This window comes from Leptospira mayottensis 200901116 (genome assembly GCF_000306675.2).
Lineage (GTDB): Bacteria > Spirochaetota > Leptospiria > Leptospirales > Leptospiraceae > Leptospira > Leptospira mayottensis.
Genome location: NZ_CP024871.1, coordinates 245,001 through 335,000, shown reverse-complemented (window position 1 = coordinate 335,000; position 90,000 = coordinate 245,001). Strand labels below are relative to the sequence as shown.

64 protein-coding genes, 1 tRNA gene and 5 pseudogenes (2 of these 70 running past the window's edge) are annotated in these 90,000 nt (G+C 38.9%); 40 read left to right on the top strand and 30 right to left on the bottom strand.

The features are described from left to right. Nucleotides 1-1,362: the 3' end of an adenylate/guanylate cyclase domain-containing protein gene (locus LEP1GSC190_RS01530; protein ID WP_002745778.1), read on the top strand. 2,832 nt of this gene lie to the left of the window's left edge; only the last 1,362 of its 4,194 coding nucleotides appear in the window; its start codon lies off the left edge, out of view; it ends in the stop codon at nucleotides 1,360-1,362. A 240-nt stretch (nucleotides 1,363-1,602) separates the two neighbouring features. Here the strand turns inward: LEP1GSC190_RS01530 and sph are convergent, their stop codons facing one another. Then, complete coding sequence (gene sph / locus LEP1GSC190_RS01525; RefSeq protein ID WP_002745735.1) at nucleotides 1,603-3,297, bottom strand: sphingomyelin phosphodiesterase; 1,695 nt, start codon at nucleotides 3,295-3,297, stop codon at nucleotides 1,603-1,605. Between the two features lie 369 nt (nucleotides 3,298-3,666). Between sph and LEP1GSC190_RS01520 the strand changes: the two genes are divergently transcribed. Together LEP1GSC190_RS01520 and LEP1GSC190_RS20670 are read left to right on the top strand one after the other, a co-directional pair. Beyond that, a complete protein-coding gene (locus LEP1GSC190_RS01520) occupies nucleotides 3,667-4,761 on the top strand; it encodes an IS110 family RNA-guided transposase (RefSeq protein ID WP_002745713.1) in 1,095 nt (364 codons plus the stop codon). 197 nt (nucleotides 4,762-4,958) lie between these two features. Then, nucleotides 4,959-5,063, top strand: a pseudogene (locus LEP1GSC190_RS20670) (histidine kinase); the annotation flags it as partial. Here the strand turns inward: LEP1GSC190_RS20670 and LEP1GSC190_RS01515 are convergent. From LEP1GSC190_RS01515 to LEP1GSC190_RS01500, 4 genes and pseudogenes are all read right to left on the bottom strand, one after another. Further along, nucleotides 5,061-5,868 (bottom strand): annotated as a pseudogene (locus tag LEP1GSC190_RS01515) (IS5 family transposase). The pseudogenes LEP1GSC190_RS20670 and LEP1GSC190_RS01515 sit on opposite strands and share 3 nt — an antisense overlap. Before the next feature lie 682 nt (nucleotides 5,869-6,550). Next, the gene (locus tag LEP1GSC190_RS01510) at nucleotides 6,551-7,261 is read right to left on the bottom strand and encodes a class I SAM-dependent methyltransferase (RefSeq protein WP_002747130.1); all 711 of its coding nucleotides are present in this window, start codon (nucleotides 7,259-7,261) and stop codon (nucleotides 6,551-6,553) included. A gap of 160 nt (nucleotides 7,262-7,421) precedes the next feature. Next, on the bottom strand, nucleotides 7,422-8,990 hold the full coding sequence (locus tag LEP1GSC190_RS01505) for a GMC oxidoreductase (RefSeq protein ID WP_002747141.1): 1,569 nt from the start codon (nucleotides 8,988-8,990) through the stop codon (nucleotides 7,422-7,424). A 48-nt stretch (nucleotides 8,991-9,038) separates the two neighbouring features. Continuing rightward, nucleotides 9,039-12,452: an alpha/beta fold hydrolase gene (locus LEP1GSC190_RS01500; protein WP_002747069.1), complete on the bottom strand. Its 3,414-nt coding sequence runs from the start codon at nucleotides 12,450-12,452 to the stop codon at nucleotides 9,039-9,041. Nucleotides 12,453-12,698: 246 nt separating this feature from the next. Between LEP1GSC190_RS01500 and rsgA the strand changes: the two genes are divergently transcribed. Further along, nucleotides 12,699-13,772, top strand: coding sequence for a ribosome small subunit-dependent GTPase A (gene rsgA, locus LEP1GSC190_RS01495; RefSeq protein ID WP_002747073.1), 1,074 nt, complete (start codon nucleotides 12,699-12,701; stop codon nucleotides 13,770-13,772). A gap of 434 nt (nucleotides 13,773-14,206) precedes the next feature. Further along, complete coding sequence (locus LEP1GSC190_RS01490) at nucleotides 14,207-16,666, top strand: hybrid sensor histidine kinase/response regulator (protein ID WP_002747110.1); 2,460 nt, start codon at nucleotides 14,207-14,209, stop codon at nucleotides 16,664-16,666. A 271-nt stretch (nucleotides 16,667-16,937) separates the two neighbouring features. Here LEP1GSC190_RS01490 and LEP1GSC190_RS01485 read toward each other — a convergent pair whose 3' ends face one another. After that, on the bottom strand, nucleotides 16,938-18,041 hold the full coding sequence (locus LEP1GSC190_RS01485) for a fatty acid desaturase (protein ID WP_002747123.1): 1,104 nt from the start codon (nucleotides 18,039-18,041) through the stop codon (nucleotides 16,938-16,940). Nucleotides 18,042-18,351: 310 nt separating this feature from the next. After that, nucleotides 18,352-20,049 carry a B12-binding domain-containing radical SAM protein gene (locus tag LEP1GSC190_RS01480; RefSeq protein WP_036035878.1) on the bottom strand — a complete coding sequence of 566 codons (1,698 nt, stop codon included), beginning with the start codon at nucleotides 20,047-20,049 and terminating at the stop codon, nucleotides 18,352-18,354. Nucleotides 20,050-20,182: 133 nt separating this feature from the next. Between LEP1GSC190_RS01480 and LEP1GSC190_RS01475 the strand changes: the two genes are divergently transcribed. The 6 genes and pseudogenes from LEP1GSC190_RS01475 (at nucleotide 20,183) to LEP1GSC190_RS01450 (ending at nucleotide 25,076) form a co-directional block, all read left to right on the top strand. Then, nucleotides 20,183-21,445: an esterase/lipase family protein gene (locus tag LEP1GSC190_RS01475; RefSeq protein ID WP_002747090.1), complete on the top strand. Its 1,263-nt coding sequence runs from the start codon at nucleotides 20,183-20,185 to the stop codon at nucleotides 21,443-21,445. Between the two features lie 613 nt (nucleotides 21,446-22,058). Then, the gene (locus LEP1GSC190_RS01470; RefSeq protein WP_002747098.1) at nucleotides 22,059-22,853 is read left to right on the top strand and encodes an ArsR/SmtB family transcription factor; all 795 of its coding nucleotides are present in this window, start codon (nucleotides 22,059-22,061) and stop codon (nucleotides 22,851-22,853) included. 29 nt (nucleotides 22,854-22,882) lie between these two features. Then, nucleotides 22,883-23,299 carry a hypothetical protein gene (locus LEP1GSC190_RS01465; RefSeq protein ID WP_002747081.1) on the top strand — a complete coding sequence of 139 codons (417 nt, stop codon included), beginning with the start codon at nucleotides 22,883-22,885 and terminating at the stop codon, nucleotides 23,297-23,299. Between the two features lie 302 nt (nucleotides 23,300-23,601). After that, a pseudogene (locus LEP1GSC190_RS01460) lies at nucleotides 23,602-24,180 on the top strand (transposase); the annotation flags it as partial. 209 nt (nucleotides 24,181-24,389) lie between these two features. After that, complete coding sequence (locus tag LEP1GSC190_RS01455; RefSeq protein ID WP_002747085.1) at nucleotides 24,390-24,830, top strand: GNAT family N-acetyltransferase; 441 nt, start codon at nucleotides 24,390-24,392, stop codon at nucleotides 24,828-24,830. Between the two features lie 21 nt (nucleotides 24,831-24,851). Beyond that, the gene (locus LEP1GSC190_RS01450; protein ID WP_002747122.1) at nucleotides 24,852-25,076 is read left to right on the top strand and encodes a cysteine-rich CWC family protein; all 225 of its coding nucleotides are present in this window, start codon (nucleotides 24,852-24,854) and stop codon (nucleotides 25,074-25,076) included. 110 nt (nucleotides 25,077-25,186) lie between these two features. Here LEP1GSC190_RS01450 and LEP1GSC190_RS01445 read toward each other — a convergent pair whose 3' ends face one another. The 3 genes from LEP1GSC190_RS01445 to LEP1GSC190_RS01435 all read right to left on the bottom strand — a co-directional run bounded on the left by LEP1GSC190_RS01445 (nucleotide 25,187) and on the right by LEP1GSC190_RS01435 (nucleotide 31,915). Then, nucleotides 25,187-26,947: an acyl-CoA dehydrogenase family protein gene (locus LEP1GSC190_RS01445; protein ID WP_002747133.1), complete on the bottom strand. Its 1,761-nt coding sequence runs from the start codon at nucleotides 26,945-26,947 to the stop codon at nucleotides 25,187-25,189. A 72-nt stretch (nucleotides 26,948-27,019) separates the two neighbouring features. Next, complete coding sequence (locus LEP1GSC190_RS01440) at nucleotides 27,020-28,573, bottom strand: TolC family protein (protein ID WP_002747112.1); 1,554 nt, start codon at nucleotides 28,571-28,573, stop codon at nucleotides 27,020-27,022. A gap of 189 nt (nucleotides 28,574-28,762) precedes the next feature. Then, entirely contained in the window at nucleotides 28,763-31,915 is a 3,153-nt protein-coding gene (locus LEP1GSC190_RS01435) for an efflux RND transporter permease subunit (RefSeq protein ID WP_002747128.1), read from the bottom strand. 168 nt (nucleotides 31,916-32,083) lie between these two features. Between LEP1GSC190_RS01435 and LEP1GSC190_RS01430 the strand changes: the two genes are divergently transcribed. The 8 genes from LEP1GSC190_RS01430 to LEP1GSC190_RS01385 all read left to right on the top strand — a co-directional run bounded on the left by LEP1GSC190_RS01430 (nucleotide 32,084) and on the right by LEP1GSC190_RS01385 (nucleotide 43,061). Further along, the gene (locus LEP1GSC190_RS01430; protein WP_002747147.1) at nucleotides 32,084-32,671 is read left to right on the top strand and encodes a TetR/AcrR family transcriptional regulator; all 588 of its coding nucleotides are present in this window, start codon (nucleotides 32,084-32,086) and stop codon (nucleotides 32,669-32,671) included. A gap of 63 nt (nucleotides 32,672-32,734) precedes the next feature. Next, the gene (locus LEP1GSC190_RS01425) at nucleotides 32,735-33,700 is read left to right on the top strand and encodes an NAD-dependent epimerase/dehydratase family protein (protein ID WP_002747140.1); all 966 of its coding nucleotides are present in this window, start codon (nucleotides 32,735-32,737) and stop codon (nucleotides 33,698-33,700) included. A gap of 424 nt (nucleotides 33,701-34,124) precedes the next feature. Beyond that, nucleotides 34,125-35,228: a DegT/DnrJ/EryC1/StrS family aminotransferase gene (locus LEP1GSC190_RS01415; RefSeq protein WP_036035875.1), complete on the top strand. Its 1,104-nt coding sequence runs from the start codon at nucleotides 34,125-34,127 to the stop codon at nucleotides 35,226-35,228. A 347-nt stretch (nucleotides 35,229-35,575) separates the two neighbouring features. Then, nucleotides 35,576-38,896 carry an efflux RND transporter permease subunit gene (locus LEP1GSC190_RS01410; RefSeq protein WP_002747127.1) on the top strand — a complete coding sequence of 1,107 codons (3,321 nt, stop codon included), beginning with the start codon at nucleotides 35,576-35,578 and terminating at the stop codon, nucleotides 38,894-38,896. 318 nt (nucleotides 38,897-39,214) lie between these two features. Further along, a protein-coding gene (locus LEP1GSC190_RS20930) for an IS5 family transposase (RefSeq protein ID WP_420844245.1) occupies nucleotides 39,215-39,999 on the top strand; the annotation gives its coding sequence in 2 pieces (ribosomal slippage) (nucleotides 39,215-39,563 and nucleotides 39,563-39,999; 786 coding nt in all). 777 nt (nucleotides 40,000-40,776) lie between these two features. After that, nucleotides 40,777-41,895: a PAS domain-containing sensor histidine kinase gene (locus LEP1GSC190_RS01395; RefSeq protein ID WP_002747079.1), complete on the top strand. Its 1,119-nt coding sequence runs from the start codon at nucleotides 40,777-40,779 to the stop codon at nucleotides 41,893-41,895. Nucleotides 41,896-42,031: 136 nt separating this feature from the next. Next, complete coding sequence (locus LEP1GSC190_RS01390) at nucleotides 42,032-42,832, top strand: enoyl-CoA hydratase-related protein (protein WP_002747062.1); 801 nt, start codon at nucleotides 42,032-42,034, stop codon at nucleotides 42,830-42,832. Then, nucleotides 42,813-43,061: a hypothetical protein gene (locus tag LEP1GSC190_RS01385; RefSeq protein WP_002747041.1), complete on the top strand. Its 249-nt coding sequence runs from the start codon at nucleotides 42,813-42,815 to the stop codon at nucleotides 43,059-43,061. The genes LEP1GSC190_RS01390 and LEP1GSC190_RS01385 overlap by 20 nt, the downstream gene beginning before the upstream one ends. 82 nt (nucleotides 43,062-43,143) lie before the next feature. Here LEP1GSC190_RS01385 and LEP1GSC190_RS01380 read toward each other — a convergent pair whose 3' ends face one another. Both LEP1GSC190_RS01380 and LEP1GSC190_RS01375 read right to left on the bottom strand, forming a co-directional pair. Further along, entirely contained in the window at nucleotides 43,144-43,542 is a 399-nt protein-coding gene (locus LEP1GSC190_RS01380; protein ID WP_002747107.1) for a DUF3052 family protein, read from the bottom strand. Nucleotides 43,543-43,557: 15 nt separating this feature from the next. Continuing rightward, entirely contained in the window at nucleotides 43,558-45,951 is a 2,394-nt protein-coding gene (locus tag LEP1GSC190_RS01375) for a sulfatase family protein (protein WP_174232278.1), read from the bottom strand. 90 nt (nucleotides 45,952-46,041) lie between these two features. Here LEP1GSC190_RS01375 and LEP1GSC190_RS01370 point away from each other — a divergent pair, with 90 nt between their 5' ends. The 3 genes from LEP1GSC190_RS01370 (at nucleotide 46,042) to LEP1GSC190_RS01360 (ending at nucleotide 47,973) form a co-directional block, all read left to right on the top strand. Beyond that, a complete protein-coding gene (locus LEP1GSC190_RS01370; protein WP_086005243.1) occupies nucleotides 46,042-46,986 on the top strand; it encodes an alpha/beta hydrolase in 945 nt (314 codons plus the stop codon). Between the two features lie 115 nt (nucleotides 46,987-47,101). Further along, nucleotides 47,102-47,554 (top strand): FAS1-like dehydratase domain-containing protein, encoded by a 453-nt coding sequence (locus LEP1GSC190_RS01365; protein WP_002747093.1) that lies wholly within the window; start codon nucleotides 47,102-47,104, stop codon nucleotides 47,552-47,554. Nucleotides 47,555-47,556: 2 nt separating this feature from the next. Continuing rightward, a complete protein-coding gene (locus tag LEP1GSC190_RS01360) occupies nucleotides 47,557-47,973 on the top strand; it encodes a MaoC family dehydratase (protein ID WP_002747075.1) in 417 nt (138 codons plus the stop codon). Here the strand turns inward: LEP1GSC190_RS01360 and LEP1GSC190_RS01355 are convergent. Continuing rightward, a complete protein-coding gene (locus LEP1GSC190_RS01355) occupies nucleotides 47,970-50,069 on the bottom strand; it encodes a SpoIIE family protein phosphatase (RefSeq protein ID WP_002747108.1) in 2,100 nt (699 codons plus the stop codon). The two genes, LEP1GSC190_RS01360 and LEP1GSC190_RS01355, sit on opposite strands and share 4 nt — an antisense overlap. Before the next feature lie 762 nt (nucleotides 50,070-50,831). Between LEP1GSC190_RS01355 and LEP1GSC190_RS01345 the strand changes: the two genes are divergently transcribed. Both LEP1GSC190_RS01345 and LEP1GSC190_RS01340 read left to right on the top strand, forming a co-directional pair. Further along, nucleotides 50,832-51,623 (top strand): tetratricopeptide repeat protein, encoded by a 792-nt coding sequence (locus tag LEP1GSC190_RS01345; RefSeq protein ID WP_002747120.1) that lies wholly within the window; start codon nucleotides 50,832-50,834, stop codon nucleotides 51,621-51,623. A gap of 8 nt (nucleotides 51,624-51,631) precedes the next feature. Continuing rightward, nucleotides 51,632-52,246, top strand: coding sequence for a DUF2062 domain-containing protein (locus LEP1GSC190_RS01340; RefSeq protein ID WP_002747049.1), 615 nt, complete (start codon nucleotides 51,632-51,634; stop codon nucleotides 52,244-52,246). On the opposite strand, the gene LEP1GSC190_RS01335 is transcribed toward LEP1GSC190_RS01340, so the two are convergent. The 5 genes from LEP1GSC190_RS01335 to LEP1GSC190_RS01315 form a co-directional block, all read right to left on the bottom strand. Further along, the gene (locus LEP1GSC190_RS01335) at nucleotides 52,243-53,298 is read right to left on the bottom strand and encodes a 2-dehydropantoate 2-reductase (protein WP_036047919.1); all 1,056 of its coding nucleotides are present in this window, start codon (nucleotides 53,296-53,298) and stop codon (nucleotides 52,243-52,245) included. The genes LEP1GSC190_RS01340 and LEP1GSC190_RS01335 overlap by 4 nt on opposite strands. Nucleotides 53,299-54,221: 923 nt before the next feature. Then, a complete protein-coding gene (locus LEP1GSC190_RS01330) occupies nucleotides 54,222-56,822 on the bottom strand; it encodes a SpoIIE family protein phosphatase (RefSeq protein ID WP_002747114.1) in 2,601 nt (866 codons plus the stop codon). A gap of 194 nt (nucleotides 56,823-57,016) precedes the next feature. Then, nucleotides 57,017-57,649 (bottom strand): biosynthetic peptidoglycan transglycosylase, encoded by a 633-nt coding sequence (locus tag LEP1GSC190_RS01325; protein ID WP_002747053.1) that lies wholly within the window; start codon nucleotides 57,647-57,649, stop codon nucleotides 57,017-57,019. Between the two features lie 17 nt (nucleotides 57,650-57,666). Continuing rightward, the gene (locus tag LEP1GSC190_RS01320) at nucleotides 57,667-58,329 is read right to left on the bottom strand and encodes a RibD family protein (RefSeq protein ID WP_002762490.1); all 663 of its coding nucleotides are present in this window, start codon (nucleotides 58,327-58,329) and stop codon (nucleotides 57,667-57,669) included. Next, the gene (locus tag LEP1GSC190_RS01315) at nucleotides 58,326-58,553 is read right to left on the bottom strand and encodes a (2Fe-2S)-binding protein (protein ID WP_044094283.1); all 228 of its coding nucleotides are present in this window, start codon (nucleotides 58,551-58,553) and stop codon (nucleotides 58,326-58,328) included. The genes LEP1GSC190_RS01320 and LEP1GSC190_RS01315 overlap by 4 nt, the downstream gene beginning before the upstream one ends. Nucleotides 58,554-58,648: 95 nt before the next feature. Here LEP1GSC190_RS01315 and LEP1GSC190_RS01310 point away from each other — a divergent pair, with 95 nt between their 5' ends. Together LEP1GSC190_RS01310 and LEP1GSC190_RS01305 are read left to right on the top strand one after the other, a co-directional pair. Beyond that, entirely contained in the window at nucleotides 58,649-60,049 is a 1,401-nt protein-coding gene (locus tag LEP1GSC190_RS01310) for an MFS transporter (RefSeq protein WP_002747100.1), read from the top strand. Nucleotides 60,050-60,493: 444 nt separating this feature from the next. Further along, complete coding sequence (locus LEP1GSC190_RS01305) at nucleotides 60,494-60,703, top strand: hypothetical protein (protein WP_002762460.1); 210 nt, start codon at nucleotides 60,494-60,496, stop codon at nucleotides 60,701-60,703. A gap of 128 nt (nucleotides 60,704-60,831) precedes the next feature. Here LEP1GSC190_RS01305 and LEP1GSC190_RS01300 read toward each other — a convergent pair whose 3' ends face one another. Next, a complete protein-coding gene (locus tag LEP1GSC190_RS01300) occupies nucleotides 60,832-61,626 on the bottom strand; it encodes an LIC13212 family protein (RefSeq protein WP_086004799.1) in 795 nt (264 codons plus the stop codon). Nucleotides 61,627-61,670: 44 nt separating this feature from the next. On the opposite strand from LEP1GSC190_RS01300, the gene LEP1GSC190_RS01295 reads away from it, so the two are divergent. From LEP1GSC190_RS01295 to LEP1GSC190_RS01280, 4 genes are all read left to right on the top strand, one after another. Then, entirely contained in the window at nucleotides 61,671-62,936 is a 1,266-nt protein-coding gene (locus LEP1GSC190_RS01295; RefSeq protein ID WP_002747068.1) for a hypothetical protein, read from the top strand. A gap of 89 nt (nucleotides 62,937-63,025) precedes the next feature. Continuing rightward, on the top strand, nucleotides 63,026-63,604 hold the full coding sequence (locus LEP1GSC190_RS01290) for a cytochrome C oxidase subunit IV family protein (RefSeq protein ID WP_002747038.1): 579 nt from the start codon (nucleotides 63,026-63,028) through the stop codon (nucleotides 63,602-63,604). A gap of 190 nt (nucleotides 63,605-63,794) precedes the next feature. Continuing rightward, nucleotides 63,795-64,433: an LIC_13215 family putative lipoprotein gene (locus LEP1GSC190_RS01285; protein WP_002747040.1), complete on the top strand. Its 639-nt coding sequence runs from the start codon at nucleotides 63,795-63,797 to the stop codon at nucleotides 64,431-64,433. 61 nt (nucleotides 64,434-64,494) lie between these two features. Beyond that, nucleotides 64,495-64,974: a hypothetical protein gene (locus tag LEP1GSC190_RS01280; protein WP_036047914.1), complete on the top strand. Its 480-nt coding sequence runs from the start codon at nucleotides 64,495-64,497 to the stop codon at nucleotides 64,972-64,974. A gap of 262 nt (nucleotides 64,975-65,236) precedes the next feature. On the opposite strand, the gene LEP1GSC190_RS01275 is transcribed toward LEP1GSC190_RS01280, so the two are convergent. From LEP1GSC190_RS01275 to LEP1GSC190_RS01255, 4 genes are all read right to left on the bottom strand, one after another. After that, nucleotides 65,237-65,806, bottom strand: a complete 570-nt coding sequence (locus LEP1GSC190_RS01275; RefSeq protein WP_002747051.1) for a gamma carbonic anhydrase family protein — start codon at nucleotides 65,804-65,806, stop codon at nucleotides 65,237-65,239. A gap of 437 nt (nucleotides 65,807-66,243) precedes the next feature. Next, nucleotides 66,244-68,652: a phenylalanine--tRNA ligase subunit beta gene (gene pheT / locus LEP1GSC190_RS01265; protein ID WP_002747134.1), complete on the bottom strand. Its 2,409-nt coding sequence runs from the start codon at nucleotides 68,650-68,652 to the stop codon at nucleotides 66,244-66,246. Between the two features lie 79 nt (nucleotides 68,653-68,731). Next, nucleotides 68,732-71,581, bottom strand: a complete 2,850-nt coding sequence (locus LEP1GSC190_RS01260) for a DEAD/DEAH box helicase (RefSeq protein ID WP_002747125.1) — start codon at nucleotides 71,579-71,581, stop codon at nucleotides 68,732-68,734. Next, nucleotides 71,582-72,307 carry a 7-carboxy-7-deazaguanine synthase QueE gene (locus LEP1GSC190_RS01255; protein ID WP_002747113.1) on the bottom strand — a complete coding sequence of 242 codons (726 nt, stop codon included), beginning with the start codon at nucleotides 72,305-72,307 and terminating at the stop codon, nucleotides 71,582-71,584. 893 nt (nucleotides 72,308-73,200) lie between these two features. On the opposite strand from LEP1GSC190_RS01255, the gene LEP1GSC190_RS01240 reads away from it, so the two are divergent. Further along, nucleotides 73,201-74,103 (top strand): lysophospholipid acyltransferase family protein, encoded by a 903-nt coding sequence (locus LEP1GSC190_RS01240; protein WP_002747058.1) that lies wholly within the window; start codon nucleotides 73,201-73,203, stop codon nucleotides 74,101-74,103. Nucleotides 74,104-74,185: 82 nt separating this feature from the next. Here LEP1GSC190_RS01240 and LEP1GSC190_RS20010 read toward each other — a convergent pair. Beyond that, nucleotides 74,186-74,644: pseudogene (locus LEP1GSC190_RS20010) on the bottom strand (TolC family protein); the annotation flags it as partial. Between the two features lie 450 nt (nucleotides 74,645-75,094). Beyond that, on the bottom strand, nucleotides 75,095-75,493 hold the full coding sequence (locus tag LEP1GSC190_RS01230; protein ID WP_002747094.1) for a helix-turn-helix domain-containing protein: 399 nt from the start codon (nucleotides 75,491-75,493) through the stop codon (nucleotides 75,095-75,097). A 647-nt stretch (nucleotides 75,494-76,140) separates the two neighbouring features. Here LEP1GSC190_RS01230 and LEP1GSC190_RS01220 point away from each other — a divergent pair. Next, a pseudogene (locus tag LEP1GSC190_RS01220) lies at nucleotides 76,141-76,834 on the top strand (LIC10906 family membrane protein). Nucleotides 76,835-77,058: 224 nt separating this feature from the next. Then, nucleotides 77,059-77,376 carry an LIC_10907 family protein gene (locus tag LEP1GSC190_RS01215; RefSeq protein ID WP_036047910.1) on the top strand — a complete coding sequence of 106 codons (318 nt, stop codon included), beginning with the start codon at nucleotides 77,059-77,061 and terminating at the stop codon, nucleotides 77,374-77,376. Between the two features lie 389 nt (nucleotides 77,377-77,765). On the opposite strand, the gene LEP1GSC190_RS01210 is transcribed toward LEP1GSC190_RS01215, so the two are convergent. From LEP1GSC190_RS01210 to LEP1GSC190_RS01200, 3 genes are all read right to left on the bottom strand, one after another. Then, a complete protein-coding gene (locus LEP1GSC190_RS01210; protein ID WP_002762030.1) occupies nucleotides 77,766-78,302 on the bottom strand; it encodes an inorganic diphosphatase in 537 nt (178 codons plus the stop codon). Nucleotides 78,303-78,433: 131 nt separating this feature from the next. After that, on the bottom strand, nucleotides 78,434-79,765 hold the full coding sequence (locus LEP1GSC190_RS01205; RefSeq protein WP_002762027.1) for an MFS transporter: 1,332 nt from the start codon (nucleotides 79,763-79,765) through the stop codon (nucleotides 78,434-78,436). A 615-nt stretch (nucleotides 79,766-80,380) separates the two neighbouring features. After that, the gene (locus LEP1GSC190_RS01200) at nucleotides 80,381-81,475 is read right to left on the bottom strand and encodes an IS110 family RNA-guided transposase (protein ID WP_117344626.1); all 1,095 of its coding nucleotides are present in this window, start codon (nucleotides 81,473-81,475) and stop codon (nucleotides 80,381-80,383) included. A gap of 178 nt (nucleotides 81,476-81,653) precedes the next feature. On the opposite strand from LEP1GSC190_RS01200, the gene LEP1GSC190_RS01195 reads away from it, so the two are divergent. Next, entirely contained in the window at nucleotides 81,654-82,310 is a 657-nt protein-coding gene (locus tag LEP1GSC190_RS01195; protein WP_002763136.1) for a YdeI/OmpD-associated family protein, read from the top strand. Between the two features lie 370 nt (nucleotides 82,311-82,680). Then, nucleotides 82,681-84,483 carry an alginate export family protein gene (locus LEP1GSC190_RS01190; RefSeq protein WP_002763260.1) on the top strand — a complete coding sequence of 601 codons (1,803 nt, stop codon included), beginning with the start codon at nucleotides 82,681-82,683 and terminating at the stop codon, nucleotides 84,481-84,483. Between the two features lie 91 nt (nucleotides 84,484-84,574). Here the strand turns inward: LEP1GSC190_RS01190 and LEP1GSC190_RS19610 are convergent, their stop codons facing one another. Further along, on the bottom strand, nucleotides 84,575-84,862 hold the full coding sequence (locus LEP1GSC190_RS19610; protein WP_002763120.1) for a hypothetical protein: 288 nt from the start codon (nucleotides 84,860-84,862) through the stop codon (nucleotides 84,575-84,577). A gap of 21 nt (nucleotides 84,863-84,883) precedes the next feature. Between LEP1GSC190_RS19610 and LEP1GSC190_RS01185 the strand changes: the two genes are divergently transcribed. Both LEP1GSC190_RS01185 and LEP1GSC190_RS01180 read left to right on the top strand, forming a co-directional pair. Further along, nucleotides 84,884-86,425 (top strand): DEAD/DEAH box helicase, encoded by a 1,542-nt coding sequence (locus tag LEP1GSC190_RS01185; RefSeq protein WP_004279776.1) that lies wholly within the window; start codon nucleotides 84,884-84,886, stop codon nucleotides 86,423-86,425. Nucleotides 86,426-86,534: 109 nt separating this feature from the next. Then, on the top strand, nucleotides 86,535-87,860 hold the full coding sequence (locus tag LEP1GSC190_RS01180; RefSeq protein WP_002763061.1) for a formylglycine-generating enzyme family protein: 1,326 nt from the start codon (nucleotides 86,535-86,537) through the stop codon (nucleotides 87,858-87,860). A 15-nt stretch (nucleotides 87,861-87,875) separates the two neighbouring features. Here the strand turns inward: LEP1GSC190_RS01180 and LEP1GSC190_RS01175 are convergent, their stop codons facing one another. Next, complete coding sequence (locus tag LEP1GSC190_RS01175) at nucleotides 87,876-88,676, bottom strand: SDR family NAD(P)-dependent oxidoreductase (RefSeq protein ID WP_036036157.1); 801 nt, start codon at nucleotides 88,674-88,676, stop codon at nucleotides 87,876-87,878. 151 nt (nucleotides 88,677-88,827) lie between these two features. Between LEP1GSC190_RS01175 and LEP1GSC190_RS01170 the strand changes: the two genes are divergently transcribed. The 3 genes from LEP1GSC190_RS01170 to LEP1GSC190_RS01160 all read left to right on the top strand — a co-directional run. Continuing rightward, nucleotides 88,828-89,466 carry a DUF2889 domain-containing protein gene (locus tag LEP1GSC190_RS01170; RefSeq protein WP_002763226.1) on the top strand — a complete coding sequence of 213 codons (639 nt, stop codon included), beginning with the start codon at nucleotides 88,828-88,830 and terminating at the stop codon, nucleotides 89,464-89,466. A gap of 152 nt (nucleotides 89,467-89,618) precedes the next feature. Continuing rightward, nucleotides 89,619-89,690, top strand: a tRNA-Thr gene (locus LEP1GSC190_RS01165). A 47-nt stretch (nucleotides 89,691-89,737) separates the two neighbouring features. Beyond that, a protein-coding gene (locus LEP1GSC190_RS01160; RefSeq protein ID WP_004279761.1) for an AEC family transporter crosses the window boundary here: on the top strand, nucleotides 89,738-90,000 show its start. 682 nt of this gene lie beyond the right edge of the window; only the first 263 of its 945 coding nucleotides appear in the window; it begins with the start codon at nucleotides 89,738-89,740; its stop codon lies off the right edge, out of view.

Sequence of the window (90,000 nt, the reverse complement as noted above, 5' to 3'; positions counted from 1 at the left end):
TTGGAAAACAAATCCACACTCAATTTGATTCGCTCTTATACGGGATTGGGTCAGGTCTATCAAGAACAGGACGACATTTCCCGCGCGATGGACACCTTAGAAAAGGCCCTTCGTATTACGGGCATCCGTCCGCCGGGAAGTAGACCGGATACGATATTCAAAATCGTATTACAACTTTCTTTTGTTCTTCGTTTTTCTATATTCGGTTCTTCTTATACTTCCTCGAACAAAACAGAACGATTGAAACTTAGATGTATCATTTTGACTACTTTAGCCAAATTATACATCATGAAAGACATTAAAAAATTCGGTTGGTCAGTGTTTACGCAATACAACGCGACACAAAGATTTGAAGATCCAGTACGCCAATCTCTCGCGGAATGCGCACTCGGTCAGGTTTTTGTCGGAATGAATCTTTTCGGACCCTCAAAATATTTTCTGATCAGAGGAAGAGAACTGGCCGAAAAAACGGGAGATCCTTACGCAAAAGCGATCAGTATTTTGGTACAAAGCGCGTATTACATGATGCGCAACCGTTCGGATTTAGGACTTCCTTTTCTTCACGATTCAATTTCGATTTACCGCCAAGTCGGCGAAAAATGGGATCTACTTTCGGCACTTTCTTCGGGCGGTTTCCTTTATTATCTTCAATCCGATTTTAGAACCGCAAAGAAATATTTCGACGATATTGGGGAACTCGCGAGCGATTTAGGCGCTCAGTTACAACTCCGATGGACCCGAATCTGGTCTCCATACCTCGGATATCTTCTCGGCGAAATGGAACCTCTCGAATTAGAAAAAAAATTGTTAATCGAAGTCGAAAGAGCGGCTTTAGAAAACGACGTAATGAATGAACTTTCTACTATCAATAAATTGTTGAAACTCACAATACTCGAAGGTTGGCCTGAAAAAGCCGCATATTGGTCTAGAAGAAGTTACGCGGGATTTCTAAAATGTGAAGTAAAATTCCCTCAACTTCAAATCGGAAACGTTTATCTCGCGGAAGCCGCTCTTTATGCAAAAAGAGAGTTAGGTGATAATAGTTTGGATAAAATCATCAATTACGGTTTAAAACACAGTTTAAAACTCGGAAAATCTCTTCCTTATCTTTATGGTCCTGCTTTGATGCTTAAAGGAAAATTGAAGTTACACGACGGCAATCGAAAAAGTGCGGAAGCCATTTTTAAAAAAGCTGAATCCTTTTTGTCCAACACGTTAAATCAATGGGAATACGCGACTGCGCTGTATGAGGCCGGGCTGCTTCTGGAAGATAAAAATCGTATTTCGGTCGCAAAAGGAATTCTACAACAACTCGAAGCTAAAGCGGATTTAAAACGTTTGGAAGAAAGTTCGATTGTTTGAATTTTTGCTTCAAAGTCCGTCCCAAAACCTTAAAGTAAATCTGCTTCAATCATTCATAAGTTCGCAAGTAGTTTCCACAGATTACGAGATAATTTATGAACTTTTGAACGTCTTTTTCGTTTTTAAACTTCCGCATTAGACGCTTTTGTGGCAAGCTTCAAATTCAAAAGACGATTATATAAAGATGTAGTAAGATCATAAGATCTTATTTAAAATGACCCTACTACATCCGTAAATCAGTTACAATGAAAAGGACCGGCCTCCAAGTTTATGATAAATTAGATCTTTACTCCAATCTCTCTCGGGTGAAGTATTTAGTTTAACGTTAAAGAATGAATTAGGTTGGGCATTTTCATACCAAAGATAGATATAGTCTTTCCAACTTCCTCTGTCCCAAACCACAAGAAAATAATAATATTTCCCGTAAATATCAAAATCTTTGAATACGACCGAATCTCCATCCTTCAAACATCCTTGATTCGTTACTATCATTTCAAGTAGTTTAGAACCATTATCGAACTTGGGATAGTAGGCATAGTTACCGGCTCCCCCTTGAAGCCACCAAGTCCAAAAATAATTTAAATATTGAGAGGACTCGATTCTGACACGTCCGCTTAACATACAAAAGGTATCCGAATCCGGATCGTATTCTTGCAATAAATTGAACTTTGTAAATTCTGTTCCCTTTTCTTCCACAGGTCCATCCGCTTTTAACCATCCATCCGGCCTATTATGATCCGCTTGAACCGCCTTTCCCGTATATTTGGCTATTAAGGAAACTTGATCGTATTTTCTCCTGTGGCCGGACTTTGTAGGAGTGGAAGGATCAGCATAAACAAAACCATAAATTGGAAAATGATCGGAAAATTCGTAACTTGTATATCCATTCAATCTTTTCCAAGTAGTCGGCGAAATAGGATCATACGCTAAATTCTGCCAAACCGGGAATTGAAAATGGTCTTTGGAAACAAGTATATATTCTCCGTAGTTCGGGGTCCAGTTCCAGGAATAATAGCTATTATTATAAGCGGCGATTTTGTTCTTTTTAGGGTCCCATGTAAAAGGAATTCCAGCATAATTTGGCTCGTTTGCTTTTAGTACAGTAAGCATTTTTTGATAATAAAATTTATTATTCTTATCCACATTCAGACTTCCCACGATCAACACGATGTCCTTCTTCGGTATTTGTTTTGAACTGATAAATTTTCCGATTTCAGCAATCTGATCGGTTCTTGCGCCTACTCCCAAATCGGAACATGCAGAATCCTGCGATTGAGTATCCACTCCTAGGATATGAATTATCCGATCTCCTTTTTTAATTTTTACATAAGCAAATCCCTTATCATAGAGTGCATCATTACCGCATCCATGATTCTTGAAGATATATTGTATTTTTTCTTGAATAGGCCATTTGCTTAAAACAACAACCCCTCCGTTGTTGACGTTTTGTCTAAAATCTCCGAGAGTTTGGTTCCAACCATCCCGTGTTTTTCCGATTACGTCGGTTTGATCAGGATATTCCAAAGCAAGATTGTTTAGGAGTATATTTCGTGCATTCATATCGAACGCTTCCTCAAGCACGATAACGTCCTGATTTTTCATGAATTTTGATTTTGCAAGAAGTTCTGCCCTTTCTTCCTCTTCCCAATATCCGAAATATGTGTCTTCTTTCGAATATAAGAAAAGATTGTAGCTGAGAACATTTAAATCTTCGTCAGAATCGGATATTCTCGTTGAACTGGTATTTGTAAATTCTATGCTTTGATCCTTCGGAGTGAAGAAGAAAGAAGTTAACAAACTGTTATAAGTCGGTCGCTCATCGGGAATACAGTTTAAAAAAAACAAGAAAAGGAAATAACTTATAAAAAATTTTCCATTTTTAAATTCATTCGGCTTTTTATATATGTTTTGAAAAAATTTTCGCTTCAATTTCATCAAATACCCTCCATTTATAAATTGCTTTCGATATTACTATACACAAATTAAAAAAAACAATATTTTATGAAGAATATTTTAAAAAGGACAAATCCAGAGCACTACTTAAGAGACACACCTTAAAAATGTTTTTCTTTTTTCTATTCCCCAAAAAGAAAATATTAAATTATTCGGTTTGTCTATTGAAGACGTATAAGGTTCTGTATTTGGAATTAAAAATTTGTTCCAAAACTTTAGAATGCATTTTTTATTGTGTGATAGTTACCAAATAACGATCTTAAGACAAAATGGCGCCCCTTCTGGGCTTGAAAAGCGTGGGTTAGATGCAAGCATTTACCACAAAACAAGAAAACCAACAGAAGGAACGTAATGAAAAGAAAAGTATATGTAGGAATGGATGTCCACAAAGAAACGATTAGAATTGCGTGTTTAACGAACAATACAAAGGAAATAGTAAAAGAACAGCAGATAAAACATAATGAGGTTCAGATCAAAAAGTTCGTCAATAAACTAAAATCAGAATGGAACGAGATACATAGTTGTTACGAGGCGGGAGTAACCGGTTATCCACTTTACAGAAATCTAAAGTCTTTGGGAGTGAACTGTATCCTTGTAGCGCCAGGAAAGATACCAAGACAAAGCTCGGATAAGATCAAAACGGATAAGAGAGACGCGATCAAGTTAGCAAAATTATTACGAAGTGAAGAATTAGAATCGATTCATGTACCGAGTGAAGAGGACGAAGCGGTAAGAGATTATTTGAGATCCCGTGACAGCCTTCGTTTGGATTTAGGAAGGAATCGTCAAAGGTTAATGAAATTCTTATTAAGAAAGGGTATAACTTACTCAGCAACAAAGTATTGGACAGTCAGTCATAACAAATGGTTGAACAATCTACAGTTTAACAACGAGATCCTTCAAGAGACGTTTAACGACTATTATAGTCGAGTAAGAGTTCAAGAAGAGAATTTAAAAGCGATGGATAAGAGAATACAAGAGATAGCGGAAAGTGAACCGTATCGAGAGAAAGTAGGAATATTAAGATGTTTCCGAGGAGTGGATTATCTAACCGCAATGTTTTTACTTTGTGAGGTTTGTGACTTCAAACGATTCAAAACAGCCGGTTCGTTCATGAGTTTTCTTGGACTTGTTCCGGGAGAATATTCCAGCGGTTCCAAAAGAAAACAAACAGGGATAACAAAAACTGGAAGCCCCAGACTTCGAAGAATATTGACAGAAGCAGCTTGGCAACATCGTTTCCCTGGAACAGGAAGTAAAATTGTAACCGCACGTAGATCGGGACAACCTGCGTTAGTTGTTGCTTTGGCGGAAAAAGCATCTCTCAGATTACACAAGAAGTTTCGTAATCTACAGCAAAGAGGAAAAACTCCTCAGGTAATGATAACGGCAGTTTCAAGAGAGTTATCCGGATTTCTTTGGGCGGCGATGAATCTGGTTGCATAGAGTTAGAGTAATGTTTCATCCAATAATTGAATTCGTTAGAGAAGATGTACGATAAAGGAGGAATACTTGTTGGCTCAGTGTTGAAGCAAATTTGAATTTCAAAGTTGACCTTCGTTTTAAGACTAAGAACAGCTCCCGATGTATAGATTATCCTGCGGTATCCAACCCGCGAATATCAGTCTGATCAATCGTCGCGAATGCTTTTCTCTAACGAGTTAAATTATTGGGTGATTAAAAAAAATGCGAAAAAATATTTACGGCTCCGGATGGGGGCGCCATATCAGAGCTTGTCCCAAAACCTATTTCCAGGACATTCTAATTAAAATGATAGCAAATGCGATTTGGAATAATGCCTTATAATTTTCAAATTTGAATTCCCAACAAGTTTTTATGGCTCTAAATGCATTAAACCAAGCAAAAGTACGTTCGACTGTCCATCTAAAAGGATTTAGCGGAGCAATCCATTCAGGATTTCTCGCATTCTTTTTATTTGGAATTCGATATTGAATATTCTTCTTTTTAAATTGTTCTTAATCGTTTTGTTAGAGTAAGCCTTATCTAAAGAAAGGATTTCTGGTTTAAGCAATTTTTTGTTTCTAAATACTTTGAACTTTTCTAAAGTAGGAAAAAGTAATTTAGAATCGTGAGTTCCTGCCGAAGCGATTACAAAAGCTACAGGTGCTCCACGCCGATCGACGAGAATATGCCTTTTAAGGCCTCTTTTGCCGCGATCCGTCGGGTTTGGACCCGTGAAAGCCCCCCTTTGGGAGCTCTTGCGAAGCTACCATCAGATGCCATTCTTTTAGTTCTAATTTTAACAGTGCGCTCATAAAGTTTTAATGCTTCTTTTTCAATTTTATCAAAAACTCCGCTGGCTACCCATTCCTGAAATCTTCTATGTAACGTTGATTTTGAACCGAACATCGGAGGTATATATCTCCATTGAATTCCTGTTCTTACCCTGTAAAATATTGCGGCCATCGCCACTCTATCATCAAGCCGAGGACGACCTCCTTTCTTGGAGTTTGTTTTACGCTTTGGTAGCAAGGGATGAAGGCGTTTCCAAATCTCTTCAGGGATATCTAAATGACCTAAATCTGATTTCATATGTCATATCTATTTCCTGAGACTACAAGTACAAGGAGGTTTTGGGACAACCTCTAAGTAGAAATTTGATTTCTATAACCGTTATCTTTGGATTTTATAGAGATGTCGTATATAGAAATTGAACAACTGCTTGAGAGTCCATAAACTCTCAAAAGAGGTGTAATCTGCGAGAAATCCACTTTTACCACGAACTTGAAATATAATCACATTTGATTTTGGGGATAAATTCAAAATATAATATATAAGTATATTATATTTTCCTTATTAAAATTACTTAAGACAATCTTTTACAATTGAAAAATGAAACATGCATAAACCGCCCATCGTACTTAAAAATTTCCATACGGTTTTAACATCGACACAAAATGAATCCTTCGCAAAACACCTACTCTTACTGAATGCGAATCGAACGTAAGTGATTCCCTCTATATGTTTATTTTTCCGTAAAAACAAAACGCGGGAACTCCCACGTTTCAAGGGTCAAGACAACATTACAATTGAATATTCATTAATCTCTTGAACGAAGTAGTTTCACAAATTACTTCGTATTATGTTCTTTTTGTATTTGAAACAATTCCTCACAACGAAATTTCTATACAGCAACTCATAAATAGTGGACTCTAATTTCGTGAGAATTTCCGAATTTTTGAGACGACTTTAATTTTCTTACACCGAACTCACTCTACTTAGCTTTTTTACCGATAAAGAACGCAATCGCGCCAATCACGTAAAGTTCGTATTCTTTAAAATTCTCTTTGAGAGCAGTTTCCAAATCGGGAAGAGTATCTTCGGTATTATGAAAAACTCCTTTTCGGTTTAATTTTTTCATTCCGATTTTGGATAAGAAATGAGTCTGACCCAAATCGTGTAAGCCGGTAGATCCGAAAATGACCCCGTCCGGTTTGCGGATTTTTAAAAGATTCTCGAATGCGATTGAGGCTTTTTTTCGGATGGGTCCGGGAACGCAGTGAAACAAGAAATTCAATCCGATCGAATCGAATTTTTCCTTTGTTGGAATCGGTTCCAATATGTTGGCCCTATAAGCGTTGAACTTCCCCGCTATTTTAGAAAGCCTTCTTCTAGATTCTATCAGAGTATTCGGATTTAAATCCATTACCGAGATGATCGGTTTTTCTACCGGAAACGTCGCCTTCTGCAATAGATAACCCGTTCCCACCCCTATATCCAGATGGTTGCCACTTAGATTTCGACTGTATAAATCGATCAAATTTTGCGGAACACAGCGCCAGAACCATCTACTGATGATATGTAAAACGAAGAGGTCGTAAAACCTCAGAAAACTAGGAGTATAAACCTGTTGCCCTTCTATAACTTCCTGGCTGTATTGATTTTCAGACATACCAAGATCGATATACAGTTGATTTTGTTGCATTTTTAATCCTTTTTGTTTTTTGTATTCCGGAATTTACCGCATAAGGAACGGTTTATTTTTCCCTCAAATCTTTCAAGTATATTCCCAAATCACATTATTGTATTATTGTATTCAAAAAATATGGAATATTATCACCGAACGCAGGACTTTTCGCACCAGATCATAGTCCGGCACAGATTGAAGCGGCCGTATGTTCGGCCACCGCAGAAATGGTCATAACCGGGTGAAATCCAATCGAAGATGGGATTGCAGATCCATCGGCGATAAACAAATTTCTATAACCGAACACTTCTCCAGTTTCAGATACGACTCCTTTATCCGGATTAGATGCGAGGATACAACCCCCAAGAGAATGTACTGAAATAATCCGATTAAACAACAAAAAGGTTGCCAGCGGTCCGAATTGTCCGCCGTATGCGTCTCCAACTTGTTGCATGGAAGCAGTCATATCTTGGATGAGGGTCTTATTTTCTTTGGAATACTTCCACTTCACATCTATATTCTTACCTCGACGAACGATTTCTCCGTTCGCGTTATCCCTTCCAATCGCAAATAAGTTGGTCATATAAGTAGGATCACCCGCGCCCGGAAGTCCAGGCGGTAACGGTTTTGAAAGTAGCCCCCTTTTAAATATAAAAGGCAGAATCCATTCCAAACTCTTCCAAAAAAGAGGAGCGATCATTCTTAGCAACCAATTCGGTTTAGAAATTCCTAATGAAGCGAGTACCGTCATTACGGGTTGATTGAATGTAGGTGCCGCCATGGTAAACTGAAATCCCTTCGGAAAATAATTGATTACCGTTGTAACGTCCGGCCCATCCCAAGGTTTGAGTTCGGTTTTACTCGATTCGATCCCTCCCAGAAAATCCCCATTTCCGGAATATCCCTTTCCAAGCTGTTTACTTAGATTCGGCAAGGTTTTGTATTTGTCTCTACTGTTGAAAAGAATTCGATTGGTTCCCAACGTTCCCGCAGAAAGAACAACTCTTTTGGCATATACAGATCGTTTTTCTCCAGTTTCCGTATTTTCGTAGTAAACCACATAGCCGTTTTTTAGGTCGGGAGCGATATGAGATACCAGAGAATTGATTTGAAATACGGCTCCGTTTTTTTGAGCATCTGCAATATAATTAAAATCTAATGTATTTTTAGCCCCGTGATTACATCCGAACTCGCATTCCGCACAACGTACACATGTGGATTGCCCCGGTCTGGAAGGTCTTAGCCAACTAGCGGCCTCATCCGGATCGAAATAAGTGTGCTGATTCAATTCCGCAGCGGCTCGAAATTTATTCCTTTTCGGAAGATCCCACTCCGGTGGAACTGGTTTTACGTCGAACTTGGCCGCGACTTTATCGTAATAAGGATCCAGATAATTTCGATTGAACGGAGCAGGCCAGCGAGGATCTTCGAATACCTTATGGTCGGGACGAATATGAATGTTGGCGTAAATCAGCGAACCTCCTCCCAAACCAGAAGCCGTCACGGTTCCAAGCCCGCTGAAAAAATTAAGCTCATAGAGTCCCAAAGATTTTCTTTTTTTAGGATAACGCCAGAGAAGGTTATCAGTTCGGCGTACATCTCGGGGAAAATCCCCCGGAGAGTATTTTTTTCCCCTTTCTAAAACGAGAACCTTTTGACCTTTTTCGGAAAGCCTTAAGGCGCTGATAGAACCTCCGAAACCGGAACCGATTACAATCGCGTCGTAGTGTATATTGTCTTTTGACATACTTTCTTCCGTGAAATTATATTAGTGATTTATAAAATTAAAAACTCTTCAATACAGATTTAAGGACTGAAGTATCAAAGGATACACGTCCTTGTAAGCGTCTTTACCAAATATACAATCGATATGTCCGTAATTGGGAATCACATGACGTTTATATTGATTCGGATTGAATTGATCGATCAGTTTTTTGTAGGTTAGCTCCGTACTTTCCGGAATATAACAACGGTTCTCCGCTCCATGAATGAACGTGATCGGCAGGTTAAGTCTATCCCAATTCGGAACATACACATCTTTTCCTTCTGAGTTCACTACCTTGTGTGCACGAATCATCTTGGACAAATGTTCAAACGCTTTTATGTTAGAAACTCCAAACATTTCTCCCAAACCGTATCGATAGGTTTCTTCATTCAAATTTTCTAATCTATAAAGGCTTCCGTAAAGAAAAGAGATTCTCCTGCTGACCGGATTAACATCGTGAGAGAAAAGAGACTGCGGCTGTAACGCCAGAACGCTATTGAAAAACTTATCCAACCATCCGTCTTTATCGCTCGTATACGCCGTCATATCTTCGATTCCGAGTGCATCCAAAATCTCCGCCGTATGAAGTCCTACTTTGATATCCATAGAAGTAGGAACTTCCACATCCGCTGAAATTTGAGAAAGAACCACGGAACGAACTCCTTCCAAACCCGCAAGCAACGCCATCGTAAACGTAGTTGCACCGAAACAATGAGCGACTACTTGGATTTTATCTACTTTGGTAAGTTCTCGAACCTTATTTACCGCGGCAGGATAATCTTTCGTTGCGATCATGTCTCCGGTGTTAGGCAAAGGAGCCGAAGGAAGAGCGATTGAGGTTCTATAATCAAAAAGCCAAATGTCGTATCGATTTTCGAAAAGATATTCCAAAAGATTGGTATCAATCGTATCGATACTGAAAATCAAGCTGGAAACTCCGAGACCCGGTGATAAAAGAACCGGCCCTTTGTTACCACCCTTATATCTTAAAAGCCTTAAGTTCGCTCCGTCTGAAGCTTTGAAAAAATGAACTTCGGGAGAAGAAACCCGAAGTGGTCTTTTCGTTCTTGGCCTTGCGTCCTTGTCCCAAGGAACAATCGAACTTGCGACTCCTCCGTAAACGTCGTATAACACACCTGCAAAAAAGGAACCGAACTTCGCCAATCCTTTAACTTCGTCGAGGATTGATTTAGAATTGATGACCTTCATCGTAGTCATTTGTTTTGCAAAATCTTCTGGAAGTATATGTAGAATTCCTTTTCCAAATACGGGAGAATTTTCAGTTTCACCGTCATAGATAGTCGTGTATAGAGTACTCGTATCCCTCCAGATGTTCGTAAGTCCGTCGTCTTGAATCCATTTGGCTCCTACAAAAAGATATTTTTTACCTTCTTCCGTGTTGAGAATCATATGATAGACCATGTTTCTGGTCTCGACTCGATCCTCTCTGGAAATGAATAGTAAAAATTCTCCGCCTGTGACCGTGATTACGTCTTTGGAAATAAAAGGCGCTTTTACGGTTCCGAATAACGTAGCCTTATGATCCGGATTGCCAACCATCTCTTCCAAATTTTCACTCCGGATCGTAAGCAAGAATTCGATGGAAGAACCTTCGTCCTTTCCGATCTGATAACCTCGTTCCGTGTCTTCTTTAGATTGGGTGGAAAAAAATCCCTTCATACATTCCGTGAATTCGATTCCTAAAATTTTTTCTCCCGAAACATTTCCATTTTTAGGATAAGAAGGAAGATTATAGTCGATTTTAAGTCCTTTTTGAGTCGTGAGTTTCTCACACGCTCTTTCCGAAATCGCACAAATCGTAAGCAGAGGATTAACTCCCAAAGATCTAGGAATCACGGAACCATCCATGATATACAATCCGTTATGGGTTTCAGTCCCGCTTTTGCCGGAATACACCTGGCAGTTTTCATTGACTACAGAAAAAGAAGCGTCCTCCCCCATCGGACATCCACCGAGAGGGTGAACCGAAATCAAGTCCTGATCTGTAAGGCGGTTCCATACCGGATTCTTAATATACGTTCCTTGAAGAGGAACCGTGGCTTCCTTCAAGATAGTACTGATTTTTTCAAAGATCGGTTTTTTTCCCACGTTCGGCCAGGAAATTCTCAAACGATCGTTTTGTAGAAACATCTTCCCGTCATTTCCATCGTGAGCCATAACTAGATAAGTCTGAGTATTTCGAACCGCACCTCTATAAGAACCTAGAATAAAACTTAAGAAAATTCTAATTTTCTCAATAACCCATTGAAAAAATCCCTTTTTGGTTTTGACACCGGTAAGTTTAGAGCCAAGCGCAAAAATTGCGGGCAATTGACCGGCAATCGCACCCGGAATAGAACCTTCTTCAATGATCATTCCTTCGTTTAAAGGAACACCTTTACGGGTATCAATTACCCCAGTGATACATGGGCCGACATTTGCGTTTCCATTCGTTTTTTTCGTTCCAAAACCGATTCCGTTGATTTTGATATTTCCATTATAAGAAAAACCTAACATATCTCCGTTTCCGCTAAATCGAATCCCGACTGCATCAGAAACGCTCAGTCCTTTTTCTTTGGAACGAAGCAGAATCTCCGTAGAACCCAAAGAACCCGCAGCAAGAACCACAGTTTTAGTACGAATGAACAATTCGTCCTTGCTGAATTTTTCCCGGTCCACTCCAAGCGGAGTAAAATGAACCAGCCAAGAATCTTCTTTTTTTTCAATATAAGTTACTTTTACTTCCGTAAAAATTTGTGCTCCGAAATTAACCGCATCCGGAAGATAATTCATCAGAGTCGTGTTTTTGGAAGAAACGTTACAACCCGTAACACAATCTCCGCAGTTTGTACAAGCTTCTTGGTTGACTCCGACGTGATTGATTTTGGATTCGAATGTCACGTTAATCGGAGTCGGATAAAATTCTTTTTTTAAAAAAGAAGCAGAAGTTTTAAGAGCCTTGTACTTTGTAAGATTTCTATATTTGTTCGGAAGGATATTCGGTCTTAACATTTCTTCCGCGCGGGAATAATAAGGATCCATTCCGTGCTGACTTGCTTCTTTGCGGATGATTTGTGGCCAAGCCGAATCTTGAAACACTTCGGGAACCGCCCTTAAACTTACGTTCGCGTTGATAAGAGAAGTGCCACCTAAACCGCAACCGACTAAAACGTTGATATCCTTGTTAAAATGAAAGTCAAACAAGCCACTTTTAGAACCGATATGTTTGTCTTCGTAGTTGGCTTGAACTTCTTCAAAAGCTGATATTTCCTTGCTCGGAAATTCTCCAGGTCTAATTTCCCTGCCTCTTTCCAAAAGACAGACTTCGATTCCGGCTCTGGAAAGTCGAGACGCCGCGATTCCACCGCCATAACCGGATCCGATCACGACTGCTTCGTATTGACTTTTTACTTTTTCGATGGGTTGAGAAATTTTCTGAATCAATGTTTTTGCCTGGGTTAAATTGGCAGAACATTTTCAAAAAAGCAAAATATTGCAAGAAAAATAACGATATAAGTCGAACTCCTTTTAAATATTTTATTCGTTCTTTAATTGACTTTGGGATTTAAGTTAGTCAGGTTTGAATCAAGTACGAATATGATTGTTGAATTCCATTCTGAAAATTGAAACGTCCGAATCCCGAAAGCGGGAATGACGTCTGTATCTTAATTTGAAATCAGAGGGAATCGTATGTCACAATTAAATCCAATTCTCACTTCTTATGGATGGGAACCTGAAACGTTTCTTACGGAATCCATCGAAAATTTAAAGCCTGGAAGGGTCATATCCGTCTATGGAGAACATTCAAAAATTCTAACGGAATTCGGAGAACGAAAAGGAATTCCCTCCGGAACTTTGATGTCTTCGGGAGAATTTATCGTGACAGGGGATTGGGTTCTCGTTCGAGAAATCGACGGAGAAGATCTTTGTATCGTGGAGAAAATCCTTCCTCGAAAAACGTTTTTAAGAAGAAAAAATCCCGGAAAACGGAAAAGTTTCCAGGCGATCGCTTCGAACATCGACCTCTTACTCGTGATCATGGGTTTGGACAGCGACTATAGCCCGAGAAGGATAGAACGTTATTTATTCTTGGCCAAGATCAGCGGCGTGACGACGGCGATCATATTGAATAAAAAAGATCTTTGCGAACACTCCGAACAAAGATTTTCAGAAATCAAAACGATCGCCGGAGAAATTCCGGTCGAAATGATTTCCGCTTTGAACCCAACGTATGCCCCGAAAATTCTCCGCCTTATAAAACCCGGAAATACGATCGCATTTCTGGGATCCTCGGGTGCAGGCAAGTCCACGATCATCAATTCGCTATTAGGTGTTTACGCTCAGAAGACGAACGAAGTCAAATCCTCGGACGGAACCGGAAAACATACCACAACTCACAGAGAACTATTTCTTTTACCTTCAGGTGGAATTCTCATGGATAATCCTGGAATTAGGGAGGTCGGTCTTTTTTCCGAAAGCGGCGAAGAAGATCTGGAAGAAATCTTTCCTGAAATTGCAACCGCCGCACAAGAATGCCGCTTTAAAGACTGTTCGCATAACGGAGAACCAGATTGTGGAGTCGCGGCCGCGTTGAAAGTCGGTAAAATCGACGAAGCGCGATACTCTTCTTACCTAAAACTAACTAAAGAATTACAAGCTCATAAAGTCTCGATCGATTCCGAAGAAGCAAGAAAAAAGAAACAGAAAGACAAACAACTTTCCAAAGCACTGAGAAAACGGCTCAAAGACAAAGGAAAAATCTAAAACTCGTCTCAAAACCTTAGAATTGTAGGAACTCCTACCAGTTTTAACGGTGAAAATACAATTTAAAAACCTATAAACTCTCCAAAGGGACGTAATACTCGCTTCGTTATTAACGATTTAGTAATTATGATTGTGATTTTTTTAGGATTTGGAACAAGTTTTTAAACGAATAGGCCTCTATTTTTCTGCTAAGGAAAATAGCGTTTCTCAACAATCCTCAAAAGAAAATAGTTTACTCCATTAGATTTTTCTTGTTTTCTAAAGAGTTTCCGTAAATCCCAGCCAAAAAACCTTTTTTGTCTATAAAGATTCCAGAGAGAACAAAAATCAATCCCCTCATCCTTGATTGCCCAAAAAAATGAGATCGAAAAAAATCTTTTAATTCTTGAAGCAAATGTTATAAACTAATCAAAATATCCGAGTTATTCGTTTTTATGATTCGATCTTTCTTAACGATCTATTTTTCGCTTAGTTTCGCAGTTCCTTTGTTCGGCGAATCTTCGGTTCCGGGAAAGATTTCCCAACTCCAGAATAACTCTTCCTTTCGTTCTTTTATACATTACTTCACCGATTCCAAAGGTAAAAATTTTCGGGAAAGAATTTTTGCAAAAGATACTTCTCTTTCATTTCGGAACATTCCGGCAGAAATGTTCTCGTTGGGTTTTACCGAAGATACTGCTTGGTTTTACATTCCCTTAAAGAACGATACTTCAAACGACTACTATGGAAAGTTCGAAATCTATAATCCTTATCTTGAAAAAGTGGATATTCATTATCGATACGGATATAAGGATCAGATTTATGAAATTCTTGCAGGGACAAATCGCGTTTACGAGGAAAATTTTCCAGTTCTCGATTTTTATCTTCGTCCCGGAGAAGAAATTCAGATCGTTTGTGCAATTAAAAGCGGCACTCCTCTCCGTATTCCTTTTGTGTTGGAATCGGAAAAAAAATATAATTTTACGGAACAGTTTCGTTCGATCGCAGTCGGCCTAACCCTCGGCTTTGGAATTGCGATGGGTTTATACAATCTATCACTGTATTTCTCCTTCAAAGCAAGGTCTTATCTATATTATTTTATTATGATTTTATTTTCCACGATCTATCTAACGTCTTGGGACGGTTTGACTTTACCACTGTTTAAACCGGCGCACGGACAATATTACCTTCCTCTCACTTTAGTTTTTATTTATACCTCCACCTTGTTTTTGTTTTTATTTTCTCTGGAATTTTTGTACCCGGAAAAAAAGGATAAAGGGGCCAAAATTGTAACGGCCATCTATGTCGTCTCCAACCTTCTTTTGATTCCTCTTTCAATTTTTTATCCGATCCAACTGAATCAGTTCTCATATTATCTGGGGCTGATTAATAACTTAATCATTGTGTATTTTTGTATCGTGAAAATCAGGGACGGTTTTAAGCCCGCAAAAAATTTTTTGCTGATCCATATGGTATTTCCCATCGCCGGAGTTCTTGCGAATTTAAGTACCACGGGCGCGATTTCGATCAATTATCTTTCTCTTCATCTCTTAAAGTTGGCCTTCGTTTCCCAATCCATTCTTTTTTCTGTCATGCTCGTCCAAAGGATAAAAGAACTGGAATTTAGGCTCAAAGAGGGTTTACAATCCGAGATTCATAAGAACATTATTCTTCTCAAAAAAGAAATTCAACAAAGAAGAGAAACCGAATGGGAACTGATTCAAGCAAAGGAAATCGCGGAAAAGGCCTCCAAAGTAAAAAGTAGTTTTCTTGCAAATATGAGTCACGAGATCCGAACTCCCATGAACGGAGTGTTGGGAATGGTTCAGCTTTTAGGGACTACGAAACTCAACGACGAACAGAAAGAATATATCCAAATTCTTTCCATTTCCGCCAAATCATTATTACAGATTATCAACGATATTCTCGACTTTTCCAAAATCGAAGCCGGAAAAATTTCCTTGGATAAGGAAGTGTTTTCGATTCGTTCCGTTTTGGACGAGATACACGATCTTTTATATCCTCTTGCAAAACAAAAACGAATAGGTCTTCGGCTGGAAGGTAAATTCGAAATTCAAGAATACGTTTACGGAGATCAACTTAGACTTCGGCAAATTTTATGGAATCTTACCGGCAACGGAATTAAATTCACCAATCACGGAGAAGTAGTCCTTAACGTGTCTCAAAAAAATATTTCGAAAGACAAAATTTCAATAGAGTTCACCGTTTCAGATTCTGGTATCGGAATTCCTTTAGAAAAACAAAAACAAGTATTCGACGCATTTTCGCAAAGCGACACATCCACTGCGAGAAAATTCGGAGGTTCCGGTTTGGGTCTCAGTATCACGAAACAACTTGTGGAACTCCAAGGTGGAACTTTGAACCTGGAGAGTAAGGAAGGTTACGGCTCCAAGTTTACGTTCACGATTACTTATGGTATACCTTCCGAATCGGAAATCGAAAAGATTTTCGAAGCAGAAAAAACGAAGGACTTGGAAAGCGCTTATTCGAATGCGACTTCTAAAAGTATGAGAATTCTCGTAGCAGAGGACAACGAAACCAATTGTCTTTTAATCGAAAGAGCGCTTAAAAAATTAGGTTACGATCCGGTCGTCGTTCACAACGGCAGGGAAGTAATCGAAAAGATGCAATTAGACTTTTTCGATATGATCCTTATGGATATTCATATGCCCGAGGTGGACGGAATTGAAGCCACAAAATGGATTCGTTCGCAAAAACAAAATACGGGATTTCCAATTATCATCGCCCTAACCGCAGACGTAATCGAAAGTAACAAGGAAGTATATATTTCTAAAGGTATGAACGACTACCTGACCAAACCTTTAGATTTGCCCCTTCTCAAAAAGACCTTAGATTTCTGGTCCGACCATGTAAAAATCTCTCACTGGAAATAATAAAAATCTTTCTGCAAACCGTAACCTTTTGTTTCTTACGCTATCCGTTTCACTCACCCTACAAAAGTAAGTACGCGAAATCTGAGTCTGTCCCAAACCTTCGCAATCATTCGGTAATTTTGTAATAAAACGTAGTAGTTCCCACAGATTAAGTCTCCTTGAGAGTTTATCCGACTTTTTAACGAATTTTACCGTTGGAACACTCCAGTGGGAGTTCCCACACTCTAAAATTTTGGGACGACACTGATTTTGCAACGGCGAATAACGTCGATTATTTTGAATTGGAAACCGGAAAGTTTGTCATTTTGGAAAAATCGATCCTACTACTTTTTTCCGAAAGACGCTCGGAATTTGCTTCCCGCATACTTTGAAAATCGTTGAACCGAATTCCATAACGTTTCATCGCAGAAAGGACGTAAAACGCGACCCATTGTCTAAGATAAAACGGTTGATTTACAACGAAGTGATGGATTCCATGAGTCGCTCCGAAATTGAAGCAAAAAAGATGGAACGGAAAAACCAGCCAAGAATTTAAAACTTGGGTTTGGTGATAAACGTTCGGAATGTTTCCATAGTAGTGCATATTTGAAGAAACGACTTGGATCGAAGTTTGGCGAATCCAATTCGGGATCAAATAAACGACAGCAACAGAGTTCAAAATCGATCGGTTCGTTTCCAAAAACGAAGGCTCCAAAATCGGATTTCCGAATAATATATTCAAAATATGGAATGCATTTACGGATAGAAAGGAATACCAGAGCAGAAAGAAAATTTCCCGATACGGTCTTATGGTTCTCGGAACCTTGATTTTTCTAAGTTGGAGATACGCGTCTTTCGCGACTTTTCTTCCGTGTAAAATCAATGCTAAGTTTCCGTCGATCATGATTAAAACTCTTTTTAAACCGAAAGGCACTCCATTCCCAATCATTCTTTCTTCCACGTCCTCTTTGTTTCCGGACAGCTTATGATGTAGAAGATGGATTTCTCTCCGAAACCAAGGATTAACCGTGTTGGCCCTAAAAAGCCAAACCACCCAGAACATAAAATTTTGAACTTTTACTCTTCCCTTGTAGTAAAGGTTATGGATGAGATCGTGTTCTATCTCGTGCAAAAAGGATGCAAGGATCGCGTTAAAAACAATACAAAGCCAAAAGGGAATTAGATTCGTTATATATAGTACAGCGAAAAAGATCATACCGGATGCAGAACCGATCGCGATACTTAAGCCGATTTGATCTTGATATTTTGATAAATATGGAAATCGACTCCGAATTCGATCGTCCCAAAATCGAATCCACTGAATGATCTTTCTAGTTTTTTCCTTTTCCGAAAAAACCTCGTAGGGTTTGTTACGAGTTTTCCATTGCGAATTCATAAGTTATTTTACGTCATCCTAGAATTTTGGGCTTATCTTAACTCGCTCCCAAAGTCAACTATTTCGATTTATAAACCAGATTTCTTCCTACGTAAAATTCTATCCTAGCTTCCAAGAATCAGAAACTTTTTTTCCGGTTCTTTTTTATATCATACCAGTGAAATCCGATCCACTATCTCATTAATATTCGAACCGAAAAGACGCCATGTCTCTTTTAAAATCCAGATTTTGAACGGCTTTATGAACTCTTGATAAAACGTCCCAAAAAAGAAAGAAAAACACAATCGGTAACAAATTGAATTCCTCTGTTTTAATACGAACTCGGCTCGGAATTCGTATTATATAAAGGCAAAAATCGATTTAAATCTTGCAGATCGATTTTTCCGCCGGAAAGGGTACAAATCCCGTCCAAGCCGGAAAAAACTTCTTCAAAAACCTCATAACGGAATTTTTCCAAAAGTATCCAACCTTTGCTTGTAGAAGCATATAATTTTTTCTCGTTGATCAACTTTTCGAAAAGTCTCACTCCGATCATGGATCTTATTTCATATTTTTCTAATATTTTTAAAGCCTCATTTATGGAAACAGTATTTCCTTTGGGAACAGAAACGCTTTTCAGAAAATTCAGAATGCGGGTAACAATAAAAAGGGAATAAATATCCTCTCTTTCAAAATGTTCGGAAAGGATCGCCATCGAAGTTAATCTGGAAAGAAAAACGTCGGATTCGCTTCTTTCCGGAAAATCTGAAGCAATCGGAGAATTCGGAGTAAGATAAAAAAGCGAAGCGCCCATCAAAACGGGCTGGGCCGCGTTAAACCGAAGCGTTTGAATCATAGATTCCAAAGTTTCCATCGGAAGTCCAAGGATTTGATACGAAGTAATTTGAAATCCAAGTTCGAAACTTTCCCAAACGATTTGAAGATACTTTTCGATCGTATGCGGTCTTTTCGTAGTCTCTCTAACGAGTTTATCAGAACTGACCAAGGCGAGGTTCAGATTCGTAAATCCCGCATCCTTCATCAAACGAAGAAGCTCACTATCCAAACTGATATAAGAGATTCCGTTCATTGCGACGAGCCGAATGTCTTTTTTAGGAAAGGCTCGAATCAATTCTTCACAGAGCTTTTTCATTTCGGGGCGGAAGAAAGTCAAATTGTCGTCTTCAAAATCGAATACCCGGTAACCAAGTTCATAAGATTCTTTGATTTCGTTTAACACATTCTCAACCGTATTTCTTCTATACTTGGTTCCAAAGGTAGTGTGAACCGAACAAAAACTGCAACGATGCGGACAACTTCTAGAAGTGATAACAAAACGTATCGGCTTTCCTTCGAAAAGATAATGTTCCTTCGATAAGGAAGATACGTCAGGAGATGGAAGCTCTTGAATCGGAAAATTATCCCCGATCGGATTTAAACGAAGACTTCCATTTTCTTTCCATCCGAGAGAATCAACGATCGCATAACGTTTATACGTTTGAAATTCCCTCAAAAAATCACAGATCGGTTTCTCACCTTCTCCTCGAATGATAAAATCCACGTTCGGATTTGAAAGCATTAGTTCCGGACAAGCGGATACATGAGAGCCCCCCATTAAAACGGGAACGTCTAATACTTTCTTCACTGTTTCCGCCGTCTTTAAAGCCTCTCTGTAATAAGGAGAAAACAAAGAGGAAATACCCACAAGATCGGGCGCCAGAAATTTTACTTCGTTTGCTATATCTTCGTAAGGCGCTCCGAAATGAAAGTATTCAAAAAACGTGGAGAATGGACTTTTATCCGGAACTGAATAATATTCCTTTAAGTATTTGAGTTCGCTCGGAATCGGAACCGTTCTTCTTCCCGCAAGTTTGTCTCCCATGCCTCTATGAAAATCGCGGATAATGACTTCTATGTTTGGTAAAAATTTTTGTATAGCTCCTTTGAGATAACATAGTCCGATCGGTTGCAATCGGATATCGGTATCGTAAAAATCTTGCACTGGCGGTTGAATAAGCAAAAGCCGCATGTCACCATAGAAACAAAAAGAATCACAAGATCAAGCTTCTTCGTCCCTATCGAAAACAGACGAACCGAATTTTATCCGTTGACCCTAAAGGATTTTCGAGTTATACTTCGCAGGCAATAAAAGGAGTTTCAGCATGCCTTATAAACCCACACAACCGAGTATGGACTTGAGTAAATCGCTAGTTCAATTCGCAAAAGATACTTCGGTAGGGACTTTAGAAAGCGTTCGTTCGATACTTACCCAATCCTTCGATTGGTCATCCAAGCAGTTGTCTCAGCTTTCCGGAACTCCTTTGGTTCAGAATACGAGTCTTGCGGAATTTTTTTCCAAATCCGGGGAGTCTCTCAAAAAGGCAAGTGAAAAAACGGAAGAAGGATTGACCCGGGCTTTAAGTTCCACGGCAAAGGCGATGTATGAAACGTTATCCGCTATTGAAAAAGCGGACGTAGTTGTTAAACGAATTTTTTTTGAAAACATCCCCGTTTCCAGTATAGTAGGAGAATCCTTTGCGGGACTCGTAACTACTTCCCATATTCAGGCGTCTTTTCGGCTTGAGGGAAAGGACGCAGGAGTTCAAGAAATCCTAATGGATTGGAAAAAGTCTAAACTCCCGCGTTTGATCCTTTGTATTCCGGGACTTTTTTGCGACGAGGGACTTTGGAATGCAAAAGGAGAGGTTCCTCTTTCCGATACGATGAAAAAATGCGGTTATTACCCGATCTATCTCCGTTTCAATCCGGGGATTCATCTTTCCACGAACGCAAAGCTGATGTTGGATCTTATAGAGACGCTTTTAAATTCCCCCGAAATAAAAGGAGACACGTTAGACGTTATATCTTACAGTCAGGGCGGCCTGATTTTCAGAAGCGCCTTATATCAGGCTAAACAAAAAAATTCATCCTTTTCAGACAGGATTCGCCATGCACTCGTAATCAATTCTCCCGACGGAGGATCGTATATCGAAAAAATTGGTTTTTGGCTCGGGCTTGGAGCGGAGTCGTTACCGATCCTTCCAGTTAATATCTTAGGTTTTATCGGAAATCAGAGAAGTGATGCAATCAAAGATCTTTCTCACGGAATTATCCGAGAAGAGGATTGGGTTCAAAACGATCAAATCAAGAGGTATGTAAATGATTTGTATTTCAAAGAATTGGACGAAGTGAATGCGACTCAGATATACAGTTTAGTAACAAAAGAAGAATCCAAATGGTCCTCATGGATCGGCGACGGAATCGTTGAAAAGCCGAGCCTTACTTTGTTAAGCGACAGAGTATATCGAAAAAAATCCGATCCTGAATCCAGGGTTAATTGTTTGCTCGAAACTTCCCATTATCAGGTGATAACACATCCGGAAACCCATAAAATTCTCCGTAGAGTTTTGACCGACCGATTTTAAATCAAAATAGGAAGCGATACGGCTTTAGTTCAGGAAGCATTTTGCCTGAGTTTATTTAACGCGCATTTATTTCTACTCTTACTGAAGTTATATTTGGATAAAACACGGAGGACAAAATACTTTCCGGTCACGTTTTGCTCTTACTCGGAGCTTTTGTCGATGCGATCACTTCTCTTTCCGGTTTAGGCTCATCCTCATTACGATTTATTAAAATTGAATATTAAAAAAGGCGCATTTATTTTCACGGGAGTTGTTCCTTTTTTGGCGGTCAACATTTGTATCAGCTACATACTCGAAACACCGCGCTCCCGTATTCGAGTGCGTTTCAAATCGGTTATGTGAACTTCTTGTTTTCGATTTCTCTTTTTATTGGAACCTATGTGCGACCCTCCGTCGGTAGTCAAGGCAGCACAAAAAGTCAAAGCGAAAACGATCCGTTATACATTTACTAGGATCCTTCTGATTTTGTTTGCAAAAAAGGCTTACAAACTCTATAAAACTTAGAATTTATAAGAGACATAATTTTCCCCCTACATAGCAATCTTTTCTTTTTGGTCCTATCGGATTTGATTGACAGATCGGCGTTTTAAAAATCATGTTACCATTAAGTCACATGTTAGAAAAAGAATTAAGTCCGGTCTTCAAGGCCCTTTCCGATGAAAGTCGGAGGAGAATTCTGGACATTCTAAAAAATAAGCCCGGTATTTCCGTGGGAGAATTGACGGACTTTTTCGAATTCAGTCGTTTTGCGGTGATGAAACACCTCAAGGTTCTTTCGGAGGCAAATCTCCTAAAGATAGAAAAAAAGGGAAAGTTCAGAAACATTTATCTCAACGCGATTCCAATCCAAATGATCTACGATCGTTGGATTTCGCAATATAGCAAACACTGGGCGAGTTCTCTAACGCGGCTTAAATACGAAATCGAAGGAGAAAGTAGAAGAATGGAAGAATTAAAACAAGTCTATACTTTGTATATCAAGACGAGCGCGAATAAACTTTGGGATACGCTGATCCAGTCCAGTATCACACCCGAATGGTTCGACGGAATGGCAGTTACGTTCGAACCGAAAGTGGGCGCTAAACTTACCTACGACATCAAAGGTCAGGATGGAAATAAATTATCCGTGGTGGAAGGAGACGTTTTGGAGTTTGATCCCCAAAAAAAACTGGCTTATACGTTCAGACTTTCCGCGGAACCGAAAGCCACGAAAGATCGCGCATCCAGAGTGACTTACGAACTCGAACCTTCCGGACCGGATTCGGTAAAATTAACGGTAACACACGACGACTTTGACGGTAAAACGACTACTTTTTTCGGAGTTTCGCAAGGATGGCCTAGACATCTCAGTAACTTGAAAACGTATCTCGAAACCGGAAAAGGTATGAACCTGCCTCCGATGCATTGATATAAAAAAATGAACTGGGAGAAAAAATTATGATCCATTATGGAAAAATCAACGTGATAGCGGGCTTCACTGCAATGTTACTCGCCGCGATGGGAGGATTTGCGCTCGGAGCCACGTTCGACACGAACGTTGTCAAAGATGGGCAATACATTCTGAGTATCGTGCGTTTTTATCTGAGAGAAGGGCATTCCCATGGAATGCCGATCGCGATGTACAATATGATCGTAGGCCTTTGGATCGATAAGGTCGCGCTTTCGAATCGTTCAAAACTGATCGCTTCTTGGGCGGCTGTCTGCGGACTTCTATTACCTATCGGACTCGCATTAAAAGGAGCCGCAGGCGCACCTGCAAACTTTCCTCCGGTAGGACTTCCAGGAATCTTAGGAATGTTCACTTCGATCATCCTTCTTTTGATCGGAGCGATTCGCATTCAAAGAAACGCATAAAAGAGTCCTTCCTAATGTGCGCATAAGAGATTTTGCGCGCGTTCGTTTCGGTTTACTGCCGTTTTAAAAAAATTTTTCTAATAGAAGCGACACGGCGGAAACCTCGGGAGACTTCCTCTATCAGAAAATCATACTTTTTGCAAGTAAAAAGTATGATTCTTGTCGGAACACTTGAAAAAACATGTGTGTTAGATTCTTACTATTTCAAAATTCCTCTCAACTTGTAAGTCCGTCTTCTGAGCTGAAGGTCGCAGAGTTTTCCTATGGATCGCTCTCTTGGGGTGATACCCCGATCCATAGATGAATCTAAATCTCAATCTTTTAGGATTGCAAAAACGATATTAAAAGTTCATAAAGAAGTTCAAGTGATCGTATTGAATTTGCTACAATTTACCAATCTTTGAAAAAGACGGATAAAGAAGACTCGCTCAAGATCGCAAGACCCATACAACGTTTCCAATAGAAGAATTGCCGGTCGTTCCGATTCCATGCCTGGGGTCGGTATGATTACTTCTTTGGCGATCATGAGTTACAAGGGTATTCTCTTCGGCGAACAAGCCGCTTACTACGTAGGCCTGCGCCAAGGGTTGATATCTCGGGCGGCTCCGTTTATTACGGCAGAATTGTCAGCCGAGGTTATCATTCAATTCGAAGAGTGATCGTTCAAGCGGCCTGGAGCCTTCTCCGTTGTCAATATGGCAGAAAGATAAAAAGAATTCCATCAAAGATTATATCCTAAAAAAGGTGCTAAAAAATCAATCATAGCGACTTCTCGTAAAATGATCAAAATTTTTTATACAACGATTAAAACGGGAGAGATTTTCGATTCTATGCCTGAATTTGTATTGAATCGAAAATTAGCTCAATATGGTCTTATGTAATAAAACTGCAGAAGGGCTTGACACAAGATACATAGGAGAAAGCAGCACTTTAGTTTCAGCTCGCGAGTCATTTTTGCGATAAAATTTGCGAACGACTCGCCCGAACTTTCTTATATCGAATTCACGTTATTTATTGCAGTATTCTTCTCAACTTGTGGATAAAAGTATGGTAAAGACTTTCAAAAATGGTTCTGTTCGGAAAATCGAAAATGCAAATTAGAGAAGCCTCCATTGAAGACTTGCAGGAAACCGCAAAATTGTTCGACGAATATCGTCTCTTTTATAAACAGAAATCGGATTTGGCAGGTGCAAGAAAATTTATCGAAGAAAAAATTCGTAAACAAGAATCCAAGATTTATCTTTTAATGAAAGGGAAAACTTACTGCGGCTTTACTCAGTTGTACCCTATCTTTACTTCCATATCCATGAAACGGGCTTGGATCCTAAACGATCTTTTTGTTCGTCCTGAACATCGTAAAAAAGGAGGAGGTAAAGCCTTAATCGAACAAGGAACTTCTCTTGCAAGAGATACCGAAGCGAAGTATCTTACATTATCAACCGCTTTTGATAATCGTACGGCTCAAAGATTATACGAGTCGTTCGGCTTTGTGAAAGACGAGGAATTTCTTAATTATACTTTAGTTATATAATCCATTTAAATTTCTGAATGTATGTCTGAGACAAAAAATTTAAAATCCGGAATTGTTCAAAAGCCCTGTCAGCGTTGCGGAAAAATCTTTGGTTGTGGGGCAGCGATAAATTCCTACGAATGTTTCTCGGTAAATTTATCCCCCGAAATCCTAAAACAACTCCGAACAAATTACGGCGATTGTATTTGTGTTTCCTGTTTAAAAAATCTAAGCGAGTCGGAAGAAAAAAAGTTCAATATGTTTTAGATGACTAAAAGCCTGTCCCAAAACCTTTAAAGAAATCAGTTACAATGATTCAGTAAGTTCGTAACAAAACCGTAGGAGTTCTCACATCCCCAGATTTTTGAGACAGAACTCTAAACAAGAACTGCCTGTTTGGAAGCCCTTTCCAACTTGATCAGATTGGCACTTGCCGTCGCGACACTATCCAAATGATAGGCTTGTGTGATCGCTTTTCGTTTTTGAAGTTCCTTTCCGCCCAATACCTTAAGTGATCTTTCCAGAAGCATTCCGCAAAGAAAACGAGCGGCGATTTCCACCACCTCAAATGCCAAAGAATCTTTTACATTTCCGTTATGAATCGATTTATAAAGCCCTACGCTGGTATCAAGGTCGCTCCAAACCTTTTTGAGATCTTCCGACGGGGAGAATTTAGAAAGTTCTTCTTCCGCGTATTGTCTGAGTTGTCCGGTTGGAGACATTCCCGATACAACACCGCCAATTGCCGCCACAATCTGCAATTGGGTTGTTCCTTCGTAAATTGTAGTAATTCTACTATCTCTATAGATTCGAGCTACGTCGTAGTCTTCGGTGTAACCACTTCCTCCGTGAATCTGCAAAGCATCCGATGCAATTGCCACGCACCCTTCAGACGCGTAATACTTACTAAGTGGCGTGAACAAATCCGCAAGTTTTTCCCAACGACGAATCGTTTCATCCTGACTCACATCTTTTTCGGATTTGCCTTCGGCTTTGATAAGGTGCTCTTTCGGCCAATGATAGAGATCAATCGCCTTTCCGGTTTCAACGATAAGAACTCTGGTAGCTAGAATTTCCCTTTCCATCCGATCCAAAATTTTTCTGACTGCAGGAATTTGTTCGATCGGTTTGCCGAATTGAATTCTTTCCGAAGCGTATTTTTTTCCTTCGTAATAAGCAGCAGTCGCAATTCCTAAAGATTGAGTCGCGATCGTAAGTCTCGCAGCATTCATCATTCCCATAGAATATTTCACAAGACCGTATCCAGTTTTTCCAATCAGTTCTCCCGGCGAATTATCGAAAACAACTTCACAAGTCGGAGAACAATGAAGCCCCATTTTATGTTCCACTCCGGCTATATGAACATCTTTTCCTTTTACGAGAAAAAAAGACAATCCTCTCGCGCCGCTTTCGGGTGATCCGGTTCTCGCCAATGTAAGAATTAAGGAAGGTGCGTCGATATAACCACAAGCATGTGTGATAAAACGTTTCGCTCCATTAACTCTCCAGACACCATCTGCATCTTGAGTTGCTCTTGTTTGAACGTTCGGAAGATCTGATCCGTAGTTTGGTTCGGTAAGCGCCATCGCCGCACTGTATTTTCCTGCGGAAATTTCAGGGAGCCATTTCTCGCACATTTCGGAAGAAGCGTATCTTTCCATAATCTCTACAATATTTATATTTCCGTATGCAAGACAAAACGCTGCATCAGCCCTCGCCGCAATTTCCATCATAAAAGACTGAACAGTTGCAGGTAGTCCTATTCCACCATATTTTCTACTGATCGAAATCGGCATAAGTCCAGCGTCTCGGAGAGTATTGTAACATTCTTCCTGAGCCGTCGGAAACGTTACCTTTCCATTCGCATATTTGAGTCCGATTTGATCCATTTCCTTACTGCGAGGAGCCACAAATTCCCCCATAATTTCACCTAAGGATTCTAACACGGATTTATAGTATTCTTTAGCCTCCTCCACGTTTGAAGGAGCATAAGCCAATTTTTCATTACCGGTCTTTTTATATTCTTCCGCATCTTCGAATTTATGTTCGTAAGCGTGAATAATTTTTTCCCAATCGATCAACTCGTCGAAAACGAGTTTAAGATCCTCGTTGTCCTGAAAATAATTACTGATAATCATGGGATTTCGTACCTCTCAACTATGCCCAATAGTTAAAACCATCTCGGAGATATGTCAAGCACACAAAGAAAACTAATCCCTAGTCTTATCTTCTTCTTTCAATTTTTTTAATTTTGGTAGTTCTCCGATCGCAACGGAATACCAAATCGTATTTAAAGAATGTTGATAAAACACCCTTCTATATGCAATTTCAGAATCCAGAAAAGAAATTTCCGATATCAAAAGTTCAAGGCGGGAAACTGTTTTGAAACTAAAACCCCTTCTTTGACTACTCAGATTGGATTCCACGGAATTAAGAGCTTTTGAATATAAGGACAATAATCGAGCAGAATTCCGAGAACTTTCGTAAGCTTTTCGAATCTCGTCCGTTGCGATCCGTTTTGTTTGCGATAATTGTAATTCCGCTTGTCTAACGGCCGATTCCGCTTGTTTCACTCCCGCCGTGATCGTTCCGGCAGACAACAAAGGAACGTTGATTGATAACTGCATCGTGATATCTTTATTCTGAGCAGTGTTATGTTCCGGAATCGTATAATAATTGTTTAACGTAACCGAAGGCAAATGTCCACCCCAGGCTTTTTTGAGATTAAGCTCCGCCATCTTAAGATTTTCTTTTGCCGCAATCACATCATATCGTTTCGCGATCCTTTCTTCGGGTAATAGGTTTTGAGGAATGGAAATCACTCCCCTAGGAATCGACAATCGAAGTTCCCCTTCTCCTATACCTACAAGACTTTCCAACGCCATTTCAGCCTGTTTTAATTGGTATTTAAAATCCTCAAGATTCGCTTCCGATCTGGAAAAATCCGCTTCGGCCCCGCTCAAGTCGGCTCTAGTGATTTTTCCTAAGGAAAAAAGCCTTCGTCTTTCTAGAATCATTTTGCGAACAAGATTTATTTTCTTCTCCTCCAACAAAATAACCTCTTTTAACTGTAAAACATTATAATATGCTTGTGCAATTTCCAGATAGAGACGTCCAGACTCGTATTTAGCCTCGTTCATTCTCACGTTGGCGAGAGCACCTGCGGCTTTATAAGTCGTGTATTGGCTTACACCGTTTAAGATGGGGATACTCAAAAGTAATCTCGTTCCGGGACCGACGGTCGGAGGTAGACTACTCGTAGAAGATCCTCCTGTAAGAGGATTCGGTTCCGTATAAAACGGGTTAAAGTGAGAATTCGGTCCGGGAATCCTATAAAATTTATTATACACCAAAGACAAGGACGGAAAGAAGGAAGCAAACGCCGCCGCCTTTTGAGAATCCGCTTGCTGAATTGCTTCTTCCTTAAGTGCAATTCTTTCCGTTCTTTCTACCGCGTATGAGTAGAGTTCGTCGATACTCAACTCTTGATCAGGAGAAATGTTCCGAATCTTTTCGGTCGTAACTCCAGTGACTTCTTCCAAACTGGACTCGACGACTCCATCGCCCGTTCGAATCTTCGAATCGTCGATGCAACCAAAACCAAACACCAAGACCGCAAAAGAAAGGAAAAAAAAATTCATTTTTTTGAATGTATTTTTAAAACTGAATCTCGACCATACATTCCGATGCAATAGAGCCGATCTCTCGACTTGCGTCAAAGACGAATTTATAAATCCTATTTTTATAATATTTTTTCGATTCATTATTTGTTTCTATGATTCGTTTAAAATCTAAATTACGAAAAACCCTATTTTTAGTTTGTATTTCGTTGTCTTTTGCAATATTATTTTACAGATATTGGTCTATGAAAAACATCTATTCAACTCTGGGCGTTAGAAAATTTAATATCCAGTTTCCCTACGATCCGTGTTGCAGATAGTTGCAGAAACTCATCATTTTTCCTTTTCTCCGAGATAATACGCCGCGGGAACGACCAAAAGTGTAATCAAGGTGGAAAGGGTCATTCCCCCCAAAATTGTCACCGCCATTGGGATTCTCGTTTCCGCCCCGGGCCCGAGAGCCAAAGCGGGAGGAATCGCAGCCGCAATCGAACTGAAAGAAGTCATAAGCACCGGCCTCAAACGGATCGGGCAGCCTTCTTTGATGGATTCTCGAATGCTTTTTCCAGTCGATCGAATGTGGTTTACGAACTCCACAAGAAGGATCGAATTCTTTTTTACCAAACCCAAAAGGAGAATGAGCCCGATAAAGCTATACATATTGAACGACTGGCCGAACAGATAAAGAGAGGCTAACGCTCCTGTAAAACTAAAGGGCATTGCAAGAAGAATATAGAGCGGTTGTTTTAAACTGTTGAACTGACTAGCAAGAATCATATAAGAAAGAAGAATTCCGAACGTCAGGGCAAGCGTAAGACTTTCGCCGGATTCTTTAGCAGTTTTGGCTGAACCAGTAATTGAAACGGAATAACCGTCTGGAAGAATTTCTCTAGCGATCTCAAGCGCCTTCTCTGTTGATACGGTCTGCCCTAAAGCGGGAGCCGGATTTCCAAAAACACGAATTGCCCTTTCCCGATTGATCCGAGTGATCGTTTTAAGGGCTTCCTTTTCTTGAATACTCACAACTTCTTTGAGTTTGACGAATTCACCGAAGGTGTTTCGAACACCAATGTCTGGAATGATCTCTATCGTTTCTCCCTGGTCCTTTCGGATTTTTACTCTTACATCGTAACTTCTTCCGTTTTCTGTAAAACGACTTACATTCTTTCCGCCCATCAATGTTCCAACCGTATTTCCAACGTTCGCCATACTCACGCCTCGGAGTGCTGCGGCTTCTCGATTGGTAATAAGTCTGAGTTCTTTTTGTCCGGCGACGTAATCCGTATCCACGTCTAAAACGACCTTACTTTCCTTGAGCTTATCCAAGATCCGAACCGAAAGGGAAGATAACGTTTTCCAATCCGGACCAGTTAACACGAGTTCGACGGGATAACCTCTCCCTGCGGAAAATCCTCTCTGGGAGAGATCCTGCATAGAGAACGTCGCTTCGGGCACGAGTTCCTTTAAATCCTTTCGTAAAATTCCGAAAAGAGCCGCCTGCGTGATTTCCCTTCCGGTCTTAGGGTTTTTCGGTCTGTGTCCCATCTCCTTCATCGTGATAAAGAACATTCCCGTGTTCGCTTCGGTTCCTCCGAATCCTCCCACGTTGGAAATATACTTTTCGATTTCCTTTCTTTGGATGAGATATTGCTCCACCTTCTTCATCGCTTCGTCCGTTCTTTGTAGAGAAGAACCCAAAGGCAAACGCGCGCGCACTATAAAACGCCCCATGTCCTGCGGAGGAATAAATTCTTTCTTTAAGAGAAAGAAAAACCCAAGCGACACGAGAAACAGAGCAGTGGTTCCGTATAATATCGATTTAGGATATTTTAATACGAAGTCGATCGAGCGCGCGTATAAGTCCGTGCTGTAATCGAGAAATCGTTCGATCGTCGGATCCATCCTTTTAAAAACGGAAATTCTCGAAACCCAACGATTCCAAGATTCACGCGCATCGACTGAAAACACCGAGGAAAAATAGGTTTTTTTCCCACTATCCTTTTTGTCTTCGCTGTACAAAGAAGAACGCATCGGCGTAAAACTCAACGCTTCAAATAGAGACAGTAAAACGGCAACGGAAATTGTAACTCCGAATTCCAAAAAATATCTTCCGATGATTCCTTTCATAAAGGCCACCGGAAGAAAGATCGCAACGACAGCTAACGTAGCCGCTAAAGCTGCAAATCGAATTTCCAAAGCTCCTTCCAATGCGGCTTTAAACCAGGATTTTCCCATCTCATGATGTCTCGTAATATTTTCCAGAACCATGATCGCGTCATCTACGACGATCCCAGTCGCAAGAGATAAACCTAACATCGTAAAGGTGTTGACCGTAAAACCTGCAAAGTATAAAAATAAAAACGTTCCGATTACCGAAGTCGGAATTGCAAGAAGAACGTTTCCGGTACTCTTCCAATTCCCCAAAAACAATCTACATACGAAACCGGTGAGAATTGCAGAAAAGATCAGAGTGAATTCGAGCTCGTTTACGCTGTCTCGGATATAACCAGTGTTATCGTTCGAAACCGTAAGATCGTAACCTTTGGGAAGCCTCGGTTTTAATTCTTTGACCTTCGCTTTAACAAGATCTCCGACTTGAACCGCATTGGCTCCTTTGAGTTTTTTGATTCCGATTGCAACGGCAGAAATTCCATTAAACCGGGAAATTCTTCTGATCTCACCTAACCCGTCTTCGACGGTTGCGATATCTTTGAGTCGAATCGATCTAAAAAGAGGAGAACCACTTCTCGAATTTAAAAATATGTTTCCAAATTGTTCCGCAGTGGGAACCTCCCCCACTGCTCGAAGACTGATTTCATTCGTCCTGTTTTCCAATCTTCCCGAAGGAACTTCCAAATTCTGTTCCTTCAGTGTGTTGACAATATCGTCTACGGCGATTTCGTTTCTGGAAAGTTTGAGTGGATCCAAAAAGACATTGATCGTTCGATCGACGTAACCTCCGAGAATGATTTCACCCACTCCCGAAATTTCCTGAAACTTATCTTTCAGAAAATCCTTCACGAAAAGCATCTTTTCCTTTTCGGTCTTATCGACCGCGGTCACGGAAACCCAAATGATTGGAACATCGTCCGGATTGGATTTTGTAATCACCGCTGGATCCAATTCTTCCGGAAGTTTATTGGAAACCTGAGCCAGTTTTGTTTGAATCTCTTGAACGGCAACATCCACGTTCCGACTGAGCTCTAACTCCACGGTTATAGTTGCGGAACCATCCGAAGAAATTGAACGGACCTCGGTAACTCCTTCGACAGCCATTAAGGCTTCTTCGATCGGATCGACTACGTCGGTTTCCATAACTTGGGCGTTGGCGCCAACGAGTGTGAGAGAGACATTGACTACCGGAAAGTCAACGTCGGGCATTTGAGAGACACCCATTCTGGAAAATCCGACCGATCCAAAAATAATAATCGCGGCCATCATCATCCAAGAGAAGATCGGGTTTTGTATCGATACAGTGGAGAGCAAGAAAACCTCTTCAGAATTTAACAAAAACAAAAGTTCTAAAGCGAACTTTGAATATCAATTCGACCTGATTTTTTGATCTCGGATCCTATTTTTTATCCTACGAATCTATTATAATTAATTCTCAACTCCCCTTGACAGAAAAAACGACACGATCTCATCCTGGAAGATATGGAACAACTCAGCTCCAGAGAACGATTGATACAGACTACAGCGCAACTTTTGCAAGAGAAAGGCTATCACGGAACCGGGTTGAAAGACATTCTTAAATTAAGTGGAACTCCGAGCGGTTCTCTTTATCATCATTTTCCCGATGGAAAGGAAGAATTAACTGCAGCCGCAATTCAGAGCGCAGGAGAAAGTCTCGAAAAACAAATCGAAACTACCATTGAAAATCATCCCGATCTTTATAGAGCTTTGCAAGAATTTACAAGTCACCTTTCGCAAGAGTTAATTGACTCCGGCTTTCAAAAAGGTTGTCCCATTGCAACCGTAGTTTTGGAAATCGCAGCTGAAAACGATCGAATCCAAAAGGTTTGTTCGAGCATATATCTCAAATGGCAAAATTTATTGAGCTCTTTCCTGCAAAGATCGGAAATGAAAGAAGATCAAGTGAAATCCGTCTCGATTCTTCTTTTGGCAGTCGTAGAAGGGGCTTTGGTGTTATGCCGTGCTCACCGTAGCATAGAACCCTTGGAAATCGTTAGAAAGCAACTGGAAAGTATTTTGAGCACTCTAATTCCTGCTAAGGGAATATAATTGACCGCTTTTATCTTTCAATAAAATTAGTAGATCGATCTATCTATTTGTAGGGAGTGAAGAATGAATATTTTTATCACAGGAGCTTCCGGTTTTGTAGGGGAAGCGGCGACCCGAATTTTATCTAAAAAACATACTGTTAGAGCAATGTCCCGATCGGAAAAAACCGACGCCATTATTTCCATGGTAGGAGGAAAACCGGTTCGCTGTGAACTCAATTCCGTGGATTCAAATTTTTTGAAAGGAATCGACGTCGTCATTCACAGCGCGGCTTATGTGGAACAATGGGGACCGTTTCAGGATTTTTGGAAGGTCAACGTGGACGGAACCGCTCAACTTCTGGAGGCATCTCGCAAAGCGGGAGTCAAACGATTCATCTTTATCGGAACCGAAGCCGCCCTCTTTTACGGACAACCGATGATCGACATTGACGAATCGTATCCTTATCCGAACAACTCTCCCTTTCCCTATTCAAAGACCAAAGCCGAAGCCGAGAAGCTTGTATTAAAAGCAAATTCTTCTGAAATGCAAACTCTTTCCATCCGTCCTCGTTTGATTTGGGGACCCGGTGATAAAACAGTTCTCCCGGTTCTTTTAAAGATGGTTTCAGATGGAAATTTTTCTTGGATCGACGGCGGCAGGGCACTTACCAATACGACTCACATTTATAATCTAATTTATTCGATCGAACTCGCTCTCACAAAAGGCCAGGGTGGTAAGGCTTATTTTGTTACCGATGATGAAGTATTCAATTTTCGTAATTTTCTAGAATCCCTTCTCGCAACTCAGAAGGTGGCAGCTCCGAATCGTTCTATCCCGGGTTGGCTTGCTCGTTTTTTAGCGAGAATTCTAGAAGGAGTTTGGAAACTTTTTAGAATCAAAAACGAACCTCCTCTGACTCGTTTTAGCGCGAGTATCATGTCCCGAGATTGTACGATCAAAATCGATAATGCCAAAAAAGATTTGGGTTATTCTCCCTTGTTGACGGTTCGCCAAGGTCTTGCTGAAATGCCGGTTCTCGGTTCTTAAATCTCGGAATTTTTCCATTTTTGGTAGTAGAATTGGAAATTCGAAAATCAAAGATCCGTTCCAAAACCTTTTCTTTTCTTGGAAACGTCCTTACACAGTATGATAAGCCAATTTGGAAATAGATTCTAACAACAATCATTGTTTCTATATTTAGAATCTGTTCCAACATCTTAGGATGTAGGAACTATTATAAAAATTGAACAACGAAAAAGACTGCTCGAAAACCAATTAGCATTCCAGGAGAAGTAATCTGTGGGAGCCCTTCGAAAAGGTTCCCACAAAACTCCGATCAAGTTCAGATTTTTCTTGTACTTTTTTGATTCTCCCAAAATCTGAACTTTACAAGGCATAGAAAAAGGTCTTTACGAGATCGAATTCAAATATAAAATGCGACATAATAAAATTATAAGAGCCCAAGTTGGATATGAGTAGCATCGAAACTGAAATTTCGGAAAAAAATCTTAAGAAAAAGACGGAAATCGAATTTCACAAACCTACTCTATCCAGGGAGGATTTGAAAACAGTCCTCGAGTGCCTAGTTGAAGATCACCTCACAACCGGAAATGTAACGATACGTTTCGAAAAAGCATTCGCTTCCACCTTTCGTTATAAACAAGTCATTTCCAGCAACAACCTCACTTCTGCATATCACCTTGTCCTTCTCGCACTTGATATCCAAGCAGGTGACAAAGTAGTCCTTTCCACTTTTGCGCCCGTTTCTGCACTAGATGCGATTTTTCTCTTAAAAGCAATTCCAGTCGTAATCGATTTGGATAAAAATTCTTTTCATTTGAGTCCAGAAGGACTTACAAAAGCGCTCCAAGATTCTTCCGTAAAAGCGATTCTTTTGGATCATTCTTTCGGGTCCATTATAGACGCAAAACGTTACGACTTTCAGGAAATTCCAGTCATCGAAGACATTTCCGAAGTTTTAGGCGCTCAAAGCACAACATTCACTCCGGGAAAACAAGGTAATATCTCTGTTTGCGGACTTTCCGTAGATCAGATGATTACAACCGGAAACGGTGCGATGATTATCACCGATCAAGAATCTTTGGCTAAAAAAATCCGCACAATGAAGGCCGGTAAAGAGCCTTACCAAAGAAAAGAAGGACAGCCTAAATTAGATTATAACCTTATCGACTACCAAGCCGCTCTCGGAATTGAACAACTTTCCAAGATCGGAATCATCTTAGAAAGGAAAAGAAAGATCGCACAAATTTATCTTCAGTCTATTTCGGGAAGTTCGGTAAAAACTTGGTATGGTGATCCGAATCTGGATACGTTTAACCGTTTTATCATTCTTGCACCGGGAAGTTACGAGCAGGTTGAAAGATACTTTCGTTCCTTACAGATTGGAACCCAAAAAGTAGCAGAAGAACCAATTCATCATATTTTGGAACTTCCAAATTCGGACTTCCCGAATGGAGAAAAACTCTTTCAAAGAGGTCATTGCATTCCGATTTACCCCAACCTGACAAAAGATAATATCCAAAGAATCTCTCAGGCGATCCGTAGAATTTATTGAACCATTACCCGAATCGTGATCATAGAAGAACAATAAGATTAACTCTAAAGAGTAAAATTTAGTTTTTTATATTAAGAATCTTCCACCACAAATACCGGTTTCAAAAAAATCGAATTCTTTTCAAGTTGTCTTCGAATAAACTCATCTCCAAACTAAACTTGCCGACTTATTGAATTCGTAGATTCAACAAAACATTTTAAAATATCCTTCTTTTTCCGAAGAAGTACCGTTTCAAAAATATGATAAATTATTTTCAAGAGATGCTTAAAATTTCCCCACAGAAATTTGATATTGATTTCTTTTTTAAGAAGCTCGACGCCAATTGGTAAGTTATATTGAGGTAGTCCATGAATATTGCCCAGCTTTCGATCAAACGACCTATTTTTATTTGTAGTATCGTTCTTCTGATGCTTCTCACTGGTTGGGTGGCTCTGGGGAGAATGGGAGTGGATCTCTTTCCGGACGTAAACATCCCGATTGTTTCCGTTACCACAATTTACCCGGGAGCAGGTCCCGAAGAAATAGAAGAACTCGTCTCCAAACCTTTAGAAGAAGAACTCTCTTCTATTGCCGGTCTGAAAAAAATTTCTTCCAGAAATCAGGAAGGCGTTTCCGTCGTATTCGGCGAGTTTACACTTGCAACGGACATCAAATACGCGGAACAACAATTCAGAGATAAAGTCGGACTCGTAAAACCGAAACTTCCAACCGGAATCAAAGAACCAAAGGTAGTCCGTTTCGATCCAGCGGATCAACCGATTGTTCGACTCGCACTTTTCGCGGAACTCGATCAAGCAAAACTCTACGACATCGCTAAAGAAACGGTAAAATCTAAATTAGAACAAGTTGCAGGCGTAGGTTCAGTTAAGATCGTCGGCGGAACTCGAAGAGAGATCCAAATTGAATTAGATAGAAACAAACTAACTTCTTATCAAATGCCCGCGGTTGTAATTGCAAACCGTTTGAAAACCGCAGGTTTAAACGTTCCAGTCGGAAAATTCGAGGCAGGTGTTAAAGAAACTTCTTATAGAACTCTGGGAAGATACGAATCCTTATCTCAAATTGAAAATACGATCGTTTCCTTCAGCGGTGAAGTTGGAAATGCGGTTCTCATCAAACAACTGGGAATCGTTCGAGACGGAACGGAAGACGAAGAAACGATCGGTTATCTTTGGGCCTCAAAAGAAGGCGCCGTCGAGGAAAAAGTTTCGTTCTTCACCAAGATCGGAAATTTCTTCAGTGGTAAGAAAGAAAATACAGCCGTTGCTAAAGAAACAAAACCTGCTTTGTTTATCGACGTTTACAAACAATCAGGAGCCAATACAGTCGCCGTTGCGGACGAAGTTCTAAAACGAATCAGCAAACTCAACGAAGGAATTCAAAACTTAGACGGAAAACCAAGGATCCGTTTGATTCGTGACGGATCCAAATGGATTCGTTACAACGTCGAGGATGTAACCGAAGCGATCATAATCGGGATTCTTCTCGCTGTTATCACAGTTTATTTCTTTTTAGGAAATTTCCGTTCTACCATCATTACGGGACTTGCTCTTCCGAACTCCATGCTTGGTGCTTTCGTTTTAATGTGGGCGATGGGTTTTACCATCAACGTGATGACTCTTTTAGCTCTTTCCTTGGCAGTAGGTCTTCTCATAGATGACGCGATCGTAGTTCGAGAAAATATCTTCCGAAAACTGGAGGAAGGGAAAGGAGTCATGGAAGCGGCTGAAACCGGAACCACGGAAGTAACGTTAGCCGTTATTGGAACGTCTTTGACTGTGATCGCCGTATTCTTACCTGTAGGATTTCTTTCCGGCATTGTAGGTCAGTTTTTCAAACAGTTCGGCTTAACTGTAGTCTTCGCAATGCTCATTTCTCTCTTCGACGGACTTGCAGTAGCGCCGATGCTTTCCGCCTATTTTGCCGGCAAGATTGATCACCATGCAAAACCGAATAAGGCCGTGGAACTTTTCGATAAATTCCAAACCTGGCTCGAAAGACAGTATGGAAAAGTAATGAAAGTTGCTCTGAAAAGACCAGGAATGGTGCTTTTGGCCTCTCTTGGAATTTTCATTCTTTCGATCTTATCTTTGAAACTTGTAAAGAGTACGTTTTTACCCGCAAACGATCAGGGAGAATTTCTAGTTACCTTGGACCTTCCTCCCGGAACAAGCCTTCAAGGAACCAAACAAGTCGCGGACCAAGTTCTTGAAATTTTGAAGAAAATTCCCGAAATGGATATGATCGCGATTACGATAGGTAAACCGGACGGAGGAGAACCAAACGCGGGAACTCTTGCAGTTGCATTAGTACATTCTAAAAAACGAAAACGTACTACAACTCAGGTCAAGGACGATATTCGTGAACTTTTAAAACCGTTTGCATACGCAAGGCCAGCAGTATCCGATTATAGCGCGGTCGGGGGCGGAATTCAGTATCCCTATCAGCTCGTAATCAAAGGAGAAAATCTGGCTGAAATGGATACGTATTCCAAAAAGGTAGTAGCGAGATTAAAATCTCTTTCCGATCTGGCAGATATCGATACGGATTACAGAGCAGGAAAGCCGGAATATCAGATTCATTTGGACAATTTGAAAATGCAACTTGTCGGGGTACTGCCTGGCGTTGCAGGTTCCGAACTTCGCTATCAGATTGCGGGAGACCAAGTCAGTAAATTTTATGATAATGGAATCGAATACGAAGTGAAAATGAGACTTCGTCCCGACCAAAGAAACCTAAAAATGGCCTATGGACAAACCAAAGTGCCAAATATCGCCAATAAACTCATTCCACTTTCCGCAATCAGCGTTGGAAAAGAAGCGGCAGGCCCCTCTCGAATCAACCGGATTGACAGAGCGAGAACGATCGTCATCAATGCGAACTTAGCGCCGGGAGGAGCAGTTCAGGATGCGACCAAGATCACCGATGAAATTCTAAAGAAAGAACTTCCTCCACCTCCAGGGATTCGATATAATTTCCAAGGTCAATCGGAAGACTTCAAAGAACTCTTGGCAAATATCGTACTCGCATTTGGACTGGCACTCGTATTTATCTATCTCGTGCTTGCCTCCCTATACGAATCGTTTATCACTCCGATTACGATTTTATTTGCAATTCCTCCGGCAATTTCCGGAGCATTCTTCGCACTTGCATTGACGAACGAAATGCTCAATCTTTTCTCAATGATCGGTTTGATTCTCCTTATGGGACTTGTGGCAAAAAACTCCATTCTTCTTGTGGATTATGCAATGCAAGCAATGAGAGAAGGAGGCAAATCTCGAAACGACGCCATTTACGAAGCGGGGCTCGTTCGACTCAGACCGATTTTAATGACTTCCCTCGCGATGATTATGGGAACGGTTCCGATTGCCCTCGGATTCGGGGAAGCGGCAAAATCCAGAACCGCGATGGGGATTGCGATCATCGGAGGATTGATTCTTTCAACCATCGTAACACTCGTGGTCGTACCTTCGATCTTCGGATTTATCGATCGATTTAGAGAATGGATCGAAAGTAAATTCCGACCGGACTACGATATGAACGCTTCGTTGGTTGAACACGAACATTCTTCTAACGGACAAGAGTTCTACAAAAAAGAATGGGCAGTCACTCCGGAAGTAAAAGTGGAACCTCCTAAAAAATCAGTTTCCAAAAGATCTAAAAAATAATATTAAAATTTTTGAATGGAAAATTCGCTTCAAGCGGATTTTCCGTCGATTTCAACCGTTTACGAACAAAGCTAATTGAAACGATATCAGAATTAAATTTCCTTCCGAAAATTTTGATCGATATACGATAAAATAATATTCTTTACGGTTTTAATTTGTTGCTACCAATTTCTACATAAAACGAACATCGAAAAATTTAGGGCAAACTACCGCTTAGACAGGTGCCTTGTCATTTAGAGGTTATCTCAAAAACCGTCATCCGTGTAGTCAGACTTAAAATTTCTTGTACTTAAACTATAAATAATATAATTGATCGTTATGAGCCGATTAGGTGACTTAACGAACGAACAATGGGATTTGCTTTGCGATTTACTTGTAGAACCCGAAGCAAGAGATGACGGTAAAGGTCGTCCGCGTGTAAATTCAAGATCAATTTTGGACGGTATATTATGGATTCTTCGCACTGGTGCTCCGTGGATAGACCTACCTGATAGATATCCCGCATATCAAACATGCCATCGAAGATTTCAAGAATGGCGCAAAAATGGAACCCTGGATAAAATTTTAGAAGCGCTTCTTCATGACTTAGAAATAAGAGGCAAGATGGATTTAAGTACGTGTTTCATTGACGGGACTTTTGTTCCTGGAAAAAAAGGGGCCTACGTATTGGCAAAACTAAACGGGGAAAGGGTACAAAAGTCATGGTTATCGTCGACAAAAATGGTATTCCTATCTCCGCCGGGATTGAAAGTGCTTCGCCGCATGAAAGTAAGCTCGCGGAAGGTGCAATCATCCGCAAAAAAGTCAAAGGCAAAATCAAAGATTTAGTCGGAGATCGTGCTTACGATTCTGATCCTTTAGATGAATATCTTAAAAAGAAATATAAAGTAAATTTGATCGCTCCACACAAATCAAATCGAAAAAAGAAAAAGACACAGGATGGACGTAAGTTGCGGAAATATCGTGGAAGATGGAAAATTGAACGAACTTTTTCTTGGCTACAGAACTTCAGAAGATTTGCAACTCGATACGAACGAAACGATCAAAACTTTTATGGAATTCTGATACTCGCATGTATCATGATCGTTATTAGGAGTTTTTGAGATAACCTCTAGTTATCAGTAAGAATTGTATTAAGATCGCTCCAAAAACGGAGGGAAAAACCAAAGTTGATGTTGAAAAAACAAAATCCGTAATGGGTATTCTTCTAAATGAACAACATTGTCAAACCACTTTTGAACTCTGTGAAAAGAGCTACTATACGAGTCATTCGACAAATTGAGTACAGTTCATTTAAAAAATGGAATAAAAAAAATTCAATTTTGAAATAAGCCGTAATTCGGAATCAAGTATGACAAGCTTCGGAAAGATATGTTACTTCCTTACGGAACATTTAAGAATCAAATTCCTGAAGATCTTTCACTCTTCTTCGTCCAATGAAAAAATATCTCTAAGAAAAAATTAAAATTTGAATCCCAAAATTTCAGTTATCATAGAAGAAATGTTCTCTACCAAATAACTTTTCCGTATTGATCTGTGAGTTTTTTGAGATACATCTTATGGATCAAAATCACGGGGAAATTTTCGTAAAAAGACAGACTATAGAGGGACTTAAGTAGTTCATCACTTTTTTCAGATACGATAAGAGAGTTCAGGGATTGAAAATTAATCCGACTTTAGATCAACAATCGGTTCCAACAACTTTTAGACATAGGAATAGAATCGACAAAACAAATATACCGTTACGATTTTAAAATAAGAATACACGAGTTCACTTGAATCCGACTAAAAAATAAAAAGACCGCCGGAATCTTCATATTTTTCAAGACATCAGCAAGCAAATCGAGTTATCCGAACAACGGAGGAAACTGAAAGCACTGATGGAAAACACACAAAACGCGATCTGGTCCGTAGACAAAAATTACAGAATTCTAACAACGAATCGTCTCTTTCAAGAATTTATATTCAATATATATAAAATAGATCTGAAAATAGGAAATAACGCTTTAGAACAGTTCGAGTTCGATACCTCCGCCACTTGGAAGGATATCTACGATTCCACTTTTGAAGGCGTTCCGGTTCGAAAAGAGTGGGAGATTCCGAACCAAGAGGGAAATTCAAGTTATTATGAAATTCTAACTTCTCCCATTTATAGTTCAACTGAAAACATTCGAATATCGTATCCGAAAGATCAGGCGTCTCTTTCGGATATTTTATACGAAGAAGGATCAAAAAGCGTAGGAGAAATTCTAGGAGCGACGCTTTACATTCGAGACATCACCGAAAAAAAGTTATTGGAACAAAAAACCGCCAGCCTTATCAAAAGCAAGAACCGGTTGTTGGCAACAGTGATGCATGACCTTAAGAATCCGATGAACGGAATTCTGGGTTTAATCGAACTTTTAAAAGAACAAACCGATAATCAAAACAGCATGGAACTTCTCGATATGATGTTTCGAGCGGCGGATAAATCCTTAAACATCATCCAAGATCTGTTACAGATTGCGGAAATGGAAAACGAAAACTTCAAACTCAAAACGGAAAAAACGAATCTAAACTATCTTATTGAATCGCTCGTAAAACAAAATTGCCCTGAAGCTGAAAATAAAAAGATCAAACTTTACACAAGACAGGAAATTGATCCACTTCCAGTAAAGATCGAGCTGTTGAAATTTCAAAGAGTTTTGGAAAACCTAATTTCCAATTCATTAAAGTTTACAAAAGAAGGCGGAGAAATCCTCATTCATTCTTACACTCAAAATAAAAAAGCGATGATGATAGTGAAAGACACGGGAATCGGAATTCCTTACAGCCTTCAGTCCTCAATCTTTGATCAGTTCACAAAAGCCAGAAGACAAGGGCTTAAAGGAGAAGAAACTACAGGGCTCGGAATGTTCATCGTCAAAGTTATCGTGGAGCTTCACAAAGGAAAAATCAGTTTAGAAAGTAAAGAAGGGCTCGGAACTAAATTCATTGTAGAAATTCCATTGGACGCTTGAATCGATAGTTTAAGGACAAAACCATTTATTTCTTTTTGTAGAAGGAATTAAATTTGATCTAAAAATATCAAACATCAATTTTGGAAATCAAGAAAACCAACGGATTCAAAAATCCTGGGAAATCGAGAGGAGTCGTATGAAACTTGCAAAAGAAGTGATTACTTCTAAGGATTCAAAAATCGGAGTGATGAAGTTAGTGCCGGAAGGACCCATGACACTGACACTTCCGTTGATACACGAGATGGGTGATATTCTAAAAGAATTCACCGTGGATCAGGATATCCGAGCAGGAATCATTTCCGGACCGGACGGAGACTTTTGTCTTGGACTCGATCCGGACGCAATTCTCAATTCTTCTACCGACGAAATTTCGAAGATAATGGCTGGAATTTTTGAAATGTTCGAATCACTCATTAGCTTTCCAAAACCTTTGATCGCGGAAGTCGGCGGAAATGCCGTCGGAGGTGGAGCGATCATCGTGTATACATGTGACTATAGGTACATGGTGGATGGAAAAGGAAGAATCGGATTCGCGGAACCTCTGGTCGGCTTACCGATTACAAAAACGTTGATCCTTAGGATGAGACAGGTTATGGTACCTTCCTTCGTATCCGAAGCTGCAATGGAAGGTGCACTTTATAAACCGGCGGATGCAGTTCAAAACGGATTGTTAAGCGAAGTAGGCGTTTCTCTGGAAGAACTAAGAAAAAAATCGCTGAGTAAAATCAACGTCCTTAACCGAATTCCCGCGTCCGCAATGGTCGAAACAAAAAGAGCTTTGAACAAAGAAACCTTAGAAGCGGCAAAAGCCGCGCCGAAAGAACTCGCGGAACTTTTTAAAAAACAACCCGCAATGGTCAAAAACCTTCTGGAGGCGATGAAAGCGAACAAAGAAAAAAGAAGACCTTCCTTGACTCATGAGGCAAATTACACATAAGTCGATCATAAAAATTGAAAACTCGAAGAAGCGTAATTATATTGTCGATCAACTGCGCTCGAAAGAGATTCTAAATCACAAATCGTTTCGGGCGGCTCCCGGGCTTGTTCGAGTTCGTCCTAAACGATTTCTCCTCGCCGATTCCATAGAAATCGATAAGATAAACGAAAACGAAAACGAAAACGAAAACGAAAACGAAAACGAAAACGCTCAGAGACGACAACATTGAGCACCTTTCACATCCTCCCGCCGCAATCTGAAAAAATCAATACCATTCTCTCAAACGGATTGCAATTTCAAAACTTAGAATATTACTTTTTCCTTCTATAAAACTTCAATCCGGACCAAATATCCGAAACGGCACATACTTTTACGTCAACGATCCCCAATTCCAATCCGATATTACGAACTATATTTTCATTAATATCAGTCGGGACCTTCGAAGAACCCTTGGGCCAGGAAATCCAAATCATCCCCTTTTCACTCAAATGTTCAACCAGTTTCGGAAACCGCTTCCGGAGTTTTTCGGATTCTTTTACAAATACATGCAAATAATCTAATGAATCTTTCAGGGTTTCGAATAATTCTACACCTACAAGTTGATCCTTAAGTTCTTTTCGAACATCCTCTGGTAAATCTTCGAAAAAAACCTTCATACCGGCCTTGAGTCCGAGCTTATCTCCTAAGGATTTGCCTGAATATCCCGCCATCTTTTTTCCATTCGATCACTGATGAATATAACCCCAACTTTCCAAAATCTTCCGCACCTCCTGACCCATAGCGACCTCTTCTTCGGTCTCTTTTCCTCCGGAAAAGCCTATGTGATAGTATAAAAACGGAGTTTCAGAAGAAGCATATCGATATGGATTCCTTCCGAGAGAAACATAATCTGGCTCGGTCAAAAGAATTTCTGTCGCGGCATCAGAACGAATACCCCATTTGCCGACACGATAATACTCTGGTCTTCCATTTTTCAAGATCTGAAGTTTGAAACTTGGGGAAGGATCTACCGTTTTTACGGTAAGTATTTGATCGGAACTACCTGATTCATTCAAAATCTTTAAAGTAATATTTTTCGAATCTTCCTGTAAAACGTTTAAACTTCCTGTAAAATCGTAACGATAAATTCCTCCCTTGACAAAAAGTCGAATTTCTCTTTCACAGATTTTTTCACATTTCGGAAGCCTTAAAAAAAAGGCATTTTTATCAAGTTGATTTTCTTTTAAGATAGATCTTGCTTCGTTTAACAATTGGAAATCAACAGCAGAGACATTTTGCAACTCTTTGGGGTCTTTTTTGAGATCGTAGAGTTCTTCGGACATTTTGTGCGGAATTCCTTCTCTCGTCCTACGAACAAAATCATAACCTGGATATCTTCGTATGTATTTAAAGTCTTTTGTCAGAATGGATTCGGAGAATCTCCCTTCGGTATAAATTATCGGCTCAGATTTCGGTCCTTTTTCACCAAAGATCGCGTTGGAGTAGTCGTTTCCTTTTAATTTTCCCTGCGGATAGGGAATTTGATTCAAACCTAACAAAGTAGGCATCAAAGAAAGAAGAGAAACCTGATCTTCAAATTCTTTTTTTTGAATTCGATTTAGAAATGACTTCGGCGGACGAATGACCCAAGGGACTCGAATTTCCTTTTCGTAGTGTGTTTCTCCGTGAGCGTAAACGGTTTCAGTGATAAAATGATGGTGATAATAATGCGACTTCTCAAGTAATTCTCCATGATCACTCGTAATTACGATCCAAGAATCTTCGAAAAGTCCCTGTCTTTTCAATTCTTCGAAAATTTTGCCTAAAAGAGCATCCGTGTAACGAACCTCACCCAGATATTTTTGTTGGTATTCGTCCAGTTCTTTCCAAAGCAAAGAATCGGACCGATCTTTTAATTCTTGCAAATATTTTGCAGGAGGTCGGTAACCCCAATGCGGAGTATTCAAGTTTAGATGTAAAAAGAACAAATCTTCTTTGTGTTCTTGAAAGAATGTTCTCGCTCTGGAAACTAATTCTTCCGTATCCAAAGTGTCTTTGCCGACCTGTTGAACTTTATGAAATCCTAAATCAACTCCTACTGAAGTATAATCCATTAGAAAAACGTTATTCATTATACTTTCCGTAAAATACCCTTCCGCTCGAAATGCGTTCGGTAATGTCAGGGGTTTTTTGGAATAGAAAAGTTTTCTTTGTTGGCTGGAAGTGTAAAACCAAGCGTTTCCAAGTCCAAGATTGGACGCAATTTCCGACGTAAAAAATGAAATCATGGATGGTTTGGTCCAATTTCCGTTTGCAATCGTTTTTTTGAAGACGATCGATTCCTTCGATAGGGAATCAAGAATCGGAGTTGTAGGAAACAGAGAACCGCTCGAAGACAAAGAATCCTGCCTAAGTGCATCGATCACGATCAAGATCACGTTCTTTTTTTGAGTATTCTTTTTTTCTAATATAACAGGTGAACCTAAAAATAATCCGGAACCGAAGTCCGAATCCCATCGGATTTTAAGAAAGGATTTCGGTTTACAATCCTTTTCTTTTTGTATATCTTTTCTTTCGAAAAATTTCCAACTTTTCGAATTCGACTTTTCACTCTTTTTTAAACCGTTATCATTCGGATATTTCAAAGGAAAGGAATAATAAGTCCAATTTTCTTTCTGCGATTTTAAGTTTTGCTCGAAGATTTTGAAGTCATCCAAAAAAAAACGTAAATTTCCTTGACCAAAAAATCCATTTGCTCCGTTCGAAAGCGACCCGGCATAAAATTGAAAAAGATTTCCACAAACATCCGAAGACAAATTCTCCAATTTTAGAACACATTCTCCTCCGGACGGAATAAACAGAGAATCTTGTGATTCGTTGATATAGAGAGATTCGTCCGTATAGAAAGTCATTTGAACATTCTTCCAGCGGTCTTGAGGATTCAGATTAGAATATCTTCCCGGATTTTTTTTCCAATGATAACGGAATTTTTCGATTTCACGACTCGTATCCCCATTGCAGATAAAATCACCACCTTTCAGCAGACGGGTCAAATCCCCTTCCACAACGTTTTTGTTCGAACTTGGAATTTGATTACATCCCTCAAAAACTGGAATCGAAAGTGTAAGAATCAAAAACATTCTGCAATAGAAGAATGTTCTGTAGGAAGACATGAGTCCAGGAAAATCGTTTCGCTTTGTGAGACAACAGAAAAGAATCTTCCTATTGGAATGAATTTTTTCCAAATGAAATTTTTTTCTCTTTTCAAAGGATCGTTTGCGTTTATAACACGTTTCGCTATGTCATGGATTAATTCTTACAACCTAGAAGACGATATCTTCGCGGGAAGCGAAGATATCAAGATTTTCTATCAAACCTATCAACCCAAGGAAGGTAGGAAAGGAAACCGGGTGCTCGTGGTACAACACGGTATAGGAGAGCACAGCGGACGCTATGAGTTCTTAGTGGAAGCCTTCGCAAGAACCGGAACGGCGTTTTATCTTATCGACTCTCGTGGACACGGACGTTCCGAAGGGAAACGAGGCGCAGTGGATTCTTTTTCGGATTATCTTTCCGACCTAGATAAGCTCATTGAAATCGCAAAGAAAAAAGAAAAAGTTTCCAAAGTTACTCTTCTCGGTCATTCGATGGGGGCCGCTATTTCTACTTTCTATGCGGAGGAAGGAACTAATCAGGGTAACTTGAATGCGCTGATTACTTCCGCTCTTCCTATAAAAGTAAAATTGGATCTCGTGATGAAACTTAAAAAAGGAATCGCGCCTTTGATGGCCGACATTCTTCCGAATCTTACTCTTCCGACCGGTTTGAATGTAAATCATTTAAGTCATGATAAGGCGGTGGTCAACGCTTACGTGAAAGATCCTTTGGTTCATGGAATGGCTTCAACTTATCTCGGAAACATGCTTCTAAATAGTGAAGAGCCAATTCTCACCAACGCAGGAAAAATCAAAATTCCAATTTATATCTTTCACGGAAAAGAAGACCAAATCGCCGATTCTGCCGGAAGTGAGGTCTTCTTTGAAGTTGTAGGCTCTTCCGATAAAACCCTCAAAATCTACGAAGGACTTTATCACGAAACGATGAACGAACGTATAGAAGATAGAACCAAGGTTTTAACCGATTTAAAGAAATGGTTTGAATCTCACGTAAACTGACAGACAGAACGTTTGTTCTGTTTTTCTCTAAAAAAATCATCGACCAGGGCCTCCCCTTTGGTAAAATTGAATTCGGTCAAAAGCCTTTTTTAAAAATAAAATTCAGGAATTTTATATGTCAGCAAAAGGAATATCCAAAGACCTGATCGGGACTAAGTTGGATCGCTACGAATTCGACGTAGAAAGAGGAAAGATTCGCGAGTTCTGTCAGGCGATCGGGGAAACAAATCCGATCTACTTCGATGTAGAGGCCGCCAAAAAAGCGGGTTACGAAGACACTCCCGCTCCTCCAACGTATCCGACCGTGATTCAATTTTGGGGTTATCCTAAAATTTGGCAGGATATGGAAAATATGGGAGTAGACACTTCTAGAATTCTCCACTTAAAAGAAAAATACACATATCTAAAACCGATCTATCCGGGAAGAGTATCTTCTCAAGGAGAATGTATCAACGTTACAGTCGGTAAAATGGATACGATGACTTTTAAAACCACTGTCAAAAACGCAAAAGGCGAAACGGTCGTAGAACAAGAGATGTCCATCTTTATCAGAAAACCGGAGGCATGATAATGAGTAAGATTGATTTTGATAAAATCGAGGTCGGACAGGAACTTCCTTCCTTAAAAACGGACGTAATCACTCATGCAAATTTAGTTCGTTACGCAGGTGCATCCGGAGATTTTAATCCGATTCATAATGATCCTGATTTCGCTCGTAAAACGGGACTGGATGGAACCATTGCACATGGTATGTATGTGATGGCTCAACTCGGAAGACTTTGCACTTCTTGGGCGGATCAAAAACAAATCAAAGAGTTCGGGGTTACATTTAAGAACATGACCAAGCCAGGTCAGAAACTTACTTGTATTGGAAAAGTAAAACGTAAGAAAGAGGAAAATGGTGAGAAACTAATTACGGTTGCCATAGAGGCCGCCGATGATTCCGGAGAAATAAAATGCTCCGGCGAGATGATAGTTATTGCTTAAACTCTTTTCAACGAATAAGATTCCACGGCTATGATGGTGATATCGTCGTAGCGTGGATTTTCTCCCCGCGTTAACTCTTCTATTTTAATGAGTTCTTGAATCAAGACATTCAGTTCACTTTTTTTTCCTTCGTGAAGAGCTTTTGCGATCAGTTCCATATTGTGTTGTTTTGTATTTAAGGAATCTTTCATACGATTTTCGATAAGTCCATCTGAAAACAATAAAAGCCTTGAGCCCGTCGGGAATAGAACGGTCTTAGAAACGATTTCGAGAGATTCAAACAAGCCGAGGATCGGGCCAGTCTTTTGAAGTAAGGAAGGAAACTCCCCAGGTGGTTGAAAAATCTGATCAGGGTGTCCAGCAGATGCGTAGGTAAACTCCTCTTTTTTTGTATCTATGTCTCCGATCATACAAGGGAATATACTTTCCAAAGAATCGAATTTTTTTAAAAATCTGGAATTCAACTCTTTAAGAATCTGAGCCGGGTTTTCCAGATTTTTCAATTCCTCATACTCCGTTTTCAAAGCCATGGTCATCAAGGAAGCCTGTACTCCATGGCCGACCGCATCAGCGATCAGCACTCTTACTTTTCCTGGAAGAATTTCGGATATATCCAAAAAGTCGCCTCCCACTTTTTCAAGCGGCATATATTCGTAATAAAATCGTATTCCGGAAATATTTCGATCCAAGGGAGTCAAAATTTTCCTCTGGACGTTCTGCGCGATTTCTAATTCCCGATTGATCTGAACGATGTTATCATTTAAAACACGGGTTCGATCCTCGATTTTTTGAACCAACTGCTCTTTCATCTCGAAAAGCTCCAGATTCGAAGTTCTGAGATTGAGAGCCAATTCTCTCGTTTCGGCGAACTTTCTCGATCTTTCAGAAGCGAGAAGAAGCGATTGTAGAAATACGAAAAAGACGAGAGCATAATGTGAGGTTTGGATACTTCCCGTTTTCAAAATTCTCACGTAAAAAAGATCCACAAGAACCGCGATAAAAAGAATTCCGGAGCCGTAGAGGATATACGCGTAATTTCTTTCCTTATCAAAATCGATTTTCAGAATCGCGTAAAACAAATAACAAATCGTAATAAGAATAAAATAATGATAAATTAAAATATTCTGGTTATTGAATTGCATGTTACCGAACAAGGTTACAACAGAAAATAAAATCGAAAAGATCACTCCCGCATTGATGAGCTTTCGGTCCACATACGGAGCAAATAACGAGCTAAAAAACAAAAGAAAAAATGGGACGCCCATCGACAAAGTCAGATGATTGAGTTTATTGATCCAAGGCCAAGGAATTTGAGGAAAAAACAACATTAAAATTTTAGAATTTATTAAAGAAGATCTGAGGCAGATCACAAGGCTATACATTCCGAAATAAAGAGGGGATATGCTACTTCTTAAATAAAGATACTGGAATATATGATAAATTCCCATTATTAGGAGACTGCTGAAAGAGAATATATCAAAAAACAGAGTACCTACTTTCGAAACTCCCGCGGAATCGGAAGGTCCTATGGAAATCGGAAGTAAAACTCCGGGGATCGTGGAGCTGTAGTTCGATGTGAAAATTTCGATTTGTATTTCATTTTGGTCCGCAAAAAATAAAAATTCTTTCGGCTCGACTCTTGAAATTGTAGAATCGGCGTCGATACCGGGTACTCCACATTCTCCGATGATCTGACCGTTGATTTTAATTCGATACGCGGAAGCAATCGCTCCTAAGGATATGGCAAGAATTTTCTTTTTCCAAACTTCCGGAAGAAAAACCTTAAGCCCATACGTCGCATAACCAAACTTAGGATAAGTTCGATAATTTTTGAATTCGTTAGTCCAAGAACCGGGAACTTCAATAAATCCTTTGGAATGATTTTCAATTCCATCATCCGGTTCTTGAAGCCAATTAAATTCCCATTCTCCGCTGAGTTTTATCATCCCGGAATCGGGATTTTGTATTCCTCTAAGATCGATTTTTCCTTGATAGGCCTTGAGTCCATCTCCCGTCTGCCAAGGAGAAGAAATCATGACAAGAATAATAAGTGCAAACGGACCAATTAAGAAAAAAAATATTTTTGAAAATTGCATTTCGAATTTAAATCCGCTCTGAATTAAAATTGAAATTCAAATCAGAGGCGTCAATTGCATATAACAACTGACGTAAGATTAAAGTTAAAAAAAATATAGATAACTTAAGTCTTTTTTGTTTTTTTAAATAATATTATGTTAAAATAAATGATATATTGTCAAAATATTGGAATCATTCCTATTAAACAAAGTCTAAAAAAATTTGCCCTTCCTTGAAAAGAGTGAGTCAGCTTTTACACCGTCGAGGATCAGTTCTTGGAAGAGACTCCAAAGAGTTATCACATATCGGTATGATTCGATGCGAGATTTATAAGTACTTCAGTTTCAAACTTCTGATAAAATACGAAGCAGCTATTACAAATGCCATGACAATCAAAACCTGACTTAGGAAGGCCCACCCGCGTTTTAGTTTCTCTTCCCAAGAACTTTTCTTTTGTACAAAAGGAAAACTTCGGTCTGTAGGTGCGGAGTTTCGCAAACCCAGCTTTAATTTCGCATTGTAAAAGTATAACGAATCTTGATTCTCATTGATCTACAATCGTTCTAAAATCCCAAAAGATATGTCCAATTGAATTTCCTAAAGCCGACCGAAACAGGAAAAAGACCTGCCGAATCGGTCATTGAATTTCCGAAGAACCCATATGGATCCTTTTTTCCGATTGCGTTTATTAAAACGATCTTGGATTCTTTCTGAGTGGGGAAGATAACTTCTCAAAATTTTAAACGGCTGTATAATTAAAGAGATAGGATTTGAAATAAAACATGAACAGATTCAATATCCGCTTAAAAATTCTTTTGAATACCTTCTTTGTCGCGATTGAATTATTTTTTTCGATCGTAAATTGCAATAAAAAAGAATCAATCCCCATCTTGGAAATTCGGGATCTTACCGAAAAAGAAAATCTCGTGGAAGCACTTCAAAAAGCGGAAGAAAATCTGAAGCTCAAAGGAAATACCGCCGAATTACTTTACATTCGCGGTTGGATTCGTTACCTTCAAAAGAATCAAATCGCGGCGATGAACGATTTCAAAAAATGTCTTGCCCTCGATTCTAAATCCTTGGATTGCAAAAGAGGGCTTGGTCTTATATACGAATCCAACAAAGAATACAAAGAAGCAGCGACCACCTACCAAGAGGCCCTCATACTCGCAAAGAAAAAAGGACCGGACTTTGAAGCGCTTATTCATGAGAATATCGGAAGCCTTTACCTCAGACAAAATTTGAGAAAAGAAAGTTTAAGCGAATTTCAAAACGCGATTTCCCTTTCCGATAAAGGAGATGCATACTACGGTTTTAGTTTGTGCCTGATCATGGAAGGAAACTGGGAAGAAGCAATTTCCTATTTGGAAAAAGGGGTTTCCAAATCGTTTCGCGCCAAGGCGTTTCAATCCGAATCTCATTTCCTATTGTCCAAGTTCTATTTTGAAAAGAAAAAAGATCCTGTAAAAGCGGAAGCGGAAATCAAAAAAGCAATCGAGATTTTCCCTCTTCATAAGGAATACTTGGATGCATTGCAAACTTATATGGGGGAAAGAATTAAATCCAATCTCTGATTTCAAATATGATAAAAGCAGTATATAGATTCTTTCATCAACAAGTCATAGTTCCGTTTCAAAAATCGCACGCTCCCGTTCAAGAAGTATGTTTAGGTACGTCCATCGGACTTTTTTGGTCACTTACACCTTTGGTCGGAATTCAGATGTATCTTGGGTTAATTACCTGGGTGCTTTTAGGATTGATCCGAATCCGTTTTTATATGCCGATTTCTATCGCCATGATCTGGATCACAAACCCGGTTACTTTTCCTTTTTTTTATTACATCTTTTACATCACAGGAGTTGCCGCGTACAACGTGTTAGGTTGGAATATATCCGCTATGAATTTTGCAAGAATTTCGGAAGTCATCAATCATTCCAACTCCTTGGGATTCTACGAAGGTTTAAAATATTGGAGTACATTTTTGATAAACGACATGGGACCGCCTACGTTTTTGGGCAGTTTTTTAATTGGAGTTCCGTCTGCGATCGTCGGTTATCCGCTTACGAAAGTTCTTCTCAACGGGTTTCGTAAAAAACAGGCTGCAAAAGAGGGGATCAGCCTGAAAGAATGGGAAGAAAAATATGTCCGAAAAGAAGCGAACAAAAATGTATCAATTTGGAATATTCTAAAAAATTAATTCAATTTGATATTCAGTTTTTCAGCTAAATCTTCCAGGCTCATATTTAAAATTTCAGGATTCGATTCCGCTTCTTTAATCAATCTTATAATTTCCCGATTTAAAGGAGCAGGATGTCCCATCACGTCCGCGAGTTTAACCACTTCCCCGTTCAAAGAATCGATTTCAGTCGATCTTTTTTGAACCAGATCTTCCCACATAGAAGATCTTGCCTCTGGATCGATTTTTACCATGCTGGAGGCGATTTTGAAAAACAGAAAATCCGGGAGATTCAAAATGGTCGGGGCCAAACTTGGAATCATCTTTCCGGAACGAATCGGCCTAATTTCAGCAAGTCTTAGAATATCAAGGGACTCTTTCATCAATTTAGAAAGAATTTTTCGATAACCCAGTTTTGATATTTCGGTCTTTAGGGTGAGTCCCGAAAGTGCATTCAAGGAATTATTTAAATTGAAGATGAGTTTGCCCCAAAGAATTCCTCCTATACTTTTATGAGTGTTGGTCGGAAGTCCAGCCTGGTTAAAAATCCTCTTCAGAGAACGAGAAGATTTGGAATGTTCGATCACGAGATTTCCGCTCGTACCTCTGTGAAAATGACCATTTCCTTTGGAAACAACGTTGAAGGGAACCATTCCCCCTAAAACTTCCACAGGAATACCTTCGAGCCCTTTTTTTAAAATTTCAGCATTTCGAACTCCGTTTTGAAAACTGACTATAATCGGAATTGAATACGAAATAGAATGTTTACTTTGCCTTTTTTCAAGAATTCCTTTGAGTTCCCCGGCAAGGTCCTTGGTGTCCTTGGACTTTACAGTAACCAAAAAAACGTCCGCATCTGAGACACTCGAAAGGGACGTGGAAAAAGAAATCGAACCGGGAGGGAGTAAAATCTCTTTACCCGTATAATCGGTGATTTTCGCGCCGAAAGTCTTCAGTTCATTCCGAATTCTTTCCCTACCGTAAAGCGTCACTACATTTCCCGCCGCCGACAACCTACAACCAATATATGTCCCGATACTTCCGGAACCTAAAACTGCAAAAGAAAGACTCATGGAAATACGCATCAAATCAGAATTTAAGATTTAATTCTACAACTATTGTAGTAAATCGGGAAAAAAATAAAAGTTCACTCCCTTCATAAAATCAATTCGTGAATTTTAAATACCCATTCGCTTTAAGATTCAGATTTTTTATTTCTTCAAAATATACTTTGTTTCTCTCTCCTAGTGTTTAATGCACTGAGTTAAAAATTTAGGCCGAAACCGTTCGTTGTTAGAAGAATTCAGAAAAAGAATTTCCTTTCAAAATAACAAAAGTTAGTTCTGCGCTTCGAGTGCTTTCGAATCGGTTTATAAAATTCAAAACCGTTTTCAGATGATATATTCCTTCTAAACCAGAAATGTATTATTTTATCCTTCAATTCATAGAGTTGCTTTTTAAAAGTAAATCTCCTATTTATAGGCCTTATTCCAAAATCTTAAAATAACGTGAGTTCAATGTAGATAACGTCCTAGTTTTTCCGCAAATCCCTACAGGAACTCCTGTGTTTCAAGGATCAAGACAACATTACGGTTGCAATTCATACCAATTTTAATCGCTCAAAGCACAGGAGTTCTCACAGATTACGTCGTCTTGGGTAAATTGGGAAGTTTCGAACAGACTTTTTAGTCGTTCAATTCCTACAGGAGTTTCCACATTCCAAGATCTTAAAACAAGTTCTTAATTTATTTCTTATACACTTTTAACATTTTTCAAATCAGCTCCAATCGCTCTGAAATTACGGATATTTTTATCGAAAGCATTCACGAGAGCAAAACTTACAATACAAGACTTTGAAAATAATCGCTTATAACCTTATACGAAACTTCATGATATAAACTTTTCTCGATAGAATGTTCTCAGATCTGGAACTATTTCTTAACAATCGAATCGTTCAAAGAAACATACAAATTTGTAGGAAAGTTTATCATAAACTCTATCCATTTCGATGATCTGGAATCGAAGAATCTAATTGAATCCTGATCTTCTTCGCATTAGAATTGTTTGGATCCAATCGGTCGACTTTTTCCAACAACTTAAGGGCCGCTTCCCTTTTGCGGACTATAAGATAAGATTCCGCAAGATGCACAATGTTGTCCAGGAATTCCGGTTCTCTTAATAAAACTCTCTCACCTAACTCAATCGCCTGATGAAAGCGTTCAAATCTTTTGTGAATCAAAGAAGCGTTAAATATTATTTCCACATCTTCCGGAAACTCCGAAATTAACTCTTCAAACAAAGATAGAGCTTCTTCATATTTTCCGGCTTTATAATATAGTTTAGCCAGTTCTTTTTTAAAAACGGGAGGTATCGTTTCGTTAGAAATCTTACTTGTTAGATTCTCAAGGTGATAAATCGTGTTTTCCCGATTTTCGGGTTGAAGATATTTAAAATACGTTTCGTCCGGAAATTTAAAAGAAAGGTTATTATTAGAAATGGATTCCAAACGAACAGGCTCTTTGAGATAGGATAATTTGACGATACTCAAATCGTCCGTTAACTCTCCGTAATTTTGGATTCCCTTAACTAGCAAATCAAGATCGCCTTCGGATTCTTCCACCCTTTTTAAGAATTGAAATTCGTCTTCGTTGATCATAGGAATCCCTTCTGGATCGATTCCCAATAAAAGATCGTCCCTTCCATCCGAACCGACAAAAATAGAATCTCCTTTTTCAAGAAAAAAGGTCTTTACTTTCATCTTACTTTCTAAGCCGGTAATCCCTATTTTACGTAGTTCTAATTTATCCTCAATGAAGGAAGCGATTCCGTTTCTGTAAAGAACCGTCGGAGGATGCTCTGCATTTAGAAAAAACAGAATCCCGGATTTCAAATCCACTAAACCCAGTACGACAGAAACTAACATCGATCCGTCAAAAGCCTCAAAAATATTCTGAAGTTCCAAAAAGCATTCATTGAGCCATAGCTCGGGAGGTTGGGAATAATAGGAAGAAACAGTTTTCGTTCTAGACACGAAAGAACGAAATACAACTCCTAAAACTAAGGCTCCGCTAGCTCCTTGAATGGATTTTCCCATCGCATCACCGTTTACAAAAACGAGATACTTTCTATCTTTTAAAACGACCTCATCGGCGATAACAATGTCTCCGCCGATTTCTTTTTTCCACTGTTTAAATTCGAATCTTTTTTTTTGACGACTGAAACCTTCCACGACGATGAAATCATTTCGAACATTATATCTATTTAAAGGGTCCAGAATAAGAGAGGTTAAAAAATAATCCCCGTCCTGATGAATCTTAAGCTCCCGAATTTGATTTAATGTGTCTTGCAACCGACTTGTTCTTTCTTTTACTTTTCGGTCCAGGTTTAAATTCAATTCTTCCACCTGGTTATGAACTCTCAAAAACCGATTCGCCAAAATGAACACAATTCCGAGTTCGAACACAAAAAAACCATACTTTAGAAGTCCATAATTTTCTAAACCAGAAACCAATCGCATCGAACCTAAGAGATCGACAATTGCCGAAACTAAAAGAATGATAAAACCCGTAATCAAACGAATGGAATCCCGATTTTTCCGAATCAAAGCCCGTATCATGATGAGGAGAGAATACAAAGCAAATACAAAAACGGAAAGTTGCCAGATCTGCAAAAGAAATAAACAAACAGCTCTACTTGAAAAAGGGATTAAAGACGTAAGTATAAGCGCGAAAAACTGATAGAATCGAGAGACGAAACTTACCTTCGATTCAAAAAACGTATCTAGAAACAAAAGAAAGAAAGCCGTTATGTTGAAAATTACCATATATTCCAACTTCATCTGTAAAAGCGGATCTAAACCGAGCTCGTAGACGGCGTTACTTCTAAGGTAAATATAAACCGAAAAAAACATCGAAAACAATCCGAAGAACAGATCGTACTTTTGCTTGGGACGTTTAAAATAAAACAAGAAGTGGTAAAATCCGACGAATAGATATAAGAACGACAGTATTAGTCTAGGACGTTCAGACAAAATCGATAGGTTCTGAGATTGCAAATCCACCACAAGAGGCGCGGAATCAAAACTCGCATATACATCTAATTCCTCACCCGGATTCCACGACAAAATTACTCTGATTTCATTGGTACCGATCTTCACTTTATTCTCGGGAATCGGAAGAATTACATGCCTCTTAAATCCATTCCTAACGATCCTTCCATTTAAAATGGAACCTCCCTCGCCGATTTTCTTTCCGTTAAAGAAAACTTCGTAGACATTTGACAAGAAAGGGAAATGAATCGAAAGTCCGTCCAAAGCAAGTTCTTGAACTTCCTGTGTGGAAATTTCAAAAGTTTTCAATAAAGTTAAAGTATAAATTGTATCTCTCGTCAAAGGGAAAGATTGAACCGCCTCTTTTGGAATCGGAAGGGATTTTAATTTTTTCCAGGAGATGTCTTCGACCGAAGTATCTAGATTTCTTCCAGAAGCGAGTTTCCAATCTTCTGTGAGATTAATCGGAAATGCAAAAACCGGAGTGGATATAAACAATATAACAAGCCAAAGAAATCGATCGTAAAAAAAATTTTCATTTGGTCTCATAATGTTATTTCAAATTTTTCCTTCAAAAAATAAATGATAGCATAACGTATTATTCTTATTTTGCAAGGATTAATAAACGTCTTTTAAAATAAGAATTCGTTCCAGAAAAGCCGATGCCTCCCACACTCAAATCAAACGTTCTTGAACCGGAGATCCATCCAGTGAGGCGTTACTTGAGTTTTGTCGCTCGATAATTACAATATTCTCGAAAGTGAAATCACTTCTTCTCGAGTATAGGCATCAGGTCTTTTTAAAATTTGAATCAATGCTTTAAATTGATTTGTGTCCAAATCGATCGGCTTTTTTTTAAAATAATATCGAGACGCCCAATTCAAACCGTTCATTCCCCTACCCCAATAAACGCAATTGAGGTAATATTCCAAAACCATGTTCTTTCCGAGCTCGTCTTCCAATGCAGAAGCGATCTGAATTTCTTTCCATTTTCTAGATAAAGATTTTTCCCTAGACAAAAAAAGCGTTCGGGCCAATTGTTGAGTGATCGTGCTTGCGCCTCTCATTTTTCGAAAAAATAAGACGGAAGAAATAAACGTAGAATGAATATCCGAAATGGAATACCCTTTGTGGAAATAAAACCTTTTATCCTCTACCTGAACGGTATATAAAATCCATTCTTCGGGAATTTCCGAAAGCCGAATCCATTCCAGTTCGAGCGGAACCGATTCTTTTTGATCCGGCAAATAGACCAATCGATCCTGTTGTACCAAAATTTTTCTTTCCGGAAAAAATTGTTCATAAATTAAAACAAATACAAAAAAAATCGGGAGAATTCTCAAACAAAAAGCGTAAAATAATTCCTTTTGTCCCATAAATTCAGAATTAAATTTTAGAACTCCGAAGATTTTTGATATATTAGAAAAACTTCATTTTCTAATACTTCAGAAGAAATTAGATCCCATTTTTTTCGATCAAAATTCAAATACTCCTTAAGCCCGCCAGTGATCGAAGGAAGATCCTTTTGCCCGATTAGAAAAGGAACGATTGTGAGATAAATTCTTGAGATAAGTTCCAATCGAAAAAAGGAATCATTAAGAGAGGGCCCCCCTTCTAAAAGAATCTCTCGATAACCCATTTGAGAGAGAACCTTAAGAACCTCCAGAGGGCTCAAATCGTTTCCAGGAAGAGAAATAATTTCCGCAACAGAACAAAGATTATTTAGTACAGAAGAATAATTCTCATTCAGACAAAAAATCAACGGAGATTGTTTAGAAAAACGGAATACTTTTTTATCTTCCGGAAGAGTTCCAGATCTGAGAAGAATCACAGGACGCGGGTCTTTAACGTCTTTAACGTAACGAAGATGAATGACTGGATCATCGTTGATAATAGAATTTTTCCCAAGAATTAAAGCGTCCGCCTTGGAACGAATCTCATCCATTCTCTTTTTATCGTTTTTGGAAGAAAGTCCGTACCACCTTTTATCGGGACGAGAAACTTTCCCGTCGAGGGTCATCGCCATATTGATTGATACGTTAGGAAGTGAAGTCATATCCTCGGAACGTTCAGTTCTCGAGCTAAAATTTTACGGATCGAATTCATACAGGTTCCACAACCAGTAGAAGCCCCGGTATCATCCATGAGCTTTTGCAAGGTATCGTTTCCATTTCGAATCGACATTAGAATTTCTTCCTCAGATACTTGATTGCATACACAAACTTTACGAGGACGCATGAGTTGACATAGGTCTACTTGACTAAAAAAAGAGGAATCCATATTCTTATACTTAATTGGACAATCAAAAAGTGATTTCTGATTCAGATTAGAGACTCTAAAAATCTTATGCAAGAGAAATTTTTTAAGGTTTTCATTTGACACTCGGTTTTCGAAAAAATATCTTTCGAAATTTCCAGTTAGAAACAAAAAGGCAAGCTATGCAGAATATCAAAAGAGCCCCATTTCGAGAAATTCTCGGTTGGTGCATGTTCGATTTTGCGAACTCATCTTATACTACCGTCATTATCAGCGTAACATACGGAATTATTTTCAGTCAATTGGTAGTTCCCTCCTCCTCAAATGAGGAAAATCCGTTTGAATACGGAAATCTCCTTTGGTCGATGGCTCTTGCAATTTCTTATCTTCTTGTAGTCATAACGGGACCCATTTTTGGGGCAATTACCGACTATTCCGCACGTAAAAAGCAGTTCCTATTTTACAGCTATATCTTTTGCATTATTTCAACGGGCGCCCTCTGGTTCGTAATTACTCCCGGGCAATATCTATTGGCCTTCATTCTCATCATTTTTTCCAATTTCTTTTTTGCCTCAGGAGAAAACTTTGCCTCCAGCTTTCTTCCCTACTTAGGACCGAAAGAAGATCTCGGCAAAATTTCAGGTTACGCTTGGGGAATCGGATACTTCGGCGGAATCGCTGCCGTAGCATTAGTCAATACTTTAGGTCCTAAGACCATAGCAAATTTCAATAGTCTCCGTTTGGTCGGTCCTTATACCGCATTTTTCTTTTTATTTGCGGGAATTCCTACCTTTCTTCTTTTGAGAGAATATACCGCAGGAAAAGAAAAACCGGAAGGACTTTCCTATCTCAAAATCGGAATCGAAAGAGTAACTTCCACAATGAAAGAAATTCACAAGTTCCGCGATATGGCTTTATATCTTGTGTCTCTGTTTTTTGCGATGGCCGCACTTGGAATTGTAATCAGTTTTGCTTTTATTTACGGTGCACAGGAGATCAAAACGGAAGAAAAACATGAGATCGCAATGTTTTTATTGATCCAACTTTTTGCCGCAATCGGAGCAATTGTATTCGGTTATATTCAAGATAAAATGGGTGCGAAGAAAACCTTCAATATTACACTTTTCTTATGGATTATTTGCTTGTTACTAATCTATTGGGTGAAAGACCTAACCGCATTTTTAATCGAAATCGGGATTCCGACCACACAACAATGGGTGTTCGTAGGAACGACGGTATTTGCCGGAACCGGGCTCGGAGCCACACAATCTGCAAGTCGTGCGATCATAGGTCTTTTTGCCCCGGAATCCAAATCGGGAGAATTTTTCGGTCTTTGGGGTTTGTCCGGAAAGATAGCCGGAGCATTTGGTCTCGTCGCAGTCGGGGGATTGCAAGTTCTTTTCGATTTAAGAAATTCCTTTTTAGTAGTTTCCGTTTTTTTTATCGTCTCTCTTCTCATCAACTTTCTCGTAGATGAAAAAAGAGGAATTCAAGCTGCTATCGATTATCAGGAAACTTAGAACCCGTCTTAAAACCTTAAAAAAATATTTCTAAACGATCCGGCAAGTTTCTAAAAAAATGTGGGAAGTTTCCACAGATTAGTCGGATCGGAGGTTTTTTCCTCCCGTTTCAAATTGTAGTTCCTACATTTTGAAGTTTTAAGACAGACTCTTAATCGTATCTTAAACCGAGTTCAATTAAAAATTTAAACTTGTACTAAAAGCTGATCCTAAATCTTGGAATTCGGGAACTCCTATAAAAATTTAACAACCGAAAAGATTGTTCGAGAATTATAAATATTATTTCTATTTTTACTTTCATTTTAAGTACTTATTTTTGCAGAAGCACATAAGAAAAAGATAAGAATTAGGTTGTTTCAATCCACCTTCCTATAAGTGAAGTAGTAGGAATGGCTTGCTTTTTTTCAGAGTCACGCTATTCTTTCATAAAGGCAAAGGATCGGAATGACTTTTCAAATCGAAGATGAGTTCGAATCACATCAGAGTCAGCGTAAATTAGCTTTATCAACAATTGACGAGTTGACTCAGACAAAATTGGATCTATTGGAAGCCGGAAAAGAAGTTCCAAGATTTATCAACCTCGCAATTTCCTATCTCAACAAGAAATATCTTACTGAAGAGAAAGTCATCAGCGACTTCCTAATCAAAAAGTAATCTCAGATCGATTTCCCCTTTTCCTGATATCCTTACTTCCGAATTAACAACTCATTTAAAAACGTCAATTAACTCTAACTCGGTCTTTGAATTTTTTAATGAATAGATTCCAAATAGAAAAACGAAAATCAATGAAACTCAAGCATTTTGGAAATCATAATTTTTTGATCCAATTCCATAGCGTGGAGTTTAAGAGCTACCATCTTATCCACTTTTCTCAAATATCTTTTGTATTGAAGAATGATTTGTCTTTGTTTATTATAAGGAAGAGGATTTGTAGCATCGTGCAATTTTGTGACCACACTCGCCGGAACGGGTTGCATTGGATTATCGGGCCAAAGAAAATCCGTGTCATGGCTCGAAAAGAACTCCAAAAGAATTTCACTGTTGTTGTTCGGAGTTCTTTTCCCATCCCCTAAAAAAGTCGGTCCTTTGGGAGAATTATTAATCAGACGTCTCATTTCTCGTATGAAAACTTCCCCCTTTGCGTTCGTTCTTTTAAACTGAAGAATGATTTTGTCCAAGGATTGTCCGTCCGTTCCCGGATAAATATAAATTTTGGATTGATAGAGATACGTTTTGGGATAATCGGCAAATGATTGACCGAGACCTAAATCAAGCTCAAGATATTGTTTATTCTCTTTATCCTGGAATAAAAACTTTACGGCTTCACGAGGTTCGTCCTCAATATAACGAAGGGCTTTTTTATAGGTTTCGTTTCCGAGGAGATTATTAATTCTTAGAATATTCCCGGCAATCGACGCATGAAGATTATCCACTTCGATATCCGTAAAACCGCCTTTACGTACGGTTTCGATCTGTTTTAATTCTTCTTTTTCTTCCAGAGTTAGTACCTTATTTGGCGCGGCTCCCAAACCTGCGATGGAAAGAATAATCAGAAATGATAAAATACGGATGTTCATAGGTTTACTCTTATCCAAATTATCGAAATTCTGATCCCCCATTCTTGATTTTACAAACCAAAAATTTTCAGGATATTATGACTCGTTATTGTAGATTCAACGGATTTTTTGAGGAAGAGTTAAGGTCCGAAAATGTCGCTCCGGAAAAACTGGATTTAAAAAACCGGTCCTTGGAAAATCTATTTTTTTTCTTCCAATCGATTTACGATTCATCAACGACGTTTTTTTTAAGTGAACCTTCCGATCCAAATTGGACTCAATTTTGGGAAAGAAGAGGAATTCGATTTTGCAAGTCTCAATTCTTAAAAAGAAATTCTGACAAGAATCTTCAATCTTCACCGATCGATTCGATCCGAACTTGGGAAGAATGGGGTTCGATTTCCGATCTGAATGATTCGGGTGAAATTCTTTACTCTCCTCAAAAAGCAGAACTTTCTAAAAGATTAAATTCCAAAATCCTTTTGACCCGTTGGAAATCAGAACGGGGTTTTCAAGATATAAACGCAAAAATTTTAGAGAAGCCTCCTTACCTTTCCACATTGATTTCGGAATGGTCGGAACTACAACCGGACAAAATTGTCCTCAAACCGGAGTTTAGTTTTTCAGGGAGACATAAAATTCTTAAATTCTCTTCCATTGCTTTGGAGAATTGGGAAGAGTTTGATTCAAAGAAAGTTTTTTCTTGGTTTCCTTGTGTCGTGGAACCTTGGGTTCTAAGAACGTATGACTTTTCAGGCCTCTATGATTTTTCCCGAGGAGTTTCCACCTTTTGTGGAAGTACAATCCAGATCTGCGACGAAAAAGGAAAGTATAACGGCGCTTATCTCCCTTCGGAAAAAGAATCCGAACGCCTTTTTTTCCTTCTTGAGCCAATTGTAAAAGAATTATCAAAAAGTTTTTCTTCTGAATATGAAGGCCCAGTTTCACTTGATGGTTTTGAATTCAATTCTCAAAACATAAAGAAGATACAAAGAATCAGCGAAACGAATCATAGATGGTCTATGGGAAGAATTTTACTCGAACTTTCAAAATTCCCTATTTTTAAAGAAAAAAGGAAAGAATTCGGTAAGAATCTTTCCATTCTTCCTTTGCAACTGAAAGAAAGAATTCCAGAATATTCGGAATGGATTTCAAGTTGGGGTAAGACAAGGGGAATTGAAATTCTTCCTTTAACTCCAGACCGATTTGCATCCGGAAAATCTTATGGAATTTCCTGGATTCTTCTAAGCTTTCTAGAAAATTCTCAAGAAACGATGCAAAGGAGAATTGAAAAGTTTTACTACGAGTGGAAGAAACGAATTCTACACTGAAATGTACTTGAGGCTTTTTTAGACCTTGGCAGGATGGTTGTACGTTATCAACCATCCGCAATTTCTGCGGTTTAGATTCAGGGTAAAAAATGGAACTGTTTTTAAACTACGCTCTTTACATAATTGTTAGCATCGGGTTTTTGATCCCTTTTACCGGATTTGTAATCGGAGCCGGAGCGATCGTCAATGCGACTCTCGCGGGATTTACAATTAACTTTCTTTCCCAAGTTTTAGAAGAAAACAAACTTCAAGATTTCATCTCACGAAATAAAGATAATAAACTTGGAAAAGCCCTTCAAGACGCGATTTTAAAAGGTCAGGAAAAGTTAAAAGGCACTCCTGTCGTCCGGGCGGAAGAAAATCACGGCTCGCATCACATCATTTCGGTAAAAACTTATTCTATAATTTTTGCCACTTTGATCTTCTTTACTTTTGTTACCGTGTGGGTTGCTGGAATCGACTTCGGAGCGATGAACGTAATTATCGCGATGGCGGTAGCAACCGCAAAGGCTTCTTTAGTGCTCGGTTATTTTATGCACCTTAAATACGATACAATCATGAATCGAGTGATTTTCGGTTCCGGTTTTTTCTTTCTTCTCCTCCTCTTCGGATTTTCCGCTGCGGATATTTTTACAAGATTTAAGGTCTTACTTTCTTTCGCATTTTAATCGATAAATCGATTCATTCTTGAAAAGCCGATCTTTTAAGGTCGGCTTTTTTATTTCTTTGAATATGTTTTAAAATTCAAGGAACCGCTACCGATAAAAGTTTCCATTATTTTAGTGAATTGAAATAAATGAATTGACTCGTTACTTCCACCAAGAAGTTCTTTTTCCATTTCCTAGGAGCGCCTATCGTATGAATCAAAATTTAATCCGTATTCTCCCAATATCTTTCGTTTTAGCACTTACTATCCTTAATTGCAAAAAGGAACATGTACAAAATCCCAATGCGAAAATAGTCGAGATTCCATCGCTTGGACTCGGACTTGATTATGAAGATTGGAACTTTAACGACGATCCAAAACTTTTAAACCAAGCCGAACAAACGGCATCACACTCGGACAACTCAGGTACAATTAAAAAAGCCTTAGAAGTTGTAGGAATCAACTTTTTTCTTTTTGAATATCCCCAGCCAGAAGCGAACACATTCAACACAAATATCAATTATACGATGGAAGATCTTTCCAAACAACCGAGAGAGTTTACATTAGACGATTATATCGCCGCAATCACGGGTCTTTATCCTTCCGTGCTTCAAAAGTACGAAATGACCAATCCACCGAAAAAATCAAAAATTCACGGTATAGAAAGTGTACTTTTAGAAAGCAGATTTGAGCAATCGGTCGGCGGTAAAAATCTGAAACTTCATAACTATCAAAGAATTTTTATCGTGAATCGAAAAGCTCACGTCTTTACCGGTACTTTCTTGGAAACGGACGCTCGATCCAAAGGACCGAAAGTCCGTGAAACTTTAGGAAAATTCGTGAAATTGTAAGTTAAGCGATATTCTTTAAAAGGACAAGAAAGAACCTAAGGATGATACTTTTTCAATCAAAATGAATCCACTACTCTTATGGATATTTCTTCTGTCCCTATTTTCAAAGGATAAAATACAGAGTCATGATATTACACTTCCGAATTATTTTAAAGAAGAAGCTGCCAGTTATCCGTTTTATTTGAACGTCAGAATGCACAACAACATGTCTTTATCCATTCGCTTACCCACCAAAAACCCCGGAAATTATCAGATTGTTCTCGGCACAAACGGCCTGTTTTCTTCCGAATTTATATCTTTGTTCAAAATTTCATTGAATGGAAAAGGTCACAAAGAGCTTCCATTTCAAATCAAAAAACCAAACAAACAAAGCAGAATATTTGCGAGCATTGATTTTTCAATTCAAGAAGGAGACTCCTATGGAAATGAATATATCGACTGCCACATTACGGTTATAGGAAAAAAAGTAAATCTTCTCAGTCCGAAAAACACGGCTTTATTTCGCCAAAACTTTTTGGAATTTGGATTCAGAAAAAGATAAACTCAAAGTCTGAAAGCATCACAAAAATCTTAAAAAATGAGGGTTCGATATAACCTAGAACTTGTCCCTAAACTTAGGTAGAAATATCATCGTGAATCTTTTATAAAACGAAGGAGTTCCCACATTTTACTTCGCATTAACGTTTTTTTCCTGTTGTTTAAAATTGTAGTAGTTCTGCATTTCTGTTAAACTAAAACCATCTCGCTTCTATTGGCGCTCGAAGTAACTCAGCATCTCGCTTCTATTGGCGCTCGATAGGATCTTAACCTTTGAAAGAAATCCCCATTCCCTTTAAAATTTCTTTTGCCTTGTTCTGAAATTCAATTTCTTCTTCCGACGTGAAAGGGCCGAAAATTCCTTTTTTAAATCGATCGGAAAGAGCAATGTATTCCAAACATCCGGCTACGCTCAAAACGGGCTTTGCTTTTCCTTCAAAAATTTTTAGTTCTCCCTTCTTTTGTATGACCATTGCTCCCGGAGGAATTTTTTTTCCACCACGAACTGTACAACCAGCCATCACCATTGCACCGTCTCCGATTTCAGCCTCGTCTAAAACGATACTCCCAATACCGATCAGACAACCTCTTCCGACTTTACAACCGTGCAACATTGTATTATGGCCGACTAATGTATAATCTCCAATCGTAATTCCTCGACTCGAATCCGTATGTAGAGTAGAATTATCCTGAATGTTCACTCCTTCCCCTAGAACAATCCGATTCATATCCGCACGGACGACCACTCCAGGCCAAAGGGAAGAATACGGCCCCATTTCCACATGACCTATCACGGTCGCTTTAGGATGAATAAATGCAGTTTCATGAATATTCATATTTATTTATATCCTTCCCGAAACCGGGTATTTTCCCGCACGAAAAGGCGGAATACGTTCAAAAATTAATCTCAAAACTTAACGAATCAAAATTAGGAAAGAGACTCCCAATAGCACTAAAAAATAAAACTTCTTCGAATTTTATCTCAGAAGAATTAGAATACAGTTTCGAGCAATTTTTCAGTGCAACATCCGCTGAAATAGATAAAAATAAATTTTTACCTAAACGAAAACGAAATTTTAGAGTTTGTCCCAAAACCTCGGAATATAGGAAAACTTAACAGTTATAAAATGTACTTGAAAGCTCGTAAACTACCAAAGGGACGTAATTTGCAGGAACTTCTATATTTTATTACGAACTTACTGAATCAATTATAACTGATTTCTTTTAAGGTTTTTGAGACAGACTCTTAATAAATCTCCTTTTTGAATAAAGACTATCTTAAAACGAACCCGTTCTTTCCAGCAAGAGCAACTAATTGATCGGAAATTTCCTTGATTCTTTCCTGAGTGAATGTCTTTTCGTAATTCACCAATCGAAAACGATAACTCACGGATCTTTTTCCATCCGGAACACTACCACCTGCAAATTGGGAATACACCCAACCTTCCTGAAGTTCCGGAATTTTTTCTCTTTTTACGAGATCGGTAAACAAGTTGGTGTTTTCCTTTTCTCCTATCAAAATCGAAATATCAATTTCGGCTTCCGGAAATTGAGAAGGAGTATTAAATCGCGAAACCTTACGGTTGGCATTCCAAATTTCCACAAGCCTTTCGAATTCTAAAGAACCGTAGATTACCCTTTTTTTGAGTTCGAAAGAATCCAAAACCGCGGGATGAACATATCCTAAATTCCCGATCTGCTTAGAATCCACGATCAAGGACAAACTCGCTCCAGGATGAAAGAAAGTTTTCGATTCGGTCTTCCAAATATATTCAAAAATACTAATATACTCCAAAAGAGACTCAATTTGCTTTCTTACTTTTAGGAAATCATCCTCCAAAAGTTTCAGATCTGACTCGGAATTTTTTCTATCAAAGGAAGCCGCAAAAGAAAAAAACTTTTTTTCGTTATCCGGTTCGGGTACATTAAAATAAGCGCGACCGAATTCAAAAATTTTGATTTCTGAAAATCGATCCTGATTGGTGCGAACGTTTTTCAAAAGAGAAGGTAAAAGAGAATTTCGAAGTTCCGATTGTTCTTCCGGCATTTCATTTTTAATCTTTACCGAAAATTTAGGATTTCCATCCAACTCGTTTTCTCTAGGAGATTGGAACGAGTAATTGAAAACTTCGTGATAACCAAGGTTTCCTGCAAAAAATACCTTGCACTTCTTTTCCAACTCCCTGTTCAAATTTCTAATCGGAGTTTTGATTTCAGCCAACAAAGGAGATACTTGAATCGTATCGTAACCTCTGGTTCTTCCGATTTCCTCCACGAGGTCCTCCGGAATAGTCACGTCGTAATTATGGCGAAATTTTGGAACCAACGCTTCAAGATGATCTCCCTTCCAAGAAACCACAAAATGCAATCTTTCTAATATATCCGTTATATCTCCTTGAGACAAAGTAATTCCTAACTTTGCATTGATAAAATGAATATCTGTGTGAATACGAACTTCCTTATGTGGAGTATGTAAAAATCCGACCGGCTCGGAGGCCTTCAAAGATGGACAACCGTTCTCTTTTAAAAGATTGAGGGCACGACGAATTACGGGAAGAGTTGTAGTAGATTCGAGTCCTTTTTCGTAACGAACAGAAGAATCGGAACGAATCCCAGTGGAACGAATGGATTTACGAATTCTTTCTCTTGCAAACACCGCGGACTCCATCACGATTTCCGTCGTAGTATTTTGAACAGCAGATTCCTTTCCACCCATTACACCGGCAACCGCAACCGGTTTTTCTTGATTACGAATGAGGAGAATTTCCTCCTCTAAAGAAGGTGATGTTTCATCTAAAAGCGCAAAACTTTCCCCTTTCTTCGCGTAGGAAACTTCAAGAGAGACCCCACCTTGACTTTCCAAAAAATTCTTATCAAAAAAATGAGTCGGCTGACCCATCTCCAACATCACGTAATTAGAAACATCCACAACATTGTTGATGACTCGAATCCCGCATTTCTGCAACCGAGATTGAAATTTTCTCTTGGAAGGAGTTACTGAAACCTCGCAAATCGAAGAAGCATAGTAAGAATGCGCATTCTGATTTTCTAATACTCTTGGAAGTTCGACCGAAAGATCAAAGTTCCAAAGAGATTTAAATGGATTGAACACAATAGGCAATCGAAGTTGAGAAGCGAGTTCTCTGGCAAAACCGAAATGACTCCAAAGATCCGGTCTGTGTGTTATAGATTTATTATCTATATCAAATATAATATCTTCATAATGCAAGAAAGAACGAATCGTTTTGCCAATCTCGGCCCCTTCAATTCCGTTCAAAATCCAGACTCCACTACTTTCTTCCGACAAGGAAAGTTCCTTTTCCGAACAGAGCATTCCCGAACTTTTAACTCCTCTGAGTTCCGATTCTAAAATTTCCCTATCTCCCAGTTTCGCTCCCGGAATCGCAAGAGGAACCAAATCTCCCACTTTTACATTAGTCGCTCCAGTTACGATTTGAGATTTAGAACCTCCGTCGAACACTTCCGCAATCTGAAGTTTATCCGCAGAAGGATGTTTGCCCAAAGATTCTATTCTTACAATTTTTACGAAGTCCAGTTCGGGACGAAATGGTATGACGCCGTCAATCTCACAAACGGAAACTGCGATCTTATTTAAAATCACATCAAGCCCCACCTCCTTCAAAGGTGTAAAATCATTCATCCAATCTAAGGAAAGTTTCACGTCGCCGACTCCGTTCCAATTACTAAGGTCCAGAAACTTCGATTAAAATCGGATGTCGAGCAGGAAAACTCTTCTAGACTCAGTTCGGAAGATACACCTGAAAGAGCTGAAAACGATGCTGAATGGTTTTACCATTTCTCACCTTACGAAGTTCAAGATCAAAATCTTCTTTTACCTTTTGAATTTCGTTTCGAGTCCGATTCATTGCTGATTTTTTTTCGGGCTTTCCTTCCCATTTGAAAGCGGCTTCTTGACGCATCAATTTTTCTTCGAGTTGTCGGAGCGTATTTTGATTACTCGTCCTGATTTTGAATTCTTCCTTTTGGAAAAGATCCAAAGTTTGATCTCCGAGTTCTTTTTTTCTAAATTCAACAATTTCATCTAAAACCAAAAAAGTCCGAATTAAATTCTCTTCTAAATGGGTAGGAAGTTCGACATGAGAAGATTCGGAGACAAAAGACTTAGAGAGAGAATGAGATTTTCTAAGTTCTTCGGGTAGTTCTTCGATCTGTCTCACCGAACCTGTTTCTGGATTCGTCTCAAAATAGAAAAGCTCCGCCCGATTGAGGGTAAACTGAAACTCCACAAGAAAAACATAATATTCTTTATTAGAAACAGAGTGAAAAGAAATACTGCGTCCTTTTTGATTCTGAATCAGATACGAAACGGCTTTGTCGATCAGCGGATGCCCGAAGGCCAAAAACTCCAAACTATCGTTTTGAAGCGCGAGTTCAGAATCGAAGGTCCCGTATTTCCCGTTATACTGGGAAGAATCGATCTCATAAATCTGAGGTTTTTTCCGAATCAGTTTAAAGCCCGCTTCTTCTGGAAAGATCTTGGTAAAACGAGAAATAAATTCTTCCAGGTGAGTATTATTAAACGAACGTTCTTCGAGTGTGTGATTGTAATAATCCAAAAGATTGAAGTCAATCAGCTTCGGAGTTACAAGAGCGCCTAACTTTTCAAAACCTTTCTTGGCGATTTTAATACGATTATCAATCTCTTCCTCCATTTCTATTCTGGATTTATTGCCGGTGACAAATTTCATAAAGGAAGAATTAAAATCCAATTCGTCCTCGATTGCACCGAGCAATTCGTCTGAAGATCCAATCGACTCTTCAAAAAGACGGATTTTATTCGTGAGCACTTCCAAAATTCTTTCCGCAACCGTATCCTTGCTGGCAAAGTTGAAGATAAACACGTTGTCCTTCTGACCAAATCTATGAATCCTCCCAATTCTTTGTTCGATTTTGAGCGGACTCCAGGGTAGATCGTAATTGAATAGAACGTTCGCAAATTGAAGATTTCTTCCTTCTCCGCCCGCTTCCGTACAAATCAGAATCTCGGTTTTCGTTTTAAATTCCACAATCGCTTTTTCCTTTGCGTCCGCTCCGAGAGAGCCGTGAAACAGGGTGACTTGAAAATCGGAAAGAACGGAAGCCAGAAAATCCTGAGTAGTCCTAAATTGGGTAAATATAATAAATTTCGAATGTCCCTCTTTTCGAAGTTTAAGGATCGTTTCTTTTAACTTGGTCGATTTTTTGTCTTCTTTGATTTTTTTTCCCAAAAGAATCAGCCGATTCAAAGAAAGAAGCTCCCTTTTTAAACTTTGAAGATCGAGTTGCGCGGATTCGTCCAAACCGGAAACAAATTCTTCCACGTCTTCGGTTTCGTCCAAATCCCATTCTTCCAATTTATATTCCATTTGTTGAATATGATGAAACCGATTTTCCAAAAGGAACTTTCTTTTGGTAAGGGCAGAAATAAGCGCAAACACGGAAGAATCCAATAACTTTTGAAATACGATCATTACGAATCCGATTGCCCGATTTTGTGTTCTCATCGCAAGATTATATTCTCGTCTAACGTAGTTCGTAGTCTCTTCGTAAAATTCTCTTTCAACGGTAGAAAGTTCGATTCTTACCGTTTTAGCAAATCGTTTCGTAAACCCGCCCACCTCTATCTTTCTTCTTCTTAAAAGAACCTTGGAGATTTTATCTTTGAGGTCGGTTTTGTTTCCTAGAATATAATCGTTTACGAATGTATGGTACGGACCCAAAATATTTGGATCAATCAGATGCATAAGATAATAAAGCTCTTCGAGTTTTCCTCGAAACGGAGTCGCGGTCAAGAGAAGAAGACATTCGCACTTTTTAGAGATTTTTTCCGCAAAAAGATAAGAGCGAGTAATTTTATGATAATCTCTTCTGAGTCTATGAGCCTCGTCGAAGATAACAATATCCCACTTCGTTTTGAGAATTTCCTCCGCGTACTTCGGATTTTTGATAAAGTCTATGGAAGTAATGATGTGTTGAAAATTTTTCCAGTTCTTGTCGCCTTCGGTGCTAAAATTTCTTCGCTTAACAATTTCAAAATCTTCGTTGAACTTATTCTTCAACTCCTGCTGCCACTGAACCAAAAGCGGAGAAGGTGTTACGATCAAAACTTTCTTGTAACCTCTTCGAAAGATCAACTCCTTCATCACAAGAGCGGCTTCGATCGTTTTTCCGAGACCAACTTCGTCCGCGAGGATAAAACGAGGACGAAGACTATTGACTACTATGTAAGTCGACTCGATCTGATGCGGGAGAAGCCTAGTTCTCGAATTGGAAAGCGCGGAAAGTTTATCAAATGCATGGGTCAGTTTTAACTCATACGCGGTCAGGGCGAGATCCATCAATTCTCCCTGTTCGCCTACGTTTTTCAAAGGAGAGGGATAATCGGGAAGAATTTTTAAATACGGGGAATTTTCCGAAACCGTCTTCTTAGAAGAGATCGCCCCAAACTCGATCATAACCTTACCATCGATCGAAGAGACGATCTTTCCAATTCCAGATTCCGGAGAATTAGTAAGATAACAAAAATCCCCTCTATATCCCGAACGCGATTTAGATTCAAAGTCGAGACTGAGTTGTAAAGCGCCTTCCAACTAAACTCCTCTCTTATCGCCCCAAATGTATTTATGAGTTTGAAGGGAAAGACGAAGTCCTGAACTTAAAGAGGATTTCAACCATTCCGATAGAATTTCGGGAGACAATTCTCCTTGTACTGGAGAAGCGAGAAGGTTCCCGGAAAGTTGATGAGTTTTAATCACTTCAAGACATCTTTCAAAATCGTTTCTATCGCGGATCACGAACTTAATCTCATCCAATTTGTTCTTTCGTTTATTATAAATTTCTAAATTTTTTAAATTCATTCGATTTTCCATACCCGACCCCGGAAGCTTATAATCCAAAGTAAAAACGAATTGATCCAATCCCTCAATCGATTCTGCTCCATTAGTTTCCACTCTCGGTCTTGGATATAAATTGGAGGATTGTCTAGTTTTAAAAATTTCGTTACCTAAGACGAAGCTGAAATCTCGATTCCTTCCTTCGAGAGGCTCTCCTCCGGTTAGAAGAACCTGTGTATATATCGGACTCAATTCCTGAATTCGATTCAAAACCCGTTTTAAATCCATTTCCTCGCCAGCTCTCGCAGATAAAGCGTACGGTGTATCGCACCACAACTTTCTTTCAGTCGCCATTCCACATCGAAGAGAACATCCTGCCATACGTACGAATACTGTTGGGATGCCTGTCGAAATTCCTTCTCCAGAAAGAGAAAGATAAATTTCATGTACGGAAGTTTTCAAATTGTCCATGGGTTCTTTCAAGTACAAGGTTTTTCTTCGAGCAAACAATAAGATCTTAAAAAAATAAAAAGGCAAATTCCAGAATTTCCGACCCACCTTTTGAGGTCAACTCCCGGAGCTTTCATTTTCAAGACGTGGATTTTTTTCCTTAGATAAAATGATGCCTCCGGACATGAAAAACGTGGATTAAATCAAAGAAAAACATTAACCACAAGACAAAAAAACCAACAGAAGTGAAAAGAAAAATATATGCAGGAATGGATGTACGTAGAGAAACGACTATTGAAAACTATACAACAACATGCTGGAATTCTGCGCCTAAACGAGGAATCTATCTCAAAATTCATGGCATCCATCATGTAGGGATCAGTAGAGATTTCAAACAGCCGATTCTTTCATGGATTTTTTTTGGCTTGTTTTTCGGAGAATATTCAGTGGCTCTAAGAGAAAACAAATAGGGGTTATAAAAACAAGGAGCCCGGACTTCGAAAAATTTGACAATCGATTCCCCGAAATGTAAGTAAGGTAGTGATTGCACGCAGAGTAGAATAATCTGCGTTAGTCTCTGCTTGGTAGAAAAACCTCTTTTAAGGTTATATAAAAAATTTCGTAATCCACAATAACCTTAATTGTAGGAACTCCTACATTTTAGGACTTTACATCTTGCCTAGGAGACGTTGCGACCATATCGGGAGTAACCGTGTTGAGTTTTTTTGATTTGATAGGAAAATACCTTTCTACAAATAGCGGGAACTCAAGCAGGTTTACCGTAAATCCACCTTATGCTTCAGAATTTTTCATAGAAAATTCAAACGACAAAATCATTTCTTCTGTTTTTAAATGGTCGATCTTTTGCTTGTCAATCCAGACGGTAATCGTTCCTTTTGTATTAAAAGAATGATCTCGGAGTCCTCTTGATTCGTTATATACCATCATTTATCTTTGTTTATTTATTTTATCTTCCGTTTCGAATCCTACCATATCGTTTCTGTCTTTTATATGGAAGGTTCCTGGTTTTTCTTCTTTATCCGTTTGCAAAAAAACACAGAAGAATTGCGTACGAAAATATTACTCACGCGTTCCCCGAATATACGGAAACACAAAAGAAAGAACTCGTTTGGAAGAGCATTCTTCATATTGGAAATCTTGTCGCAGGCACCTTGTTCGCTCCTCGTTTGAATCAAAAATGGATGGATCGTTATCTCGTTTATGATCCCGAATCTTTAGCGATCGAAAAGAAAACGAACGAAGAAGGTATCGGAGTCGTTTTGATTTCGGGTCACTTCGGAACTTGGGAAATTTTAGTTCAATTTATGGGAATTCGTATGAAAGGCGGAGGGATTTATAAAAAAGTAAGAAATCCGTTCGTGGATAAATTGATCTACAAACTCAGAACGAAAAACGGAATCAAACTCGTTTCTACAGAAGAATCCAGTCAAGTAACCAAGATGTTAAAGCAAGGTTATTGGGTAGGATTCGGTTCAGATCAAAACGCTGGCAAAGTCGGTATTTTCGTAAATTTTTTCAATCGTCCTGCATCCACCTATCAAGGCCCTGCTTTGATGGCTTATCTTACAGGAGCAAAAATGCTTTTGTATTCGGTTCTTTGTAGTGAAAATGGAAAGGTAATCGTTCGAGTCAAAGACTTAGGTTGCGTGGATAAAAAAGCGTTTCCGGATCGTGAAACGGCCATTCGTCATTACACAGAGGTCTGGACAAAAGCTTTAGAAGAAGAAGTAAAGCTTTATCCCGAACAATACTTCTGGGTTCACAGACGCTGGAGAACAAAACCGGGAGATTTCCCGGGTCAAATTTGAATTATCGTAGTTAGGAATGTTCTGCTTCAAATATTAATATATGATAATACGGCAATGACAACAATGTTCTCTTACTGTAAAAAATAATATATCTTTGCCTGGTCATATTGACTCCGAGAGTAGGCAACAAATCCCTCCATCGTTCAGAAATGAGTTCTTTTATAGCGTTGTTTTTGTTTTTAATAGATAATAATAAATAGTAGTTCGTTAAAGCTATTTGAGTGGCGGTTTCCAAATTAATTCTTAACGTTTTTTTTTCGGAAGCTTTTATTTCGATTCCTGGACACATGCACAAGAGGAGCAAGATAAAACCCGCAGATAAGATTGAATGAGGGAGAATGCAGTCTTTTTTTTGGATTTTTTTTGTATGAATCGTGTTTATTTTCTGTTTGTTTTGGAGAAAAAAAGCGCACTCGAAATGGAGTGCGGAATGTAAGGATGTCCAGAAAAATCGAAACCATTTCCTAAATCGTTTTTGCGGCTTGTTAAGATGATCTTCTTGTGGCCACAATTTGTGATTGTGTATTTTATAAAATATCACGAAATCCCTTCGGGCCAAATGTTATCGATGCGATATTTCAGTCAATACAAATTCAATTGTGGTAGAGATTTATTTTAACGTGAGTTTGGTGTAAAAAAATCAGAGTCTTTTTTAAATGCGGGAAATCTCACGCAATTAGAAACACTGCCATCGACTATCGCCAGCAAGTTCGTTGCTAAAAGTCGTTTCAAACCGCAAAAAGAACGTAAGAAGACGAAATTTGTGGAACTACGTTTATTACCGGTGACTTAGAAATTACGATCCTGATTCTTTTTAAGGTTGTGAGACAAATTCTTCGTATTGTCTACAAACAACCCGAGAACGTTTAGAGATGGTAGAACCAAAACTTTGTCCTGTTGAAAAAAATTCTGTGTATTGGAAGGTGATATTGAATGCTAAGGAACTAGGTTTTGTTTAAACGGGCGTTTTAAGATAAAGGAAAAACTTCTTTTAGTTATTTTCGACTTCTTTTTTTGCTAAACTAAAAATCAATTTTTGAGCGATCTCAAATTCTTTTTTGGGTAAAATTGCCAATATTTCGACCATTTTTGGTAAACCTTCTTTCGAGGTTATTTTTTTCAATAATGTCAGCTCCAATTCCACTTTCATTCTGGTTCGAAATGTCTGTTGTAATGCTACTTTTTCCGGTAGTTTACCTTCAAGGAGCCATTCTCTTCTGAATCCATGGACCATTTCTATCGTAATTGCCGCGTCTTCCGGTATCGGAAATCTTCCACTCAGCCAACCACTGATCGTTTGTTTTGATTTGCCAATCGTATCCCCAAACTCTCTTTGGTTTCCTTTGAAACTTAAAAGTATAGTTTGTAATCTTTTCTTTTGTTCGTCCAAAACATGTCCTAGAATAATACTTTCTTGTTGACATCGGTATTAAAATAATACTAATGTGTCTTTAAAAACCTATTAGTAGCACAACTTTCAAAAATCAATTCAAATGTCGGCACAGCAATTATTGATGAGTCATAATTTGTAAAAAGAAATATAGTGGCATCTTTTGCCTTGTTTTAGGTTATGGAAAAAAGATCGATGAATAAAAACATGTTTTTGTCGCCAAAAGATAGGATTTTGGTAGAAAAGTTTCTTATTTTTTTTTGATCTTCTTTTCTTCAAAAGTGATTTTCCTTCTTAAAAAATTTTCCCATGTGAATTCAAATTTGGTTTTATATCAAATTGAAAAGAAAATAGACCGTAGCAACGTAAAGACTCGAAACCGAACTACGAAATATAAGCGAATATGAATAACTAAATTTTAGCGAAGAATTAGCACTATGAACCTCAACCATTTTATTCCAGTTTTAGCGGGATTTTTCCATTTGTTTTTGGGAATCTATGTCTTTAGTTTAAAGCCAAGACAAAAATTACAGACTCTATTCCTGTTTTTGAATCTATGTATGGCGCTCTGGCTCTGCATTCAAGGTCTTAGAGGATTGTTTCCTCTTGAATACCGTAACTTTGGGTTGAACATAACCTTCCTTCCGATGTCTGTCGGAACTTTTATTCTATATCTTCTTTGTAAAAAAATGGAGAACGTAAGGCAGAAGATTCCAGCTTGGATATTGATCCTGGGTATCGTAGGGTTTTCCTATTTTACCTGGGCTTCTTTTAGTCAAAGAATGGTAGTTTTAGAAAATCCAGACACTTTCGTTTTTGACTTCAGTTTGAATTACCATTTAATCATTTACTTCTCCACTTTTTGGGTTCTATTGTCGGCTTGGATAATTCTTAAAAGAATACGACTCAAAAGAGGAGACGATAGGGTAAGGCTCTTTTTGTTCTACTCGGTTCTATAGTTGGGTTACCAATCACTTTAATGTTCATTTATTTTCTTCCGTTTTTAGGGATTTACAAAGCGTATTTATCATCTTTGGGTCTTTCAGTTTGTTCGGTCTGTTGGGCTGTCGCAATTCTGCACTACGACGCTTTTGAAATCAAAGCCGGGCTGATTCAAGGCCAGAAACTTCTTTTATCAATCGTGTTGCTTCTAAACCTTTTTTAAAACTCTTGGGGAAATTAGATCCGATGAGATTCGTTCAAAAAAGTTCGAAGGCAAAAGAGGAAATCACGAGGCAAATTCTCATTCAAGACTTTCATCTTGCCGAAAATACCGGTGAAATCTCTGTCGATGAAAGGGCCAAAATACTTTCGAGAAGATTCGGAAAGTATTTTAAATAGTTTATTTTTATATAGAATTTGAAAACTCTATATTTGTGATAATACATATTGACATTTATCACAAATATAGATTATCCTGTCCGTATGTGCGACTTTTTCGAACCTGTATCGGGATTAACTTTTTTTAATGGAGTTCCGGACAAACGAACTCGACTCGAACCTAAATACAATCAATTCCAGGATACTAAAAGTCATCGATGTTGTTCGCGCAAACGGAGGTGGCTATGTTGAAGTGGTATGACTCTTCAAGACTAGAAGATTATTTAGGCTCGTTACCGAAGCTTCGGAACCGACTTGGTCTCGTAAGCCAATATACAGATCGTCGAGAAAAAGCCCCAAGAGAACTGAGATTCGTCATCCTGATTCAAAGATTGTATCTACAAAAGAAAATTCTCTTAAGACGAAACCAATGGCTGACAAAGGAATTAAGAAGTATTTTTTCGGAAAAAATACAATTGGAAAACGAATTAGAATCTCTTGAAAAACTACTGAAGGAAATACAAAATAATACAAACTTGGTTAGTGGCTCCGTGTCGGATTAGTTGATCTATACTTTTAATACATTGTTGTTTTTAGCAGTTTATATCAAAACCTTAGGTTTGTAATCCTTCGATAAGTCCGCAATAAAAGCATAAAAGTTACCACAAAACGTCCCTTTAGTAATTTACGAGCTTTCGAACATATTTTATAACTGTTAAGTTCTCATCGAGGTTCCTATATTCTGAGATTTTGGGACAGGCTTTTACTGACAAAGGCTCATTTAAGTTATCAGCCCATTTTTAAAATCACTCAATAGTAAAAAACACCAAGTTAGATTCCAAAAAGTAGAATAAGAAACCAAGGACTACTTTTATTAGAGAATTTGCAACCGATCTCACCTTTTTTAAGACGAACTTGAACACTTTTAAGGCGAGCTTTTAAAACTATTCGATTACTTTTTTGGAAACGTTTTTTTATACAATTCCAAAGAATCTAAAACGATCTTACGAGCAAGAATTGCATTTTGGAATTCTTCAATAACAACGGTTTTATTTTCCAGTTTTTTATAATCTTCAAAGAAATGTTTCAGTTCCAATGTAAAATGAGGAGGAAGTTCCGAAATGTCGTTGATATGGTTGATCGACATATCGTTTGCGGCAACCGCAATGATCTTATCGTCTTCTTCTCCCGAATCTAACATTCTCATTACACCGATTACTTTAGCTTTTACTAAACAAAGGGGCTCCAATTCCACTTGGGAAAGAACCAAAATGTCCAAAGGATCGTGATCTCCACAATAAGACTGAGGAATAAATCCGTAATTTGCAGGATAATAAAAGGAAGAATATAAAACTCGGTCCAGTTTCAAAATTCCGTATTCTTTATCGACCTCATATTTAGCGCGACTACCGCGTTTGATTTCAATGACTCCGTTTACAAATTCCGGAATTTGATCTCCCGGAGAAATATCATGCCAAGGGTGTACCATATCAGAAAACTATTTAAACGTTTCGATGAAAGGCAAGTTTAAAATACGATCCTATCCAATAGAAAAACGGTTCTTACCGCAATATGTCGGAATCAATCATAAATATCATAAATGTAGGATTTAAAACCAAATTAGGCCTTCGGTTTCCAACTCCAAGTAACAGCCAGCAAAGCGAGAGCGATCAAAGTTGCGCCTATGATAAGATACAAGGATTGTTCCCAATGAAATCCTGGTTGTTTACTCAACCATCCCACTACCTTTGAAAGAGCAGTTCTTCCCAAATATCCGAACAAACCGATAAAACCCGCCGCAGTTCCGACCGCTTTCTTCGAGGTAAAATCAAGTCCGGCGACACCTAACAACATAACAGGCGGATAGACAAAAAAACCGATGATGCCGAACAAAGTAAGATCCAGCCAAAGAAAACCAGGAGGCGTAAATAACAACGCGACAAGAGCCAATAGAATCGGGAGTATACACAAGAAACTCACCATCCCCCTTTTTCCACCCAATTTATCCGAACCCCAACCGACAAGAAGAGTAGAACCGATTCCAGCAAATTCGTAGATGAATGTGCTAATCCCTCCTTTTTCCAAGGAAGCTCCTTTGGCAAATTTTAAGTACGTCGGACCGATATCCGTTAAGCTATAACGAACCACATAAACAAAAAAGTTTGCAAAAGCAAAAGTCCAAACATAATAATTCTTTAATACAGATTGGAAAATAATTTCCCGAAAAGACAATTCTTTCTCTTGTTCTTCGGAGGAAAGTCTAGATTCTTTTTCAGGATCTTCCTGATATTCTTCAATAGGTGGAAGACCCACCGACTGAGGAGTATCCACTAATCGAAATAGAAGGTAAATTGCAGTTACGATCGCTATCAAGGCCGGAATGTAAAATGCGTTCCTCCATCCCCACCAAGAAGCGCTATAAGCGGCGACAACCCCTACTAAACCGCCGCCCACGTTATGAGCTATATTCCAAATTGCGAATTTTGCTCCTCTTTCCGATACTCCGAACCAATGACCCAGAGAACGCCCGCAAGGAGGCCAGCCCATCCCTTGAAACAATCCGTTCAAAGCCCAAAGATAAAAGTGAACTTCGTAATTACTCGAAGCTCCGAACAACAAATTGCATATTGCGGTTAAAATCAAACCCAATGACATGAAGTATTTTGGATTACTTCGATCGGATAAGGCCCCCATCACAAATTTTCCAATTCCGTAAGTAATCGCGGTTACTGCCAAAATATTTGTGATTTGTTCCTGGTCATAGTGCAGAACTTCTCCCATTTCCTTGGAAATAACCGGAAAATTATTCCTTACGAGATAAAATACCGCATAACCGATAAAGGTCGCCTCTAAAACCCTCCATCTAAAACGAGGATAAGATCGATCGATCATTTCTTTCGGTAAGAGAGGTTTTGGTTTTGCAGGAAGTATCCAACGTAACGGTGAAATCATTAGGTCAATCTCAAGGATATAGAATCTCTTACAAGGTCATTTTCATCAATGAGTGCTACTCGATTGCCAGCAAAGTTTAAAAAATCGTTAGAATTTTACGGAATTTATAAATCATACTCCGAGATTTTAATAAGTTTTTCTTAGTAAAACTTATTAAGAGTCTTTCCCAAAACCTCAGAAATAGGAACCTCTACGAGAACTTAACGGTTATAAAATATACTCGAAAGCTCATAAACTACCAAAAGGACGTAATTTGTGGGAACTTCTATATTTTATTACAAACTTACTGAATCATTGTAACTGATTTCTTGAAAGGTTTTGAGACGGGCTCTGATATGGCGCCCCCATCCGGAGCAGTAAATATTTTTTCGCATTTTTTTTTAATCACCCAATAATTTAACTCGTTAGAGAAAAGCATTCGCGACGATTGATCAGACTGATATTCGCGGGTTGGATACCGCAGGATAATCTATACATCGGGAGCTGTTCTTAGTCTTAAAACGAAGGTCAAATTTGAAATTCAAATTTGCTTCAACACTGAGCCAACAAGTATTCCTCCTTTATCGTACATCTTCTCTAACGAATTCAATTATTGGATGAAACATTACTCTAACTCTATGCAACCAGATTCATCGCCGCCCAAAGAAATCCGGATAACTCTCTTGAAACTGCCGTTATCATTACCTGAGGAGTTTTTCCTCTTTGCTGTAGATTACGAAACTTTTTGTGTAATCTGAGAGATGCTTTTTCCGCCAAAGCAACAACTAACGCAGGTTGTCCCGATCTACGTGCGGTTACAATTTTATTTCCTGTTCCAGGGAAACGATGTTGCCAAGCTGCTTCTGTCAATATTCTTCGAAGTCTGGGACTTCCTGTTTTTGTTATCCCTGTTTGTTTTCTTTTGGAACCGCTGGAATATTCTCCCGGAACAAGTCCTAAAAAGCTCATGAACGAACCGGCTGTTTTGAATCGTTTGAAGTCACAAACCTCACAAAGTAAAAACATTGCGGTTAGATAATCCACTCCTCGGAAACATCTTAATATTCCTACTTTCTCTCGATACGGTTCACTTTCCGCTATCTCTTGTATCCTCTTATCCATCGCTTTTAAATTCTCTTCTTGAACTCTTACCCGACTATAATAGTCGTTAAATGTCTCTTGAAGGATCTCGTTGTTAAACTGTAGATTGTTCAACCATTTGTTATGACTGACTGTCCAATACTTTGTTGCTGAGTAAGTTATACCCTTTCTTAATAAGAATTTCATTAACCTTTGACGATTCCTTCCTAAATCCAAACGAAGGCTGTCACGGGATCTCAAATAATCCCTTACCGCTTCGTCCTCTTCACTCGGTACATGAATCGATTCTAATTCTCCACTTCGTAATAATTTTGCTAACTTGATCGCATCTCTCTTATCCGTTTTGATCTTATCCGAACTTTGTCTTGGTATCTTTCCTGGCGCTACAAGGATACAGTTCACTCCCAAAGACTTGAGATATCTGTAAAGTGGATAACCGGTTACTCCTGCCTCGTAACAACTATGTATCTCGTTCCATTCTGATTTTAGTTTATTGACGAACTTTTTGATCTGAACCTCATTATGTTTTATCTGCTGTTCTTTTACTATTTCCTTTGTATTGTTCGTTAAACACGCAATTCTAATCGTTTCTTTGTGGACATCCATTCCTACATATATTTTTCTTTTCATTACGTTCCTTCTGTTGGTTTTCTTGTTTTGTGGTATATGCTTGCATCTAACCCACGGTTTTCAAGCCCAGAAGGGGCGCCATTTTGTCTTAGTTGATTTATGATTCGTTTCATAGAAATCAAATTTATATTTCCTTTTTTCATTTGCATTTTTTTAAATCTACATTTTCTTGCGCCTTATGATAGATTTAAATCTGGATTTAATCAAAAAGATGAAATTCAAGGAAGGGAACCGACTGATCGTCATCAATAAAGAAAAAGTATATAAACCCTCTCCCATAGGAGGAATTATAACTACAAATAAAATTTCCGAAGCAGACAGAATTCTACTTTTTGCAGATTCAACTTCTTCTCTTCAATCTTCTTTTTTAAAAATTCTAAAATCGATTTGCAAAGAAACCATTCTATGGATTGCGTATCCTAAAAAATCTTCCGGAATCAAAACAGACTTAGATAGGGATCACGGTTGGGAAATCCTTTCCAAAAACGGATATAAAGGAGTTGCATTGATTTCTTTAAATGATACTTGGTCCGCGGTTCGATTCAAAAAAGCCAACGAAGTCAAAAAAGGAGGTTCTAAAGCGGAAAAACAAAAACGTCCGGAACTATCCAAATACATCAACTACGAAACGAAAATCGTAAAACTTCCAGAAGACGTAAACAAAATTCTTTCCAAAGATAAGAATGCGAAAAAAATTTTCGAATCCTTATCTTGGTCTCACAAAAGAGAACACATCGAAGCAATTTTAGACGCGAAATCATCGGAAACCAGATTAAAACGAATTCAAAAATTAGTTCAAACAATGAATTCTCAAAAAGATCAAAAGAAGAATTAAAAAATCCTTTCAAATTTAAAAAATACAAAACCTAACAAAGAAAGAAATTTTAAGTTTATAAAAATATAAAACGCCTCCTACAGTTCAGTGTTTCAGTTCAACATACGATAGACAAATCTACACCTCGCCAGCTATCTACCTTAAAACATCAAAACCCAAGCCATCCGACATAATCCATAAAAATCCCCCATACCCATAATGCCTCATATTCGATTCTAATTTTAGTATATATTTATTTTATATAACATGATAAATTAATATTATAAATATTTTAGTCAATTTGATAATTCGCAAATATTAGTTTATAACGTTTCCTGCGTAATCTCTTCCATGGCTGCCCAAGAAGGAAATAAATCAAGAGAGGATTGAATTGAAAACTTACAAATTGAGAATCATCCAACTTTCGTTCATTCTTAATGTTTTCTTATTTTCGGAAATTGACGCTCAAAAAACGAGAAGAGCCAAACGCCCGAAAGTTCGCAATACTGCAACACAAAAAATTCAAGAACCAATCGAAGTTCAAAAACAAAAAGCGGATACTCAAGTCGTCCCAATCGAAACCGAAATTAAAGAACCTAAAAAAGACGCTCCTTGGTACGAATCAGTTAAACTTGGCGGCTTAATTCGAATCCGCCCGGAAGCGCGATACAATTACGATTTTGATAAATTCAAAAATGATAATATTTCTTTCGTTGGAGCCAAAGTTCAAATTTGGATCGAAAAAGAACTTACCCAAAATATGAAAGCAAGAATCGTATTACAAGACTCCGCACTTTGGGGAGGGGAAAAAGGTTCTCTCATCGGAATCGATACAGCAAACGACAACACAAGACAATCTGTAGGAATTCGAGAGGCTTGGGTAGAATCCAAAGAATTAATCGGCCCCATTACATTACAAGTGGGAAGACAAATTCTAAAATACGGAGACGAAAGACTCGTAGGTGCTTTGGAATGGAACAACGTAGGAAGAAGCTTTAATGGCTTTCGTTTGAAAATTGACAAAGAACTTTTTTCCACTCACGCTTGGGTCATGATCGTCGGAGAGCAGGATTCAGACGTAGCGGGTAATTCTACAAATTTAGGAAAAAGAAACTCGTTTCCGATTCAATACAATTGTCCCCCCAATTCTTTTTCGCCTTCAGCTTGCACGTTGACTGCCGAACTTTCAAAACAACAGCAAGGAGATGCAACTTTCACCGGTTTTTACAATACGTTTAAATCTTCCGACTTACTTCACATAGACGCCTATTACATCGGATTGTATAAGAAATGGTTTCCTCAGAACAACTCTACTATTTTGCTTCTTCCCAATCCGGAGACAATTCCGAAAGATTCCAGGTTCGACCAATTACATACATTTGGACTCAGACTTTCCAATAGAACGACTCCTGATAAAAAGGCAAAAATACCTTTCGATTTTTCGGTCGAATACGCGATACAAAACGGGAAAAACGGGCTGAACGTCACGCCAGGTTGGGACAGCTTAAACACAAACGTTTCCACCGTCGACCCCCTTACCGGCAAGACCGTAACCAATAACATTTACAAAGAAAAACAAAGTTACGATGCTTATGCGTTCACATTCGACTTCGGTTATACGATCGGGTCTTTTCGGTTTGGGGGGACTTACGACGTCGGCAGCGGAGATCCAAATCGAAAAGACGGAAAAGTTGCGACCTTCTCGAATTTATTCCACTCCAATCACGGATTTTTAGGAGAAGCAGATCAAGTAAGTTGGGTCAATATGATTGGTAAATCCGCAAACCTTACATGGGACGGCGGAAAATTTGGTAAATTAAGGATCGCATATTGGATCATTGATAAGCAAAAAAAACAAGACGGTTGGTATGATGTCACGGGAAACCTCAAAGAAGGAGCCAGTACGGAATCAACCACAAATGAACGTTTTAAGGATCCTTATGTTCAAAGTGAAAAAGGCGCCCTAGATCAAAGAGGGGTTGCAACGCTTGGAAAAAATTTATTTAGAGAAATCGATACGACTTATGCATTCAAATACAAGGATATTCTTTGGTCGTTTGGTGGGAGTTGGATTTTTGCAGGCGATGCAGTTCGGCGCAAACTCAACGACGATTCAATTTATCTTGAATTCAGAAAAACTAACTTTCTTCCGCAAGCGCAATTCGGTTACTTGATGATGACAATTCAATTTTAAATCGCAACGAAAATAACTTTAATAATTTTGAATGTATGTGATAAATCTGAAAATAAAATTTCGCATAATATATTTTTAAATAGAAACCATATTAAAATCGATGAGTTTCGTTTCGAAGTTTAGCTTTTAATAGATTCGAATTTATTTTTGAAATCGATTTCACAAACTCTCTCAAAATCATCAGGTACAAATCGTTTTGCTCTTTTGTCCTTGTATAAATAACCGATTCTAAAATCGTAGTAAAAACAAACGTCTCATTAACGAAGACGCAGAATTTTTCCTGATTCCAATTTTCCTCTCTTCGATCCGCTTTTTGATCTTCCGGATAGTTATCTTGAAAATTCAAAGTATTAGAGGTTCCCGGAAGCGGGCGATTCATCGTTTTAAAAGGAACATCTCTATGAAAAAACTCAAGTTTAGCGAACTAAACTTATCCGCCGAAATTCAAAACGCGATCCTGGAAATGGGCTTTGAAGAAGCCTCTCCCATTCAATCAGAAGCAATTCCAGTCATATTAAAGGGAAAAGATATTATCGGACACGCTCAAACTGGCACCGGTAAAACAGCCGCATTTGCAATTCCGACGATTGAACTTCTTGAAGTAGAAAGTAAACATTTACAAGCCTTAATTCTTTGTCCGACTAGAGAATTAGTCATCCAAGTCAGCGAACAATTCCGTAAACTGATGAAATACAAAGGAAACTTCGAAGTCGTCCCTGTTTATGGTGGTCAAGAAATAGAAAGACAACTCAGGGCGCTTCGTAAAAATCCTCAGATTGTAATCGCAACTCCCGGAAGAATGATGGACCACATGAGAAGAGGTTCCATACGTCTCAATGATATTAAGATCGTGATCCTGGACGAAGCCGACGAAATGCTGGATATGGGCTTCCGCGAAGACATGGAATTTATTCTAAAAGATACTCCCATAGATCGTCAGACGATCATGTTTTCCGCTACGATGACGGATGATATTCTTACCTTGATGAAAAGATTTCAAAAACATCCTCAAATCATCGACGTAACTCATCAGAAATTGAGCGCACCCAAAATCGAACAAATCTACTATGAGATTCAAGAGAATGCCAAAGGAGAAGCTCTCGCGAGATTGATCGAATATAGAAACGTAAAACTCGCATTAGTATTTTGTAATACAAAAGCGCAAGTGGATACCGTCGTAGAATTGTTGAAATCGAGAGGTTACTTCGCGGAAGCCCTTCACGGAGATCTAAATCAGAAACAAAGGGACAAAGTAATGAACGGATTTCGAAACGGAAATATCGAAATCTTAGTCGCGACCGACGTGGCCGGAAGAGGAATCGACGTTAGCAATGTCGAGGCGGTATTCAACTACGACCTTCCAAGAGACGGGGAAGACTACGTCCACAGAATCGGAAGAACAGGAAGAGCCGGCAAAAAAGGAATCGCGTTCTCCTTTATCGTCGGAAAACAAATCTATAATCTTAAAAAGATAGAACGAATCAATGGAATTAAAATCGAGGCAGGAAAAATTCCTACGTTAGACGATCTTGAAGAAACTAAAATTCATTCCTATACTTCCAAAGTTAGATCCATTGTGGATGCGGGTCATATCGGCAAGTATGTAAACCAAGTGGAAAAATTGATGGGAGACGATTATACAGCGCTGGATATCGCCGCCGCTTTGTTTAAGATGACGATCCTCAGGGACAGTGTTACTTTCGATGATTCCGTACAATTCGAATCAAATTTTAAATACGAAGAAAGAAATTCCTTCAAAAAGAAACCCGGAAAGCACAGAGATCGGAATTTTGGAAGATCCGGTTCGGGATCCAGAACCAAATCAAATCCAGGCTCACATTCCGGCAATAGTTCCAATAACGGGTCTCATTCTAAATTTTCCAAAGGAGATAAAAATCAAAAATCAGGTGGACCATCTTCTTTCAAAAAAAAGAAGAAATAAGATTCAATTTCAAGGAAAGAATCCGCTTAAAATTCTTTTTTAAACCGGAAATTTATGCCGAAATTAAAAATAGAAATCGTCCTCTCTGTCGAAAGGACGATCGGGCATTATGATTTTCAACTCCGTTTTTAAACTCAAACGACTGATCGTAATTCTTTTCGTTTTTTCCTTAGGATCGTTCACACAAGCTCAAGAAAAGGAAGAATCCTCTCTTAATACGAGAATGGTTCCTCTTTGGAAAGGAGAAGTAGAAGCGGTTTATAGTGGAAAAGGTAAAGTGAAAATTCGAATCCGAAAGGGTTCTATATTTTACGGAAAGGAAGAAGAGGAAATCAAAGCCATCCTTGAGAAAAAAAATCAATATACCGTCTTACAAAAAAATCCCGAAAAAGAAATCGGCTCCTTTCACATTCGTCAAATCTCTATTTCTTATCAAACTAATTTAGGAAAAAAGAAAGCCTCAGAAATCGAACTCTACGGTTCATTTACCGCAAATTTGGGGATGCCCGAACATCTTCTCACAGCCGGAACCTTCATCCAAGACTATAAACAAGAAATAATTTATGTAGAGCCTGGAGCGTTTTTCACAGAAGACAGAAGAAGAACTAGACCCGCCAAACAATTCAGACATCCGAAAGACGGAAAAGAAATGGTTTTCGTATCCGGAGGATACGAGCAAAACGGAGAGTTATTTTACGAGTCGATGGGATTTTTTCTTCACGGACAAGGAAACGAACCCTCGGAAGACAACTACAATCCGTTTTACTTTAAACCCGAACGAGGTAACCTTCAAGATATCTCCTCTTTTTATATTGATAAATACGAGGTTACAAATCAGGAATATTCAAAATTTCTAAAAGAAACGAATGCCCTTCCACCCCCTCATTGGAAAGGAGGAAAATACCCGACCGGAAAAGAACATCATCCTGTAAACGGAATTACATACAGAGAAGCAGAAGCATACGCGCGTTGGTCCGGGAAACGACTTCCAACCGAGATGGAATGGGAAAAAGCCGCCCGTGGAACCGGAATGACTTGGAAGATCAATCGAGACGAATCTTATTCTTTTTTTCCAAATACATTGGAATATCCGTTCGGAAACGATTTCGATTCTTCCTTATGCAATACTATTGAAAGCAAAAAAATGGATACGATTTCCGTTTACGAACTAGCAAAAAAATCAGCAAGTCCCTACGGAGCAATTGGAATGTGCGGGAACGTAGCCGAGTGGACGAGCTCCGACTATCTTCCGTATCAGGGACATTCACTCAAAAAAAACGCATTCGGAAAAATGCATAAAGTCATCCGAGGCGGATCATTTTCATCTACAAAAGAAGAATCCACAACGTATTTCAGGTCCTTCGGAGGAATTCCGAATTTAAAAACGGATCGCAGAGCCGGAATTCGACTCGTCTGGGATCTTCCTGGAAAATAAAAATAAAACCACAAATTAAGTAACTCTCGCTTTTTTCAAAAGTTTATCCAAAAGCGAAGGTGAAAATCGACTGATCCAATACGCTAACATCTCTCTGAATTGAGAAGGATACACATCTCTTTTTTTTGATTCGATCGCTTTTAAGATGATAGAAGCCACTTTCTTCGTAGACAATCCGTTTTTAATTCCTTCATCCATGATTCCGTAGGTGGATCCGTCACCAGATAAAGCCTTCACAGAAATGTCGGTTTTCACGTAACCCGGAGAGACCGTCATAACGTGCATTCCGCTTTCGGATGTTTCCAGCCGAATGCTATCCATAAACGCTTGTACCGCGTGTTTACTCGCCGCATAACCCGAACGATACTGAGTGGCAAATCGCCCTTGTAAAGAAGAAACCGCAATAAAATGACCCTGATTCTGTCTAAGTTCCGACTCCAAAAGTTTGAATAGATGAATCAAAGGATAGAAATTTATATTCATTAGACTTTCATAAACTTTAATATCCGTTTCTCTCGCAAGACCACGCATACTGATTCCAGCGCTATGAATCATCCCATCAATATGTCGAACTTTCTTTCTAAACTCTTCCGCAATTTTCTTGAGTTGAAAAGGATCTGAAACATCTCCGGGAAGAGAGATCACCTTGTCCGGAAATTGGACTTCGTTTTTTAATTCTTTTAATAACTCTTTCCTTCGGGCAACCGCGCCAACCACGGCTCCGTTTCGGTTCAGTTCTAAGACGAGAGCCTTTCCGATCCCAGAACTTGCACCGGTAACTAAAAACGATTTTTCTAAAAAAAATGAAGTCATCATAAAATCGGACTGAAAATACTAAAAGGTCACAAAAAAGCAAATGAAAATAAACGGAAAAATCTTTTAGCGAATCCGGTCTTATTAAAAGATGCTCCAGAAGAATCTGAAAAATGTTTTGTTTAAAAACGTTTTTTCGGAATAAGAGGTTTTAATGAATACGTTGCAGGAACTCAAAGAGCGAATTCGTTTTCGGAACACGGACTTTCAAAGAAATTATGAAAGCAGATACTATTGGTTTCCGGAAGAATCCCCTCCATTTTGCATCATCGAAGTCAATCAATACGACCCCTATCACGATATCACCTTGTATCTCGAAGTTGATCTAACCACGATGAAAATTGTAAAATCGGGAGTAGAAGAAAAAAGGGTTCCATACGAAACCTGTCCCGCTGCAATTAAAACATATGATTATTTGGTGGGAGAGGATATGTCTTATGTAAAACTTATGAATCGTTTTCCCACAGATAAAACGTTAGGCTGTCTTCATATCAATGAATTGATCCAAAATGCTGCTATGAATTTTCATTCCGCATATGCTTTTTATCTCAAAGAAAGAAATTTTCCGGCTCGATTAGACGAATATAAAATGTATGAGGGAGACCTTCCCGCTCAAGAAAGAAGAGAAATCGGAAGGCATTGGTGGATGAAAGACAGAGGAGTCAGAAATTCTTGTTATTCTTTTTCAGGACGTCACGAAAAACCAGAACTCAAGGATCAGGTGAAACATCTTGACAGTATCACGGCAATGATGGTAAAAGAATTTAAGAAGTCGAAGAAAGATGGCCCCTAAATTATTTTCGTAGTTCTCATTTTACAACCGATCTATACTTAGGTAGAGTTTTCATGAGCACGACTGATGATACTGTAGTTTCTAAAGTAAACATTGAATCCTGTTTTTACGGAAACTACAGCAAAGGTTCTTCTTGCTTCGGACAACCCAATGCCCGCTTAGCTCAGGGGTAGAGCATTTCCCTCGTAATGAAAAGGTCGCCGGTTCAATTCCGGCAGCGGGCTAATCCTAAATCTCTTGCCCTATCGCGTCTGCCATAAACTCTGTACATGTGTCTCATCTAATACTTATTCCGGTTTGTATTGCAGGAGGTTGGATACTCAAACGAGGAAAAATTTTTCCGGAAAATACGGGACTCGTGCTCGGAAATTTCGTAGTTTATATTTCTCTTCCTTCTCTCATTTTAGCCAGCGTCCCAACAATGAGACTGGAAACCTCTCTGATTTATTTGGCCTTGATGCCATGGATTCTCTTCGGACTTTCGTTGGTATTTTTTTATATAATCGAAAAATTCTTTCATTGGAATTCGGAAAC

Bases quoted from the DNA above. Each gene is read 5' to 3' on its own strand.
- LEP1GSC190_RS01370 (WP_086005243.1), top strand. From the start codon at position 46,042: ATGAATTTTTTCCAAATGAAATTTTTTTCTCTTTTCAAAGGATCGTTT.
- LEP1GSC190_RS01290 (WP_002747038.1), top strand. From the start codon at position 63,026: ATGGAACTGTTTTTAAACTACGCTCTTTACATAATTGTTAGCATCGGG.
- sph (WP_002745735.1), bottom strand. From the start codon at position 3,297: ATGAAATTGAAGCGAAAATTTTTTCAAAACATATATAAAAAGCCGAAT.
- LEP1GSC190_RS01450 (WP_002747122.1), top strand. From the start codon at position 24,852: ATGTCTGAGACAAAAAATTTAAAATCCGGAATTGTTCAAAAGCCCTGT.
- LEP1GSC190_RS01455 (WP_002747085.1), top strand. From the start codon at position 24,390: ATGCAAATTAGAGAAGCCTCCATTGAAGACTTGCAGGAAACCGCAAAA.
- LEP1GSC190_RS01345 (WP_002747120.1), top strand. From the start codon at position 50,832: ATGAACAGATTCAATATCCGCTTAAAAATTCTTTTGAATACCTTCTTT.
- LEP1GSC190_RS19610 (WP_002763120.1), bottom strand. From the start codon at position 84,862: ATGAATCGCCCGCTTCCGGGAACCTCTAATACTTTGAATTTTCAAGAT.
- rsgA (WP_002747073.1), top strand. From the start codon at position 12,699: ATGTCACAATTAAATCCAATTCTCACTTCTTATGGATGGGAACCTGAA.
- LEP1GSC190_RS01210 (WP_002762030.1), bottom strand. From the start codon at position 78,302: ATGGTACACCCTTGGCATGATATTTCTCCGGGAGATCAAATTCCGGAA.
- LEP1GSC190_RS01185 (WP_004279776.1), top strand. From the start codon at position 84,884: ATGAAAAAACTCAAGTTTAGCGAACTAAACTTATCCGCCGAAATTCAA.
- LEP1GSC190_RS01180 (WP_002763061.1), top strand. From the start codon at position 86,535: ATGATTTTCAACTCCGTTTTTAAACTCAAACGACTGATCGTAATTCTT.
- LEP1GSC190_RS01285 (WP_002747040.1), top strand. From the start codon at position 63,795: ATGAATCAAAATTTAATCCGTATTCTCCCAATATCTTTCGTTTTAGCA.
- LEP1GSC190_RS01375 (WP_174232278.1), bottom strand. From the start codon at position 45,951: ATGTTTTTGATTCTTACACTTTCGATTCCAGTTTTTGAGGGATGTAAT.
- LEP1GSC190_RS01520 (WP_002745713.1), top strand. From the start codon at position 3,667: ATGAAAAGAAAAGTATATGTAGGAATGGATGTCCACAAAGAAACGATT.
- LEP1GSC190_RS01175 (WP_036036157.1), bottom strand. From the start codon at position 88,676: ATGATGACTTCATTTTTTTTAGAAAAATCGTTTTTAGTTACCGGTGCA.
- LEP1GSC190_RS01510 (WP_002747130.1), bottom strand. From the start codon at position 7,261: ATGCAACAAAATCAACTGTATATCGATCTTGGTATGTCTGAAAATCAA.
- LEP1GSC190_RS01200 (WP_117344626.1), bottom strand. From the start codon at position 81,475: ATGAAAAGAAAAATATATGTAGGAATGGATGTCCACAAAGAAACGATT.
- LEP1GSC190_RS01275 (WP_002747051.1), bottom strand. From the start codon at position 65,806: ATGAATATTCATGAAACTGCATTTATTCATCCTAAAGCGACCGTGATA.
- LEP1GSC190_RS01470 (WP_002747098.1), top strand. From the start codon at position 22,059: ATGTTAGAAAAAGAATTAAGTCCGGTCTTCAAGGCCCTTTCCGATGAA.
- LEP1GSC190_RS01505 (WP_002747141.1), bottom strand. From the start codon at position 8,990: ATGTCAAAAGACAATATACACTACGACGCGATTGTAATCGGTTCCGGT.
- LEP1GSC190_RS01315 (WP_044094283.1), bottom strand. From the start codon at position 58,553: ATGGATTCCTCTTTTTTTAGTCAAGTAGACCTATGTCAACTCATGCGT.
- LEP1GSC190_RS01445 (WP_002747133.1), bottom strand. From the start codon at position 26,947: ATGATTATCAGTAATTATTTTCAGGACAACGAGGATCTTAAACTCGTT.
- LEP1GSC190_RS01475 (WP_002747090.1), top strand. From the start codon at position 20,183: ATGCCTTATAAACCCACACAACCGAGTATGGACTTGAGTAAATCGCTA.
- LEP1GSC190_RS01385 (WP_002747041.1), top strand. From the start codon at position 42,813: ATGAGGCAAATTACACATAAGTCGATCATAAAAATTGAAAACTCGAAG.
- LEP1GSC190_RS01305 (WP_002762460.1), top strand. From the start codon at position 60,494: ATGACTTTTCAAATCGAAGATGAGTTCGAATCACATCAGAGTCAGCGT.
- LEP1GSC190_RS01410 (WP_002747127.1), top strand. From the start codon at position 35,576: ATGAATATTGCCCAGCTTTCGATCAAACGACCTATTTTTATTTGTAGT.
- LEP1GSC190_RS01340 (WP_002747049.1), top strand. From the start codon at position 51,632: ATGATAAAAGCAGTATATAGATTCTTTCATCAACAAGTCATAGTTCCG.
- LEP1GSC190_RS01480 (WP_036035878.1), bottom strand. From the start codon at position 20,049: ATGCGGCTTTTGCTTATTCAACCGCCAGTGCAAGATTTTTACGATACC.
- LEP1GSC190_RS01195 (WP_002763136.1), top strand. From the start codon at position 81,654: ATGATAGATTTAAATCTGGATTTAATCAAAAAGATGAAATTCAAGGAA.
- LEP1GSC190_RS01390 (WP_002747062.1), top strand. From the start codon at position 42,032: ATGAAACTTGCAAAAGAAGTGATTACTTCTAAGGATTCAAAAATCGGA.
- LEP1GSC190_RS01380 (WP_002747107.1), bottom strand. From the start codon at position 43,542: ATGGCGGGATATTCAGGCAAATCCTTAGGAGATAAGCTCGGACTCAAG.
- LEP1GSC190_RS01365 (WP_002747093.1), top strand. From the start codon at position 47,102: ATGTCAGCAAAAGGAATATCCAAAGACCTGATCGGGACTAAGTTGGAT.
- LEP1GSC190_RS01415 (WP_036035875.1), top strand. From the start codon at position 34,125: ATGAGTAGCATCGAAACTGAAATTTCGGAAAAAAATCTTAAGAAAAAG.
- LEP1GSC190_RS01280 (WP_036047914.1), top strand. From the start codon at position 64,495: ATGAATCCACTACTCTTATGGATATTTCTTCTGTCCCTATTTTCAAAG.
- LEP1GSC190_RS01205 (WP_002762027.1), bottom strand. From the start codon at position 79,765: ATGATTTCACCGTTACGTTGGATACTTCCTGCAAAACCAAAACCTCTC.
- LEP1GSC190_RS01360 (WP_002747075.1), top strand. From the start codon at position 47,557: ATGAGTAAGATTGATTTTGATAAAATCGAGGTCGGACAGGAACTTCCT.
- LEP1GSC190_RS01490 (WP_002747110.1), top strand. From the start codon at position 14,207: ATGATTCGATCTTTCTTAACGATCTATTTTTCGCTTAGTTTCGCAGTT.
- LEP1GSC190_RS01170 (WP_002763226.1), top strand. From the start codon at position 88,828: ATGAATACGTTGCAGGAACTCAAAGAGCGAATTCGTTTTCGGAACACG.
- LEP1GSC190_RS01430 (WP_002747147.1), top strand. From the start codon at position 32,084: ATGGAACAACTCAGCTCCAGAGAACGATTGATACAGACTACAGCGCAA.
- LEP1GSC190_RS01355 (WP_002747108.1), bottom strand. From the start codon at position 50,069: ATGCAATTTTCAAAAATATTTTTTTTCTTAATTGGTCCGTTTGCACTT.
- LEP1GSC190_RS01485 (WP_002747123.1), bottom strand. From the start codon at position 18,041: ATGAATTCGCAATGGAAAACTCGTAACAAACCCTACGAGGTTTTTTCG.
- LEP1GSC190_RS01325 (WP_002747053.1), bottom strand. From the start codon at position 57,649: ATGGGACAAAAGGAATTATTTTACGCTTTTTGTTTGAGAATTCTCCCG.
- LEP1GSC190_RS01440 (WP_002747112.1), bottom strand. From the start codon at position 28,573: ATGAATCGAAAAAATATTATAAAAATAGGATTTATAAATTCGTCTTTG.
- LEP1GSC190_RS01465 (WP_002747081.1), top strand. From the start codon at position 22,883: ATGATCCATTATGGAAAAATCAACGTGATAGCGGGCTTCACTGCAATG.
- LEP1GSC190_RS01395 (WP_002747079.1), top strand. From the start codon at position 40,777: ATGGAAAACACACAAAACGCGATCTGGTCCGTAGACAAAAATTACAGA.
- LEP1GSC190_RS01330 (WP_002747114.1), bottom strand. From the start codon at position 56,822: ATGAGACCAAATGAAAATTTTTTTTACGATCGATTTCTTTGGCTTGTT.
- LEP1GSC190_RS01335 (WP_036047919.1), bottom strand. From the start codon at position 53,298: ATGAGTCTTTCTTTTGCAGTTTTAGGTTCCGGAAGTATCGGGACATAT.
- LEP1GSC190_RS01425 (WP_002747140.1), top strand. From the start codon at position 32,735: ATGAATATTTTTATCACAGGAGCTTCCGGTTTTGTAGGGGAAGCGGCG.
- LEP1GSC190_RS01320 (WP_002762490.1), bottom strand. From the start codon at position 58,329: ATGACTTCACTTCCTAACGTATCAATCAATATGGCGATGACCCTCGAC.
- LEP1GSC190_RS01300 (WP_086004799.1), bottom strand. From the start codon at position 61,626: ATGAACATCCGTATTTTATCATTTCTGATTATTCTTTCCATCGCAGGT.
- LEP1GSC190_RS01215 (WP_036047910.1), top strand. From the start codon at position 77,059: ATGTTGAAGTGGTATGACTCTTCAAGACTAGAAGATTATTTAGGCTCG.